Origin of the sequence: Pseudomonas sp. 9Ag (genome assembly GCF_902506445.1) — a bacterium.
GTDB classification, from domain to species: Bacteria; Pseudomonadota; Gammaproteobacteria; order Pseudomonadales; family Pseudomonadaceae; genus Stutzerimonas; species Stutzerimonas stutzeri_AB.
Window position 1 is genome coordinate 3389879 of the sequence record NZ_LR733836.1, and the last position, 112512, is coordinate 3502390.

Annotated in this window: 108 protein-coding genes, 2 tRNA genes, 1 other RNA gene and 1 pseudogene (1 of these 112 running past the window's edge); 49 read left to right on the plus strand and 63 right to left on the minus strand. The window is 60.9% G+C overall.

The features are described from left to right. The 13 genes from ALTERO38_RS15390 to ALTERO38_RS15450 all read left to right on the plus strand — a co-directional run. On the plus strand, window positions 1–287 hold the 3' portion of the coding sequence (locus ALTERO38_RS15390; RefSeq protein WP_148926742.1) for a sigma-54 dependent transcriptional regulator. 1138 nt of this gene lie to the left of the window's left edge; 287 of the gene's 1425 nt are visible here — the last part of the coding sequence; its start codon lies beyond the left edge, outside the window; its stop codon occupies window positions 285–287. Between the two features lie 657 nt (window positions 288–944). Continuing rightward, window positions 945–2342 (plus strand): polynucleotide adenylyltransferase PcnB, encoded by a 1398-nt coding sequence (locus tag ALTERO38_RS15395; protein ID WP_159968913.1) that lies wholly within the window; start codon window positions 945–947, stop codon window positions 2340–2342. Next, complete coding sequence (folK, locus tag ALTERO38_RS15400; RefSeq protein WP_159968914.1) at window positions 2342–2836, plus strand: 2-amino-4-hydroxy-6-hydroxymethyldihydropteridine diphosphokinase; 495 nt, start codon at window positions 2342–2344, stop codon at window positions 2834–2836. The genes ALTERO38_RS15395 and folK overlap by 1 nt, the downstream gene beginning before the upstream one ends. Before the next feature lie 161 nt (window positions 2837–2997). Continuing rightward, on the plus strand, window positions 2998–3798 hold the full coding sequence (panB, locus tag ALTERO38_RS15405) for a 3-methyl-2-oxobutanoate hydroxymethyltransferase (protein ID WP_159968915.1): 801 nt from the start codon (window positions 2998–3000) through the stop codon (window positions 3796–3798). Then, window positions 3795–4658 (plus strand): pantoate--beta-alanine ligase, encoded by an 864-nt coding sequence (panC, locus tag ALTERO38_RS15410; protein WP_159968916.1) that lies wholly within the window; start codon window positions 3795–3797, stop codon window positions 4656–4658. Before panB ends, panC begins: the two co-directional genes overlap by 4 nt. 101 nt (window positions 4659–4759) lie before the next feature. Continuing rightward, on the plus strand, window positions 4760–5140 hold the full coding sequence (panD, locus tag ALTERO38_RS15415; RefSeq protein WP_019342093.1) for an aspartate 1-decarboxylase: 381 nt from the start codon (window positions 4760–4762) through the stop codon (window positions 5138–5140). 333 nt (window positions 5141–5473) lie between these two features. Next, complete coding sequence (gene pgi, locus ALTERO38_RS15420) at window positions 5474–7138, plus strand: glucose-6-phosphate isomerase (protein ID WP_102835608.1); 1665 nt, start codon at window positions 5474–5476, stop codon at window positions 7136–7138. 158 nt (window positions 7139–7296) lie between these two features. Continuing rightward, entirely contained in the window at window positions 7297–8172 is an 876-nt protein-coding gene (locus ALTERO38_RS15425) for an oxygenase MpaB family protein (protein ID WP_159968917.1), read from the plus strand. A 93-nt stretch (window positions 8173–8265) separates the two neighbouring features. Then, the gene (locus tag ALTERO38_RS15430) at window positions 8266–9444 is read left to right on the plus strand and encodes an acetyl-CoA C-acetyltransferase (protein ID WP_148926748.1); all 1179 of its coding nucleotides are present in this window, start codon (window positions 8266–8268) and stop codon (window positions 9442–9444) included. A 74-nt stretch (window positions 9445–9518) separates the two neighbouring features. Continuing rightward, a complete protein-coding gene (locus ALTERO38_RS15435; protein ID WP_159968918.1) occupies window positions 9519–10535 on the plus strand; it encodes a class I SAM-dependent rRNA methyltransferase in 1017 nt (338 codons plus the stop codon). Window positions 10536–10617: 82 nt separating this feature from the next. After that, window positions 10618–13545 (plus strand): DUF748 domain-containing protein, encoded by a 2928-nt coding sequence (locus tag ALTERO38_RS15440; protein ID WP_159968919.1) that lies wholly within the window; start codon window positions 10618–10620, stop codon window positions 13543–13545. A 53-nt stretch (window positions 13546–13598) separates the two neighbouring features. Then, window positions 13599–13853: a DUF2845 domain-containing protein gene (locus ALTERO38_RS15445; RefSeq protein WP_256663904.1), complete on the plus strand. Its 255-nt coding sequence runs from the start codon at window positions 13599–13601 to the stop codon at window positions 13851–13853. A gap of 15 nt (window positions 13854–13868) precedes the next feature. Then, a complete protein-coding gene (locus ALTERO38_RS15450; RefSeq protein WP_159968921.1) occupies window positions 13869–14174 on the plus strand; it encodes a DUF2845 domain-containing protein in 306 nt (101 codons plus the stop codon). A 51-nt stretch (window positions 14175–14225) separates the two neighbouring features. Here the strand turns inward: ALTERO38_RS15450 and ALTERO38_RS15455 are convergent, their stop codons facing one another. The 16 genes from ALTERO38_RS15455 to rlmE all read right to left on the minus strand — a co-directional run bounded on the left by ALTERO38_RS15455 (window position 14226) and on the right by rlmE (window position 30103). Next, window positions 14226–14621, minus strand: coding sequence for a BON domain-containing protein (locus tag ALTERO38_RS15455; protein WP_159968922.1), 396 nt, complete (start codon window positions 14619–14621; stop codon window positions 14226–14228). Between the two features lie 274 nt (window positions 14622–14895). Next, entirely contained in the window at window positions 14896–17001 is a 2106-nt protein-coding gene (gene pnp / locus ALTERO38_RS15460; protein WP_102835600.1) for a polyribonucleotide nucleotidyltransferase, read from the minus strand. A 206-nt stretch (window positions 17002–17207) separates the two neighbouring features. Further along, window positions 17208–17477: a 30S ribosomal protein S15 gene (gene rpsO, locus ALTERO38_RS15465; protein WP_019342083.1), complete on the minus strand. Its 270-nt coding sequence runs from the start codon at window positions 17475–17477 to the stop codon at window positions 17208–17210. Between the two features lie 119 nt (window positions 17478–17596). After that, window positions 17597–18514, minus strand: a complete 918-nt coding sequence (gene truB, locus ALTERO38_RS15470; protein WP_148926754.1) for a tRNA pseudouridine(55) synthase TruB — start codon at window positions 18512–18514, stop codon at window positions 17597–17599. Window positions 18515–18516: 2 nt separating this feature from the next. Continuing rightward, window positions 18517–18906: a 30S ribosome-binding factor RbfA gene (rbfA, locus tag ALTERO38_RS15475; RefSeq protein ID WP_102835598.1), complete on the minus strand. Its 390-nt coding sequence runs from the start codon at window positions 18904–18906 to the stop codon at window positions 18517–18519. A gap of 114 nt (window positions 18907–19020) precedes the next feature. Beyond that, entirely contained in the window at window positions 19021–21522 is a 2502-nt protein-coding gene (infB, locus tag ALTERO38_RS15480) for a translation initiation factor IF-2 (RefSeq protein ID WP_159968923.1), read from the minus strand. Window positions 21523–21550: 28 nt separating this feature from the next. Beyond that, a complete protein-coding gene (gene nusA, locus ALTERO38_RS15485) occupies window positions 21551–23032 on the minus strand; it encodes a transcription termination factor NusA (RefSeq protein ID WP_159968924.1) in 1482 nt (493 codons plus the stop codon). A 48-nt stretch (window positions 23033–23080) separates the two neighbouring features. Then, a complete protein-coding gene (gene rimP, locus ALTERO38_RS15490; protein WP_159968925.1) occupies window positions 23081–23539 on the minus strand; it encodes a ribosome maturation factor RimP in 459 nt (152 codons plus the stop codon). Window positions 23540–23666: 127 nt separating this feature from the next. Then, a tRNA-Met gene (locus ALTERO38_RS15495) sits at window positions 23667–23743 on the minus strand. Between the two features lie 90 nt (window positions 23744–23833). Further along, window positions 23834–23919: transfer RNA gene (locus ALTERO38_RS15500), tRNA-Leu, on the minus strand. A 7-nt stretch (window positions 23920–23926) separates the two neighbouring features. After that, complete coding sequence (secG, locus tag ALTERO38_RS15505; protein WP_159968926.1) at window positions 23927–24310, minus strand: preprotein translocase subunit SecG; 384 nt, start codon at window positions 24308–24310, stop codon at window positions 23927–23929. Between the two features lie 4 nt (window positions 24311–24314). Then, window positions 24315–25070, minus strand: coding sequence for a triose-phosphate isomerase (gene tpiA, locus ALTERO38_RS15510; RefSeq protein WP_159968927.1), 756 nt, complete (start codon window positions 25068–25070; stop codon window positions 24315–24317). A 66-nt stretch (window positions 25071–25136) separates the two neighbouring features. Then, window positions 25137–26474 carry a phosphoglucosamine mutase gene (gene glmM / locus ALTERO38_RS15515; protein WP_159968928.1) on the minus strand — a complete coding sequence of 446 codons (1338 nt, stop codon included), beginning with the start codon at window positions 26472–26474 and terminating at the stop codon, window positions 25137–25139. A gap of 9 nt (window positions 26475–26483) precedes the next feature. Further along, window positions 26484–27335 carry a dihydropteroate synthase gene (gene folP, locus ALTERO38_RS15520; protein ID WP_159968929.1) on the minus strand — a complete coding sequence of 284 codons (852 nt, stop codon included), beginning with the start codon at window positions 27333–27335 and terminating at the stop codon, window positions 26484–26486. A 16-nt stretch (window positions 27336–27351) separates the two neighbouring features. Next, window positions 27352–29262 (minus strand): ATP-dependent zinc metalloprotease FtsH, encoded by a 1911-nt coding sequence (gene ftsH / locus ALTERO38_RS15525; protein WP_148926758.1) that lies wholly within the window; start codon window positions 29260–29262, stop codon window positions 27352–27354. Window positions 29263–29452: 190 nt separating this feature from the next. After that, entirely contained in the window at window positions 29453–30103 is a 651-nt protein-coding gene (rlmE, locus tag ALTERO38_RS15530; RefSeq protein ID WP_102835590.1) for a 23S rRNA (uridine(2552)-2'-O)-methyltransferase RlmE, read from the minus strand. Window positions 30104–30184: 81 nt separating this feature from the next. Between rlmE and ALTERO38_RS15535 the strand changes: the two genes are divergently transcribed. After that, window positions 30185–30496: a YhbY family RNA-binding protein gene (locus tag ALTERO38_RS15535; RefSeq protein ID WP_102835589.1), complete on the plus strand. Its 312-nt coding sequence runs from the start codon at window positions 30185–30187 to the stop codon at window positions 30494–30496. Window positions 30497–30521: 25 nt separating this feature from the next. Here the strand turns inward: ALTERO38_RS15535 and ALTERO38_RS15540 are convergent, their stop codons facing one another. The 8 genes from ALTERO38_RS15540 to grpE all read right to left on the minus strand — a co-directional run bounded on the left by ALTERO38_RS15540 (window position 30522) and on the right by grpE (window position 40743). Next, the gene (locus tag ALTERO38_RS15540; protein ID WP_159968930.1) at window positions 30522–30920 is read right to left on the minus strand and encodes a DUF4149 domain-containing protein; all 399 of its coding nucleotides are present in this window, start codon (window positions 30918–30920) and stop codon (window positions 30522–30524) included. A gap of 10 nt (window positions 30921–30930) precedes the next feature. Further along, window positions 30931–31407, minus strand: a complete 477-nt coding sequence (gene greA / locus ALTERO38_RS15545; RefSeq protein ID WP_046162835.1) for a transcription elongation factor GreA — start codon at window positions 31405–31407, stop codon at window positions 30931–30933. Continuing rightward, window positions 31404–34625, minus strand: coding sequence for a carbamoyl-phosphate synthase large subunit (gene carB, locus ALTERO38_RS15550; protein WP_148926761.1), 3222 nt, complete (start codon window positions 34623–34625; stop codon window positions 31404–31406). Before carB ends, greA begins: the two co-directional genes overlap by 4 nt. Window positions 34626–34655: 30 nt before the next feature. After that, window positions 34656–35792: a glutamine-hydrolyzing carbamoyl-phosphate synthase small subunit gene (gene carA / locus ALTERO38_RS15555; RefSeq protein WP_159968931.1), complete on the minus strand. Its 1137-nt coding sequence runs from the start codon at window positions 35790–35792 to the stop codon at window positions 34656–34658. Between the two features lie 191 nt (window positions 35793–35983). Continuing rightward, window positions 35984–36790 carry a 4-hydroxy-tetrahydrodipicolinate reductase gene (gene dapB, locus ALTERO38_RS15560; RefSeq protein WP_159968932.1) on the minus strand — a complete coding sequence of 269 codons (807 nt, stop codon included), beginning with the start codon at window positions 36788–36790 and terminating at the stop codon, window positions 35984–35986. Window positions 36791–36867: 77 nt separating this feature from the next. Next, a complete protein-coding gene (gene dnaJ, locus ALTERO38_RS15565; RefSeq protein ID WP_102835584.1) occupies window positions 36868–37995 on the minus strand; it encodes a molecular chaperone DnaJ in 1128 nt (375 codons plus the stop codon). A 168-nt stretch (window positions 37996–38163) separates the two neighbouring features. Beyond that, window positions 38164–40077 carry a molecular chaperone DnaK gene (gene dnaK, locus ALTERO38_RS15570; RefSeq protein ID WP_148926762.1) on the minus strand — a complete coding sequence of 638 codons (1914 nt, stop codon included), beginning with the start codon at window positions 40075–40077 and terminating at the stop codon, window positions 38164–38166. Between the two features lie 96 nt (window positions 40078–40173). Next, a complete protein-coding gene (grpE, locus tag ALTERO38_RS15575) occupies window positions 40174–40743 on the minus strand; it encodes a nucleotide exchange factor GrpE (protein ID WP_102835582.1) in 570 nt (189 codons plus the stop codon). Window positions 40744–40979: 236 nt separating this feature from the next. Between grpE and recN the strand changes: the two genes are divergently transcribed. Beyond that, the gene (gene recN, locus ALTERO38_RS15580; protein WP_159968933.1) at window positions 40980–42656 is read left to right on the plus strand and encodes a DNA repair protein RecN; all 1677 of its coding nucleotides are present in this window, start codon (window positions 40980–40982) and stop codon (window positions 42654–42656) included. A 270-nt stretch (window positions 42657–42926) separates the two neighbouring features. Here recN and fur read toward each other — a convergent pair whose 3' ends face one another. Beyond that, window positions 42927–43334: a ferric iron uptake transcriptional regulator gene (fur, locus tag ALTERO38_RS15585; RefSeq protein ID WP_045429745.1), complete on the minus strand. Its 408-nt coding sequence runs from the start codon at window positions 43332–43334 to the stop codon at window positions 42927–42929. Between the two features lie 93 nt (window positions 43335–43427). On the opposite strand from fur, the gene ALTERO38_RS15590 reads away from it, so the two are divergent. Beyond that, window positions 43428–43934 (plus strand): outer membrane protein assembly factor BamE, encoded by a 507-nt coding sequence (locus ALTERO38_RS15590; RefSeq protein WP_159968934.1) that lies wholly within the window; start codon window positions 43428–43430, stop codon window positions 43932–43934. A gap of 60 nt (window positions 43935–43994) precedes the next feature. Here the strand turns inward: ALTERO38_RS15590 and ALTERO38_RS15595 are convergent, their stop codons facing one another. Both ALTERO38_RS15595 and ALTERO38_RS15600 read right to left on the minus strand, forming a co-directional pair. Next, window positions 43995–44324: an RnfH family protein gene (locus tag ALTERO38_RS15595; RefSeq protein ID WP_159968935.1), complete on the minus strand. Its 330-nt coding sequence runs from the start codon at window positions 44322–44324 to the stop codon at window positions 43995–43997. Continuing rightward, the gene (locus ALTERO38_RS15600) at window positions 44317–44751 is read right to left on the minus strand and encodes a type II toxin-antitoxin system RatA family toxin (protein ID WP_102835578.1); all 435 of its coding nucleotides are present in this window, start codon (window positions 44749–44751) and stop codon (window positions 44317–44319) included. The genes ALTERO38_RS15595 and ALTERO38_RS15600 overlap by 8 nt, the downstream gene beginning before the upstream one ends. A gap of 227 nt (window positions 44752–44978) precedes the next feature. Between ALTERO38_RS15600 and smpB the strand changes: the two genes are divergently transcribed. Continuing rightward, window positions 44979–45461 carry an SsrA-binding protein SmpB gene (gene smpB, locus ALTERO38_RS15605; protein ID WP_019340344.1) on the plus strand — a complete coding sequence of 161 codons (483 nt, stop codon included), beginning with the start codon at window positions 44979–44981 and terminating at the stop codon, window positions 45459–45461. Window positions 45462–45529: 68 nt separating this feature from the next. Here the strand turns inward: smpB and ALTERO38_RS15610 are convergent, their stop codons facing one another. Beyond that, window positions 45530–46309, minus strand: a complete 780-nt coding sequence (locus ALTERO38_RS15610; protein ID WP_148926767.1) for a GntR family transcriptional regulator — start codon at window positions 46307–46309, stop codon at window positions 45530–45532. A 280-nt stretch (window positions 46310–46589) separates the two neighbouring features. On the opposite strand from ALTERO38_RS15610, the gene ALTERO38_RS15615 reads away from it, so the two are divergent. The 5 genes from ALTERO38_RS15615 (at window position 46590) to ssrA (ending at window position 53537) form a co-directional block, all read left to right on the plus strand. Then, window positions 46590–48284, plus strand: a complete 1695-nt coding sequence (locus ALTERO38_RS15615) for an L-lactate permease (RefSeq protein WP_102835576.1) — start codon at window positions 46590–46592, stop codon at window positions 48282–48284. Between the two features lie 171 nt (window positions 48285–48455). Further along, window positions 48456–49625, plus strand: a complete 1170-nt coding sequence (gene lldD, locus ALTERO38_RS15620; protein WP_102835575.1) for an FMN-dependent L-lactate dehydrogenase LldD — start codon at window positions 48456–48458, stop codon at window positions 49623–49625. A 65-nt stretch (window positions 49626–49690) separates the two neighbouring features. Continuing rightward, on the plus strand, window positions 49691–52525 hold the full coding sequence (locus ALTERO38_RS15625) for an FAD-binding and (Fe-S)-binding domain-containing protein (protein WP_159968936.1): 2835 nt from the start codon (window positions 49691–49693) through the stop codon (window positions 52523–52525). Window positions 52526–52692: 167 nt separating this feature from the next. Further along, window positions 52693–53001, plus strand: a complete 309-nt coding sequence (locus ALTERO38_RS15630) for a hypothetical protein (protein ID WP_064481622.1) — start codon at window positions 52693–52695, stop codon at window positions 52999–53001. A 157-nt stretch (window positions 53002–53158) separates the two neighbouring features. Then, window positions 53159–53537: a transfer-messenger RNA gene (gene ssrA, locus ALTERO38_RS15635) on the plus strand. A 493-nt stretch (window positions 53538–54030) separates the two neighbouring features. Here ssrA and ALTERO38_RS15640 read toward each other — a convergent pair. The 5 genes from ALTERO38_RS15640 to dsbD are packed head-to-tail and all read right to left on the minus strand — an operon-like array spanning window position 54031 to window position 58985. Next, window positions 54031–54948 (minus strand): c-type cytochrome, encoded by a 918-nt coding sequence (locus ALTERO38_RS15640; RefSeq protein WP_159968937.1) that lies wholly within the window; start codon window positions 54946–54948, stop codon window positions 54031–54033. Next, on the minus strand, window positions 54945–55592 hold the full coding sequence (locus ALTERO38_RS15645) for a c-type cytochrome (RefSeq protein ID WP_159968938.1): 648 nt from the start codon (window positions 55590–55592) through the stop codon (window positions 54945–54947). The genes ALTERO38_RS15640 and ALTERO38_RS15645 overlap by 4 nt, the downstream gene beginning before the upstream one ends. 56 nt (window positions 55593–55648) lie before the next feature. After that, window positions 55649–56428, minus strand: a complete 780-nt coding sequence (gene dsbG / locus ALTERO38_RS15650; protein WP_159968939.1) for a thiol:disulfide interchange protein DsbG — start codon at window positions 56426–56428, stop codon at window positions 55649–55651. Continuing rightward, complete coding sequence (locus tag ALTERO38_RS15655) at window positions 56425–57240, minus strand: TlpA disulfide reductase family protein (protein WP_159968940.1); 816 nt, start codon at window positions 57238–57240, stop codon at window positions 56425–56427. Before ALTERO38_RS15655 ends, dsbG begins: the two co-directional genes overlap by 4 nt. After that, a complete protein-coding gene (gene dsbD, locus ALTERO38_RS15660; RefSeq protein WP_178114598.1) occupies window positions 57240–58985 on the minus strand; it encodes a protein-disulfide reductase DsbD in 1746 nt (581 codons plus the stop codon). The genes ALTERO38_RS15655 and dsbD overlap by 1 nt, the downstream gene beginning before the upstream one ends. Window positions 58986–59189: 204 nt before the next feature. Here dsbD and ALTERO38_RS15665 point away from each other — a divergent pair, with 204 nt between their 5' ends. Both ALTERO38_RS15665 and ALTERO38_RS15670 read left to right on the plus strand, forming a co-directional pair. Next, window positions 59190–59885: a response regulator transcription factor gene (locus tag ALTERO38_RS15665; RefSeq protein ID WP_159968941.1), complete on the plus strand. Its 696-nt coding sequence runs from the start codon at window positions 59190–59192 to the stop codon at window positions 59883–59885. Continuing rightward, complete coding sequence (locus tag ALTERO38_RS15670; protein ID WP_159968942.1) at window positions 59882–61264, plus strand: ATP-binding protein; 1383 nt, start codon at window positions 59882–59884, stop codon at window positions 61262–61264. Before ALTERO38_RS15665 ends, ALTERO38_RS15670 begins: the two co-directional genes overlap by 4 nt. A 49-nt stretch (window positions 61265–61313) precedes the next feature. Here the strand turns inward: ALTERO38_RS15670 and ALTERO38_RS15675 are convergent, their stop codons facing one another. Beyond that, window positions 61314–61634 carry an ArsR/SmtB family transcription factor gene (locus tag ALTERO38_RS15675; protein WP_372239384.1) on the minus strand — a complete coding sequence of 107 codons (321 nt, stop codon included), beginning with the start codon at window positions 61632–61634 and terminating at the stop codon, window positions 61314–61316. A 207-nt stretch (window positions 61635–61841) separates the two neighbouring features. Between ALTERO38_RS15675 and ALTERO38_RS15680 the strand changes: the two genes are divergently transcribed. Beyond that, complete coding sequence (locus tag ALTERO38_RS15680) at window positions 61842–62276, plus strand: hypothetical protein (RefSeq protein ID WP_064481552.1); 435 nt, start codon at window positions 61842–61844, stop codon at window positions 62274–62276. Window positions 62277–62288: 12 nt separating this feature from the next. Continuing rightward, window positions 62289–63038, plus strand: a complete 750-nt coding sequence (locus ALTERO38_RS15685) for an MBL fold metallo-hydrolase (RefSeq protein WP_159968943.1) — start codon at window positions 62289–62291, stop codon at window positions 63036–63038. A gap of 27 nt (window positions 63039–63065) precedes the next feature. On the opposite strand, the gene ALTERO38_RS15690 is transcribed toward ALTERO38_RS15685, so the two are convergent. Beyond that, window positions 63066–63326 (minus strand): hypothetical protein, encoded by a 261-nt coding sequence (locus ALTERO38_RS15690; RefSeq protein ID WP_306109790.1) that lies wholly within the window; start codon window positions 63324–63326, stop codon window positions 63066–63068. Between the two features lie 449 nt (window positions 63327–63775). Between ALTERO38_RS15690 and ALTERO38_RS15695 the strand changes: the two genes are divergently transcribed. Next, the gene (locus ALTERO38_RS15695; RefSeq protein ID WP_029404662.1) at window positions 63776–63991 is read left to right on the plus strand and encodes a hypothetical protein; all 216 of its coding nucleotides are present in this window, start codon (window positions 63776–63778) and stop codon (window positions 63989–63991) included. Between the two features lie 12 nt (window positions 63992–64003). Here the strand turns inward: ALTERO38_RS15695 and mdtD are convergent, their stop codons facing one another. Next, window positions 64004–65413, minus strand: a complete 1410-nt coding sequence (gene mdtD, locus ALTERO38_RS15700) for a multidrug transporter subunit MdtD (protein WP_159968944.1) — start codon at window positions 65411–65413, stop codon at window positions 64004–64006. Window positions 65414–65742: 329 nt separating this feature from the next. Here mdtD and ALTERO38_RS15705 point away from each other — a divergent pair, with 329 nt between their 5' ends. From ALTERO38_RS15705 to ALTERO38_RS15720, 4 genes are read left to right on the plus strand one after another with little or no spacing between them, the layout of a single operon-like run. Then, window positions 65743–66276 (plus strand): iron transporter, encoded by a 534-nt coding sequence (locus tag ALTERO38_RS15705; RefSeq protein WP_159968945.1) that lies wholly within the window; start codon window positions 65743–65745, stop codon window positions 66274–66276. A 13-nt stretch (window positions 66277–66289) separates the two neighbouring features. Further along, the gene (locus ALTERO38_RS15710) at window positions 66290–66622 is read left to right on the plus strand and encodes a cupredoxin domain-containing protein (protein WP_102835564.1); all 333 of its coding nucleotides are present in this window, start codon (window positions 66290–66292) and stop codon (window positions 66620–66622) included. A 21-nt stretch (window positions 66623–66643) separates the two neighbouring features. Further along, window positions 66644–67501, plus strand: coding sequence for an FTR1 family protein (locus ALTERO38_RS15715; RefSeq protein WP_159968946.1), 858 nt, complete (start codon window positions 66644–66646; stop codon window positions 67499–67501). Beyond that, a complete protein-coding gene (locus ALTERO38_RS15720) occupies window positions 67498–68874 on the plus strand; it encodes a 4Fe-4S binding protein (protein ID WP_159968947.1) in 1377 nt (458 codons plus the stop codon). Before ALTERO38_RS15715 ends, ALTERO38_RS15720 begins: the two co-directional genes overlap by 4 nt. A 201-nt stretch (window positions 68875–69075) precedes the next feature. Here the strand turns inward: ALTERO38_RS15720 and ALTERO38_RS15725 are convergent, their stop codons facing one another. The 3 genes from ALTERO38_RS15725 to ALTERO38_RS15735 all read right to left on the minus strand — a co-directional run bounded on the left by ALTERO38_RS15725 (window position 69076) and on the right by ALTERO38_RS15735 (window position 72101). Next, entirely contained in the window at window positions 69076–69771 is a 696-nt protein-coding gene (locus ALTERO38_RS15725; RefSeq protein WP_159968948.1) for an anaerobic ribonucleoside-triphosphate reductase activating protein, read from the minus strand. Between the two features lie 2 nt (window positions 69772–69773). Next, entirely contained in the window at window positions 69774–69938 is a 165-nt protein-coding gene (gene nrdD / locus ALTERO38_RS15730; protein WP_045430017.1) for an anaerobic ribonucleoside-triphosphate reductase, read from the minus strand. 156 nt (window positions 69939–70094) lie between these two features. Beyond that, entirely contained in the window at window positions 70095–72101 is a 2007-nt protein-coding gene (locus ALTERO38_RS15735; RefSeq protein ID WP_159968949.1) for a ribonucleoside triphosphate reductase, read from the minus strand. A 237-nt stretch (window positions 72102–72338) separates the two neighbouring features. Here ALTERO38_RS15735 and ALTERO38_RS15740 point away from each other — a divergent pair, with 237 nt between their 5' ends. Next, the gene (locus tag ALTERO38_RS15740; protein WP_102835559.1) at window positions 72339–73016 is read left to right on the plus strand and encodes a Crp/Fnr family transcriptional regulator; all 678 of its coding nucleotides are present in this window, start codon (window positions 72339–72341) and stop codon (window positions 73014–73016) included. Between the two features lie 97 nt (window positions 73017–73113). Beyond that, a complete protein-coding gene (locus tag ALTERO38_RS15745; protein WP_148926785.1) occupies window positions 73114–73509 on the plus strand; it encodes a putative zinc-binding protein in 396 nt (131 codons plus the stop codon). A gap of 53 nt (window positions 73510–73562) precedes the next feature. Here the strand turns inward: ALTERO38_RS15745 and ALTERO38_RS15750 are convergent, their stop codons facing one another. The 5 genes from ALTERO38_RS15750 to norR all read right to left on the minus strand — a co-directional run bounded on the left by ALTERO38_RS15750 (window position 73563) and on the right by norR (window position 78124). Continuing rightward, entirely contained in the window at window positions 73563–74057 is a 495-nt protein-coding gene (locus tag ALTERO38_RS15750) for an SCP2 domain-containing protein (protein ID WP_159968950.1), read from the minus strand. Continuing rightward, a complete protein-coding gene (locus ALTERO38_RS15755) occupies window positions 74051–74941 on the minus strand; it encodes a U32 family peptidase (RefSeq protein WP_159968951.1) in 891 nt (296 codons plus the stop codon). Before ALTERO38_RS15755 ends, ALTERO38_RS15750 begins: the two co-directional genes overlap by 7 nt. A 22-nt stretch (window positions 74942–74963) precedes the next feature. Next, window positions 74964–75959, minus strand: a complete 996-nt coding sequence (locus ALTERO38_RS15760; protein ID WP_159968952.1) for a peptidase U32 family protein — start codon at window positions 75957–75959, stop codon at window positions 74964–74966. 317 nt (window positions 75960–76276) lie between these two features. Beyond that, window positions 76277–76486: a hypothetical protein gene (locus tag ALTERO38_RS15765; protein WP_102835554.1), complete on the minus strand. Its 210-nt coding sequence runs from the start codon at window positions 76484–76486 to the stop codon at window positions 76277–76279. Between the two features lie 108 nt (window positions 76487–76594). Further along, window positions 76595–78124, minus strand: a complete 1530-nt coding sequence (norR, locus tag ALTERO38_RS15770) for a nitric oxide reductase transcriptional regulator NorR (protein ID WP_159968953.1) — start codon at window positions 78122–78124, stop codon at window positions 76595–76597. A gap of 147 nt (window positions 78125–78271) precedes the next feature. On the opposite strand from norR, the gene ytfE reads away from it, so the two are divergent. The 4 genes from ytfE to ALTERO38_RS15790 all read left to right on the plus strand — a co-directional run bounded on the left by ytfE (window position 78272) and on the right by ALTERO38_RS15790 (window position 80429). Beyond that, window positions 78272–78943: an iron-sulfur cluster repair protein YtfE gene (gene ytfE / locus ALTERO38_RS15775; RefSeq protein ID WP_159968954.1), complete on the plus strand. Its 672-nt coding sequence runs from the start codon at window positions 78272–78274 to the stop codon at window positions 78941–78943. 56 nt (window positions 78944–78999) lie between these two features. After that, a complete protein-coding gene (locus ALTERO38_RS21575) occupies window positions 79000–79215 on the plus strand; it encodes a hypothetical protein (RefSeq protein ID WP_256663905.1) in 216 nt (71 codons plus the stop codon). Window positions 79216–79412: 197 nt separating this feature from the next. After that, a complete protein-coding gene (locus tag ALTERO38_RS15785; protein WP_102835551.1) occupies window positions 79413–80096 on the plus strand; it encodes a Crp/Fnr family transcriptional regulator in 684 nt (227 codons plus the stop codon). A gap of 141 nt (window positions 80097–80237) precedes the next feature. After that, the gene (locus ALTERO38_RS15790; RefSeq protein ID WP_102835550.1) at window positions 80238–80429 is read left to right on the plus strand and encodes a DnrP protein; all 192 of its coding nucleotides are present in this window, start codon (window positions 80238–80240) and stop codon (window positions 80427–80429) included. Between the two features lie 900 nt (window positions 80430–81329). On the opposite strand, the gene ALTERO38_RS15795 is transcribed toward ALTERO38_RS15790, so the two are convergent. The 6 genes from ALTERO38_RS15795 to ALTERO38_RS15820 all read right to left on the minus strand — a co-directional run bounded on the left by ALTERO38_RS15795 (window position 81330) and on the right by ALTERO38_RS15820 (window position 87216). Then, a complete protein-coding gene (locus ALTERO38_RS15795) occupies window positions 81330–83174 on the minus strand; it encodes a nitric oxide reductase activation protein NorD (protein ID WP_159968955.1) in 1845 nt (614 codons plus the stop codon). 79 nt (window positions 83175–83253) lie between these two features. Next, window positions 83254–84681: a cbb3-type cytochrome c oxidase subunit I gene (locus ALTERO38_RS15800; RefSeq protein ID WP_102835548.1), complete on the minus strand. Its 1428-nt coding sequence runs from the start codon at window positions 84679–84681 to the stop codon at window positions 83254–83256. A 3-nt stretch (window positions 84682–84684) separates the two neighbouring features. Then, a complete protein-coding gene (locus ALTERO38_RS15805; protein WP_159968956.1) occupies window positions 84685–85125 on the minus strand; it encodes a cytochrome c in 441 nt (146 codons plus the stop codon). 454 nt (window positions 85126–85579) lie between these two features. After that, the gene (locus ALTERO38_RS15810) at window positions 85580–85831 is read right to left on the minus strand and encodes a cytochrome C oxidase subunit IV family protein (RefSeq protein ID WP_159968957.1); all 252 of its coding nucleotides are present in this window, start codon (window positions 85829–85831) and stop codon (window positions 85580–85582) included. Between the two features lie 10 nt (window positions 85832–85841). Next, complete coding sequence (locus ALTERO38_RS15815; RefSeq protein ID WP_372239385.1) at window positions 85842–86426, minus strand: cytochrome c oxidase subunit 3; 585 nt, start codon at window positions 86424–86426, stop codon at window positions 85842–85844. After that, a complete protein-coding gene (locus tag ALTERO38_RS15820) occupies window positions 86410–87216 on the minus strand; it encodes a CbbQ/NirQ/NorQ/GpvN family protein (RefSeq protein ID WP_159968958.1) in 807 nt (268 codons plus the stop codon). The genes ALTERO38_RS15815 and ALTERO38_RS15820 overlap by 17 nt, the downstream gene beginning before the upstream one ends. A gap of 354 nt (window positions 87217–87570) precedes the next feature. On the opposite strand from ALTERO38_RS15820, the gene ALTERO38_RS15825 reads away from it, so the two are divergent. The 12 genes from ALTERO38_RS15825 (at window position 87571) to ALTERO38_RS15880 (ending at window position 97873) form a co-directional block, all read left to right on the plus strand. Then, on the plus strand, window positions 87571–89280 hold the full coding sequence (locus tag ALTERO38_RS15825) for a nitrite reductase (RefSeq protein ID WP_234484523.1): 1710 nt from the start codon (window positions 87571–87573) through the stop codon (window positions 89278–89280). 52 nt (window positions 89281–89332) lie between these two features. Further along, complete coding sequence (locus ALTERO38_RS15830; protein ID WP_102835543.1) at window positions 89333–89647, plus strand: c-type cytochrome; 315 nt, start codon at window positions 89333–89335, stop codon at window positions 89645–89647. Between the two features lie 16 nt (window positions 89648–89663). Further along, window positions 89664–90005, plus strand: coding sequence for a cytochrome c (locus ALTERO38_RS15835; protein WP_178114599.1), 342 nt, complete (start codon window positions 89664–89666; stop codon window positions 90003–90005). Next, window positions 90002–91180 carry a cytochrome D1 domain-containing protein gene (locus ALTERO38_RS15840; protein WP_159968959.1) on the plus strand — a complete coding sequence of 393 codons (1179 nt, stop codon included), beginning with the start codon at window positions 90002–90004 and terminating at the stop codon, window positions 91178–91180. The genes ALTERO38_RS15835 and ALTERO38_RS15840 overlap by 4 nt, the downstream gene beginning before the upstream one ends. 1 nt (window position 91181) lies before the next feature. Then, a complete protein-coding gene (locus ALTERO38_RS15845; RefSeq protein WP_159968960.1) occupies window positions 91182–91640 on the plus strand; it encodes an Lrp/AsnC family transcriptional regulator in 459 nt (152 codons plus the stop codon). Next, entirely contained in the window at window positions 91637–92152 is a 516-nt protein-coding gene (locus ALTERO38_RS15850; protein WP_159968961.1) for an AsnC family protein, read from the plus strand. Before ALTERO38_RS15845 ends, ALTERO38_RS15850 begins: the two co-directional genes overlap by 4 nt. Then, window positions 92145–92588 (plus strand): Lrp/AsnC family transcriptional regulator, encoded by a 444-nt coding sequence (locus ALTERO38_RS15855; RefSeq protein ID WP_159968962.1) that lies wholly within the window; start codon window positions 92145–92147, stop codon window positions 92586–92588. Before ALTERO38_RS15850 ends, ALTERO38_RS15855 begins: the two co-directional genes overlap by 8 nt. Next, entirely contained in the window at window positions 92563–93078 is a 516-nt protein-coding gene (locus ALTERO38_RS15860) for a nitrite reductase (RefSeq protein WP_159968963.1), read from the plus strand. The genes ALTERO38_RS15855 and ALTERO38_RS15860 overlap by 26 nt, the downstream gene beginning before the upstream one ends. A gap of 245 nt (window positions 93079–93323) precedes the next feature. Further along, window positions 93324–94505 carry a heme d1 biosynthesis radical SAM protein NirJ gene (gene nirJ / locus ALTERO38_RS15865; protein ID WP_159968964.1) on the plus strand — a complete coding sequence of 394 codons (1182 nt, stop codon included), beginning with the start codon at window positions 93324–93326 and terminating at the stop codon, window positions 94503–94505. A 65-nt stretch (window positions 94506–94570) separates the two neighbouring features. Then, complete coding sequence (gene cobA / locus ALTERO38_RS15870) at window positions 94571–95416, plus strand: uroporphyrinogen-III C-methyltransferase (RefSeq protein WP_159968965.1); 846 nt, start codon at window positions 94571–94573, stop codon at window positions 95414–95416. Then, complete coding sequence (locus tag ALTERO38_RS15875) at window positions 95407–96900, plus strand: nitrite reductase (RefSeq protein WP_159968966.1); 1494 nt, start codon at window positions 95407–95409, stop codon at window positions 96898–96900. Before cobA ends, ALTERO38_RS15875 begins: the two co-directional genes overlap by 10 nt. A gap of 112 nt (window positions 96901–97012) precedes the next feature. Continuing rightward, complete coding sequence (locus ALTERO38_RS15880; RefSeq protein ID WP_159968967.1) at window positions 97013–97873, plus strand: LysR family transcriptional regulator; 861 nt, start codon at window positions 97013–97015, stop codon at window positions 97871–97873. 37 nt (window positions 97874–97910) lie between these two features. On the opposite strand, the gene ALTERO38_RS15885 is transcribed toward ALTERO38_RS15880, so the two are convergent. The 13 genes and pseudogenes from ALTERO38_RS15885 to nosR form a co-directional block, all read right to left on the minus strand. Then, entirely contained in the window at window positions 97911–99050 is a 1140-nt protein-coding gene (locus tag ALTERO38_RS15885) for an HPP family protein (protein ID WP_159968968.1), read from the minus strand. Window positions 99051–99183: 133 nt separating this feature from the next. Continuing rightward, window positions 99184–100323 carry an HPP family protein gene (locus ALTERO38_RS15890; RefSeq protein WP_159968969.1) on the minus strand — a complete coding sequence of 380 codons (1140 nt, stop codon included), beginning with the start codon at window positions 100321–100323 and terminating at the stop codon, window positions 99184–99186. Window positions 100324–100607: 284 nt separating this feature from the next. Then, window positions 100608–101102, minus strand: a complete 495-nt coding sequence (locus ALTERO38_RS21845; protein ID WP_372239424.1) for a CZB domain-containing protein — start codon at window positions 101100–101102, stop codon at window positions 100608–100610. After that, window positions 101082–101351, minus strand: a pseudogene (locus ALTERO38_RS21850) (methyl-accepting chemotaxis protein); the annotation flags it as partial. The pseudogene ALTERO38_RS21850 and the gene ALTERO38_RS21845, both read right to left, overlap by 21 nt. A 394-nt stretch (window positions 101352–101745) precedes the next feature. Continuing rightward, on the minus strand, window positions 101746–102489 hold the full coding sequence (locus tag ALTERO38_RS15900; RefSeq protein WP_102835530.1) for an SDR family NAD(P)-dependent oxidoreductase: 744 nt from the start codon (window positions 102487–102489) through the stop codon (window positions 101746–101748). A gap of 106 nt (window positions 102490–102595) precedes the next feature. Beyond that, the gene (locus ALTERO38_RS15905) at window positions 102596–103786 is read right to left on the minus strand and encodes an NnrS family protein (protein ID WP_159968971.1); all 1191 of its coding nucleotides are present in this window, start codon (window positions 103784–103786) and stop codon (window positions 102596–102598) included. 388 nt (window positions 103787–104174) lie between these two features. Continuing rightward, window positions 104175–104357, minus strand: a complete 183-nt coding sequence (gene tatA / locus ALTERO38_RS15910; protein ID WP_178114600.1) for a twin-arginine translocase TatA/TatE family subunit — start codon at window positions 104355–104357, stop codon at window positions 104175–104177. A gap of 33 nt (window positions 104358–104390) precedes the next feature. Then, window positions 104391–104942, minus strand: a complete 552-nt coding sequence (locus ALTERO38_RS15915) for a nitrous oxide reductase accessory protein NosL (RefSeq protein ID WP_159968972.1) — start codon at window positions 104940–104942, stop codon at window positions 104391–104393. A 22-nt stretch (window positions 104943–104964) separates the two neighbouring features. Continuing rightward, window positions 104965–105792: an ABC transporter permease gene (locus ALTERO38_RS15920; protein WP_159968973.1), complete on the minus strand. Its 828-nt coding sequence runs from the start codon at window positions 105790–105792 to the stop codon at window positions 104965–104967. Further along, on the minus strand, window positions 105789–106715 hold the full coding sequence (locus ALTERO38_RS15925) for an ABC transporter ATP-binding protein (RefSeq protein ID WP_159968974.1): 927 nt from the start codon (window positions 106713–106715) through the stop codon (window positions 105789–105791). Before ALTERO38_RS15925 ends, ALTERO38_RS15920 begins: the two co-directional genes overlap by 4 nt. After that, window positions 106712–108019 carry a nitrous oxide reductase family maturation protein NosD gene (locus ALTERO38_RS15930; RefSeq protein ID WP_159968975.1) on the minus strand — a complete coding sequence of 436 codons (1308 nt, stop codon included), beginning with the start codon at window positions 108017–108019 and terminating at the stop codon, window positions 106712–106714. Before ALTERO38_RS15930 ends, ALTERO38_RS15925 begins: the two co-directional genes overlap by 4 nt. A gap of 65 nt (window positions 108020–108084) precedes the next feature. Beyond that, window positions 108085–109986, minus strand: a complete 1902-nt coding sequence (nosZ, locus tag ALTERO38_RS15935; RefSeq protein WP_148926810.1) for a TAT-dependent nitrous-oxide reductase — start codon at window positions 109984–109986, stop codon at window positions 108085–108087. A gap of 72 nt (window positions 109987–110058) precedes the next feature. Continuing rightward, window positions 110059–112230, minus strand: coding sequence for a transcriptional regulator NosR (gene nosR / locus ALTERO38_RS15940; protein ID WP_159968976.1), 2172 nt, complete (start codon window positions 112228–112230; stop codon window positions 110059–110061). Window positions 112231–112512: the final 282 nt, after the last annotated feature.

Below are 112512 nucleotides of genomic sequence, written 5' to 3' on the forward strand. Positions count from 1 at the left end.
AGAGTGACGAGATCAGCGCTGAGCTACTGGGTATCGATATCGAGCTCGACCCTCTCGACGAAGATTTCGATGAACCCGGCGTTCCGCTCGGTTCCGCTGTCTCGACCAGCAACGAGCCAACCGAGGATCTGTCGCTGGAAGACTATTTTCAGCATTTCGTACTTGAGCACCAGGACCACATGACCGAGACCGAGCTCGCCCGCAAGCTCGGCATCAGCCGCAAGTGCCTGTGGGAGCGTCGCCAGCGACTGGGGATACCACGACGCAAATCGGCCGCCGCTGGGTAGTGCGCTGTTACCGCCACTACCAAGACGTAACAAAATACGGGTTCATCGGTAACGGCCGCCACCGACTCTACAGGCAAAACCAACCACCCAAAACGCCAAGCAATTGATTTTAAAGGCTTTTCAAAAACTGGCACGGCGAATGCTTTATATCTAGCACAACAACAATAACAAGCAGACCCACAATAAGAACAAGACGTACCGGCTCTAGCAAAATAAAGACAATAAGGCAGAGGCGTAGCTAACTGATTCTTTTGGAGAGGAAATGCCAAATGGGGTTTTGCCCCACGACCAGGCTGAGAACAACAAAAACTGCATAAGCAGCGCCTGAACTGGTTGGATCGAATGATCAATGGTAAATCAGCGACCAAAGAAATCCGTTTGCTCTTTGCTCCCAACGTAGGAGCGATTCCCGGACGCGATAGCTGAAGGGAACGGGCGACCCAAACAAAAACAACACGCCCGAAATACTAATAACAACAAAGCACGCGACATCATTTAAAGGGGGAGCTTCGGCTCCCCCTCGTGCTTTCTGGCCCCCGCCGTGCTTTGACACCTCTCCGCGCTTCGTTCAACATCCCTGCACCCGGTGCTAGAATCCACGCCTGTTTCGTGGCTACTCACCTCGCCACCTTGTCATTTCGCCACACAGTGCCTCTCATGCTGAAAAAGCTGTTCCAGTCTTTTCGTTTCCCCCTGCGCCGACTACCGCATCCTCGTCGCACCCCCGAAATACTGTCCAGCCGGCAACATTCGCTGCACCGCAACGATCTCAGCCGACACGCTGTCAGCGTCGTCGAGCGCCTCCAGCATGCCGGCTACGAGGCTTATGTCGTGGGTGGATGCGTCCGCGACCTGCTGCTGGACCTGGAACCCAAGGATTACGATGTAGCGACCAGCGCCACGCCCGAACAGGTGCGCGCCGAATTTCGCAACGCCCGCGTCATTGGCCGCCGTTTCAAGCTGGTCCATGTGCATTTCGGTCGCGAGATCATCGAAGTCGCGACCTTCCGCGCCAACCACCCGGAAGAAGACGATGATGAAGCCAACCATCTGGCTTCGCGCAACGAGAGCGGGCGGATTCTGCGTGACAACATCTACGGCACGCTGGAAGACGATGCGCAGCGCCGCGACTTCACCATCAATGCGCTGTACTACGACCCTTCCTCAGAGCGGATCCTCGACCACACCCATGGTGTGCACGACATACGCAACCGACTGATACGTCTGATTGGCGATCCCGAGCAGCGTTACCAAGAAGATCCGGTGCGCATGCTGCGAGCAGTCCGCTTCGCCGCCAAGCTGAACTTCGAAATCGAAAAGCACAGCGCCGAGCCGATTGCTGATCTGGCCGAGCTGTTGAACGACGTGCCGTCTGCCCGCCTGTTTGATGAAATCATCAAGCTGTTCCTTAGCGGAAAAGCCGAGCGCACTTTCGAATTGCTGCTCGAATACGACCTGTTAGCACCGCTATTCCCAGCCAGCGCCGATGCACTGGAAGACAACCCCGAGTATGCCGGCACGCTGATCCGCAACGCCCTGATCAATACCGATCTGCGTATCGCCCAGGGCAAGCCCGTCACCCCGGCCTTCCTGTTTGCGGCGCTGCTCTGGCCGGCCTTGCCGGCGCGGGTCGCCGAGGTTCAGTCACGGGGCCTGCCGCCAATCCCGGCCATGCAGGAAGCGGCACATGACCTCATATGGGAACAGTGCCAGCGCACCGCTATTCCCAAGCGCTTCACCATGCCCATGCGCGAGATCTGGGACATGCAGGAACGCCTGCCGCGCCGTCAAGGGCGTCGTGCGGACCAGCTCCTGGAGAATCCACGCTTCCGCGCCGGCTATGATTTCCTACTGCTGCGTGAGAGCGCCGGTGAAAAAACCGATGGCTTGGGTGAATGGTGGACGGACTACCAGGAAGCCAACGAGAGCGAGCGCCGCAACATGATCCGGGGGCTGAGCAACAAGGACGATGGCAGTGGCGCCCCACGCAAACGTCGTCGCAGCAACCGTCGCAAGCGCGGCCCCAACGAAAGCGCACCGGCGTCTGCCGATTAATGGACCGGGTTTATATCGGCCTGGGGAGCAACCTGGCCGAACCTCGCCATCAGCTGCGTAGCGCCCTCGACGCCCTGACCAGAATCCCCGACACGCAGCTCGCCGCTGTGTCCTCGCTGTATCTCAGCGACCCACTAGGCCCGCCGGATCAGCCGCGTTACCACAATGCCGTGGCTGCGCTGAACACGTCATTGCCACCCCTGGCCCTGCTCGATGCACTCCAAGCCATCGAGCTGGCCCACGGCCGTCAACGCAAAGCCGAACGCTGGGGCCCGCGCACATTGGACCTGGACATCTTGCTGTTCGGTAATCGTCTGATCAGCGATGCGCGCCTGACGGTGCCGCATTATCACATGCATGCCAGAGCCTTCGTTCTCTACCCGCTCGCCGAGATAGCTCCGGACGGTCTGCAGCTCGCCGACGGCCGCTCGCTTGCCGTGCTCGTCGCCAGCTGCCCTTACGAAGGCCTTGAGCGGCTTGGCGAGCCGCTGTAACCCCTGGGTAACAGATGTAACCTGTGGGTAACACTCACGATTGACTTAGTTCGCCGCCATCTGGACTATAAGCGCCCTCTGCCGGCACGCATCGAAACGGGGCAACCCTGACGCTCCGCCTGCAACCGTGATCCCCGAGAGGCTTTAGGAGGACGGCATTCATGCCAGACGTAACCCTGACCACCCTGCAAGGCCTCAAGCAGAAAGGCGAGAAGATCGCCATGCTGACCTGCTATGACGCCACCTTCGCCAAGATTGCCTGCGAGGCCGGTGTCGAGATGCTGCTGATCGGTGACTCCCTGGGGATGGTCCTGCAAGGTCACGACAGCACCCTGCCGGTTTCGGTTGACGAGATGGCGTATCACACGGCCTGTGTCAAACGTGGCAACCGCGGGGCGATGATCGTCGCTGATCTGCCGTTCATGGCCAACGCCACCCTCGAACAAACGCTAAACAACTCGGCGACCTTGATGAAGGCCGGCGCGCACATGATCAAGGTCGAAGGCGCAGCTTGGCTGGCCGAGTCCATTCGCCTGTTGGCCGAGCGCGGCATCCCCGTCTGCGCGCACATGGGGCTTACCCCGCAGGCCGTGAACATCTTCGGCGGTTACAAGGTTCAGGGCCGTCAAGAAGCTCAGGCGCTGCAGATGATTGCTGACGCCAAAGCACTGGAGGATGCCGGGGCGGCGATGCTGCTGCTCGAATGCGTTCCGAGTGAACTGGCCGCACGCGTTACCCAGGCGGTAACGGTACCGGTAATCGGTATTGGCGCCGGTAGCGCAACAGATGGTCAGGTCCTGGTTCTGCACGACATGCTCGGCTTGTCGCTGACCGGCCGAGCACCGAAATTCGTCAAGAACTTCATGCACGAGCATGGCGACATACCGACCGCCATCGCCGCCTACGTCCAGGCGGTTAAGTCTGTTGAATTTCCTGCCGCCGAACATGGGTTCTCCGCATGAACGTGGTGAAAACTGTTGCCGACCTGCGCGCCGCAGTAACCCGCGCACGGGGCGAAGGCAAGCGCATCGGCTTTGTACCGACCATGGGCAACCTGCATGCCGGCCACATTGCATTGATCAAGAAGGCCGGCCAACGCGCTGACTTCGTGGTTGCCAGCATCTTCGTCAATCCGTTGCAGTTCGGCCCCAACGAAGACCTCGCCAGCTATCCGCGCACGCTGACGGCCGACCAGGACAAGCTGTTCGAGGCCGGCTGCCACTTGCTGTTCGCGCCCAGCGTCGAGGAGATGTATCCGCACGGTCAGGCGCTGCAGACCATCGTCCGCGTACCAGGCGTCTCCGAGGGACTCTGTGGCGGCAGCCGCCCAGGCCATTTCGACGGTGTCTCTACCGTTGTCAGCAAGCTGTTCAATATGGTGTTACCGGACCTTGCGGTTTTCGGCCAGAAGGATTTCCAACAGCTGGCGGTCATCCGCACCATGATCCGCGACCTGAACATGCCCGTGCAGATCATCGGCGAGCCCATCGTACGCGCCGAGGACGGCCTGGCGCTGTCCTCACGTAACGGTTACCTCACCACTGACGAGCGCACCACCGCCCCGGTGTTGCACCGCACGCTGCAGCAACTGGCCGAAGCCATACGTAACGGTGAGCGCGACTACTCGGCGCTGCTTGCTTCAGGTCATCAGCGCCTGCAGACCGCCGGCCTGCGCCCGGACTACCTGGAAGTTCGCAACGCACTGGATCTCAGCCCGGTCACGGCCGACAGCCGCGAATTGGTGATTCTCGCCGCGGCCTACCTCGGTAAGACCCGGCTGCTGGATAACCTGCTGGTAGACATCTCCCAGAGAGCGTCCTGATACAGCCGACCATCGGCCTAACCCAGCCCGGCCCTCAGTCTTGAACACACCTGAGGGTTCGGGCACACTCTGCGCCGCTTGCGCCCCCGGAGGACCCCGCCATGCACGCCATCATGCTCAAGGCTAAACTGCACCGCGCCCAGGTGACCCACTCGGTTCTGGATTACGAAGGCTCCTGCGCCATAGACGGTGACTGGCTGGACCTCGCCGGCATCCGCGAATACGAGCAGATCCAGATCTACAACGTCGACAACGGCGAGCGCTTCACTACCTATGCCATCCGCGGCGAGGAAGGCTCGAAGATCATTTCCGTCAACGGCGCCGCCGCGCACAAGGCCGGCGTGGGTCATCGAGTGATCATTTGTGCCTATGCGCACTACAGCGAAGCCGAACTGGCCAGCTTCAAGCCACACGTTTTGTATATGGGCGCCGATGGCGATCTCAGTCACACCAGCAACGCAATTCCGGTTCAGGTCGCCTAAATTCGAAGTCAGTTGATCAAAAGCCCGCATCACCCAAGTGATGCGGGCTTTTTTGTGTGCAAAGGGTTTCCCCCGACCCTATAAATCTGCAATGGTCGTCTTGTCTTGGTCGCTATCGGTAGCCTGTGCGCAACGCTTCGGAACGCCGCGCGTTTTTGCCAGTCAGACCAGTCTCGACGGTGCAGGATGCACCGTCGCCGTTGCGGTCCAATCGCAGCGGAACGCGCCTGCCGCATTCAGGACGAATGCCAGCGTGCCAGCATGATCGAATGACTGTCCGAACGAATCGCAGAGCCGCAGACAGTCCGCCAAAGCAAAGGAAGCCGCACAACCATGAGCTACTACCAGCACCCTCTCGATGCCACCGGCTTGCCATCCTGGAAGGCCTTGGAAGAACACCGCCTGGCCATGCAGAACTTCAGCATGCGCGAGGCATTCAAGGCCGATCCGACGCGCTTCGATGACCTGTCGGTTTCCTGCAGCGGCCTGTTTCTTGATTACTCAAAGAACCTGATCACCCCAGAGACCCGCACCCTATTGGTGAACCTGGCGCGCGAGGCCGGCGTCGAGCAGGCGGCCCGCGCCATGTTCGAAGGCGAGCGGATCAACGCCTCGGAAAACCGCCCGGTACTGCACACTGCGCTACGCCGACCGATGGGCGAATCGGTGATGGTCGACGGAAAGAACATCATGCGCGACGTGCATGCGGCGCTGGCGCAGATGACCGACATCGTCACCCGGATCCATAACAACCTCTGGCGCGGCTTCAGCGACAAGACCATCACCGACGTGGTGAACATCGGCATCGGCGGCTCGTTTCTCGGCCCGCAGCTGGTCTCCGAAGCGCTACTGCCTTTCACCCAGCATGGCGTGCGCACGCACTACCTGGCGAACATCGACGGCAGTGAATTTCGCGAGGTAACCGACAAGCTGAACGTCGAAACCACGCTGTTCATCATTTCCAGCAAGACTTTCGGCACCCTCGAAACCCTGAAGAACGCCCAGGCTGCGCGCACCTGGTACTTGGGCAAAGGCGGCACCGAGGAAAAGCTCTACCGGCATTTCATCGCGGTCACCAGCAATAAAAAAGCGGCCGTCGAGTTCGGCATACGCGAGAAGAACATCTTTCCGATGTGGGACTGGGTTGGCGGCCGCTACTCGCTGTGGTCGGCGATCGGCCTGCCCATCGCGCTGGCCATCGGCATGTCCAACTTCAAGGACTTGCTCTCCGGTGCCTACAGCATGGACCAGCACTTCCTCAACGAGCCGTTCGAAACCAACATGCCGATCCTGTTGGCGATGTTGGGCATCTGGTACCACAACTTCTGGGACGCGCAGAGCTACGCCTTCCTGCCCTACGACCACTACCTGCGCAACTTCGTCAAACACCTGCAGCAGATGGACATGGAATCCAACGGCAAGAGCGTGCGCCAGGACGGCACACCGGTATCCTGTAATACCGGCCCGGTGATCTGGGGCGGTGTCGGCTGTAATGGCCAGCATGCTTACCATCAGTTGCTGCACCAGGGCACACCACTGATCCCCGCAGATTTCATCGTGCCTGTGGTCAGCCACAATCCAGTCGCCGATCACCACGAGTGGCTCTACGCCAATTGCCTGTCACAGAGCCAGGCTTTGATGCGCGGCAAGACGCGCGAAGAGGCCGAAGCCGAGCTGCGTGCAAAAGGCATGAGCGAAGCCGAGATCGAGCGTCTGGCGCCGCACAAGGTCATTCCGGGCAACCGACCGAGCAACACCGTGGTCATGGAAACCATCAGTCCAGGCCGTCTCGGTGCACTCATCGCACTCTATGAGCACAAGGTGTTCGTCCAAGGCGTGATCTGGGGCATCAACTCGTTCGACCAGTGGGGCGTGGAGCTCGGCAAGGACCTGGGCAAAACCGTCTACGGCCAGATGACCAGCTTCGATGCGCAGCCCGCCGAGGACGCTTCGACCCAAGGGCTGATCAACTTTTTCCGCGGCCGTCATCGCGGCTGATCGATGCAGAACCGGACAGCGCCTGGTCGCTGTCCGGCAACCCTCCCGCCACTTTTCTGATGACTTGCACGCGTGCGGTCCTGGATTGATCGGCCAGGCCTGGGTAACACCTGCGCTTCGGGTAACATTCAAGTTCCCAGTCACGCCAGACGTTGCCTTTGGAAATCATCCGCCGTCATATTGAAACGCAGGTGCTCAGCCTCACCGGACTGGCCATCGGCGGTGTCGACTACGAAAACCCACCAGGTGACCCTGGCCTGTTCGGCCCGGAGTCAGTCTGCTGGCGCGTGCACGGTGACTTCACCTCCATGTTGGTGGGCGGGATCTCTGCCCTGCTGTTGCAAGCCCTGCATCCACTCGCCTTAGCCGGCGTCTGGGACCACTCGAATTTTCGCGACGACTTGCTCGGCCGGCTGCGCCGCACCGGCCAGTTCATCTCGGCGACTACATTTGGCAGTCAGACCGATGCGCAGCGACTGATCAAACGGGTCCGGGCCATTCACCTCAAGGTTACTGGGCATGCACCGGACGGCCGCCCCTATGCTGCGTACGACCCAGACTTACTGACCTGGGTGCACGTTGCCGAAGTCAGCAGCTTTCTCAAGGCGCACCTGCGCTACCTCAACCCCGCATTGCCAGGTCAAGAGCAAGATCGTTACTACAGTGAAGTGGCGCGTATTGCCGAAGCGCTCGGCGCCCGCCATGTGCCGCATTCCCGGCAAGAGATTGACGACTACCTTGAGGCGATCCGCCCACAGCTGCTCTGCGATGAGCGCTCACGGGAGATCGTGCGCATCCTGTTCGACGCCCCTGCTCCGAGTCGCCTGGTCAAGCCGTTTGGCGCGCTGATGATGCGAGCCGGCGTCGACCTGTTGCCGGACTGGGCCAGCGACATGCTTGATCTCAGCCAGTCCGACCGCCAAGGACAACTGATCCGAATGGCCGTCAGGCGAACCGCGCCGGTCCTGCGCTGGGCCGTGCGCAGCGGTTCGGTTCACCGGGCGCGCCGCCGCATGGGCCTGCCCATACGCTAGCGTGACCGGCAGGTTCCGCACCTGGAGCCACCTTTCGGCCTGTGCCACCATGAGCGCCCCGCGGAGCCCGCACCTTTCTCGAGGTTCAAGATCATGCAAGACGTCGTTATCGTCGCTGCCACTCGCACCGCTGTCGGCAGCTTTCAGGGCGCCCTGGCCAACATACCAGCCGTCGAACTGGGCGCCGCGGTGATTCGCCAACTCATTCAGCAGAGCGGAATCGATGCCGCGGAGGTCGACGAAGTCATCCTCGGCCAGGTGCTGACCGCAGGTGCGGGACAGAACCCGGCGAGACAGGCTTCGATCGGCGCAGGCCTACCCCATGCAGTACCGTCAATGACTCTGAACAAGGTCTGCGGATCGGGCCTAAAAGCGCTGCACCTGGCTGCACAGGCGATTCGCTGTGGCGATGCTGAGGTGGTGATCGCCGGCGGCATGGAAAACATGAGCCTGGCGCCCTATGTCATGCCCGCCGCCCGCACGGGCTTGCGCATGGGCCACGGCAAGCTGGTCGACAGCATGATTCAGGACGGCTTGTGGGACGCCTTCAACGACTACCACATGGGCATTACAGCCGAAAATCTGGTGGAGAAATACGGCATTACGCGCGAGGCCCAGGATGCGTTCGCGGCGTCCTCCCAACAGAAAGCGGTAGCCGCCATTGAAGCCGGGCGCCTGCGCGGGGAAATCACCCCAATCGAGATTCCGCAGCGCAAAGGAGAGCCGCTGGTGTTCGATACCGACGAACAACCGCGGGCCGGCACCACGGCAGAGAGCCTGGCCAAGCTCAAACCAGCCTTCAAGAAAGACGGCAGCGTCACGGCGGGTAACGCCTCCAGCCTCAACGACGGTGCAGCAGCGGTGTTGCTGATGAGTGCCGAAAAAGCCAAGGCGCTCGGCCTACCGGTCATGGCTCGCATCGCCAGCTATGCCAACGCTGGCGTCGACCCGGCCATAATGGGCATTGGCCCGGTGTCGGCCACACGCCGCTGCCTGGAAAAGGCAGGTTGGACACTCGACGAACTTGACCTGATAGAAGCCAACGAAGCCTTTGCGGCACAAGCGCTGTCGGTGGGTCAGGAACTGGGCTGGGATGCGAACAAGGTCAACGTCAACGGCGGCGCCATCGCCATCGGCCACCCGATCGGCGCATCTGGCTGCCGCATCCTGGTGACTCTGTTGCATGAAATGATCCGCCGCGACGTCCACAAAGGACTGGCGACGCTTTGCATCGGTGGCGGTCAGGGCGTCGCGCTGGCAATCGAACGCTGACCGACGGGTAGCCCGCCGGCCAAACGCCGGCGATTTCCGCTAAACTGCGCGGCCCTCTTCCCGAGTCGCCGCGCATGTCCTCTCTCGAACAGGCGCTGCGCGCCGCTTACCTCAATCGCGAAGCACTGCTGTCCGAACTACACCATCAGGCCACTGACTGTTACCGGTTGTTCCATGGCAGCCAGGAGGGCGCTCCCGGCCTCACCGTCGACCGTTATGGCCCGCTGCTGCTGGTGCAGAGCTTCCATGAGACGCTCGAACGTGGCGCCCTGCTGGCGCTGCATGAGCAAACCTGCACGAACCTGGGCACACGCCTGTTACTCGCCTACAACGACCGCTCTCAAGGTAACTCGCGTATTGACCGCAGTGACCCCGTCTACCGCGCCGATCCAGCTGCGCTGGAAGACCTGATCGGGCAGGAGTGGGGCCTAAACTACCGCGTTCGCGCGCGCCATAGCGGTCAGGATCCACTGCTGTTCCTGGACCTGCGCAATGTACGTGGCTGGATCAAGGCCAACAGCGCGGGCAAGTCAGTGCTCAACCTCTTCGCCTATTCCTGCGGCGTTGGCCTCAGCGCTGCCGCTGGCGGCGCTCGCGAGGTGTGCAATCTGGACTTCGCCGAAAGCAACCTCGCGGTCGGCCGCGAGAACGGTGCGCTGAACCCTGAGTTGGTCCCGATGCAATTTATTCAGTCGGATTACTTTCCCGCGATCCGTCAGCTCGCCGACATGCCTATTCCACAGCGACGCGGCCGTCCTCTGCCGGATTACCCGCGCCTTTCACCCAAGCAATTCGATCTGGTATTGCTCGACCCACCGGCCTGGTCAAAGAGCGCATTCGGCACAGTCGACCTGCTGCGCGACTACCAAAGTTTGCTCAAACCCGCACTGCTTGCAACCGCCGAGAACGGCGCCCTTATCTGCTGCAACAACCTGGCAAAGGTCGACCTCGACGACTGGCGAGATCAGGTCCTGCGCTGCGCGACCAAGGCCGGGCGACCGGTTCGGGACTGCCAGGCGCTGCCACCGGCAGCCGACTTCCCTTCGACAGACGGCAAGCCGCCGCTCAAGGTGCTGATGCTCCAGTTGTGAGGCAATGCGCCCGCACTCGCGGGAGGAACCCGCGTGTCATGCCATACTCCAAGGCAGTTCATCGCCTGGAAAGTAGGTCCGCATGCCCAACGGATTGAAGCGCGCGCTCATCGGCCTGATGACCGCCCTGATCGTATATTGCCTGCTCGGTTTTCTGATTCTGCCCGGAGTGGCGCAGCGCGTCGTAAATCAGCAACTGACGCATTACGCGACGGTACCGGCACGCCTTGAGCGGATCGAGTTCAACCCGTTCACGCTCGAGCTAAGGCTCCACAAGCTGCACATGGGCGAGCCGGATGCCGAGCAACTGGGATTCGAACGGCTATTTCTCGACCTCGAATGGGACAGCCTGTGGAGTCGAACGCTGCACCTTTCGGCTATCGAGCTCATCGGGCCGAATGCCGAAGTTCTGTTTGACCTCGACGGCAAATTGAACCTGACCGAGCTGTTCGAGCTGCCTCGGGCTGAAGCGTTGCCGGAAGAGGACTCCGAGCCCCTTGCCCTGCGTATCGACCGCTTGAAATTGGCCGGCGGCCGGGTGCACTTCGCCGATCAGCGAACCGAAGAGCCGATCGACTTCATCCTCGACTCGCTGGATTTCGAACTGCTTAACTTTGCGACCCGTTCAGCCGACGCGGCTGATGCCGTTCTGGTTGCCAAGGGCCCGGACGGATCACATATCGAATGGAAAGGTCAGCTCAACCTCTCCCCCATCACATCAACCGGCCAGCTTGAAATCGACGGACTGGCGCTGAAGACGTTCTGGCCCTATGTCCGCGACATGGCCCCGCTCGCTCTTAACGAAGGAAAGCTGAGCCTGAAGACGGACTATCAACTCGACCTCAGCGAAGGCACTTCGCTGCAACTGAACGACGCGAGCGCTACGCTGGCCTCGCTGAGCATCGATAGTCTGGAAGGGCAGCCACTGCTTCGTCTGAATAGAGCAGAGATTGCCCAAACTTCGCTGGATTTGCAGAAGCGACAAGTGACCCTTGGCCAGGTACGCAGCCAGGCACTGGAAAGCTGGCTGATCCGTGAGCCTGATGGCCAACTCAATTGGCAGCGCCTTGTGGCAGGCAATGCGGAGCCACAGCCCACCGAAACAACTGACGAAGAGCCTCAGCCAGCGCAAAAAAGCGATGCCCCCAGTCAACCTTGGCGGATCGCTATAGCTGACGCTGAACTGCGTGGTTACCAACTGCACCTGGCTGACAAAGCTCCTGAGCCGAACGTCGAACTGGAAGTCGGGCCGCTCGATCTGGACGTGCGCAACTTCGACAGCAGCGGCACCTCTCCAGTGGAGCTAAAACTGAAGACAGAGGTCGGCAAACAAGGCTCGCTGCTTGCCGAAGGGCAACTGACGCTGACGCCAATGCAGGGACGTTTCGACGTGACGCTGGCAGGGATCGACCTGCGCTTGGCGCAGCCTTACCTATCACCATTCGTTCGCCTGGAGCTACGCAGCGGACTGCTGGCCAGCCAGCTTGCCGTCGATTTAAAGGGCATTGAACCGCTGGCATTTCATATCGGCGGTTCCGCCGAGATCACACAGCTCCATACACTGGACACCATTCAGGACCGGGACTTGGTGAAATGGCAGTCGTTGCAGATCAGCGGCCTGGATTACAGCTATCCGAGCGAGCTGCAGATCGACAAGCTCGACCTGAACCAGCCGTATGCACGCTTCATCATCAACCCGGACCTGTCGACCAACATCAATGACCTGCTGGTGGAGAAGCCCACAGCTACGCCCAGTCCAGAGGTGGCTTCTTCGGAAGCATCAGCATCTCCAGACGAGCCAGACGTGCCCTTCGCATTACGAATCGGCGGGATTCAGATAGCCGACGGTTCGGCCAATTTCGCTGACCTGAGTCTGCGTCCGCCGTTCATCACTGCCATCCAGGATCTTGGCGGCAGCATTGGCACAATCGACAACCGACAACACAACGCTGCCAGCGTTGATATACAGGGCAAGGTTGACCGCTACGCGCCCGTGAGCATCGAGGGCAGCCTGACGCCCTTCGAGCCACTCCAGAGCCTCGACATCACCACCCGTTTCAAACAGGTCGAACTGACGACGCTCTCGCCCTACTCGGCCAAGTTCGCTGGCTACCGCATCCGCAAGGGCCGCTTGAATCTGGACCTGCATTACCGCATCCAGCAAGGGCAGCTGAATGCTGAAAACGAAGTGGTACTGGAGGAATTGCAGCTGGGCGAAAAGGTCGACAGCGAACAGGCCGTCGATCTGCCAATACGCCTTGCAGTGGCGCTGTTGAAGGACAGCAGCGGCACCATTGCGCTGAAGATTCCGGTACAGGGAGATCTCAAGAATCCACAGTTCGATGTAGTGCCTATCATCTGGCAGACGCTGCGCAATCTGGTGGTTAAAGCGGCCAAGTCCCCATTCAAGTTTCTCGGTGGGCTCGTAGGTCGTGACCAGGCTGACCTCAGTCAAATCCTCTTTCCGCCGGGCAGCAGCGAACTGGACAGTGCTGCGCGTAGCAACCTGGATACGCTCGCGAGTGCGCTCAAGGAGCGACCGGTGTTGAGGCTTGAGATCGAAGGTATGAGCGCGCCCGCCGTGGATGGGCCCCTACTGGCCGAACAATGGCTGGAGCGCGAATATCAACAGACCTGGTACAAGGTCTTGCAGCGACGTGGTGACACTGTGCCCGCCGATCCTGCAATGCTTGAAATCAGTGAAGACGAAAAAGCCGCCATGTTGGAAGGCATCTATCGCAGCCGCCTGCAACAGCAGCCGCCCACTGAGTGGCAAAGCCTCGACGAGGACACTCGAGCGCGACAGCTGCGGCAGGCAATCCTTAGCAGCCGAGAGAGCAGCACCGCCCTTCTGCGACGCCTGAGCCGTGCGCGAGCCGCCAGCATCAAGGATTATCTGGTGGACAATACAGGGCTGGAAGCAGGCAGAGTTTTCCTGCTCGACACAGGCATTGCCCAAACTCCCCAAGGTAGAGAAGTCCCAACGGTGCTGCATCTGGAGGCGGAATGAAACGGACAGGCAGGCGGCATTGGAAAGTGGGCCTTTCTTTCGCGGTCGGCTTGATGAGTTCAGGAGTTGGCGCGGACACCCTCCGTTGCGGCAGCAGCCTGATCAACACTGGCGACCGTACCTTTGAAGTGGAGCGTAAATGTGGCGAACCAGTCCAGCGTGACCTGGTGGGTTACACCCTGGGCGCACATCAACGCCGCGAGATGATGCGTGAAGAATGGGTTTACGGCCCAGACAATGGCGTATTCAGCATCCTCACATTCGAGGGAAATCGGCTGGTACGGATCGAAACCAGTCGCGCCAACTGAGCTCTGGGAGTCGAAATGCGAAAAAGTACCTTGCTTGCCGGGTTTACCCTCACGTTCTTTGCGCTGCAGGTGCAGGCTTCTTCGACATTTCGTTGCGGAAGCAAGCTGGTAAGCCTGAGAGATTCGACAGCTGAAGTCCACGCCAAGTGCGGTGAGCCGGCCAACCGTTCATTCACCGGATACAAGGAGCTGGTCGACGAATACGGTTTCCGTCAGGAGGTCCAGATAGAGGAATGGACTTACGGCCCCACCAATGGCATGTACCATTTTTTGCGCTTCGAAGGTAACCGTCTCAGCAACATCGATAGCGAACGAGGCTGATGGATAATAAAAAACCCGCTGCAAGCAGCGGGTTTTTTATTACCTAAGCGGTTAGTCCACCGCTTTCAGGCCATCTGCAGAGACGTCTTTGACGCCTTCGATGGTCTTGGCCTTGTCGATGGCCATCTCACGCTGCGCCTCGGTGGCGACTGTCCCGGACAGAGAGACGACACCATTATTGGTTTCGACTTCGATCTGCATGCCTGGAGTCGAGTCGCCAGCAAGCAGAGCAGATTTGACCTTGGTAGTGATCCAGGTGTCGGACATCGCCTCACCCGCTTCGTCTGCGGTGTGCTCAGCGGCATCCATGGTGTCGCTGGCAGCCAACATCATCGGTTGCGCTTCGTCAAAAGCTGAGGTGGTTTCGGCGAACGCAACGCCTGCCAGCGGCAAGCTGAAGGCAGTTGCAATAGCGGCAGCAGTTATAGAGGTCTGGATCTTGTTCATGAGGCGCACTCCTGTTTCTCATAGTTGCTGCGGCATAGCCCTACCGCAGGTTCACCTTAAAGATCGCAAGCTGCATGCCAAATGGCGAAATTATAAATTCCCTTATTATTCAGATACATAGCGCGGCATAGTGCCGTTAAGCCACTAGCACTCTGCATGTTTCGAGCAAGCGAAGCGTGCAGACTGCAATACCCAGGCTAGCGCAACGACTTGATTACCTTATGCCTGCGCAAAAAAAAGAGCCCCGAAGGGCTCTTTTCTGTCACGGGGATGCTTATGCGCCAGATGCCTCGGCCGCAGCTACATCCTTGATCGACAGTTTGATACGGCCGCGATTATCGACGTCCAGCACCAGAACCTTCACTTCCTGGCCTTCTTTGAGCACGTCGGTGACCTTCTCGACGCGCTGATCACTCAGCATCGAGATGTGCACCAGACCGTCCTTGCCCGGCAGGATGTTGACGAAGGCGCCGAAGTCGACAATGCGCTCAACCTTGCCGACGTAGATCTTACCGATCTCTGCCTCAGCGGTAATACCCAGAACGCGCTGCTTGGCGGCCTCTGCAGCCTCCTTGGTCTCGCCAAAGATCTTGATCGAACCATCGTCTTCGATGTCGATAGAGGCTTTGGTTTCTTCGCAGATGCTGCGGATGGTGGCGCCGCCCTTGCCGATGACGTCACGGATCTTGTCCTGATCGATCTTCATCGCAATCATGGTCGGTGCGTTGGCCGACAGCTCGGTACGCGACTGACCAATGACCTGATTCATCTGACCGAGAATGTTCAGACGCGCTTCCAGCGCCTGACCCAGCGCGATCTCCATGATCTCTTCGGTGATGCCCTGGATCTTGATGTCCATCTGCAGCGCAGTAACGCCCTTGGCGGTACCGGCGACCTTGAAGTCCATGTCGCCCAGGTGATCTTCGTCACCCAGGATGTCGGTCAGAACCGCGAACTTCTCGCCTTCCTTGACCAAACCCATGGCGATACCAGCAACAGGCGCCTTCATCGGCACACCGGCGTCCATCAGTGCGAGGGAGGCACCACAAACCGAAGCCATGGAGCTGGAACCGTTGGACTCGGTGATCTCGGAAACCACGCGAATGGTGTACGGGAACTCGTCAGCGCTTGGCAGCATGGCCGAAACGGAACGACGGGCCAGACGGCCGTGACCGATCTCGCGGCGACCAGTAGCGCCCATGCGACCACACTCACCTACCGAGTACGGCGGGAAATTGTAGTGCAGCATGAAGGGATCTTTCTTCTCGCCTTCGAGGGTATCGAGCAGCTGAGCGTCGCGCGCGGTGCCCAGGGTGGCAACCACTAGCGCCTGGGTTTCACCACGGGTGAACAGCGCCGAGCCGTGAGTTTTGTCGAGCACGCCGACTTCGATGTTCAGACCACGCACGGTACGGGTATCACGGCCATCGATACGCGGCTTGCCGTTGACGATGTTCTCGCGGACGGTGCGGTATTCGATTTCGCCAAAGGCTTCTTTGACTTCACCGGCTGACGGCTGACCTTCTTCACCGGAGAACTTGGCAACGATCTGGTCTTTCAGCTCACCCAGGCGCGCATAGCGGTCCTGCTTGATGGTGATGGTGTACGCCTGCGAGATGGCCTCGCCGAATTCGCTACGAATAGCGCTGAGCAGCTGAGTGTTTTCAGCTTTCGGCTGCCAGTCCCAGGTCGGCTTACCTGCTTCAGCCGCCAACTCGGTTACGGCCTGAACAACGGCCTGGAACTCGTCGTGAGCGAAGAGTACGGCGCCCAGCATCTGATCTTCGGTCAGCTCTTTGGCTTCTGATTCAACCATCAGAACCGCGTCTTTGGTACCGGCAACAACCATGTCCAGGCTGGATGCCTTGAGTTGCTCGTATGTCGGGTTTAGTAGGTAGCCGGTTTCTGGATGGAAGGCGACGCGTGCGGCACCGATCGGACCGTTGAACGGAATACCGGAAATTGCCAGCGCAGCCGAAGTACCGATCATCGCAGCGATGTCCGGATCGGTTTTCTTGCTGGTCGACACGACAGTACAGATGACCTGTACTTCGTTTTGAAAGCCTTCTGGGAACAGCGGACGGATCGGACGATCGATCAGGCGCGAGGTCAGCGTTTCCTTTTCGGAAGGACGTGCTTCACGTTTGAAGAAGCCACCCGGGATCTTGCCGGCTGCGTAGGTCTTTTCCTGGTAGTGGACCGAAAGCGGGAAAAAGCCTTTGCTTGGGTCGGCGGTCTTGGCACCGGTGACGGCGACCAGCACGGTCACATCGTCATCAACGGTGACCAAAACGGCACCAGTGGCCTGACGGGCAATTCGGCCAGTCTCGAGGGTAACGGTCGATTGACCGAATTGGAATTTCTTGATTACCGGGTTCACGGTGGTTCCTTCTCTTTGTTGCCTTGGGGGAATCGTTCTCACATCCTGCGGGCACAGCCTCGCGCGGGACATGTCACACAAAATTTGTGGGCAGCGATGGGAGTCGTCCCTACCGCTGTCCGAAACGTGCGCTTCTGAAAGGCAAAAGCTGGAAGCAGGGCAAACCCCACTTCCAGCTTTGGCATTCAGCTTCGCACCAGCATCGCTTAGCGACGCAGACCCAGACGACCGATCAGGGTGCTGTAACGAGTAGTGTCCTTGCCCTTCAGGTAGTCCAGCAACTTACGACGCTGGTTAACCATACGGATCAGACCACGACGGGAGTGGTGGTCTTTGCCGTTGGCCTTGAAGTGACCTTGCAGCTTGTTGATATTGGCGGTGAGCAGGGCAACCTGCACTTCCGGGGAACCGGTATCGCCTTCAGCTTGCTTGTACTCGCCAACGATCTGGGCTTTTTCTTCAACGCTAAGTGCCATGATGGGCTCCTTCTATGAACAGGCCGGGATTGCATCCCGTGTTTTAAAAGAGGTGTGACCGTGCCTGCCAACAGCCATCCTCGTAACGCGGCGCACCTTCAGGGCGCGCTGCGTATCGGTCACTCGGACCGAATCAGTCGACGCGGCGCAATGCGCCCGTCCTCGCTCACTTCACCTATTCCGATGAAGCGACCATTGTGATCCTGCACCCGCACCATGCCGAATTTCGGCGCTTCCGGTGCGCGTACCGGCTGTCCATGCAGCCAATAAAATGCGCTGTGCTCTGACAGCTGCAGCAGCGGCCAATGTTCGAGTCCGCTGTCCACTGGCTTCAGAAAGGCATCAACCGCCTCAGCACCACCCTCTGAGTGCACCCGCTCAAGCTCTTCAAGACTGACCGTCTGACTCAGATCGAACGGTCCCGCTTGGGTTCTCCGCAGCTCGGCTACGTGCGCACCACAACCCAAGGCATGCCCGATATCCTCGACCAACGTCCGGATATAGGTACCTTTACTGCAGGCGACTGCCAGACGTGCTCGGTCATCCTCAAGCGAGAGCAAATCCAAGCGGGCAATGGTAACAGAACGCGGCTCGCGCTCCACTACCTCTCCTGCCCGTGCCAGTTTGTACAGCGGCTGACCATCGCGCTTGAGCGCCGAGTACATCGGCGGGATCTGCTGCAGATCACCCCGAAACTGCGGCAAAGCAGCCTCTAGCTGCGCCTGGCTGACGGAGACGGGCTTGCGCTCAATCACCTCACCCTCAGCATCAGCCGTCGTGGTAGTCACGCCAAGCTGGGCGACGGTCTCGTAGCCCTTGTCGGCGTCCAGCAGATATTGAGAGAACTTCGTGGCCTCGCCAAAACACAGGGGGAGCACGCCGGTTGCCAGCGGATCCAGGCTACCAGTATGTCCAGCTTTCTCGGCGTTGAGTAACCAGCGAACCTTCTGCAAGGCTGCGTTCGAAGTAAACCCACGGGGTTTATCAAGAATAATGATGCCGCTGACGTCGCGGCGGATGCGTTTTACCTGTGCCAAGCCTACTCTCCAACGTCATCGCTGTGCTTGCGATCTTCTGCTACAGCGCGCTCGATAAGCGATGTCAGCTCGACGCCACGACGCACACTGGCGTCATAGTTGAAGTGCAACTGCGGCACTGTACGAAGCTTCATTGCCTTGCCCAGCTGCATCCGCAGGAAACCACTAGCGTCGTTGAGAATCCGAAGGTTGGCCTTGACCGCATCTTCATCGTCGTCTTTACCCATGACGGTGATGAACACCTTGGCATGGGACAGATCTCGACTGACTTCGACGGCGGTTATGGTTATCAGACCTAGACGCGGGTCCTTCACTTCACGCTGAATCAACTGCGCCAATTCACGCTGCATTTGATCGCCGATACGCTGGGTACGGCTGAATTCTTTGGCCATAAAATCTGCCTTGAGCAGCAAGCTGCTAGCCTAAAAAACGTTGTACTGCAAAGGCAAACGGCAAGCCTCAGGGTCGCCCCTGAATGCTTGCCGTCTGTTGCCTAACAGCTGCTGTTACAGCGAGCGCGCCACTTCGACTTTCTCGAATACTTCGATCTTGTCGCCGGCCTTGACGTCGTTGTAACTCTTCACCGCGATACCACATTCCATACCGGCACGTACTTCGGCGACGTCATCCTTGAAGCGGCGCAGCGATTCCAGCTCGCCTTCGAAGATCACCACGTCGTCGCGCAGAACGCGGATCGGACGATTGCGGTGCACCATGCCCTCGGTGACCATGCAACCCGCCACGGCACCGAACTTCGGTGAGCGGAACACATCCCTGACCTCTGCAATACCGAGGATGTTCTCGCGAACATCGCTGCCCAGCATGCCGGTCAGCGCTTTCTTGACGTCTTCAATGATGTCGTAGATGACGTTGTAGTAACGCAGATCCAGACCTTCCTGCTCGACAATCTTGCGCGCACCAGCATCAGCACGAACGTTGAAGCCGAACAGCACTGCATTGGACGCCAGCGCCAGGTTGGCGTCGCTCTCGGTGATACCACCGACACCGCCACCGATGACGCGCACCTGAACCTCATCGTTGCCCAAGCCACTGAGCGAGCCCTGCAGGGCTTCCAGAGAACCACGGACATCGGATTTGAGGACGATGTTAAGCGTCTTCTTCTCTTCCTGGCCCATGTTCTCGAAGATATTTTCCAGCTTACCGGCATGTGCCCGGGCCAGCTTCACTTCGCGGAACTTGCCCTGACGGAACAAGGCCACTTCACGGGCTTTCTTCTCATCGGTTAGCACGCTGAGCTCATCGCCAGCGTCCGGCGTGCCGTCGAGGCCAAGAATCTCGACCGGAATCGAAGGGCCAGCTTCTTTGATTGGCTTGCCGTTCTCATCTAGCATGGCGCGAATACGGCCGTAGTTGGAGCCAACCAGGGCCATGTCGCCCTGACGCAACGTGCCGTCCTGAACCAGCACGGTAGCAACCGGGCCGCGTCCCTTGTCCAGACGCGACTCAACCACAACACCCCGACCCGGGGCCGATGGGGTTGCTGTCAGTTCGAGAATTTCCGCCTGCAGCAGAACCGCCTCGAGCAAATCGTCGACACCGGTACCCATCTTTGCGGAGACCGATACGAACGGCGTGTCGCCGCCCCACTCTTCCGAAGTCACTTCGTGAACGGACAGTTCGCTGCGGATGCGATCGAGATCGGCGCCCGGCTTATCGATCTTGTTCACGGCAACTACCAGCGGGACACCAGCAGCCTTGGCATGCTGGATTGCTTCGATGGTTTGCGGCATCACGCCATCGTCCGCCGCCACGACCAGAATGACGATATCTGTCGCTTGAGCCCCACGGGCACGCATCGCAGTAAACGCAGCGTGGCCCGGGGTATCAAGGAAGGTAACCATTCCACGATCAGTTTCGACGTGATAGGCACCGATGTGCTGAGTAATACCACCCGCTTCACCAGCAGCAACCTTGGCGCGACGGATGTAGTCGAGCAGCGAGGTCTTGCCGTGGTCAACGTGACCCATCACAGTCACCACCGGAGCACGAGTGATGGCTTCACCCTCGAACTTCAGCAGCTCGGCCAGCTGTTCTTCCAGAGCGTTATCACTGACCAGCTTGACCTTGTGGCCCAACTCTTCAGCGATCAACTGGGCAGTTTCCTGATCCAAGACCTGGTTGATGGTCACCGGGGTGCCCATCTTGAACATGAACTTGATGACTTCCGCCGCCTTGACCGACATCTGCTGCGCCAGATCACCGACGGTGATGGTCTCACCAATGGCAACTTCGCGAACAATCGGGCCGGTTGGGCTCTGGAAACCATGCGCGTTGCGCTTCTTCAGCTTCGACTTGCCGCGTCCGCCGCGACGGAACCCATCGGCGTCGTCTTCGCCGCTTCGCGCTGTGCGCGACAACGGAGCTTTTGCCTTCAAGGAAGGGCGATGCTGAGCTTGCTTGCGATCACGACGCTCGTCATCGTCGCTGCGTGCCTTATCGGGACGGCGCGGTTCATCCTTCTTGCGCTCCTCAACGGGAGGGGCGACGGGAGCAACGACCGGGGCAGGATCAGCAGACACAGCTGCAACCGGTTCAGATGAAGCGGCGGCCGGCGCTTGAGTTTTGGCAGCTTCGGCCTGACGACGTACTTCTTCCTCGGCTTGTTGGCGAGCCTCTTCAGCCGCTTTCTGACGAGCGGCTTCCTCGGCTGCGCGCTGCTCCTCGAGCTCGCGCTGCTTCTCGGCCTCGATTTCGTCAGGACTGCGCTTGACGAAGGTTTTCTTCTTGCGCACTTCCACACTAATGGTCTTGCTGCCACCCACTTTCAGCTTGGTGGTGGTCTTGCGCTGCAAGGTAATCTTGCGCGGCTCATCCACCTTGGCGCCGTGGCTGCTTTTTAGGTGCGCCAACAGGGCCTGCTTTTCATTATCGGTCACTACTTGCTCGGCGCTGGTGTGCGACAGTCCTGCCTCACGCATCTGCTGTAGCAGTCGCTCGACCGGTGTGTCGACCACCTGGGCCAGTTGTTTCACCGTGACTTGCGTCATGCATCTCTCTCCTCAGGCCGCTAATTACTTACTCGAACCAATGGGCTCGGGCGGCCATGATCAGCTTGCCGGCACGTTCTTGATCTATGCCGTCTATGTCGAGCAGATCGTCAATCGACTGCTCGGCCAGGTCTTCGCGGGTGACTACACCCCGCACTGCCAACTCGACCGCCAGTTCGTTGTCCATACCATCCAGCGCAAGCAAATCCTCCGCCGGCTGGGCGTCTGCCAGTTTTTCTTCCGTTGCGATCGCTTTAGTTAGCAAGCGATCCTTGGCGCGGGTTCTCAGCTCGTTGACGATATCTTCGTCGAAGCCTTCGATGCCGAGCATTTCCTCCATTGGGACGTAGGCGATCTCTTCGAGAGAGGTGAAACCTTCCTCGACCAGTACTTGTGCCAGCTCCTCATCGACATCGAGCTCTTCGATGAAATTGCGTAAGATGTCACCAGTTTCTTCTTGCTGCTTGCTCTGGATGTCCGCTTCAGTCATCACGTTCAGCGTCCAACCGGTCAACTGACTGGCAAGACGTACGTTTTGCCCGCCCCGACCGATTGCCTGGGCCAGATTGTCTTCGCCGACCGCGATATCCATGGCATGCGCGTCTTCATCGACGATGATGGCAGCCACTTCAGCTGGGGCCATCGCGTTGATAACGAATTGTGCGGGGTTCTCGTCCCACAGCACGATATCGACACGCTCTCCGCCGATCTCGCCGGATACGGCCTGAACACGCGAACCGCGCATTCCAATGCACGCGCCTTGCGGATCGATACGCTTGTCTTTCGAGCGCACGGCTATCTTGGCGCGAGATCCTGGATCCCGCGAAGCAGCCATCACTTCAATCAGCCCTTCGGCGATTTCCGGAACTTCAATGCGGAAAAGCTCAATCAGCATTTGCGGCGCTGTGCGAGAAAGGATCAACTGAGGACCGCGATTCTCGGTACGGATTTCCTTAAGCAGCGCACGAACTCGCGCACCGACCCGAAAGGTTTCCCGAGAAATAATGTCTTCTCGGGCCAGCAACGCTTCCGCGTTATTGCCCAGATCGACAATGACGCTGTCTCGCGTAACCTTTTTCACCGTGCCGGAGATGATCTCGCCCAAGCGATCACGATAGGCCTCAACCACTTGGGCGCGCTCGGCCTCCCGGACCTTCTGCACGATGACCTGCTTGGCTGTCTGAGCGGCGATCCGACCGAACTCGATTGACTCGACCTTTTCTTCCAGGACATCTCCAACGTTGGCCCCAGCATCGACAGCCTGTTTCATGTCGACGGTCAACTGGTGTGCCGGATCGTCGAAATCTTCTTCCTCGACCACCGTCCAGCGGCGGAAGGTCTCGTAGCTACCGTTCTGCCGATTGATCTCGACCCGCAGGTCAACCTCGTCCTCGAAGCGCTTCTTGGTAGCAGTGGCCAAAGCCAGCTCCAATGCCTCGAAGATTACACTGGCCGGTACGCCTTTCTCGTTGGATACCGACTCCACAACCAGCAGTACTTCTTTGCTCATCGTACGCCTCGCCTATCGCAATCCATTGGGGTCCGCGGGATCCGCGACTCACTCAAAACGGGGAATTATGTTGGTCTTGTCGATCATGTCGATCGGCAACAGGTATTCATGGTCGTCGACCAGCACCACTACATCCTGCTCCTCGACCCCGCGCAGAAGACCTTGGAAATTGCGCCGACCCTCAAAGGGCGAACGCAGCTTTATTTTGACCTGTTCACCCACATGGGCCGTGAACTGCTCGAGCGTGAATAGAGGCCGATCCATACCAGGCGAGGACACTTCAAGGGTGTAGTCAGAGCTGATTGGATCTTCAACGTCGAGCACACCACTCAATTGGCGGCTGACCTTTTCGCAATCATCGACAAGAATTCCGTTGGAATGGTCGATATAGACCCGCAACAAAGAATGTCGACCCTGCGAAATGAATTCGATACCCCAGCATTGAAAGCCGAGCGCCTCGACCACTGGGGCCAACAAGGCCTGCAACTGTTCTAGCTTGCTCGACATCGAAGTCCCTCGCGCATGCTGTACAAATGAAAAATGGGCGAAACGCCCATCCATGACGATCGCCTGTAGATGCCGGCGACCTGGCTTGAAGCTAATAAAAAGCCCCTCGACAGGGGCTTTTATCAACTGGTTGCGGGGGCTGGATTTGAACCAACGACCTTCGGGTTATGAGCCCGACGAGCTACCAGACTGCTCCACCCCGCGTCAAACTGGGCACGAATTATACGACCACACTGACAACAGGTCAACCGAAAGACTAAAACAAGAAAGCCCGCATCTGCGGGCCTGCTTGTTTGGTACCGAGGAGGGGACTCGAACCCCTACAGCCTATGGCCACTACCACCTCAAGGTAGCGTGTCTACCAATTCCACCACCTCGGCAAAAACCTTATTCCTGCTCCTGCAGCGCAGGCACATCATCAGCAACAGGTGCGGATGGAGCGCTTTCCAACACAGGCACATCTTCCACTACTGGCTTACTGACCGGCACTTCAAGAACCGCCGGATCCGGCAGACCTGCCCCTGAGAGCTGGTCAGCCTGACGAGTTGCGAAAAATGCCAACCCAAGACTCGTAGCGAAAAAAACGGCCGCAAGTATAGCAGTAAATCGACTAAGAAAGGTAGAGGACCCCTGACTTCCAAATACAGTTGCGGAAGCACCCGAACCAAAGGAGGCGCCAGCATCAGCCCCTTTACCTTGCTGCAGCAACACCAGCGCAACCACACCAATGGCAACCAGCAGATGCACCACAATCACAACAGTCTGCAACATCTGATCAGTTCCCTGCGGCACGACAAATCGCACCGAAATCATTCGCTTTCAGGGAGGCGCCACCGATAAGCCCCCCATCGATATCCTGCATCTCGAAAAGCTCAGCAGCATTTTCCGCTTTTACGCTGCCTCCGTAGAGGATTCGCACACCATCAGCGATACGTCGATCTTCGCGAGCCAACTGCTCCCGAATCGCAGCATGCACCTCTTGAGCCTGCTGCGGCGTCGCAGTCAGCCCGGTGCCTATCGCCCAGACTGGCTCATAAGCCACCACCGCCTTTTCGAACGCGCCAACTCCAGCGCTAGTCAAGACACTAGCAAGCTGTCGACCAACCACTTCCAGAGTCTGCCCGGCTTGACGCTGCTCCAGCGTCTCCCCCAGACATAGCACCGGCGTCATCCCGCACACCAATGCAGCTGCAAATTTTTCGCCTACCACTTCGTCGCTTTCGCCCAAAATCAGACGCCGCTCGGAATGACCAACCAACACCCAACTGGAACCCGCATCAACCAGCTGAGAAGCCGACTCCTCACCTGTCAGCGCACCGAACCCGGCCTCCGCCGCGCAGTCCTGAGCCCCTACAGCAATCGCCTTGCCCTGTAGACCACTCACGACCTGTGTCAGATGCAGACTCGATGGAAATACAGCAACTTCTACACCCGCCGGAAAATCCTGCTGGCGAAGCGCCTCGATCAGCTCTGCGACGCTGGCGCGGGTACCGTTCATCTTCCAGTTACCAGCTACCAATGGGCGACGCATGCTTTACCTCGTCGGTCAAAGTGGGCGCAGATGGTACTCAACGAAAACGCACTTGGCAAGCGTAAATCACACACAAACTTCCTTAACCGCGCTCGCCAGCTCCTCGGCGTAACTGCGGACCTGATTTTCGTCGTCCCCTTCAACCATAACCCGCACCAGCGGCTCGGTGCCGGATTTTCGTAACAGCACCCGACCACGACCAGCCATACGCTCCGTAACGCTGTCACAGACAGCCTGCACCTGGGGATGGGCAATCGGATCCCGATCGCCACTGAACCGCACGTTGATCAATACCTGAGGGCATTTGCTCCAGACCATGCGCTCCTGCGCAAGGCTACGACCGCGACGCTTCAGAGCAAGCACAACCTGGAGCGCAGCAATGATGGCATCTCCAGTGGTGACATGCTGCGCGCAGACAATGTGACCTGAGTTTTCCCCACCAAGCACCCAGTCACGCTCGAGCATTTCAGCCATCACGTAGCGGTCACCGACCTTAGCCCGCACAAAAGGAATGTTGCGCGCCTTAAGCGCCAATTCAAGACCGAGGTTGCTCATCAATGTCCCGACAACCCCACCGATCAGACGGTCTCGGTCCTGCAAATCTGCGGCAATAATGTAGAGCAGCTCATCGCCATCAACCTGAGTGCCGGTATGATCGACCATCATCACCCGATCACCGTCACCATCAAAGGCTATACCAAAATCAGCGCCCTGCTCGATCACGGCCTTCTGCAGCTGCGCGACATGAGTGGAGCCTACGCCGGCATTGATGTTCAGCCCATCCGGCTGAGCAGCGATAACCGTCACCTCCGCCCCGAGCTCTCGGAAGACGCTGGGTGCAACCTTGTAGGTCGCACCGTGAGCGCAATCAAGCACAATCTTCATACCGCTGAAATCTGTGCTGGTCGGCACACTGCTCTTGCAGAACTCGATATAGCGCCCTGCCGCATCATTTATCCGTGAAGCCTTGCCTAGTTGCACCGACTCCACGACCGTCATCGGTGTGTCGAGCAGCTCCTCGATCATCAACTCAACCTCATCGGGCAGCTTCGTCCCGCGGCCAGAGAAGAACTTGATGCCATTATCGTGATGAGGGTTATGTGAGGCGCTGATCACGATACCAGCGTCCGCATGGAAGGTACGCGTCAGATAGGCGACCGCGGGTGTCGGCATAGGCCCCAGCAGCAAGACATCGGCACCTGCGGCAGAAAGCCCGGCCTGCAGTGCCGACTCGAACATATACCCTGAGATCCGAGTGTCTTTGCCAATCAAAATGCGACATTTCCCATGCTTGCGAAATGCCATACCTGCGGCCCAACCAAGCCTCAGCATGAATTCCGGCGTGATCGGAAATTGCCCCACATGGCCACGAATACCATCGGTGCCGAAATACTTTCTACCCATACATATTCCCTATTCTGCCGCCTGCACTGCAGCAATCATTCGAACTACATCAACCGTTTCGGCCACGTCATGCACCCGAAGGATGTTAGCGCCTTTGGCAACAGCCAGCGCGGCTAGCGCCAGGCTGCCATAGAGACGATGCGACACATCCCGCTGCAACGCTTGGCCGACCATACTCTTGCGGGATACACCGACAAGCAACGGACGCCCCAGCGTATGGAGCTGCTCCAGCCTGCTGAACAGGCTCAGGTTATGCGCGAGATTTTTTGCAAAGCCGAATCCCGGATCGAGCACGACCCGGGCGGCTGGGATGCCTGCAGCTGCACACGCCTCCATGCGCTCACGCAAAAAACTGACGACCTCGCTGGCGACATCGTCGTAGCGCGGATCGTTTTGCATATCGCCGGGCTCACCTCGCATGTGCATCAAGCACACCGGAAGCCCACTGCTTGCTACAGCCTCCAGCGCCCCATCGCGAGATAGAGAGCGGACATCATTAATCAAGCCTGCACCGAGCCGGGCAGTCTCGCGAATTACAGCAGGCGTCGAGGTGTCGACCGAGATAATCACATCAAGCTCTCGAGCAATCGCCTCTACTACAGGCGCAACACGCTCAAGCTCTTCGATCGGCGCAACAGCGCGCGCCCCCGGGCGAGTCGATTCCCCGCCTACGTCAATTAACGTCGCCCCCGCCGCCATCATGGCGTCGGCGTGCCGTAATGCAGCAACGACACCCGCATGCCTGCCGCCATCGGAGAAAGAGTCGGGAGTGACATTCAAGATGCCCATGACATGTGGGCGGGACAAATCAAGAACCCGGCTGCCACAAGACAGCCGGGTTGAGTACATCTTTTCCCTCATCTAACGCAGCCTTAGCTTAATGCTCGCCAGCGGGACCACCAATCGGCGCCTGTGGACGGCCACCTTCTGGCTGAATAGGCGTTCCGGTTGGACCAGAGCCATCCTGCCAGTCACGAGGCTCACGTGGAGTTCGGCCAGCCATGATGTCATCAATCTGATCAGCATCGATGGTCTCGTACTTCATCAGTGTCTCGGCCATCACATCGAGCTTGTCACGGTTGTCGGCAAGAATCTGCTTAGCCGTGCCGTAGCACTGATCAATGATGCTACGAACCTCGAGATCGATCATTTTTGCCGTGTCACCGGACACATTAGTGTGCTGACTACCCGCACTGCGGCCAAGGAACACCTCGCCCTCTTCCTCTGCGTACATCAGCGGGCCCAGCTTTTCGGACAGGCCCCACTTGGTAACCATATTACGGGCCAGCTGGGTAGCACGCATGATGTCATTGGAGGCACCAGTGGTAACCCCCTCAAAGCCGAGCGTCATTTCCTCAGCGATACGGCCTCCAAACAGCGAGCAGATTTGACTGATCAAGGCTCGCTTGGAAAGACTGTAACGGTCTTCTTCGGGTAGAAACATCGTCACACCCAAAGCCCGACCGCGTGGAATAATCGATACCTTATAAACAGGATCGTGCTCCGGAACGACGCGCCCCACGATGGCATGCCCCGCCTCGTGATAGGCCGTATTGAGTCGCTCCTTTTCGGACATGACCATGGACTTGCGCTCTGCGCCCATCATGATCTTGTCTTTGGCCAGCTCAAACTCTTTCATTTCCACCAAGCGCTTGCCGGCGCGTGCCGCAAACAACGACGCTTCGTTCACCAGATTGGCCAGGTCCGCACCTGAAAAACCAGGTGTGCCCCGCGCAATCAAAGCCGGCTCAACAGTGTCACCAAGCGGAACCTTGCGCATGTGGACTTTAAGAATCTGTTCGCGACCACGAATATCGGGGAGCCCAACGACTACCTGACGGTCGAAACGACCGGGGCGAAGCAGCGCAGGATCGAGCACATCCGGGCGGTTCGTGGCAGCAATGACGATGATGCCGTCATTCATTTCGAAACCATCCATCTCGACCAGCAACTGGTTCAACGTCTGCTCACGTTCGTCGTGACCACCGCCGAGACCCGCGCCGCGATGGCGACCGACAGCGTCGATCTCATCGATGAAAATGATGCACGGTGCATGCTTCTTGGCTTGCTCGAACATGTCGCGCACGCGGCTAGCACCCACCCCGACGAACATCTCAACGAAATCGGAACCGGAGATGGTAAAGAACGGAACCTTGGCCTCGCCAGCGACCGCCTTGGCTAAAAGCGTTTTACCGGTACCCGGTGATCCAACCATCAGCACGCCACGCGGAATGCGGCCTCCGAGACGTTGGAACTTACCGGGGTCTCGCAGGAACTCGACCAGTTCGGTGACTTCTTCTTTCGCCTCGTCACAACCCGCGACATCAGCAAATGTGGTTTTGACCTGATCTTCGGACAGCAGGCGAGCCTTGCTCTTGCCAAAGCTCATCGGGCCGCCTTTGCCACCCGCGCCGCCTTGCATCTGCCGCATGAAGAACATGAAAACCGCAATGATCACCAAAATTGGGAAGCTAGCCACCAACAGCTGCGTCCAGATGCTCTGCTGCTCAGGCTGCCGGCCTTCGATCACCACATTGTTGTTGATCAGGTCACCGATCAGGCCGTTGTCCTGAATCGCGGGGCGAATCGTCTTGAACGTCTCGCCGTCACTGCGCTTGCCGGTAATGACGAAACCGTCGACGGTCACGCGCTCGACCTGACCTTCTTTCACCTGCTCGATGAAATCCGAATAGTTGAGCGTTTGCGGCTCTGTCGGGCTGGAAAAGTTGTTCATCACCGTCACCAGGACAGCGGCAATGATCAACCACAAAATCAGGTTCTTTGCCATGTCGTTCAATTCACTACCCTCTAGAGCAGGCGGGTTTTCGGGAGCCTGCATGACGGCCGATGGTTCGCTCTCGGCCTAACTTACTACACAACGTTGCTGAACGCGCAGCTCGGTCTGTAACCCGATATGAAACATGCTAGCCGGTATTTCATGGGCCGGAGCTCGACGTGGTGGTTCAGCGCCCGTACCGTTAAGACCGCAGCGCTTCCAGCGCGTTGCCATCGCCGCGGTATCCGCGCGCCAGCAGATACTGTTCACGTGAGCGGTCCCTTGATGACAAGGGTTTACGCATCTGCACCTTATCGAAATTCTGCCGCACATCCTTCAGGTAGGCATCGAAACCATCCCCCTGGAAAATCTTGATCAAAAAGTCCCCACCGGGGCGCAGAACTCGCATGGCCAGATCAAGCGCAAGCTCGCAGAGAAACATCGCGCGCGCCTGGTCAGCAACCTTCACCCCACTCATATTGGGGGCCATATCGGAAATCACAAGGTCAACTTGCGTTTCACCGATGGCCTGAAGGATCTCAGCGAATACTTCGTCCTCAGTAAAATCACCGAGAACAAAGGTCACGTCTGCAATGCTGTCCATGGGCAGAATATCGGATGCAATCAGCCTCCCGCGATCACCGATCACCCTGCTGGTGACCTGCGACCAGCCGCCCGGTGCAGCCCCGAGATCGACCACTGTCATGCCTGGCCGGAGAATACGATCCTTTTCTTGAATCTCGAGAAGCTTGTAGCTCGCTCGCGACCGATAGCCATCCCGCTGCGCCATCTTTACATAGGGATCATCAAAATGTTCTTTCAGCCAACGCGGGCTGGTCTTGGAGCGTGCCAAGCTGTTACCTCATCTGTGCGGCTCAGAGCGTGTCAGTTACACTAGCCGGGTTTTCCAGGGTTCTGACGCAAGGGTCGAATTATGCCGCTCACTAACGAGCAGAAGAAACAGTACAAATCCATCGGCCATCATCTGAAGCCTGTATTGATCGTATCGGAGAACGGCTTGACCGAAGGCGTACAAGCCGAGCTGGAGCGAGCCCTTAACGATCACGAATTGATCAAGGTGCAGCTGCGGATCACCGAGCGTGACGATCGGCGCGCGCTAACCGATGAATTGTGCAGAATTGGCGGCTGCGAACTGGTTCAGTCTATCGGCAAGATGGCACTGATTTATCGCAAGAACCCCAAAGTGAACAAGCAGCTCTCTAACGTGCATCGCTTCCAGAGCTGATCCACTTTTCAGCCGCTGTCTCCTGCTATCGCTCCCGCCCGGGAGCGACTTGCAGCACCAGTATCAACCCGCACAAACCCATCGCCAAGTAACTGAACACTAACCAGTACGGTGATTCGATAATGCCCGCCCGCGCCGAAAAATGACTTCCGGCCAGTAGCAGCACTGCCAGTAGCAGCTGACCTCGCAGATCGCGCCAAAGACTACGAAGCCCGCAGAGCTGGATCAGCACCGCCGCCTGAAGCAACACACAGAACGCAGCGAAGCCCACCAGCAAAGGCCGCAGACTGCCGGCGACCTCTTCGATCAGCAACGGCGCCAAACCGATCTTGGCCAACGCCGGCAGCATTACAAACTGCAGCAGCCATAACCCCCCGACCCAGAATGTTTGGGCCAGCTGCCAACTAATCACGCCTGCGCGCATCGGTCGAATCTCAGAGATGGCGAACCTCGACGATCTCGAACTCGACCAGTCCTCCCGGCGTTTTTACCACAGCGACGTCACCCTCGACCTTGCCGATCAGGGCGCGCGCAATTGGAGAGCCCACAGAGATCTTGCCCAGCTTGATCTCCGCTTCGTCCTCACCAACGATCTGATAAGTGACGCGCTCATCAGTCTCGACATTGGCGATCTCAACGGTGGTCCCAAAGATCACCTTGCCGGTGTGCGGAATGCTGCTGACATCGATGACTTGGGCATTCTGCAAACGCCCTTCGATATCACGAATCCGCGCTTCGACCATGCCCTGCTGTTCGCGAGCGGCGTGATACTCGGCGTTTTCCTTGAGATCCCCCAGCTCACGCGCCACGCCGATGTCGTGACTGAGCTTGGGCCGAAGGACCTTGGTGAGATGGTGCAGCTCTTCTTCCAAGGCGCGCGCGCCCTGGACAGTCATTGGGTATTTAGTCATGCCTTGATTCCTGCATGGAGATCCTGCAAACGACGCACGGTCTTCTCGGGACCGAACTTCAGCGCCTCACAGATCGCCTGCCCGCCAGCCAGGGTGGTGGTGCAGCAGATCTTGTGCTGCAGAGCGTTACGACGGATTGAGTAAGAGTCGGCGATGGACTGACGCCCCTCGGTAGTATTGATGATCAGGGTGACCTCGTCATTCTTGATCATGTCGACAACGTGCGGGCGACCCTCGGTTACCTTGTTCACCCGACGCACCGGCAGCCCAGCAGCCTCGATGATTTTTGCCGTGCCAGCTGTACCGACCACTTCGAAACCAAGCTCGATCAGATCACGCGCCACCTGGGCTACGTGCGGCTTGTCATCATCGCGCACACTGATGAACGCACAGCCGCTGTTCGGCAGAATCTCGCTAGCGCCGAGCTGAGCCTTGGCAAAGGCTTCAGCGAAGCTGTCGCCGACCCCCATCACCTCACCGGTCGATTTCATTTCCGGGCCGAGGATCGGATCGACACCCGGGAACTTGGCGAAGGGGAAAACCGCTTCTTTAACACTGTAGAATTCTGGAATTATTTCTTCGGTCAGCCCGACCTCGGCCAGCGTTTTACCGGCCATGACACGCGCCGCAATCATCGCCAGCGAGACGCCGATGCACTTCGATACGAACGGCACAGTACGCGACGCACGCGGGTTGACCTCAATGACGAAGATGTCCTCGCCCTGCACGGCCATCTGCACGTTCATCAGACCGACCACACCCAGTTCCAGCGCCATCTTCTTGACCTGATCGCGAATCTCATCTTGGATGTGCGCCGGCAGCGAGTAAGGCGGGAGTGAGCAGGCCGAGTCACCGGAATGCACTCCGGCCTGTTCGATGTGCTGCATGATGGCGCCGATCACCACGTGCTCGCCGTCACACACCGCATCGATATCGACCTCGATGGCGCAGTTGAGAAAGTGATCGAGCAGCACCGGGCTGTCATTCGACACTTTCACCGCTTCGCGCATGTAGCGCTTGAGCTCTTCTTCCTGGTACACAATTTCCATCGCCCGACCGCCCAGTACATAAGACGGACGCACCACCAGCGGATAGCCGATCACTTTCGAGGCGGCAAGTGCCTCTTCTTCGCTGCGGGCGGTCGCGTTTGGCGGCTGGCGCAGGTTCAGGCGCTCGACCATCTGCTGGAAGCGCTCACGGTCTTCAGCGCGGTCAATCGAATCAGGGCTGGTTCCGATGATAGGCACACCCGCCTCTTCCAGCGCACGAGCAAGTTTCAGCGGAGTCTGGCCGCCGTACTGCACGATAACGCCTTTGGGCTGCTCGACACGGACAATTTCCAGCACGTCTTCCAAGGTTACCGGCTCGAAGTACAGACGATCCGATGTGTCGTAGTCAGTGGAGACAGTCTCAGGATTGCAGTTGACCATGATGGTTTCATAACCATCGTCGCGCATCGCCAGTGCCGCATGAACGCAGCAGTAATCGAATTCAATGCCCTGGCCGATACGGTTTGGACCGCCGCCGAGAATCATGATCTTTTCGCGGCTGGACGGATTCGCCTCGCACTCTTCCTCGTAAGTCGAGTACATGTAGGCAGTGTCAGTGGCGAACTCGGCGGCGCAGGTGTCGACGCGCTTATAGACCGGCAGCACTTTAAGCTTGTGCCGGTGAGCTCGCAGATTCTTTTCAGTTACGCCAAGCAACTTGGCCAGGCGCGCATCGGAGAAGCCTTTGCGCTTGAGCTTGTACATGACATCGCGATCGATGCTGGACAGGCCCATAGTCTTGATTTGCTCCTCCTCCTTGATCAGATCCTCGATCTGCACCAGGAACCACTCATCGATGCGCGTGAGGTCGAACACTTCGGCGACCGTCTTACCAGCGCGGAAAGCATCAGCCACGTACCAAATACGATCAGCGCCCGGCACGGTCAGCTCACGCTTGAGGGTGCTTTCGCTCTCGGGGTCAGTCAGATCGAGCTTCGGATCGAAGCCGGACACGCCAACTTCCAGACCGCGCAGCGCTTTCTGTACAGATTCCTGGAAAGTGCGCCCGATGGCCATGACCTCACCGACCGATTTCATCTGGGTGGTCAAGCGAGCATCAGCTTTGGGGAATTTCTCGAAAGCGAAACGCGGGATCTTGGTCACGACGTAGTCGATCGCCGGCTCGAAGGACGCAGGGGTGCGGCCACCGGTGATGTCGTTCTGCAACTCGTCGAGGGTGTAGCCCACCGCAAGCTTTGCAGCGATCTTGGCAATGGGGAAGCCAGTGGCTTTGGACGCCAGAGCTGAAGAACGCGAAACTCGCGGGTTCATCTCGATCACGACCATACGGCCGGTGTTGGGGCAAATGCCAAACTGCACGTTGGAACCGCCGGTTTCCACGCCGATCTCGCGCAGCACCGCCAGCGAGGCGTTACGCAGAATCTGATATTCCTTATCGGTCAGCGTTTGCGCTGGCGCGACGGTAATGGAGTCGCCGGTGTGGACCCCCATCGGATCGAAGTTTTCGATGGCACAGACGATGATGCAGTTGTCCTTCTTGTCACGGACCACCTCCATCTCGTATTCCTTCCAGCCGATCAGCGACTCATCGATCAGCAGCTCGCTGGTCGGCGACAGGTCTAGGCCGCGCGCACATATCTCCTCGAACTCTTCGCGGTTGTAGGCGATACCACCACCGGTGCCACCCATGGTGAACGAGGGGCGGATGATGCAAGGAAATCCGACCTTATCGAGCACGCCATAGGCTTCGTCCATGTTGTGCGCGATACCGGAAACCGGGCACGCTAGGCCGATATTCTTCATTGCCTTGTCGAAGCGTGAGCGATCTTCAGCCTTGTCGATGGTGTCGGCATTGGCGCCAATCATCTCGACGCCAAACTTCTCCAGGATGCCGTGCTTTTCCAGGTCCAGCGCGCAGTTCAGCGCGGTCTGACCACCCATCGTCGGCAGCAGCGCATCGGGGCGCTCCTTCTCGATGATCTTGGCGACGGTGGCCCACTTGATTGGCTCGATGTAAGTGGCATCAGCCATGGACGGGTCGGTCATGATGGTCGCGGGGTTGGAGTTGACCAGGATGACGCGGAACCCCTCTTCGCGCAGTGCTTTGCACGCCTGCGCTCCCGAGTAATCGAACTCGCACGCCTGACCGATGACGATCGGGCCAGCGCCGAGGATCAGAATGCTTTTGATGTCTGTACGTTTTGGCATGGTCTCTCTCGAATTCTGTGCTCGGCGAACTTAGCGGCGCTTGGCCATGGCGTCGATGAAGCGATCAAACAACGGCGCGACATCATGCGGACCCGGGCTAGCCTCAGGGTGGCCCTGGAAGCTGAAGGCAACCTTGTCAGTGCGCTCAATACCTTGCAGCGTGCCGTCGAACAGCGACTTGTGCGTGGCGCGCACATTGCTAGGCAGGCTGGCTTCGTCCACGGCAAAGCCATGGTTCTGACTGGTGATCATCACCACACCCGTTTTCAGATCCTGAACCGGGTGGTTCGCACCGTGGTGGCCGTTGGGCATCTTCACGGTCTTGGCACCAGAGGCCAACGCCAACAATTGATGGCCGAGGCAGATACCGAACACCGGAATGTCGGTTTCGAGCACTTCCTGGATCGCCTTGATCGCGTAGTCGCAAGGCTCGGGGTCACCGGGGCCGTTGGCCAGGAAGATACCGTCCGGGCTCAGCGCCAGGGCTTCGCTGGCAGGCGTCTGAGCCGGCAACACTGTGACCCGGCAACCACGCGCGACCAGCATGCGCAGAATGTTGTACTTCACGCCGTAGTCGAAGGCGACCACATGGTACGGCAGCTCACTGGCAGGTACCTCAGCATGACCGTCATCACTCAGACACCAAACGCTCGAGCGCCACTCGTAGCGCTCCTTGACGCTGACCTCTTTGGCCAGGTCCATGCCCTTGAGACCGGGGAAGCTGCGAGCCAACTCCAGCGCCTTTTCTTCAGTCGCATCGTCACCGGCCAGGATGCAACCATCCTGAGCGCCTTTCTCGCGAAGGATGCGGGTCAGACGGCGGGTATCGATACCTGCAATGGCGACGGTGCCATTGGCCTTGAGGTAATCCGGCAGCGGCTGCTTGTCCCGCCAGTTGCTCGAGACCAGCGGCAAGTCGCGGATCACCAGCCCGGCCGCCCAAACCTTCCAGGACTCGGCGTCTTCTGGGGTGGTACCGGTATTGCCAACGTGCGGATAGGTCAAGGTGACGATTTGCTTGGCATAGGAAGGATCGGTGAGGATTTCCTGATAGCCGGTCATGGCGGTATTGAACACCACCTCACCGATAGTCTGGCCGTCGGCGCCTATAGATTCGCCGCGAAAAATACTGCCATCGGCAAGGGCGAGAATGGCTGGCTTAGTCAAGAGACCTCCCAAAGATCAAGGCTGAAGCAAGCGCAGATTGTAAAAAAGCGGGATGACGTGTGAAGGTCATCCCGCTTTTTATTTGATTCATTCTGCGCAACTTTTAGTGGACACACTAAAACGGGAAGCTTACAGAAACCGCCCTTTCAGGTCCAGCCGCAATCAGCCAAAACGCCGAGCGAGGCGCTTCTTCAGCGTAGCCCGAGCACATCCTGCATGTCATACAGCCCCGCTGGCTGCTGCTCCAACCACATCGCAGCGCGCACCGCGCCTTTGGCGAAAGTCATCCGACTGGACGCCTTATGGGTGATCTCGACCCGCTCGCCCTCGGCTGCGAACAGAACAGTGTGATCTCCCACAACGTCGCCGGCACGCACGGTGGCAAAGCCGATCGTCTCCCGCGCACGGGCGCCCGTCTGCCCTTCGCGGCCATAAACCGCAACCTCCTGCAGATCGCGACCAAGCGCCTGCGCGACGACCTCACCCATGCGCAACGCAGTGCCCGACGGCGCGTCCACCTTGTGGCGGTGATGCGCCTCGATGATCTCGATATCGACCTCGTCACCCAGCACCCGCGCAGCCGTATCAAGCAACTTCAGACACAAATTGACGCCGACACTGAAGTTCGCCGCAAACACGATGGGAATATCCTGCGCGGCCGCCGCCAACTTCTCTTTCTCTACAACAGAGAAACCGGTGGTGCCGATTACCATCGCTTTGCCTGCGCGCCGACACACTTCAAGATTTTTCAGCGTGACCGAAGGATGAGTGAAATCGATCAGCACATCGAACTCGTCGACGACCTTCGCCACTTCACCGATCAGCGGTACGCCGAGCCGCCCGATAGCCGCCAGCTCACCCGCATCGGCGCCGACCAGAGTGCTATCAGGCCGATCGATGGCGGCGGTCAAGCCCGCAGCACCGGCCGTTTGCTGAACGGCTTCGACCAGTGTCTTGCCCATACGCCCGGCGGCGCCCGTTACTGCAATACGTCGCATAAAAACAGCTCCAAGCTGCAAGCCTCAAGCTGCAAGAGCGCCTTCAGGAAGACTGCCGCCTGCAGCTCGCCGCTGGATTAAAGATCGCCAAAGAATCGCTTCACGCCTTCGAACCAGCCACTGGCCTTTGGCGAATGCGAACTGTCGCTCTGCAAGGTCTTGCGGAACTCGTCGAGTAGCTCGCGCTGCCGCTTGCCCAGGTTGACCGGTGTCTCCACCGCGACCCGGCACAACAGATCGCCAGCCGCACCGCCACGCACAGGAGCAACCCCCTTGCCGCGCAAACGGAACTGCTTGCCAGTCTGAGTACCTTCCGGGATTTTCAACTTCACACGCCCGTCGAGGGTTGGCACTTCCAACTCGCCGCCCAGCGCCGCATCGGCAAAACTGATCGGCACCTCGCAAAACAGGTGCTTGCCGTCACGCTGGAAGATCGGGTGTTCACGTACGTTGACCACTACGTAGAGGTCACCAGCCGGACCGCCCTGGGCGCCCGCCTCGCCTTCACCCGTCAAACGAATCCGGTCACCTGTATCGACGCCCGGCGGCACCTTGACCGAAAGTGTCTTCTGCTCCTCGACCCGACCTTGCCCATGGCAGCTACCGCAAGGATCGGAAATCATCTTGCCGCTGCCATGACAGCGCGGGCAGGTCTGCTGAACCGAGAAGAAGCCCTGCTGCATGCGCACCTGGCCGATGCCACCACAGGTGGTACAGGTCACCGGACTGGTGCCCTTCTTGGCACCGGAACCGTCGCAAGTCTTGCATTCAGCCAAGGTGGGCACCCGGATGGTGACCGTGGTGCCCCGCACAGCCTCTTCCAGATCCAGCTCAAGGGTGTAGCGCAGATCGCTGCCGCGCTGAGCGCCGCCACGCGAGCTGCCGCGACCGCCAGCAAAGAAATCGCTGAACACATCGCCAAAGATGTCGGAGAAATTGGCGTTGCCGTAAGCCGCGCCCGCGCCGGCTCCCATCTGGGGATCGACGCCGGCATGACCGTACTGGTCGTAGGCCTGACGCTTGCTCGCATCGGAAAGCACTTCGTAAGCCTCGTTGGCTTCCTTGAATGCGTCTTCAGCGGCTTTGTCTCCGGGATTACGGTCCGGATGATGCTTCATTGCGAGGCGACGATAAGCCTTTTTCAGCTCCGCCTCGCTGGCGCCGCGCTCGACACCCAGCACTTCGTAATAGTCACGTTTGGCCATAAGTTTCCTGAACCTTCAAATTCGTACCCTCCAGACACGCCGACGCGGGAGCAAGCCCCCGCGCGGCGATCAGCCCTGTCGCGGCATCACCGCATCGGGCTGGAGCGAAAGGCAGCAGCCTGAACGAGCTCTGCCCTCACCCCTCTCATGGAGGTCATAAGCCGCGGCTTACTTGTTGTCCTTGACCTCTTCGAACTCAGCGTCAACCACGTCGTCACCTGACTGAGCATTGTCGCCAGCCTGCTCGCCTTCGCCACCCTGAGGCTGCTCGGCATACATCTTCTGCGCCAGCGGAGTGGAAGCCTGCGAGACTGCTGCGATCTTGGCTTCGATCTCGGCCTTGTCGTCGCCCTTGATCGCTACTTCCAGCTCGCCGATGGCTTTTTCGATGTTCGCCTTGTCTTCTTCGGTGGCCTTGTCGCCAGCCTCGGTCAACATCTTGCGAGTTGCATGCACCAGCTGATCGCCCTGGTTGCGGACAGTCACCAGCTCTTCAAACTTGCGGTCCTCCTCGGCGTTGGCCTCGGCGTCACGCACCATCTGCTCGATTTCCTCTTCGGAAAGACCCGAGTTGGCCTTGATCACGATGGACTGGTGCTTGCCAGTGGCCTTGTCTTTCGCCGACACGTGCAGGATGCCGTTGGCATCTATGTCGAAGGTTACTTCGATCTGCGGCACACCACGCGGAGCTGGCGGAATATCAGCCAGATCGAAACGACCCAGGGACTTGTTCTGCGACGCTTGCTTGCGCTCACCCTGCAATACATGGATTGTCACGGCGCCCTGGTTGTCATCGGCTGTCGAGAACACCTGCGACTTCTTGGTTGGGATGGTGGTGTTCTTCTCGATCAGCGCAGTCATCACGCCACCCATGGTTTCGATACCCAGGGTCAGCGGGGAAACGTCGAGCAACAGCACGTCCTTGACGTCGCCAGCCAACACTGCGCCCTGAATGGCCGCACCCATGGCAACGGCTTCGTCGGGGTTGACGTCCTTGCGCGCTTCCTTGCCGAAGAACTCGGCGACCTTCTGCTGCACCAGTGGCATGCGGGTCTGACCACCGACCAGAATCACATCGTCGATCTTGGAGACGTCGATCCCGGCGTCTTTCATTGCCATGCGGCACGGCTCAATGGTGCGCTGAACCAGATCCTCGACCAACGCTTCGAGCTTGGCGCGAGAAATTTTCACGTTCAGGTGCTTCGGCCCGGTCGAATCTGCCGTGATGTAAGGCAGGTTGACGTCGGTCTGCTGGCTGGAAGACAGCTCGATCTTGGCCTTTTCAGCAGCTTCCTTCAGACGCTGCATGGCCAGCGGATCACCCTTGAGGTTCATGCCGCTTTCTTTCTTGAACTCGTCAACAAGGTAGTCGATCAAGCGGATGTCGAAGTCTTCACCACCAAGGAAGGTGTCACCGTTGGTGGCCAACACTTCAAACTGATGCTCGCCGTCAACCTCGGCGATTTCGATCACCGACACGTCGAAGGTACCGCCACCCAGGTCATATACGATGACTGTGTGATCGCCCTTTGCCTTATCCATGCCATAGGCCAGCGCGGCAGCCGTCGGCTCGTTGATGATGCGCTTAACATCCAGACCGGCAATGCGCCCGGCGTCCTTTGTAGCCTGACGCTGGCTGTCATTGAAGTACGCCGGGACGGTGATCACCGCTTCGGTAACCGGCTCGCCGAGATAGTCTTCGGCAGTCTTCTTCATTTTCTTCAGGATCTCGGCAGAGATCTGCGGCGGCGCCATTTTCTGGCCGCTCACCTCTACCCAGGCGTCACTGTTGTCCGCTTTCACGATCTTGTACGGAACCATCTGGATGTCTTTCTGCACTACGTCTTCATCGAAACGACGACCGATCAGTCGCTTCACGGCGTATAGCGTGTTGTGCGGGTTGGTAACAGCCTGGCGCTTGGCCGATTGACCAACCAGGATTTCACCGTCATTGGCGTACGCAATGATCGAGGGGGTGGTGCGACCGCCTTCGGCGTTCTCGATCACCTTTGCCTTGCCGTTTTCCAGAATGGAGACGCAGGAGTTGGTCGTTCCCAGGTCGATACCGATAATCTTGCCCATGTGCTTCTCTCCGAACTTTGATTGATCCGCGCCTGTTTACCGGCTGCGGGTAATACAAAAACGCTTGGCTACCAGATGGGGGTCAGCCGCAGAATTTCAAGCCTTCTCATCAATCGAAGGCGGGGTTTCTGCCGGCGCCTTGCTGACAACGACCATCGCCGGACGCAACAGACGTCCGTTGAGCAGATAGCCCTTCTGGAACACCTTGAGCACGCTGCCTGGCTCGGCATGGGTGCTTTCTTCCATGGCCATGGCCTGGTGATGCTCGGGATTGAAGGGCTCGCCCTGTGGGTCAATCTGCACCAACTGATGGCGTGCCAGAGTGTCGAGCAACAACTTGAACGTCAGCTCGACGCCTTCGCGCATCGGCTTGACCGCTTCATCATCTGGATTCGACAGCTCGAGCCCGCGCTCCAGACTGTCAGCGACGCCCAGCAGGTCGCCAGCGAACTTCTCCAGCGCAAACTTGTGCGCTTTCTCGACATCCTGCTCGGCACGACGACGGATGTTCTGCAACTCGGCTGCCACTCGCAGGGACTGATCCTGCGCCGCGGCCAATTGCTCTTCGAGGGACTGCACCCGTGCAGCCAGATCCTCGGTCACCTCGGCTTGCGCGGTCTCGTTTTCATCAGGGGTCTGGTTGTCCAGGTTCTGCTCGTCGGCCATGCGGTCCTCCTCATCGATACGTCAGCGGGCGTCGACCCGCGCTTGTGCCGCTATATGGGGGCAACAAAATTCTGCTTCAAGGGCGTATCCACATCAAAGAAACACCAGCCCCTTTCGAACAGCCCATTCAGCGCCTAACCGACCGCATTTGTTTACATACCAGTCACGCGGAGCAGCTTGATGAGTCACGCAGAAGTACTGTATAAATACCCAGTCACCTACGCAGGAGTCCTGCCATGCTGGTCCATCTTTCCGTTCACAATTACGCAATCGTCGAGCATCTCGATCTTGAGCTGAAACGCGGCATGAGCGTGATCAGCGGCGAGACCGGCGCAGGCAAGTCGATCATGCTCGATGCGCTAGGTCTCACTCTTGGCGATCGAGCCGACAGCAGCGTGGTGCGCATCGGCGCGGACAAGGCGGATATTCTTGCGAGCTTCGACTTGGACGACATCCCAGATGCACGAGCCTGGCTGGCCGAGCGCGATCTGGAAAATGATGGCCCATGCATCCTTCGGCGAGTGATCACGGCTGAAGGTCGTTCGCGCGGCTATATCAACGGAACGCCCTGCCCGCAAGGTGACCTTAAGGCGCTTGGCGAGCTACTGATCGATATCCACAGCCAGCACGAACACCAGTCACTGCTAAAGCTCGATACGCACCGGCGGTTGCTCGATGAGTACAGCGGCAATCAAGATCTTGCCCGCCAGGTGCAGCTGGCCGCCCAGCGCTGGCGGCAAACCCGGCAGACCCTGGAGCGACTTAGCAGCAGCAGTGATGAACAGCGCGCCCGCCACCAGCTGCTCAGCTACCAACTCGAGGAGCTTGAGACTTTGGCTCTGGGCGACGACGAATTGGACCAGCTGGAGCAGGAACACAAGAACCTTTCCAACGCAGAACACCTGCTCGGCGCCTGTCGCCAGGTGATCGAGCTGTGTAGCGAGAGCGACGCCGGCAACGTACTGTCAGCGCTGACCTCGAGCCTGCAGCGCCTGACCGGCTTTCAGAACCAGCCCGGCGCGCTTGGCGAGGCCGTCAATCTGCTGTCCAGTGCGCAGATACAGGTTGAAGAAGCGATCGGCGAACTCAATCGCTTTCTCGATCACTTCGATTCCGACCCACAAAGGCAGCAGGCACTGGAAGAACGCCTCGACAGCATCTATACCCTGGCGCGCAAACACCGCGTTCAGCCGTCAGAATTACCGAGCTTGCAGCAACGCCTCTTCGAAGAACTGGAAAGCCTTAACGCCGACGACACTGCGCTGGAGCAACTCGGCGAAGAGCTTGCCGCCTACGAGCGACATTATCGAGAAAAAGCCGAACAGTTGAGCGCTTCGCGCCAGCTGGCGGCAGAGTCCTTGGCGCAGGCCGTCGAAACGGAGATTCAGCGTCTGGGCATGCCAGGAGGCAAGTTCAGCGCCGTGTTGAAGCCCGCAGCAGAAGGAGACCTGATGCCACACGGACTGGAACAGGTAGAGTTTCTGGTAAGCGCCAACCCAGGCCAGCCACTGCGTCCACTGGCAAAGGTTGCCTCGGGCGGTGAGCTGTCGCGCATCAGTCTTGCGATTCAGGTGATCACAGCGCAGACATCACGCATTCCGACCCTGGTGTTCGACGAAGTGGACGTCGGCATCGGCGGGCCGACCGCAGAAGTAGTTGGCCAATTGCTGCGCCGCCTCGGCGAGCGGGGCCAAGTACTGACCGTGACCCACCTGCCGCAAGTTGCGGCACAGGGTCACCATCACCTGTTTGTACACAAGGCGCGCGGAGCCCAAGAAACCCACACCGCTGTCGCCGCACTGGATGGCAGTGAACGGGTCGAGGAAATTGCCCGCATGTTGGGTGGGCTCGACCTCACCGAGCAGGCACTGGCCCACGCCCGCCAGATGATCGGCACAGCTCAAACATCCTGAAAAAGCAGGCAACGACGACGACCCACGGATAATCTTGCCGCGGCGACAGACCATCTGGAGAGCACACATCATCCCCGTACCGGATTGCAATGGGCTGGCTTGCAATAAAAACGCGCCTCATCTGGCTCATTGTCACGGGCACATCCCCAACGCGCTGAGGCGGCAGCAGCCGGATGAATCGTGCCTTCAAAACAAAACCCCGCCAATCGGCGGGGTTTTGTCATATAGCAAGATTATCCGGGGCTCACATTCGAACCGGATCGACTCCGGTCACTCAGGCTTCTTGCGGACGTACAGCACCAAGTTGTGATCCACCAGGTCGTAGCCATGGCGCTTGACGATCTCCTTCTGCAGCTTCTCGATCTCCGGATCAAAAAACTCGATCACGTCGCCGCTGTCGACGCACACCATGTGGTCATGATGGCCACCGTCAGCCAGCTCGAACACGGCATGGCCGCCATCGAAATTATGCCGAACCACAAGACCGGCTGCCTCGAACTGGGTCAGCACGCGGTAAACAGTTGCCAGACCGACATCCTCGCCGGCCTCCATCAATGCCTTGTAGACGTCCTCTGCGCTCATATGGCGACGATCAGTGGTATCCAGCATTTGCAGGATCTTGACCCGTGGCAGGGTTACTTTGAGGCCAGCTTTGCGTAGTTCGCTATTTTCAACCATGGTGGGATTTCTCGCTGCTGCTGTTTCGCAGCCTCCTTCAATACGGGTATGATCCGGGCTTTGCCCAGCCAAGATAGTGGAAGTCACCTACCGATGCAAAACACCAAGCTCATGCTGTCCAGCCTCACGCTAGTGGGCCTGTTCGCACTCGCCGGTTGTTCATTCCCCGGGGTTTACAAGGTCGACATTCAACAGGGCAATGTCGTGACTCAGGACATGATAGACCAGTTGCGCCCCGGAATGACCCGATCACAAGTGCGGTTTATCATGGGCAACCCGCTGATCACCGACACGTTCCACGCTAACCGCTGGGATTATCTGTACAGCATCCAGCCTGGCGGCAGAGAACGTCAGCAGGAGCGCGTCAGCCTTGTATTCAATGCTAACGACCAGCTCGCTGGTCTTGCAGGCGACTTCAAGCCCGGCGTGAGCCGTGACGAAGCCATTCTGGGGACTGATCTACCGGCAAGCACCGATGACCCTGTCAGCACCGAACCAGAGGCCACCGCTCCTGGCTCTTTGCTTGAACAGATCCAGCGCGACGTAGATGCGGCGGAGCCCGTTCCGGTGCCTACTCCAGGCAGCCTGGACACAAACTAAGCGTTAACCGAACATCAGAAAAGCCCGTCACGCCGGGCTTTTTCTCGTTAATGCCACTTCCTATGTGACCGCTTCACCTGATTCGCCGGCCTTGTTCTGTGCAGCCTTCGCCGCACGCTGCTTGCGAACTTCTTTCGGGTCGGCGATCAGTGGTCGATAGATCTCAACTCGCTCCCCCTCGACAAGCGTGCGCTCGTCCGGCTTGGGCACCGCCTTGCCGAAGATACCCAACGGCGACGTTGCCAGATCCAGCCCCGGAAAGTAGCCATCCATTCCCGAGCGCAACGCTGCCTCTCGGACGCTGGTGCCCTGAGGAACGGCCAAGCGCAGCAACTTCTGCTTGTCCGCCAGTGCATAGACGACCTCAACCGCGATCATCGGCTTATCCATAAAGCTGCTTCGCCCTGTCACAGAACGCATCGACCAATGTATTAGCGGCCTGATTGAACAACGGTCCCAAGGTGGCACGAACCAACGGCCCGGCGTAATCGAAGGTGAGATCAAGGCTGATCTTGCAGGCCTTTTCACCCAGCGCCTTGAATTCCCAAATACCATGCAGATGACTGAAAGGCCCTTCTTCCAGCGACATCTCGATTCGCTTACCAGCCTGCAACTCATTGCGCGTAAGGAAGCGCTGGCTCATGCCAGCCTTCGCCACCGTCATGCTTGCGTGCATCTGTGTGTCACTGCTGGACAGCACCTCGGTTGCCGAACACCAGGGCAAAAACTTTGGATAGCTGGCTACATCATTGACCATGTCGAACAGCGCATGAGCCGGATAGGGCAGCAGCGCCGAACGTTGAATATGCGTCGTCATTCAGTCCCTTCTACTTCGTCAGTCGACAATCAGCAGCTGGAGCCGAGGCCGACAGCCGCTCACCGAGAGCAAGCGTAAAGCTCATACCTGCTACACAGCAGGTGTTGAGCATGAGCAAACGTAAAGTTGGCCATTGTCGAGGATAAGCGCACCCCTCTCAAGTTTCGCACCGTCGCACCACGCAGGTTATCGCCAGCCGCAACGGGACTCCCTATAATGCGCACCCTATGGCCAAACAGAAGAAACAGTCCCCCGGGACCATTGCGCTGAACAAGAAAGCGCTACACGACTACTTCATCGAACAGAAATTCGAGGCGGGCCTCGTGCTGGCCGGCTGGGAAGTGAAAAGCCTTCGAGCGGGAAAAGCCCAGCTGGTGGACAGCTACGTCCTGCTCAAGGATGGCGAAGCATGGTTGATGGGCTGCCACATTACGCCTCTGACCACCGCTAGCACCCATGTCATTGCCGACCCGACCCGCACCCGCAAGTTGCTGCTCAACAAGCGTGAACTGGGCAAATTGTTCGGCGCCGTGCAGCAGAAGGGTTACGCCTGTGTGGCGCTGTCGATCTACTGGAAAAAGCATTTGATCAAGTGCGATATCGCGCTAGGCAAGGGCAAGAAGGAGTTCGACAAGCGCCACACCGAGAAAGAGCGCGACTCCGATCGCGAGATTCAGCGCGCCATGCGCACCAAGGGCAAGGAAGACTGACCCTCGGCGTATCGAGCGGAACCCAGCCGCTCGATCTAGCTTTTCAACCCACCACCGCGCCAGCCCTGCTAATTCTTTTCTGGGTGCGCCTGACGCCGCTGCGCACGCGCCAACCGTTGAGCTTCCTGCTGCCCTTCCGCCAGAACTTCTTGGACATAGCTAATGTGGTGATGAATGACATCCCTCGCGTCGTTCGCCCGCCGCGCGATGATCGCATCGTATAGCTCCTGATGCTGATTCATCAGCATGTCGCGGGTTTCGCTGCGTAACGCGTACATACCGCCGATATTGGTCACTACGTTGCGTTTGAGCAGATCGAACAGACCCCGAATGGTATGCAGCAGCACTGCATTGTGACTGGCCTCGGCAATCGCCAGGTGAAAGCGCGCGTCAGCGGCGCCCTCCTCGGCACGGGTAACCACCCCTTCGCGCGCATAGCAATCCTGCAACGCCGCAAAGGCCTCTTTCAGGCGTTGCCTGTCCACTTCAGTTGCGCGCAAGGCGGCGTAATAAGCGCAACTGCCTTCCAGCGTATGGCGAAACTCGAGCAGGTCACGCTGCGCATCAGCGTTGTTTTCGAGCAGATGCAGCAGCGGATCACTGAAGGTCGACCCGAGGGACTCGGCAACGAAATTGCCACCACCGTGACGACTGACCAGCAAGCCCTTGGCCGCCAGCTTCTGGATCGCTTCGCGCAGCGACGGACGTGATACTCCAAACTGTTCCGCCAGCACCCGCTCGGCAGGCAGCCGCTCCCCAGCCTTGAGCGTCCCCTCGAGGATCATCGTTTCGAGTTGCTCGACGATGTTATCCGCCAGCCTCCGCTGGCGCACCACTCCCACTTCCATGACGCCTCTCGATTGGTTTGACCACTGTATTGGGAAGCAGCGTAGCCAGCCGCTAGGTCCACCGCAATAACCGCCGCTGCGACCAAAGTCTATAGCTTGCTAATTGACGCAGTGCCGACAGAACTCTTACGCTGGCCGGACCCTACTGTAAATTGGTATTACCACTTTACAGATAGAGTAACCAAACAAGAAGAGGACTAGTTAATGCGGTCTCCGTTTATCTGCTCATCACCGGTCCGCCCGGGCCCCCATTCGCTCATTTCGACCCTGGGAGCCTGACATGTCTACCGGACTGCTCGCCCTGTTTGCCTTTACCCCGATCCTGCTGGCCGCCGTTCTGCTGATTGGCCTTCGCTGGCCGGCCAGCCGCGCCATGCCGGTTGTGTTCTTGTTCACCGCAGCCATTGGCTTGTTCATCTGGGACATGAGCTTTACCCGGATCATCGCCTCAACCCTGCAAGGCCTGGTGATCACGCTGGGACTGCTGTGGATCATCTTCGGCGCGATCCTGCTGCTGAACACGCTCAAGCATTCGGGCGGCATTACCGCCATTCGGGCCGGTTTCACCACCATCAGCCCGGACCGTCGAATTCAGGCCATTATCATCGCCTGGTTGTTCGGCTGCTTTATCGAAGGCGCCTCCGGCTTTGGTACCCCCGCAGCAATTGCAGCACCGCTGCTGGTCGCCGTGGGCTTCCCGGCCATGGCAGCGGTCCTGATGGGCATGCTCGTGCAGAGCACGCCTGTGTCCTTTGGCGCGGTCGGTACGCCGATCATCGTTGGTGTGAATAGCGGACTCGACACCGCCTCCCTCGGCGCACAACTCGCCGCGCAAGGTTCCAGCTGGCCGATCTTCCTGCAGCAGATCACCAGCAGCGTCGCCATCACCCACGCCATTGTCGGCACGGTCATGCCACTGATCATGGTCTTGATGCTGACGCGCTTCTTCGGCAAGGAAAAAAGCTGGAAAGCCGGATTCGAAGTGCTGCCTTTCGCACTCTTCGCAGGCCTAGCCTTCACCCTGCCCTATGTCGCCACCGGTGTATTCCTTGGCCCTGAGTTCCCGTCGCTGCTGGGCGGCCTGGTCGGCCTGGCGATCGTCACCACCGCCGCGCGCTTCAAGTTTCTGGTGCCGAAAACCAATTGGGATTTCGCTGCCGCGAAAGACTGGCCAGCGGAATGGATCGGTACTATCGAGATGAAGCTAGACGACCTCGCGGCACGCCCGATGAGCGCTTTCCGCGCCTGGCTACCCTACATCCTGGTCGGCGCAATTCTGGTGATCAGCCGTGTCTTCCCGCAGGTCACCGGCGCGTTGAAATCCGTGTCGATCGCCTTCGCCAACATTCTCGGCGAGACCGGCGTCAGCGCCAGCATCGAGCCGCTGTACCTGCCTGGCGGGATTCTGGTTGCCGTTGTACTGATCACCTTCTTCATCCATGGCATGCGCGCCGCCGAACTCAAGGCTGCAGTGAAGGAATCGAGCAGCGTGCTGCTCAGTGCGGGGTTCGTGCTGCTGTTCACCGTGCCAATGGTGCGCATCCTGATCAACTCGGGTGTCAACGCTGGCGACCTGCCAAGCATGCCCATCGCCATGGCGCGCTATGTGGCTGACAGCGTAGGCGGCATCTACCCGCTGCTGGCCCCTACTGTTGGCGCGCTGGGAGCATTCCTTGCTGGCTCGAACACTGTCAGCAACATGATGTTCAGCCAGTTCCAGTTTGGTGTTGCACAGTCGCTGGGCATTTCCGGCGCGATGGTCGTGGCCATCCAGGCCGTGGGTGCCGCCGCCGGCAACATGGTGGCGATCCACAACGTGGTTGCCGCCTCGGCCACTGTCGGCTTGCTGGGTCGTGAAGGCGTCACCCTGCGCAAGACCGTTTGGCCTACGCTGTACTACGTGCTGGCCACCGGCCTGATCGGGATGATCGCGATCTACCTGCTTGGCGTGACGGACCCGCTAGTCGGCGTCTAACGCAGCCTATGACCATTGCCCCGGGAAACACTCGGGGCAATGGCGTTTGGAATCATGTCCTGACCTCTCCATCGCCCGACCCGGTGATCAGGACAGCTGTAAATCGAACACCGCCTTCGTCGATGACGGGCGCTCCGAGACTTATCTCGTTTCAGTCGGTGAGAACATAAGATGATCATTTCTGCTTCCACGGATTACCGCGCTGCCGCAAAACGCAAACTCCCGCCGTTCCTGTTTCACTACGTCGATGGCGGCGCCTACGCTGAGTACACGCTGCGGCGCAACGTCGAGGATCTGGCAAGCATCGCCCTGCGCCAGCGCGTGCTGCGCAACATGTCGGAACTCAGCCTGGAAACCCAGCTGTTCGGCGAAACCCTGTCGATGCCGGTTGCCCTCGCCCCGGTCGGCCTGACCGGCATGCTCGCTCGCCGTGGTGAAGTGCAAGCCGCTCGTGCGGCTGACAAGAAAGGAATTCCCTTCACCCTGTCCACCGTATCGGTCTGCCCGATCGAGGAAGTCGCACCGGCAATCAAGCGGCCGATGTGGTTTCAGCTCTATGTGCTGAAGGATCGCGGCTTCATGAAGAACGCGCTGGAGCGTGCCAAGGCCGCCGGCGTTACCACACTGGTCTTCACCGTCGATATGCCCACCCCCGGCGCGCGCTACCGCGACGCGCATTCCGGCATGAGTGGCCCCAACGCCAACGTACGTCGCATTCTGCAGGCCATGACACACCCCTTCTGGGCCTGGGACGTCGGACTGCACGGCAAGCCGCACGACCTCGGCAACATCACCACCTACCGCGGACACACTACCGGGCTGGAAGACTACATCGGCTGGCTTGCCGCCAACTTCGATCCATCGATTTCGTGGAAGGATCTGGAGTGGATCCGCGAATTCTGGGATGGCCCGATGGTGATCAAAGGCATTCTGGACGCCGATGACGCCCGCGACGCGGTGACCTTCGGGGCCGACGGTATCATCGTCTCCAACCACGGCGGGCGTCAGCTCGACGGCGTTCTGTCCAGTGCACGTGCGATGCCGGCGATTGCCGACGCGGTCAAAGGTGACCTGAAAATCCTCGCCGACTCGGGCATCCGCAGCGGTCTTGACGTTGTGCGCATGATCGCCCTCGGTGCGGATACCGTTCTGCTCGGCCGCGCCTTCGCCTACGCGCTGGCGGTGGACGGCGAAGCGGGGGTAAGCAACCTGCTCGACCTGATCGAAAAAGAAATGCGTGTTGCGATGGTGCTGACCGGCGCCAAGACCATCAGCGAGATCAGCACGGATTCGCTGGTACGCGAGGTTGATCACTATCAGACCAGCCGCCACGTCGACTGAGCCTGGCTGATCCCATCGAGAAGACCGCCGGCATTCGCCGCGGTCGCTACCTCCCGGAGCCCGAAATGAACGCGCCTGCCGCTCTACCGACTGACTTTCTCGCCGCTGTCGAAAAGCTGATTCCGGCTGAGCGACGCTTCGACGACCCTCTTTCAACGCTGGCCTTTGGCACAGACGCCAGCTTCTACCGGCTGATTCCCAAGCTGGTGGTACGGGTCGAGTCCGAGATGGAGGTGGTGGGACTGCTCAAGCTGGCTCACAGCCAACGGGTGCCCGTTACCTTCCGGGCGGCGGGCACCAGCCTATCCGGCCAGGCGATTTCCGACTCGGTACTGATCGTACTGGGCGACAACTGGAACGGTCGCGAGATACGCAACGGCGGCGAGCAGGTACGCCTTCAGCCCGGCGTAATTGGTGCCAATGCCAACGCCATACTGGCGCCGCTCCAGCGCAAGATCGGCCCTGATCCGGCCTCGATCAACGCCGCAAAAATCGGTGGCATCGTCGCCAACAACTCGAGCGGCATGTGCTGTGGAACAGCGCAGAACAGCTACAAGACCCTCGCCGGCCTGCGCCTGGTGCTTGCAGATGGCAGCGTCGTCGACAGCGAAGACGCTACCAGCGTCGAAGCTTTCCGCCAAAGCCACGCGGCGATGCTCGACCAGCTCGCCGAACTCGGCCGCACCACCCGCGCCAACACCGAACTGGCGGCGAAAATTCGCCACAAGTACCGGCTGAAGAACACCACTGGCTTCTCACTCAATGCGCTAGTCGACTACGACGAGCCACTCGACATCCTCAACCACTTGATGGTCGGCTCCGAAGGCACGCTGGGTTTCATCAGCGCAGTGACCTACGACACCGTGCCCGATCACCCGCACAAAGCCAGCGCGCTGGTTGTCTTTCCCGATGTAGAAACCTGCTGCCTCGCCGTACCCGTGCTCAAGCAACAGCCGGTGTCGGCAGTGGAACTGCTTGATCGCCGCAGCTTGCGCTCGGTGGAGAACAAGGCCGGCATGCCGGAGTGGGTCAAGCAACTGTCGGCCAATGCCTGCGCGCTGCTGATCGAATCCCGCGCAGCCAGCGGGTCGCTGCTGCACGAGCAAATCAACCAGATCATGGTCTCGATCGCTCATTTCCCGGTGGAAAAACAGGTCGATTTCAGCGAAGACCCGGTCGTCTACAACCAGCTCTGGAAGATCCGCAAGGACACCTTTCCAGCGGTCGGCGCGGTGCGCCAGACCGGCACGACGGTGATCATTGAGGACGTCACTTTCCCTATCGAGCGCCTCGCCGAAGGGGTCAATCGTCTGATCCAGCTGTTCGAAAAGCACGCCTACAGTGAGGCGATCCTGTTCGGCCATGCCTTAGAGGGCAACCTGCACTTTGTCTTCACCCAGGGTTTCGACGATCCACTGCAAGTCGCGCGCTACGAAGCCTTCATGCAAGACGTCACCCAGCTGGTCGCCGTTGAGTTCGGCGGCGCCCTGAAAGCCGAACACGGTACCGGCCGCAACATGGCGCCCTTCGTCGAACTGGAATGGGGCAACGATGCGTACCAACTGATGTGGCAGATCAAGCGTCTGCTGGACCCTCAGGGCATCCTCAATCCCGACGTAGTGCTCAGCGAAGACCCACAGATCCACCTCAAACATCTCAAGCCAATGCCGGCTGCCGACGAGATCGTCGACAAGTGTATCGAATGCGGCTTCTGCGAACCGGTCTGCCCGTCCAATGGACTGACCCTGACGCCGCGTCAGCGCATCGTCGTCTGGCGCGACATTCAAGCGAAGAAGCGCGCTGGCATCGACACAAGCGAACTCGAGCAGCTCTACGACTACCACGGCGTCGAGACCTGCGCTGCGACCGGGCTATGCGCACAGCGCTGCCCGGTAGGCATCAACACCGGCGACCTTGTGCGCAAACTTCGCGCCCGCAATGCCGACAATACGCGGGCGGCCACCTGGCTGGCCGAGCATTTCCGCACTGCCGTGCACGGCGCGCGGTTCATGCTGCATGTCGCCAATGGTGCACATCTGCTCATGGGCACGCGCCTGCTCAGCAAGACCTCCGCTGCGGTCACCAATGCCAGCAAAGGTCGCGTGCCCCAGTGGACCCCCGCCACACCGCAGCCGCTGCAGCGGCTCCATTTACCCAAGCCATCACCCCAGGACCAACGCCCACGGGTGGTTTACCTTGCCGCCTGCGTCTCGCGCGCCATGGGTCCCGCAGCACGTGATCAGGAACAGGAACCACTGCTCGACACCACCCGCACGCTTTTGGAGAAAGCTGGCTACCAGGTCATCTTCCCCGATGAGCTGAACAACCTCTGCTGCGGCCAACCGTTCGCCTCCAAAGGCTATGCAGAGCAGGCCGAGCAGAAGCGCCAGGAGACACTGGACGCCCTGCTAAAAGCCAGCCGCGGCGGGCTTGACCCTATCTACTGCGACACCAGCCCCTGCACGCTGCGCCTGGTTCAGGACCTGGCGGACGACCGCCTGCAGGTTTTCGATCCGGTGCGCTTCATCCGCACGCATCTGATCGACAAGTTGGATTTCGAGCCACAGGACGCGCCTATTGCCGTGCACGTCACCTGCAGCACCCAACACCTCGGCGAAGCCCAGGCGCTGATTGATATCGCACGCCGCTGCGCCAAAGAAGTGGTCGTGCCAGAAGGCATCCATTGTTGCGGCTTCGCTGGCGACAAAGGCTTCACCACCCCCGAGCTCAACGCCCATGCCCTGCGCAGCCTGAAAGACGCCGTGCAAGTCTGCGAAGAAGGCATCTCCACAAGCCGAACCTGCGAAATCGGCCTGTCACAACATGGCGGTATCGACTATCACGGACTGGTTTATCTGGTTAACCGAAACAGCCGAGCCAGAGCGGCCGCAGCGCCCTAGTGAGCGGCGCCCGGCGAAGACGACGACATACGTAAATGAAACGCTTCAGCGCAGCCGCAGTCGGAAGTTAGGAGCCTAGTTTCAACAGAGGCTCACCCGCCTCGGCGCCGCCGCGCAATTGCAGAAACAGGCAGGCCCGCCGGGAAGTTAACTCCCTGGAGGACTTTATGAAGAAATTTGCCCTACTTGCCGCCGCAGCTCTGATCGCAAGCCCTGCCGTGTTTGCCGACGATAAAAACCTGTGTCAATTGAACATGCAGGAAATCGAAGACGACATGGCCACCAACCGAGCCACCCTCGGTGAGCCGGCGCGCAGCGAAGTGCAAGAACTGATCAAGCAGGCCCGCGAAGCGCAGCAAGCTGGTGACGTTGAAAACTGCATCGTTCATACCACCCAGGCTTTGCGCAAACTCGAAGGTCCTGGCAGCTCCGGCAGCACAGGCACCAGCGGCACTGGCTCGGGCACCGGTAACTGATACGCCCGCGAGGCAAGGCCGCCAGCAGTTGGCCTTGCCGATTCTCGGTTTACCCTTGATTTTCGACGGGCTGCCCTAATTAAGAAGATCAAGCGTTCGACGCAGCCAAACCTTATGGCGTACACTGCTCAACACATGAGGCAGCAACATGCTTCATGGGGCCGATTAGGATTCGACGCCGGTAACAAAACTCTAGGTGCATGCCGAGTTGGTAACAGAACTCGTAAATCCACTGTTGCAAACTTATAGTTGCCAACGACGACAACTACGAAGGGTACGCGCTAGCCGCCTAACCTTCATCTGGTCGCTTCGGCGCCAGCGGTCACTAGGGGATGCCTGTAAACCCGAAATGACTGTCAGATAGAACAGGATCGCCGCCAAGTTCGCTGCAGACGTAACGGCTAAAACTCATGCAGCTCGCTCCAAGCACCCTGCCAATCGGGCGGCGCGGAGTTAACTCAATAGATTTGGCTACGCATGTAGTACCGACAGTGGAGAGCTGGCGGACGGGGGTTCAAATCCCCCCGGCTCCACCAAATAGCTGTTTAGACCTGTCTCAGACAGTCTACGAAACCCCAAGAAGCCCGCCCCGTGCGGGCTTTCTTGTTTCTGGCTGTATTTGCCTGCCTATCCCCACATCCCCTTCGTGTATCCAGCTGTGTATCCCCAAGGTTAATGACATCCGTTCGCTGCACCTTCGAATGCCGAATGAAAGTGTTGGTTCTCAGCATGAGAGATCAGCCGGCGCGACTTGATCCTTTTCAGCCGTGCGGTGCACCGAAGCGGCGCTTGCTCACGTCACTCGTGCACGCGGGTCGCGCCCACGCCTGGATGCGCGGCTAGTCGGCATATGGGGATCACATCAGCCAGCAAATGCGCCGCCGGCTGCCGCCAAGCATCAAGGCGTGATAGCGACAGGCGGTGCGAGAAGGCAGCCAACCGCGGCAAATTCATCTCTTCGGGAAGCATCCGCGCTCACAGTCTTTCGTCAGCGGGCAGTCCTGCCCGCTGCGAGATGGCGGCTATCGACTAAAGGCCCTTGCCCAGCATGGTGCCGTTGACGATTTCACCGTAGAGGTTCACGCCATCGTTGGCGTGGTACTTGTCTCGGGTCTTTTCGACCGAACCGTCGATCAGCCTCGGATCCTGGGGCCGTTCGTGGCTGTTCATAAATGCGGCCACGTGCCATGCGTCCTCATCCGACAAACTGCCGCCCTTGCCCAAGGGCATGTTCTCCTTGATGAACGCGGCGGCAGTGTTAATCCGGTGCATGCCTGCCCCCCAGTTGAACGAGTCAGCGCCCCAAAGGGGTGGGAACACATAATCGTCACCGGACTTCTGCCCTTCCCCGTTCTGCCCGTGACATACAGCGCACTGGGCCGCATAGACCTGCTCGCCCTTGGCCAGGTCATAGCCGTTTTCGGGTTTTGGCACTTCCGGATAGGCACGACCGGGGAGTTCCTGGCCGGTCGGAGCCCCGGTAGCGAGCCAATAGGAATAGGCCGACAGCGCAGCGATCACCGGTCCGTCCGCTTCTGGGGCCTTGCCGTTCATGCTGAATTGGAAACACCCCTGTAGCCGCTCGGCGTAGCTGTTGACCTTGTTGTTTTTCTTCCGGTACGCCGGATACATGGTGTATGCCGCCCACAGCGGAGCGGAGTTGGCTTTGCGGCCCTGCTCAAGGTGACAGTTCGCGCATGCGAGGCCGTTGCCCACGTATTCCGGAGCCCGGTTTTTGGTATCGACAAAGATGGCGCGGCCTTCCTGGACCAGCTTTCCGTAAGCATTGTCGGGAAGTTCGCTCTCCTGGGGTGGCTGAAAGTAGCGGCTGCTGGCCGTCTCACCCGCCCCGGTGAGAATCTGAGACTGGTCCTCCATCACGATGTCATCGGCATAGGCTGGTGCGGCCAGGGCGATCAACAGCAAGGCGCTGGTTTGAGTGTTCATCTTGCTGCTCCTTGGTCGGTCAAACCGGCGAAGTACGCCGAGACGGCCTTGATCTCGTCGTCGCTCAGGCTACGGGCGATATGCCCCATCAGATCGTTGGGATCGTTCTTGCGCGTGCCTTGACGCCAGGCGGTCAGCTGCGAGGCCAGGTACTGCGCAGACTGTCCCGCCAGCGGCGGAAAGGCGTCGCCGACACCCACTCCGCTGGGGCCGTGGCAGGCGACGCATTCAGGGATGTTGCGCTCCCAGGCCCCACGCAGGGCCAGCGTTTCACCTGGGCCCTCGGCCGCCGCAGTACGGCCGACCCGTTCCACCTGCGGTCCCGGCTTGTCAGCCAGCATCGCCGTGACTGCGTCCGCTTCCTCGGCACTCAGGGCAGCAGCAATAGGCTGCATGACGGGATTGGCGCGCGCTCCAGAAGCGAAATCGGCCAGCTGCTTTCTCATGTAACCAGCCGGGAGCCCGGCAAGCCTGGGAAAGCCAGCTGCCGCCATTCCCTCGCCCTCGACTCCGTGGCAGGAGACGCAAGCCATCGCGGCAGGATTGGAGCCGCCCTTGGTATAGACAACCGTCGAATCGGCGGCATGGGCGGGCAGAAAGGCTGCTAACAGCACTCCCGTCAGCGGCCAGTGAGCGATATTCATAAAGCCTCCAGATCGTTTTTTATAGTTTTGGCAGCAGGCAGTGCTGTTTGACCTTTCTACCGTTTCGGTGACAGCGGCCCCATGATCTCGGACAGGGAATCGGGACGCGGCGCCCCTTGTTGCTGCTGCAAACGTCCGTTGCCGTCCAGGTAGTAAATGGCTGGCGTTGCCGAGGCGCCCATCGCCCCCATCAGCGTCAGGTTCGCCTCAAGCTTCTCAGTCAGCTTAGGCGATACCTCTTCAAGCGGTTCCAGTTTGCTCGCCTTTCCTGCAGCTTCGTGCCTGTTCAAGGCGGCCGCTGGATTCTCAGCCTGCAGCAATGCGGCCGATTTGCCCGCGCTGTCCGGGCGCAGCATGCCGACCATGACATGGCGCAGCTGAACATCGCCGGACTCGACCCAAGGCCGGGCCTGCTTCCAGAACATGTTGCAGTACGGACAATTCGGATCGGAGAACAGGTAGACGATTCGCGGCGCGTCAACAGCGCCGTCCTGAATCCAGGTACTGCTCTCGAGCCGTTGCCACATTTCCTTGCTGAGAGGTTCGTAGACCAGTTTTTCAAGGGGAGCCCGCGTCAGATCTTCGCCGGTGGCATCGAGCAGGCTGCCGATCAGCACGTGGTCACCGTCGGGCGTCAGATAAAGCGCGATGCCCGGTCCGTTATAGCGTGCTGCGTAGCCCTTCAATCCGCCCGGCGCGTCGAAGCTACCGACCACTTCGGCGCCGCGAGCCTCAACGGCCTGGACCGCAGGAGGCAGATCCTGTGCCAGCGCCACGGATGCGTGCAGCAAGGCCAGCGTTGAATAGAACAAAGAAAGCGGTCGCAGATTTTTCATGGCTGAGTGGTTACCTCCAGTTGTTCAAGGGCGCGCGCCAAACTGGCGCGAGAAAGCTCACCGAGATGGCTGCCAACCTGGCGCCCGTCGGCGTCGTAGAAAAGCGTTGTCGGGAGCGCCGAAGAGCCTATGTGCTGGCCGAGGCGGCCGCCGGTGTCGAGCAGCACGTTGTCCAAACCGAGCGCTTCAGCGCTGAGGAAGTCCGCGATGACCCGCTCGCCTTCGCCCTGGTTGACGAAGAGAAAGGTCACCTCGGACTCGTTGCGTTGTGCTTCTGCCAGGACTGGCATCTCCCGTCGGCAGGGCGGACACCATGTGGCCCACAGATTGACGACGAGCGGTTTGCCGACGAAATCCTGCAGGGCAACCGGTTTACCTTGACTGTCGCGCAGCCCCATCTCGGGAAGGCGCGTGCCCTGCTCGAAGGCATGCAATGCGAAGGTCCCGAACCCCCAACTCAGCACACCGACAGCGACCGCAGCGCCCAGCGGTTTGCGCAATCCGAGCTCACGCCTGGCCAGCCATACGCCAAGCAGCACGGCCACCAGCACGCCCGGCCAGGCAATGAACCCGCCGTCACGAATGTCGATCACGCGCCAGGGCTCATCTCGGAAATGCTCGACGTAGACCACCACGAACGCCAACCTGGCGACGAGCAGCGCCACCAGTAGCAGCCTGAACAACTGCTGCTCGGGGTTGCGCTCGCTGCGCCGCCCAACCCACCAACCGGTCAGCATCGCCAAGAACAGGCTCGCCAGCAGCAACACATGGGGAACGGCCAGTGCGAACGGCCCCACGTTCATCGTCATCATCAGCCTTTCTCCATCGTTTCGTTCCACGTACCCAGGAATTGGCCGGCGTCGACCTCACCGGTTATCCGTTGCGAGCGGCGCTCCGCCCCGTCCGGGCCAATCAGCAAAAGCGTCGGCGGCCCCATGACCTGATAGCGACCGAGCAGCTCGCGGCTGGCGGAATTGGTCTGCGTCACATCCGGTCGCAGCATGCGTACGCCCTTGAGCGCGGCTTGCACCTGGCCGTTGCCAAACACTTCCTTCTCCATGACCTTGCACGACACACACCAGTCCGCGTAGTAGTCGATCAGTACCCATTGCCCGGCAGCTTTGGCGGCAGCAAGCTCACGATCAAGAACAGCCGGATCGGTGAAACCGACGAAACCCTGCGGACCCTCGATCTCAGTTGTCGAAGCGACGCTGCTGGTGAACACGGCAAGCGGCCGGTTCGGATCCTCCGCGCCACCCGCCGCACCCAGCACAAGCGCCACGCCCCATACGCCGGATAACGCTGCAACGGAGCTGAGCAACGCCCGATGCTGCTTGAGCTGCCGCGACAGCTGCAGGAGTCCGTTGGCAACCAGCAGCCAGAATGCACCCCACACACCCACCCACCACGAATCCGTCAGCAACGGGCGGAGCACGTAGAGGGCCGCGACCAGGAATATGAAACCAAACGTGGCTTTGACGCGATCCATCCAGGGCCCCGGTTTCGGCAGGAAGCGATTGCCGACCGTCACCAGCAATACCAACGGCGTTCCGATGCCCAGGCCAAGGGCAAACAGCACCAGCCCTCCGTTGACGGCACTGCCGCTCTGGGCGATATACAGCAGTGCCGCAGCCAGCGGAGCGGTCATGCAGGGCCCGACCAGCAAGCCGGACAACACCCCAAGCGCGCTGGCCCCGGCCAGGCTACCGCCCTGTCGCTTGCGTCCGGCCTGTTCCAGCCGATCACGCAGACCAGCCGGCAACTGCAGCTCGAAGAAACCGAACATTGGTAAGGAAAGCAGAACGAACAGGCCGGCAAAACTGGCGATCAGCCAGGGCTGCATCAGCCATCCCTGCAGATTCGCACCGAGAAGCGCAGCCACGACGCCCAGCGCGGCGTAGACCAGCGCCATGCTGACCACATAGGAAGCGGCAAGCAGCATGCCGCGGCGAGGGCTGGCCCGGCTGCCGACCACAATACCGGCAAGGATTGGCAGCATCGGCAGGGAGCACGGCGCAAAGGCGAGCAACAAGCCAAGCCCAAAGAAGATCATCAGACTCCAGCCAAGCGGCTGTTGCGCCAGCCTGCTTGCCAGTGCCTGGTCATCGGCCTGAACAGGCTCAGAGGGTCCCGCTGCAGACCCGCTCAGATCGACCGTGCGAGTCTGCGGCGGATAGCACAAGCCGGCATCGGCGCAGCCTTGCCATCCCAGTTCTAGCGTAGCGAGGCCTGGTTCGGCGAGGGTGACTTCCAGGCTGTTGCGATAGACCTGTGAATCGCCAAAATACTCGTCGTGATAGGGCTCTCCCGGTGGCAACTGCGGTTCGTTACCTGCTGCCAAACCACCAAACCGCAGCCGCTCCTGATACAGGTAATAACCTGGCGCGATGTCCCAGCGCAGCACAACACCGCCGCTGGCTGGGCGTTCGACCCGCAGGCTGAACGCTTGGTCTACCGGTAAGAAGGTCTCCTGCTTCTGACCAAGCGCGAACGGCGCAGCACTCGCCAGCTGCACAAGCCAGAGGCAGCAGGCCAGAGAGAAAAGGACCGCTCGCATGAACTACACACCCCATCAGCAAATTCAATGCGAGCATGGCGACTGGGGATTAAGTGGCCGTTAACGAATTGGCTTGGAGCTGACCACTGACCGACAGAGAAAGACCGACATGCGAGGCTGCGCGAGCAACTCAGCGTACCCTCTGATAACGCTCCGTTAATCGAAAAGCGTGATACTGGCCGGTGCATTCAAGACGAGTTTCCCATGCAGGTACTGCTGACAGAAGACAATGCACTCATCGCGAGTGGCATCGTTGCCGGGCTCCAAGCCCAGGGCTTCGGCGTTGCCCATGCCGCGACTGCCGCTCAGGCCGACGCGCTGCTGCGCACTGCCCGCTTCGATCTGATGATTCTCGATCTGGGGCTGCCAGATGAAGATGGCCTGCACTTTCTCCAGCGACTGCGGCGTCGCGGGCTCGAATTGCCCGTGCTCGTTCTGACAGCCCGGGATGCGGTGGCCGAACGTGTCTCGGGGCTCCAGGCAGGCGCCGACGACTACCTGGTCAAACCCTTTGATCTGCGCGAACTGGCGGCGCGGCTGCATGCTCTGCTGCGCCGCGTCGCCGGACGAACGACGCACCTGATCGAACACGGTCCGCTGAGCTATGACCCGGCCGCCTGCTCCGCCTCCATGGCGGGCGAACCAGTTGACCTGTCCCGGCGTGAACAGGCGCTGCTGCAAGCGCTCTTGCAGAACCCCGGCCGGGTGCTTTCGGCCGAGCAGCTCAAAGACGCGGTATACGGGCTGGATGACGAGGTCGAGAGCAATGCGCTCAACGTCCACATCCATCATCTGCGTCGCAAGCTGGGCAACGGCATTGTCGAAACCGTCAGGGGACTCGGCTATCGACTGGGACCCGCCGGGCCCGTGACCGAGCCGGCCCGAGCCACCGACACATGAGTCTGCGCCTGCGTCTGACCCTCGCCCTCGGCGCCGCTTTTGTGCTGCTCTGGTCGGCGGCAGCGACCTGGATGCTGTTCGATGTACGCAACCAGCTGATGCTGTCGCTCGATCAGCGACTGGCCGCATCGGCTCGGATGGTCACCGGGCTGCTGGTGCAACTGCCGCAGCCGCAGCTGGGTGAAGGCGGTATAACTCGCTTGAGCGCAGAGCAGCTCGGTATTGAAAACGGGCTGGCCTGCCAGGTCAGCTCGCTGCGCGGTGAGGTGCTCGCGCGCAGCCATTCGGCGCCAGACAGCGTGCTCGACGCCCAGCACACCGGCTTTCACAACCAGCTGATCGGCGACACGGCCTGGCGAACCTTCACCATGATCCGCGACGGGATGCGCATCACCACGGCTGATCGACTCGATGAACGCGCGACGCTCAAGCGCTCGGTGCTGCTGGCTGCAGCACTGCCGGTACTGGTCGCCCTGCTCGGCAGTCTGGTCGTACTCTGGATTGGCCTTGGCAAAGGCCTGTCGCCACTCAGGCGAATCCGCACCGCTCTGGCGCAGCGCAGTGCCGACTCGGTCGATCCCCTGATCATCGAACGGCTGCCGCCGGAATTGGCGCCTTTGGTCGAAACACAGAATCAGCTGTTTGCACGGATCGCGCAGGCGCTCGAACGTGAACGCCGGCTCACCGATGACGCCGCCCACGAGCTGCGCAGCCCGCTGACGGCCATCAAGACCCATCTGCAGGTCGCAGCCATGACCGAGGGCGATACCGCCAGGCGGGCGTTGGCCCAGGCCGAGCTCGGCACCGATCGCTTGCACCGAACACTGGAGCAGCTGCTGATGCTGGCCCGTGTGGAGGGACGGGTGTCCTTCGATGACGGCCAACGGTGCACGGCCATCGAGGTGGCGCAACTGGCCATCGCTGACGCCAGCCAGCAGCCTGGTCCCCGCATCGAGTTGAACGCGGCAGCAGACGTGTCCCTGCGTGCCCTGGCCATGCCGCCCGCTCTGGCCATCGCCGCACTGCGCAATCTGCTGGACAACGCACGTCGGCATACGCGCCCAGGGTCCCACGTTCAGCTGTCACTGCAGCAGCATGCTGAAGACAAGGTTCGCTTCACGGTGGTCGATCACGGACCGGTCATCGCTGCACAACAGGTCGAACGTTTTACCGAACGATTCTGGCGAAGCAGCGAGGGGGACGGCAGCGGGCTCGGACTCTCCATCGTCAAGGCCATCGCCGAGCGCTGCGGTTGTGAACTCAGGTTCATCGCCCACGGCGATGGACTGCAGGTCGAGCTGATCGCTGGTTTGCAGGAGGACGTTATTGAGAAGACTTCGCGGCTGAGTGATCCGCCATATCAACCGACTGACCGGTGACGCTTACGCTACGTATGCCGCATGCGAGACGCGCCATCGTGCGCCCTGCTCAAGGCTCGCTGACGTTCTCCTCGACGTGAGGCGCCTGGCAGTACAGCTTGTACAACACCTGCATGACCTCCATCGCTTGGGGACTGGCGATGCCGTAGTAGACCTGCTTGCCTTCGCGACGGGTGCTGACCATGCCGTTATGCCGCAGCACGGTCAGCTGCTGAGAAAGGGTCGGCTGAGTGATGCCCGTCTGGGTCGCCAGATCGCCCACGCAGTACTCGCCCTGAGTCAGTTGGCACAACAGCAGCAACCGGTCGGGGTTACCCAAAACCTTGAGCAAACCGCAGGCCTGCGCTGCACTGCTACGGAGCGTTTCCATATCGATTTCTGACGCAGCGTCCATTTTCCACCGTTAATCAGGACAGGTTGACGGAACATTTTACCGATATATATCTCAATAAAGTGTCCCTGCTCGTCGGAGCGGTTTTCATCGGAACTTAAGGGCGTTGTACTGCCTCGCACCTGTTCCAGTAGTCATTTTCTCACCACGCCAGCCCCACTGGTGGGCGTGCATCAGGAGACTGCCATGACCACAATCCATCAGGACCTTGCCACAAGTGACCAGACGGATCGAGTTCGCCGCTCGACATCCGCCTCGATCAATCACGCTATTGATCAGCAAACCGAGGAAAACATCCGCCACTTCAGCAATCTGGATCGACACTCGATCATCCAACGCATCGAAGCACTCGATCGCGAGTGGGATGTCGAGCGCGCGCTGGAGGTCAACGCTTCTTCGCTTGCGCTGTCCGGCCTGCTGCTCGGGCTGACGGTGAACCGTAAATGGTTCCTGCTCCCCGGTATTGTGCTGCCGTTTCTGCTGCAACACGGCCTGCAAGGCTGGTGCCCGCCACTGCCGGTCATGCGTCGACTGGGGATTCGCACGCGCGGCGAGATCGATCGTGAGAAGTTTGCACTGCTGGAAACGCTGAACCAAGCGCCGCAGCCATCCCACAACTGAACGGAGAAGACGATGATCTTTCGCCAGCTATTCGAGCCCGTTTCCTCCACCTACACCTATTTGCTGGGCTGCAAGGATACCGGACAAGCAGTGCTGATCGACCCGGTCATTTCGACGATGGATCGCGATCTGGCCGAGTTGGCCGGTCTGGGCTTGAAGCTGGCGTTCACGCTCGACACGCACGTACATGCCGATCACATCACCGCCGCGCTGGAGCTGAAACGGAAGACAGGCTGCCGTATCGCCAGCCCGGCCATCGACAAGCTGACCTGTACTGACGTAGGCATCGAGGAAGGCACTCCGTTTGAGGTCGGCAGCCTGCAGCTGACGCCGTTGCATACGCCGGGCCATACGGACGGGCATTTCGCGTACCTGCTCGACGATCGACTGTTCAGTGGCGATGCACTGTTGATAGACGGCTGCGGCAGGACCGATTTCCAGAACGGCAGTGCAGATGATCTGTTCCACAGTGTCAGAGGCAAGCTGTTCGCTTTGCCGGACGACACCCTGGTTTATCCCGCCCACGATTACCATGACCGCCGCGTATCGACCATCGCCCAGGAAAAGCGACGCAACCCGCGACTGGGCGAAGCCGTATCGCTGGAGCAATTCAGAACGATCATGGCGGAGCTGGATCTGCCGTATCCGAAGTTCATCGATCACGCGGTTCCTGGCAATCGCCAATGTGGTGTGTGCCCGTCCGACTTATCAGAAAGCTACCGGCAGTACTGCGAGCAGGCGGAACACAGCCCTCAGGGGTAAAAATACAAATAACGCGAGCAGACTGAGTCATCCACGTAGCTGACTCAGTTGCCGCTTGAGCAACTCGACCTGCCCCGTTTCCGCTCGCAGGCCTGCGCTAAGCTCGGCCTTTTCGTGCTCCAGACGCTGGATGATCTCACCGAGCCCCTTTAGCAAGTCGCGCAGCACGGCGAGTTCCACCTTGTGTTGCCTGAGCTGCAACCACTGCAGCCACAGAATGATGGCCAACACCAGCGCAGCGCAAAGCGAACCTCCCGTCACCATCCAGAACGTTCCCATTGTTCCCATAGATCAAATCCTTCTGTTGCCACCGGCATATCCGGCGATAGCTAAACAATATGTCGCCACAACTTACAGGTCGATAATGTTTACTCGTACAGGTAAACAAAGGCAGCGGGTTTTGGGCGAACTCAATGAGGGTCCCAAGGATGTCCCCAGCGGTGGCAAACCTAGTGCTGCGTGCCAGAAGGCTAAGTGAGAGGAGACCTCAGCAGTGACCTGTGAGCGAACCCCTATGTCGCAAATAACGACACATCGATGCGCGATTCGCGGTCTGGCTGAACAGAACATGGGCCGGATCTGCCCGATTCAAACAGTTCCAAATCGAGGCTAACCGTTCAGCGGGAATCTCTTTTCAGGCGATGAGCGGAAGCTTGCAAAGGCTCTTCAGCTGTCAGAATGACATCACGGCTGCAGAGGAGCAGCCGCCTCTTGAATCGAGCACGAGCCTGCTAATCATGTCTGCCGAAAAACTCTACACCATTGTCCTGGAGCACAGCCTGGAGGTACTCCTTGAGGCCGCCACAATGGAGCAGGTCGAAGCATTCTGGGATGCGTATGACAACCGCTACTTCGGCCTGCGCATGGAGGAGGAAACCAGCCACCACGCGCGAGTGATCGTCACCGATGAGATCCCCGAGGACGAGGAAGAAGCCGAGCTTTGCATCGGCTGATCCGAGGCTCGGTCACTCAGTGTCTATGTGTCGAGCGGCCATGGCTTGCTTGCTGTCCAGCTGAAAGAACAACGATGCGGCCAGCATCGACATCGCCCCGATGCATAGAAAGGTCAGGTGAAACGCCTCCAGCAACGCCGTCCCATCCGCACCCGGCACGGTAAAGCCGCCCAGCAGGGCACCGGCCGAGGCGACACCCAGGCTCATCGACAACTGCACCACCACCGATAGCAGGCTGTTGCCGCTGCTGGCGTTCTGGTTGCTGAGCCCCACCAGCGTCACGGTATTCATCGCCGTGAACTGCATGGAATTGACCATGCCGATCAGGCTCAGGTGCAGCAGCAACAACACAGTCGAAGTCTGCCCGTCGATGGTCGCCAGACTGGCGATCAGGCTGCCCAGCAGCAGCGTGTTGCCGATCAGGATACGCCGATAGCCGAGGCGGTCGATCAGCGGCTTGGCCAAGGGTTTGATGAACATCGCACCCAGCGCCAACGGAATCATGGTCATGCCCGCTTGCGACGGGGAATAGCCCAGCGCGACCTGCAGCAGCAATGGCAGCAGGAACGGCAATGCCCCGCTGCCCAATCGCGCGAACAGGTTGCCAAAGATACCAACGGCAAAACTGCGGGTGTGGAACAGCGTCGGACTGAACAGCGGTTTGTCGATGTGACCGGCGCGCAACCAGTACGCCGCGAGGCAAGCACCGCCAATAGACACCAGCAGCATCACGCGAGCGTGGGGCATTTGCATCTCGCCGAGGCCTTCAAGCGCTATGGTGATCAGCACCATGGCGCCACCGAATAGCAGAAAGCCGACGGTATCGAAGCGCATGCGCTCGGCACTCTTCAGGTCGGGCATGAAACGAAAGGCAGCGATGCAGCCGATCAGCCCGACCGGCAGATTGATCAAGAAGATCCAGTGCCAGGACGCATATTGGACCAGCCAACCGCCGAGCGTCGGACCCACCAGAGGCCCGACCATGCCCGGTAGCGCGATGAAGGTCATCACCCGGACAAACTCACTGCGCGGGTAGGCCCGCAGGATCACCAGCCGTCCGACCGGCAGCATCAGCGCGCCCCCAACCGCCTGCACCACACGCGACATCACCAGTTGGTTGAAGCTGGTGCTCATCGCACACAGCAGCGAACCCAGCGTGAACAGCACGATAGCGGAAAAGAAAACTGGCCGAGTCCCAAAGCGATCCGCTACCCAGCCCGACGCCGGAATCAACAACGCCACGGTGAGCATGTAAGCGATGACCACACCCTGCATCCGCAGTGGATCTTCGGCAAGGTCGCGGGCCATCGCCGGCAATGCGGTATTGAGAATGGTGCCATCCAGGGTCTGCATGAAGAATGCGATAGCGACCAGCCAGGGCAGTACACGGGCGGTTCTGGCATCCAGTACAGCTTGAGTCATGAAATTCCCCGACTCCGAAAGCGCATATGGTAGGCCGCTATCGATCTGCCTCACAGCTTTAAATCGTCTGCAGCGTTATCCACCCGTCGCAGCTGCAGCGAACAGATTGCCGTCGACTGAGCGCTCGAACCGGGTGTGACAACTCAACGCACAAAGGGCTGAAAAGCCCCTAGGGACGCCGCCTGGCGCTCGATCAGACGCAACGGCAAGCAGCAATCGAGGGTATACGTTACAAAGTATTTCATTCAAAATTGACGCGAATCATTATCGTTAAGCATCACAAGTGCGAACCTCTTCCGCGTCATTCATCTCTTCTCCTCGGAGGCTTCATGCGCATTCCCGCTACCCTCGCCATCGCTTCGTTGCTGCTCGCTCCCCTCGCTCAGGCCAAGGAATACCCCATCGGTGAACCGCAGCAGTGCGGTGGCATGGAAGTCGGTGCCGTTTATCTGCAACCGGTCGAGATGGAACCTGCCGGCATGATGCTCGATGCCGCCAAATCCGACGTGCACCTGGAGGCCGACATCGCCGCCACCGAGGGCAACCGCAACGGCTGGCAGGAAGGCAGTTTCGTCTCCTACCTGAAAATCCGCTATGCGCTGAGCAAGAAGGGTTCGGACGAGAAAATCGAAGGCGACTTCCACCCGATGGTCGCCAATGACGGCCCGCACTATGGCGACAACGTCAAGCTGATGGGGCCAGGCAACTACCAGCTGACCTTCATCGTCTCGCCGCCGGATGGCAAGCACACCATGTTCGGCCGTCACGTCGACAAGGAAACCGGCGTTGCGCCCTGGTTCGAGCAGTGCACGCTGAACTACGAGTTCACCTATGCCGGCATCGGCAAGAAAGGTGGTTACTGAGCCGGAGGTGAGCATGCAACGCGCCCTGCTTCCTGCCCTCGCCCTGCTCGCTGCCGGCTTTGCCGGCGGCGCCCAGGCCGGGCTGCCGACGTATGAGCTGACCATTCGCGACGGCCATTTCGAACCGGCGACCATTGAAGTCCCGGCGCGCCAGCGCTTCAAGATCGTCGTCATCAATGCCGGCAATGGCCCGACCGAGTTCGAGAGCACGCCCCTGCGGGTGGAAAAGGTGCTCTCGCCCGGCGTCACCTCGTTTGTCGTCATCCATCCCCTCAAACCCGGCCGCTATCCCTTCTTCGACGAGTTCCACATGGACCTCCCGGAAGGCGAAATCATCGCCAAGTAGTCTCTCAACAGGAGAAGCGACATGGGCCAATCAATGTTCATCGTCTGGCGTGAAAGCGTCGAGGCGCTACTGGTCATCGGCATCCTGCATGCCTGGCTGAGTCAGCAGCCGGGCAACCGTCATGCGCTGCGCATGCTCTGGGGCGGCGTGGTGGCCGGCCTGGGTCTGGCTTCGCTGCTGGCCTGGGGCATTCTCAGCGCCGGCGACTGGCTGGCCGGTCCCGCCGGTGAGTGGTTCCAGTGCGCCATGCTGCTGGCTGCGGCGCTGCTGATCCTGCAGATGGTCGGCTGGATGCACCACCACGGCCGCGATCTCAAGCGCAACCTGGTGGACAGTGCCGCGGCGCACCTCAGCCAGGGCAGCGGCATTGGCCTGCTGGTACTGGCGATGCTCGCTGTGGCGCGTGAAGGCAGCGAAACAGTGGTGTTTCTCTACGGCATCGGTCATCAGCAAGACGGGGCGGACCTGACCGGCTTCGTCGTCGGCGGTGTGCTGGGCTTTGTGCTCGCATTGCTGAGCTACGCGGCCTTGCAGGCCGGCAGTCGGCTGTTTTCCTGGAGACACTTTTTCAAGGTCAGCGAAGCCCTGCTGCTGCTGCTCGGCGCGGCTCTGTTGATGGGTGGGCTAGACCGCTTCAGCGGCCAGCTGATGGGTATGGAGGTTCCGGAGATGCTGTACACGGTCTTCGGCGATCCGCTGTGGGACACCTCCGCCCTGCTCGATGACGGCGGCACCCTGGGCAGCACCATTGCCGGGCTGACCGGTTACCGCGCCATGCCCTCGCTGGCGGCGGTCATCCTGATGGGGCTCTACTGGTTGGCCGTCTGGGCCTGGTTGCGACCGAAGTCGGAGGCCCGTCTCGAGGCGAGTCCCGCATGATCACCAATGCCCCTTGGCTGGCCCGCGTCGGCGACCTGCTGCGCCAGCATGCCAGGACCATTCGCCTGATCCAGTGGCTGGTGGTGGGCTTCTACCTGGTGTTGCTGCTGGTGCCGGCGTTTCTGTCGCTGCCGCCGTCCGAAGCGCGCATGCTCGACAGCATTACGGTGTTCGCCCAGTTCCTGTTCTGGGGGCTCTGGTGGCCTTTCGTCTTGCTGTCGATGGTGCTGTTCGGTCGCCTCTGGTGCGGCGTGCTCTGCCCGGAGGGCTCGCTCAGCGAGTGGATCAGCTGGCGCGGGTTGAACAAACGCACCCCGCAATGGATCCGCTGGAGCGGCTGGCCGACCATTGCGTTCGTGCTGACCACCGTCTACGGCCAGCTGATCAGCGTCTACGACTACGGCCGGGCTGCCGCGCTGATCCTTGGCGGCTCAACGGTCGCGGCGATGCTCGTCGGCTATCTCTATGGTCGCGGCAAACGTGTCTGGTGCCGACATCTGTGCCCGGTCAGTGGCGTGTTCGGCCTGCTCGCCCGCCTGGCGCCGATGCATTACAAAGTCGACGAGGAACGCTGGCAGGCCAACGAAGCGCCGCGACTGGCCACGCCCAACTGCGCTCCGCTAATCGACATCCGCCGTATGCAGGGCAACAGTGAATGTCACGCCTGCGGTCGTTGCAGTGGCCAGCGCGGCGCAGTCGCCCTCGCCGCCCGCTCGCCGAACCAGGAAATCCTCATCGTCGGCAACCAGGCGCAGCATGGCCACTGGGACAGCAGCTTGCTGCTGTTCGGCATGATCGGCCTGGCCATGGGCGCGTTCCAATGGACAGTCAGCCCCTTGTTCATCAGCCTCAAGCAGACCGCTGCCGAGTGGTTGGTCGATCGCGACATCTTCTGGCCGCTGGAAGCCAATGCACCCTGGTGGCTGCTGACCCATTACCCGCAGAACAACGACGCCTTCACCTGGCTCGACGGTGCGGCAATTCTTGCCTATATCGGCGCCAGCTCGCTGCTCATTGGCGGCGCGCTCTGGCTGCTGTTGCAAGGTGCAGTGCGCTTGATGAATCGCCGAGGTGAGGTGTTCCACCATCTGGCGCTGACGCTCACACCGCTGGGCGGCGCCGGACTGTTTCTCGGCCTTTCAGCCACCACCATCAAACTGCTGCGCTACGAAGGTTTCATCCTCGCCTGGGCGCAGCCGACACGCGCCCTGCTCTTGGCCGGTGCGATTGGCTGGAGTCTGTATCTGGCCTGGAAGGTGATCAGCCGTTACGGCGCCAACGGCCTGCGTCGGCTGCTCGCTTTCAGTTGTGTCGGACTGGCGACAGCGGTGGTTGGCTATGGCTGGTATCTGCAGTTCTGGGGCTGGAGCTGATCGTTCGCTTTTGACGATGAGTTTAAGCGCACCCTTCCCGGCTGGATCGGCTCGCTCCGTTTGGGGTGACGAACCGGTGGATGAAGCCCACCCTACGCACTAATTCGTGGCCTTGAAGCCCACCCAGACTGCGCGAGCGCACAAGGCCGTTCGCGAGCAAGCTCGCTCCTACAGAAGTGAGCTTGCCCACTAGGTACGAACTCAACCTCGCAGAACGAACGACGGAAACAACCGCCCCATGTGATCCCAGAGTTTTTGCTGATCGTAGGGCGCACGGCTGTCGGCAAGAGACTCATCGAGCATCCGCGCGGTGCGCACGCATTGCACGGCGAACCGTTCTACACCCATCTTGCGCAAGCGCTGCGCCATGTCCCACAGGCGTTCAGCATCGAACAGCTGCCAGTGCACGGTGGTGCGGCACTCATAGTCCACGCCACTCGCAACAAGCGCGTGCAGACTTTTCCAGTTTGCCTCGCCACTGCCTTCCACGCCCGTGATCAGCCGGCCATGTTCGGGCAACGCCTTGACGTCGAAGCCCACCCAGTCCACCAGCGGTAGCACCTGGCGAAACAGTTTCGGCTTGATGCCGGCACTGTGCAGTCCGATCTTGAATCCCTTGGCGCGGACCTGCTCGATGGCGTCCGGCAGGGCCAGCTGCAGGGTTGGCTCACCGCCGCTGAACACCACCGCTTCGAGCAAGCCGACCCGCTGGTCGAGGAAGCCGAGAATTTCGTCCCAACCGCGCTCCTCGGCACCACAAGTCGGGATCAACTGCGGGTTGTGGCAATAGCGACAACGCCAGCCACAACCCTGACAGAACAGCACGCAGGCCAAGTGATCAGGAAAATCGAGCGTGGTCAGCGGCACCATGCCGCCGACCCGTAGCGCGGCGCCCATGGCTAGCGAGCCAACCCTGCAGCCTGCTCGGTGAAATGAGTCCGCTCACGGTGCTCGGACTGCTTGCCGGGATTGAATGCCGCGACCGGGCGGTGATAGCCCATGACGCGGGTCCAGACCTCGCAACGCTGGCGTTGGGCTTCAGGCAGTTGGGTGGTTTGAGTCATGTGTCGCTCCTTCAGGGGTGGATGATTTGTTGTAGATCCGGGATGCGCCCGTCGGCGCAGCCATAACGGTGATCGCCAGCAAGCCGGCGCCTAATGGCTGGTCCGGTCTGCATTGACGCTGGGGCGCGCAACGACCGCGCCCCAGTCACAAGAGGCTCAGACGCAGCAGCTCTGTTGTTTGGCGATCAGCGCCTCGTCGCATTTCGGGCAGAACTCGTGTTCACCGCTGAGATAGCCATGCACCGGGCAGATCGAGAACGTCGGGGTGATGGTCAGGTAAGGCAGGCGGAATCGACCCAGCGCGGTGCGCACCAGGTTCTTGCAGGCCTGCGCCGAGGAAATCTGCTCAGCCATGTACAGGTGCAGCACGGTGCCGCCGGTGTATTTGGTCTGCAGCTCGTCCTGCAGCATCAACGCTTCGAACGGGTCATCGGTGAAACCCACCGGCAGCTGCGACGAGTTGGTGTAGTACGGCGCCTCGGCAGAGCCCGCCTGTAAAATCTCTGGGAAACGCCTGCGATCTTCCTTGGCGAAGCGGTAGGTGGTGCCTTCGGCCGGTGTCGCCTCGAGGTTGTAGAGGTGGCCGGTTTCTTCCTGAAAGCGCACCAGCTCTTCCCGCACATGGTCGAGCAGATCGACGGCCAAACGCCGTCCGGCCTCGGTGTGCAGGCCTTCGCTGTCCTCGGTGTAGTTGCGCACCATCTCGTGCAGCCCATTCACGCCAATGGTGGAGAAATGGTTGCGCAGCGTGCCCAGGTATCGCTTGGTGTAGGGATACAGCCCGGCATCCATGTGGTGCTGAATCACCTTGCGCTTGACCTCCAGGCTCTGCCGCGCCAGCTCCAGCAGCGCATCGAGATGCTCGATCAGCCCGGTCCAGTCGCCGGCGTGCAGGTAGCCAAGGCGCGCGCAGTTGATCGTCACCACGCCGAGCGAGCCGGTCTGCTCGGCCGAACCGAACAGCCCTCCGCCGCGCTTGAGCAGCTCGCGCACATCCAGCTGCAGGCGACAGCACATCGAGCGAACCTGATTGGGCTGCATGTCCGAATTGAGGAAGTTCTGGAAGTACGGCAAGCCGTAACGCGCGGTCATCTCGAACAGGCGCTCGGCGTTCTCGCTATCCCAAGGGAAATCGTGGGTGATGTTGTAAGTTGGGATCGGAAAGGTGAACACCCGGCCCAGGCCGTCGCCGGCCTGCATGACCTCGATGTAGGCGCGATTGATCAGCTCCATCTCGGGTTGCAGGTCACCGTAGGCGAAAGGCATTTCCTCGCCGCCGATGTAGGGAATCTGCTCGCGCAGGTCTTCCGGGCAGACCCAGTCGAAGGTCAGGTTGGTAAAGGGCGTCTGGGTGCCCCAACGCGACGGCACGTTGAGGTTGTAGATGAATTCCTGGATCGCCTGGCGGATTTCCGCGAAGCCAAGGCCATCCTTGCGCACAAAGGGCGCGAGGTAGGTATCGAAGCTGCTGAATGCCTGGGCGCCGGCCCACTCGTTCTGCAGCGTGCCGAGAAAGTTGACCATCTGCCCCAGCGCGCTGGACAGGTGCTTCGGCGGCCCGGCCTCGACCCGACCAGGAATGCCATTGAAACCTTCGTTGAGCAGCGTGCGCAGCGACCAGCCCGCACAATAGCCGGCGAGCATGTCCAGGTCATGGATGTGCAGGTCCCCCTCGCGATGGGCGATACCGATTTCCGGGCTGTAGACCTCGTCCAGCCAGTAGTTGGCAGTGACCTTGCCCGACACGTTGAGAATCAGCCCACCCAGTGAGTAGCCCTGGTTGGCGTTGGCGCGTACCCGCCAGTCCTCGCGCGAGAGGTATTCGTTCATCGACGAGGCGACGTCGACCAGTGATTTGCGATCGCGCCGCAGCCGTCCATGACGCTCGCGGTAGACGATGTACGCCCGCGCCGTGTCGTAGTAACCCGCCTCCATCAACACACGCTCGACGGCATCCTGAGCCTGCTCGACCGCCACTACCCGCTGCGGCATACGCGCCAGGACCTGAGCAGCCAGCGCCTGGGCAGTGACCGGTTCGAATTCACCGGTCGCCAGGCCAGCGGCCTCGATCGCAGCACCGATCTTGTCCAGTTCGAACGCTACCAGGCGCCCGTCCCGCTTGCGCAACGAAACCGGCCGATCCACTTCCCCAAGCCCCAGCATCACGCCTCCATCACCATATGTAGTTGTTAAAAACTTGCTAAGCACTAGATGGTGTGGAATGTAGGCAAAAGCGATGCAGAGCGAATTGACCATCGTCAATTCACCTCTGCCGTATTTCTAAAACAGGCTCCGAGGCATTCACGGTCGAGGATCTTGTCTGCGATCAAGGAAGCTGGGTGATGCGTGCTCCTAGGATGCAACGTCGAACAATCCCGGACAGGTACCGGCGGAGGAATCATGTTGACCGAAACATCCCTTGTTGCGGACCTCCGCCGACACCACCTGTTCAGCCGGTTGCCCGAAGCGGCGCTGCAGGAGGTGTGCGCCTCGGCCAACCTCAAGCGCGTGCCTGCGGGCGCCTCGCTGTTTCATCAAGGTGACAAGGCCGAGCGGTTCTACTTTCTGTTCAGCGGCCAGGTGAAGCTGCACCGCGTGGTCTGCGACGGGCAGGAAAAACTGGTGGAGGTGATCCGCGCCGGCGAGTCGTTCGCAGAAGCCTTGCTGTTCACCGGCGCGCCGAATTATCCGGTCAGTGCCACCGCCCTGAAAGCCAGCCTGGTGGCCAGCCTCCATGGGCCGCACTACCGGCGCATGCTCGAGCAGCACCCGAGCATCTGCCTGGACATTCTTGGCACCTTGAGCATCCGTCTGCACCAGCGCCTGAACGAGATCGATACCCTGACGCTGGCCAACGCCAGCCACCGCGTGGTGCGCTTTCTCTATCAATCGCAGGAGGATGACAGCGGCGTCGTTACCCTCGATGTGCCCAAGCGCTTGATCGCGTCCAAGCTGGGCATTCAACCGGAGACCTTTTCGCGCATTCTGCACCGGCTCATCGAGTCCGGAATGATCAGCGTGCAACGCCGGCGCATCGAGATACTCGACAGCCAGGGTCTGGCCGCCTATCAGGACTGAGCTGCGGCGGATTGCCCCAGCTTCTTGATGGCCGTCATGGGCCACCTCTTGATTGACTCGGATACTGGCGTTAGCCCTAACAGATCGGGAGAACAGCATGTCCAAACCTCGCCTGCCCCTGGTGTATGCCTGCTCGGGCTGTTCCAACGTGGCGCAACTGGCCAATACCCTCGCTGTGCGTCTGGACCGTGCCGGCCTGGCAGAAATGTCCTGCATCGCCGGTGTCGGTGGCCGGGTGAGCTCGCTGGTCAACAAGGCCAACTCCGGCCGGGCGATCCTGGCCATCGACGGCTGTCCGCTGCATTGCGCGCGTGCCTGCCTGGCGCAGCACGGCGTTGTTGCCAACGTACACATCACCCTCAGCAGCTACGGTCTGCGCAAGCGTTACCGCGAAGACTGCTCCGAAGCCGAAGCCGATGCGCTGTTCGAGGACATGCGCAACATCATCGCCAGCGACCGGATGAAACCGCGGCACCAGCTGCACTCGGTGTAGCGGCTCACCGCGGCGACTGGGTGGAGATGTCGGCCTAACCGGTCAATGCTCGATCAGGCACTGACCGGCTGCGCACGACCAGCCAGCGCCACTTCCTCTCCAGCGCCCTGCAGCAGTTTCCACAGCCATGGCGGCAGCAGGTCCGGGTCCAGACTGTCGATCAGGTTCTTGATGGCCAGGCCGAGTTCGGTGTCGCCTTCGATCACCAACCGGCGGCGAAAGAACAGCGTATCGGGGTCTTCCTGGCGACTGGCGAGCAGAAGGAATTCACGCCAGTTGCCACGGATGGTGACCTGAACCCGGGCCTGCTCGGCGATGCGCAACTTCTGCCGATCGCAACTCAGGCACCAGGCCAGGTTGAGGTCGACGACTTCCAGGCGCATCCAGTTGCCTTCCAGTGCCTCGAAGGCATCATCAGCCAGGGGCTCAGCGAAGACCTGATTGAGGCTGCGCTCCAGCGCGATACGTTGCAGCGCGAACGGGGTTCGCGCGGCCAGCGGCAACAGATGCTCTCCGAGTTTCAACAGGTGCGCCCGAGGCTTCAGCATAATCCGGCCTCCTCGGCGCGCAGCATGCCGGGCTGGCCATGCCAGTAACCGTTGCAGCCGTCGACGGCGAGCGGTGGCAGGCCGCCGTTGCGCACCGCGTCAAATGCCTGCACTACCTCGATCATGCCCGACGCTCGCGGGCTGAGCCGCAGCAGCTCGGCCCCGCTGTCGACCAGCGCCGGATAGTCCGCCAGCAGATTGCTGACCGAGGCGGACAGGGTCTGGATGCCATTGATGGTGAACAGCGCCTCGCCCTCCTGGCTCAACAGCGGGATACCTTCGGGATAGTTCTGGCAACAGAACTGGCAATCATCCTTCGGCCGATTTTCCGCGCGAGCGGTGAAGCAGCGCGCCGAATAGGCCAGCGGAAGGTGGCCGTAGGCGAAGATCTCGATTTCCGGCATCGCCACACCGAGCTGCGACAACTGCGCACGCGCGTCGCGGATCATGGTCCCGGAGATTTCCACTGGCGGCACCCAACGCTGCATGCCGCTGCTGACCAGTTCGGCCAGTGCATGGCCGTTGTAGAGGTTGAGCGCCGGACCGCCAACAAAGGGCAAGCCTCTCTCGGACAGGTACTGCACGGCGCCCATGTCATTGGCCTCGACCAGCAGCTCGCCGTTCTCGCAGAGCCGGCGCAGGCTGGACAGCTCCGAAGCCGCCTCGACCAGCGCCAGGCCGGACAGCACCAGCTGCGCCGTCGACTGCTGTTTGAGCTCGCGGGCCAGACCAAGCCAGTCGTCCAGACCCATGTCGCGGCGCTTGGAACAGACGGTTTCGCCGAGATAGATCACATCCAGCGGCATGCCTGCCATGTCGGCGTAGAAATCGAGGGTGTGCTGGCGATCCCAATAGAACAGCACGGGGCCTAGGCTGAGTTTCATATCTGCTCCTTGCTGAAGAGGTTCACTGCCACGCCCGGTGGTAAGCGCCGAGGGTCGTTTGCGAGCCCTCGGACAAGCCGTCGAGCACGTCACGCCAGCCAGGCTGCACGGCATAACGCTGCGGCGCCTGCAGATAGGCGTCGAGTGCCGAGCGCCAGACGCGGGTGACCTGCTCGACATAGGCGGGGCTGCGTTGCCGCCCCTCGATCTTCATCGCCGTGACGCCGATGTTGGCCAGCTCCGGAATAAGGTCGAGGGTATTCAGGCTGGTGGGCTCCTCCAGTGCATGGAAGCGCTCGCCGTTGACCATGAAGCGGCCCTTGCAAAGCGTCGGATAGCCGGCTGATTCGCCTTCGGCATAACGGTCGATGAGCACGTTGTTCAGCCGCGAAGTCAGCCCTTCCGGCTCCTCGCTCCAGCGCACCGCCTTGGCTGGCGAACAGACGCCGCACAGATTCGGAGATTCGCCGGTGAGGTAGGAAGACAGGTGGCAGCGACCTTCGGCCATGATGCACAGGCTGCCGAAAGCGAACACCTCGATAGGCACCGGACTGCTCGCGGCGACCTGCTTGACCTGCTTGAGCGACAGCACCCGCGGCAGCACGGCGCGCTTGATGTTGTAGCGCTGTTGGTAAAAGGCCAGCGCGGCGGCATTGGTCGCCGAACCCTGGACCGACAGATGCAGGTTGAGCTGCGGATGGTGTTTGGCGGCGTAACCGAGCACGCCGGGATCGGCGGCGATCAGCGCGTCGACACCGAGGTCGGCGGCCTGATCGACCGCACGCTGCCAGCGGGACCAGCCTTGCGGCTGTGCGTAAGTGTTGACGGCAATATAGAGCTGGCGACGCTTTTCGCGGATCAACTGCAGCCCCTTGTCGAGCTGCTTCGCATCCATGTTGAGGCCGGGGAAATGACGGGCGTTGGTGTCGTCCCGAAAGCCGACATAAACGGCATCGGCACCCTGCTGGACGGCAGCCTTGAGCGCGGGCAGGCTACCTGCTGGACAGACCAAGTGCATGGCAACTCCTAGACATGCGGAATCATGCGCACCCTGCCTGCGGCAAAGGTGCCCGTCCGGGCCGGACGGAAAGTCGGCAGTCTAGGTAGGCCTCCAGTGGGAGGCATTGATAAGCGTCAAGGAGGCGAAGCTGAGGAGGCGCTCTGAACAGGGCGCCCCGAGCGAAGCGAGTCGCCGGGACAGGGTAAAGGGCAGCGCTGGCGGAGGCTCAAGACTGCCCGGCGAGGCAAGTCCCGAGCAGACGCGTTCCCAGCGTGCGCTGCCGGGAAATCAGGCCAGCGCAATGGTGCGCGGCCTCCGCTCGGACTGGCGTCGCGCTATATCCCTTCGTCGCCCTGAAACTCCTCGGTCGCACGAACGACAGCGTCCCGCCAGTTGCCGGACTCTTCAGCGAGCAGGCGCATCGCCTTGAGGCTGGATTCGAAAGCCTGCTGGTAGTGCTGCGGGTTGTTCTCGCTGGCGGCACGGTCGGCGTGGGCCTGGGCCTCGCTCAGCAGCTGGTTGAACTGGTCATGGTCCAGAGCCATGGAAGTCTCCTGTTGGTGATAGTTGGAGCTTAGACCGCGACACCTCGAAGACAACTCACGCCGACTGGCGGAACAACCCCCAGCGGCATTGCGGCTTGGTCGAACGCCTCATTTCAATTTCAGCCGCCGCGCCAGTTTGTGCAGGTTGCTCGAATCGACGTCCAGCAACCGCGCGGCCTGCGCCCAGTTCTCTCCACTGGCCTCCAGCGCGCGGATAATCGCCTGGCGCTGGGCGCCATCGACGGCTTCGCGCAACGAGACGATCTCCTCTACTGCGGGCGCGGGCTCGACATCGGCAGCCGGGGCGAAAGAGCTGGCGTGCTCGTTGTCCAGCGCCAGCAGGTCCGGTTCCAGCGTGAGTATTTCGCTGCGCGAGGCGCCCCGACTGAGCAACCGCAGCGCCGCCCGGCTGATCACGTGCTCCAGCTCCCGGACGTTGCCCGGCCAGCCATAGCCGAGCAATGCCCGCTCGGCAGCGGGCGACAGCCGCATGCTGCGCAGGCCCAAACGCGCGCGGTTCAATTCAAGAAAGTAGCCCGCCAGAATCAGGACATCGTTGCCACGCTCGCGCAGGGGCGGAATCGGCGCTGGATAAACCGAAAGGCGGTGATAGAGATCAGCGCGGAAATGCCCGTCACGCACGCTGTCACGCAGGTTGCGGTTGGTCGCCGCGATAATGCGCACATCGACCTGACGCGGCTTGTCGGCCCCGAGGCGCTGGATTTCCCCATTCTGCAGGGTGCGCAGCAGCTTGGCCTGCACCACCAACGGCAGCTCGCCGACTTCATCGAGCAGCAGCGTGCCGCCATTGGCCGCATCGAAACGGCCAGGCCGGTCGGTGGTCGCACCGGAGAAGGCACCCTTTACATGACCGAACAGCTCGCTTTCGGCCAGCGATTCGGGCAACGCCGCGCAATTGACCAGCACCAGCGGCTTGTTGCGCCGCCGCGAGTGACGATGCAGCCAGCGTGCGAACAACTCCTTGCCCACGCCGGTTTCACCCAGGAGCAGCACCGGCAGCTCCGAGTCGGCCACTACTTCCAACTCACGCAACAGCTCGCGGATTACCGCGCTTTGCCCGAGAATTTCGCCGTCGCCCGGCACCTGTGTGGTTTCCAGCACGTCACTGCGTGCGAGGCGCAGACCGCGGTTTTCGTGTTCCAACCGGGTAATACGGATGGCCGCCTCGATCACCAGCGTGTAGCGCTGCAGGTCGCGCCGCGCGTCGTCGTCGAAAGTCCCTGCGTGCAGTGCATCGAGGGTCAGCGCTCCCCACAGTTTGCCCTCGACGAACAGGCTGACGCCCATGCAGTCGTGCACCGGCAAGGGTTCGCCGACATGCGCATCAAGCAGACCGTCATAGGGGTCGGGCAATCGACTGTCAGGCTCGAACCAGGTGGGCTCGCGTTGCGAGAGGATGGCCGCCAACCGGGGATGCTGAGCCACCACGAAGCGCCGCCCCAGTGCCTCCTGCACCAGCCCCACCGCCGCCAGCGGGCGCAGCGTGTCGTCATCGAGGCGTAGCAGCACCACAGCACCACAGCGAAACCGCTGATGCAGCGTGTGCACCAGACGTTGCAGGCGAACCGCATTGGGCAGCTCGGTGACAAGATCGGCAAGCAGGGCTTCTTCCATCATGGTGATTACTACCCGTAAGGTTTATTAAACCCTATACCGCCTGGGTATATTTCACCAATCAAATTATTTTCCTTTTAATAATCAATTATTTGCTAATGGCATAGGGCTTGCTCCAGTACAAGCAACATCCACTCATGGAACGCCGCCATGACGACTGCACTTACCGAGCAAACCCTGGGCAGCCTGGCCTGCCGGATCCCTGGTGCCACACGCGTGTTTCGCCAGTACAAACTGGACTTCTGCTGCGGTGGAGACACCCCGCTGCGCGACGCCGCCCTGCAGCGCAACCTCGACGCCCAGGTCATCGCAGGCGAGCTCGCCGCACTGACGGGGGAACCGGCGACGGAGCCAGACTGGCGCGGCGAGCCCGCAAGTGCGCTGATCGAATTCATCCTCGAACGCTTCCACGAGCGTCATCGCGACCAACTGCCCGAACTCATTCGCCTGGCCAGCCGTGTCGAACAAGTTCATGGCAACAAGCCGGACTGCCCGACCGGCCTCGCCGAGCACCTCTGGAGCATGCAGCAGGAGCTGGAGAGCCACATGCTCAAGGAAGAGCAGATTCTCTTCCCCATGCTGCAACGCAACATTCAGCTACCCCAGACCCAGGGTCCGATTGCGGTGATGCGTTATGAACACGATCAGCACGGCGCCGCGCTGCAACGGCTGGCCGAACTGACCAACGACATCACCCCGCCCGCGAACGCCTGCAACACCTGGCGTGCGCTGTATCGCGGGCTCGAAGAACTGCGTGGCGATCTGATGCAGCACATTCATCTGGAGAACAACATCCTGTTCGCCCAGGCACCCGCACACTGAAACGACCTCAACGCTACGGGCCAGACGGCCCGCCCCCTGCAGTACCGGAGGTGCACATGAAAGCAGTCATCCAACCCTTGGCCTGGGGCCTTGCAATGGCGTCGATGCTGGCGCTGGCCAGCGGCGTGGCACTCGACGTGGTGATCGATACCGCACAGGCGACAGGCAGTCACAACGAGCTGGGTACGCGCCCTGCGTTGCCCGCTGACATCGATCAGCGATGGACCACCGACACCGCCTCACTGGAGCGAGACCGAAAACCGCTTCGGTAAGGCATGCGCGGAAGAATTTGCATCAGCCTAATCCGGCCTGCATCAATACGCGCGCCATGGCATCTGGGCTAGGCTCTGTAAGACTTTTCACTGCGCTCTCGAAGCGGCTTCGGCCTGCCTGTTTGAGCGCAGGTACCGTTCCGCTCTGCAAACATAATTGCAGACGACTCAATTATTAGAAATTAAGGATGCCTTGCATGGTGCTTCACCGCGTACACAACCAGATTCTGCGCAGCCACCACCTGTTCGAACCCCTGAACGACGAACAGATGGACGAGCTGATGAGCGCAAGTCAGTTGCTCAACCTGGACAAGGGCGACAACCTTTTTCATCAGGGCGAACCGGCGCATTCGTTCTATTTCGTGATTTCCGGCGCGGTGAAAATCTACCGCCTCACCCCGGACGGGCAGGAGAAAGTCTTCGAGGTGATCGGCAATCGCCAGACCTTTGCCGAAGCGATGATGCTGATGGACACGCCCAACTATGTCGCCTCGGCCCAGGCTGTCTGTCCGACGCAGGTCTATCGCTTCTCCAATGCGGCCTACATGCGCCTGCTGGAAGCGAACCAGAAGCTTTCCTTCGCCCTGCTCGGCAAGCTCAGCGTGCGCTTGCACCAGCGCATCAACGAAATCGAAACCCTTTCGCTGAAGAACGCCACTCACCGCGTGGTGCGCTATCTGATGACTCAGCTGGCACGCTTGAAGGATGAAGGCAGCAGCTTTGAGTTGCCCATGGCCAAGCAGCTGATCGCCGGCCATCTGTCGATCCAGCCGGAGACATTCTCGCGGATCATCAGGCGCTTGATCGATGAGGAAATCATCACCCAGGAAGGCCGGCAGATCACCATCCTTGATCGTCAACGGCTCGAATCCTTCGAGTAACGCGCCAGCTATACACTGCTCACCAGCCCCTTGGGGGCAGTTGATGCAGGGGCGCGAACCTCTTGCAACTCATTGATTACCGTCAACCTCTAACAGCAGCAGTGCATGGCAAGCTGGAAGTGAACTAGAGAGGACGCTGCCATGCCCAGATGCCTGTATTGCCAGCAACCCAATCCGCCGCAGGAAGCCGAATGCAGCAACTGCGGCATGCCCCTCCCCGCCCTGGCCGACACCGCAGGGGATCGCCGTCAAAACAGATTCTTCTGGTTCTGTATCGGTCTTGCCGTGTTCTGCGCGGTGATGATCGTCTGGCTGCCGCGCAACCTGTTCTAGACGGTCTGTAGGGTGGATCACGCCTGACCGATCAACCGGGTGGTGATCCACCGAGCGGTGTGGTGGTGGATGTAAAAGGCGACATCCACCCTACGAATCACCGTCCCCCAGGGCAGCTTCGGGAGAATGGATAGCGGCATCAAGCTTGGCGGGCAACAGCCGCTCGATAGATGCCTTGGCGGGCTGAAGCCCACCCTACAAACCTGTCGGCGTGCTCCGGCCGCATAGCTCGGCCATCCGGCAGAGTGGGCTTGTTTCCATCAAAACAACGTCCTTCCCAAACTGGCAGGCCTGAATACGGCGCGCCATAACTTCGTAGGGTGGGCTTCAGCCCACCGATGAATACGTCAGAGTCAAACGAAGCAACTGCCCTAAATCAACATAGCCTCTGAACACTGCGTCAATGTCGCGGCATGAACAGGCCATGTCCGCAGGTGAACGGCGAGATATCAAGCGGCGCAAAGGCTTGTGGGCGCAAACGGAACGCCGCCCGTTTTACGCTACGGTTGCCACGCAATCTGCCCCAGGCGATTAGCAAGATGGATCACGCCTCACCGATCCACGGGGTGGCCATCCACCGGGTGGCGGTCCACCGGGTGGCGGTCCACCGGGGGGGCGATCCACCGAGCGCAGTCACGGTAGATGTTAAAGGCGACATCCACCCTTGTATCTCGACTACCACGCTATGTTGGGGTGATAGTTCCCGACTGATCATCGGGGGAAGGCCAGGAAGCCGTATCCACCCTTAGGCTTTGAGCCTGCGACGTAGATAGCGCTGCCGGAAAACAAATCGTCTGTGCAGCGATGCGCAAGCTGCTGCACATCGCCTATGGGGTACTTAAATCGGGCCAGCGTTTCGACCCTCAACTGGCCCTTGCTCGGTAATGGGGAAGACGGTATCTACGGCTGGGTCAGCTGCTTATACAACTGCGGCAGGCGGAACGGTAGCTGTTGCGGCTCCTTAATCAGGGTGAAGCCGTTGGCACCGAACATGTAGGGCAGGTAATCGCCCGCCTCCTGGTCAATGGTGATGCAGAACGGCAACAACCCCTGACGCCGTGCTTCCATGACTGCCTGGCGGGTGTCTTCGACGCCATAACGGCCTTCGTAGAGATCCAGGTCATTGGGCTTGCCGTCGGTGACCAGCAGCAACAGTTTGCGTCGCTGCTTGCACTTGCCCAGCAGCTCGGTGGCCTGGCGAATGGCCGCACCCATGCGCGTGTAATAACCGGGTTTCAGCGCCTGGATCCGGCCACGGGTGTCATCGCCATAACGCTGCTTGAAGCTCTTGAGTTCCTGCATGCGCACCTGCTGGCGACGCAGCGAGGAGAAACCGTACAGCGCAAAATCGTCGCCTACGGCAGACAGTGCTTCGCCGAACAGCAGCAGGCTGTCGGTGATCACGTCGATCACCTTGTGCTCGTCGTCCAGGTGCGCGTCGGTGGACATCGACAGGTCGGCCAGCAGCAGGCACGCCAGGTCGCGACGATTCTGCCGCTGTTCCATGAACAACCCACGCTCGGCGCACTGGCCATGCTGGTGCTCGACGTGAAAGTCCAACCAGGCCTGCATGTCCAGCTCCGAGCCCTGGGGTTGCCCACGCAGCCATTGCCGATCGTTTCGCAGGTGTTCGAACTGCCGGCGCAGCTTGCGCGCCAGCGGGCTCAGCCGCAGCGGCAGGCCCATGGGTTCGGAGCCTCGCGGCAGCATCATCTGCAGGCTGACGAAGTTCTCCTGCATGTGCTGTTTGCGGTAATCCCATTCCGGCAGCTTGAGGCCATCGCCCAGCGGAATGTCATCGACGTCCGCGGGCGGAAGGTCGAGGTGCAGTTTGAGGCCGCCGCCCTTGCGCATACGCTGACGCGACATGGCAATCTCGTCGAGATCTTCAGCAACGCGGGAAGCGTCCTCGTTTTCGCTGTCATCGCCCTGACGATCAAGCTCGACATGCTCGGACCAGCTGAACAGGTTCTCCAGACGGAACAGCATCAGGCCGCCCTTGCTGGTGCTGTCCTCGACACGCTTGGCGCGCTTGCGCATGCCCTTCTGCTCGGTCGGCGGGGCCTGCAGGTTGTTGTCCTGATCTTCCTCCGCGAGCTCGGTGGCCTGCGGCACCCCGAGATTCTCGGCGGGGTACAGCCACATGGGCAGCGGCCAGGGCGCCACTTCGCTACGCGGAAACTGCTGGACGCTGCCCGGCTCGCGCAGGGCCTGGCAGATGGCTCGCTCCAGCGCTGCCTCCGCGCGAGGCAGCGTATCCGGGTCGGGACGCAGCTGCAGATGCGCCTCGACCAAGCGCGCGTAGCGAGGCTGCATGGCCGGAAAACGCTCGAGGATGACCTGCGTCCAGCGTTGGTTGTCACGCGCCCAATGGCGCATCTCGCCAGCCTGCGCCGCAAGCAGCGCCAGCCAGCGATAGAGATCCTGGTTGAGTGAAACGTCGGGGTACACCGCAAGGTTTTGTGGCAGCCGCAGGTTGCTTGAATCGCACCAGGCGACCGGCAGCTGTTTGCAGGTGCCGGCAACCTGCTGGAGCAGCGTCCGACGCAACATCAGATCGCGCGCGTTGGCCGCTTCGACACCAATACCGCTGGCACCGCCCATGGCGCGAAACAGCACCGACAGTGGCCGCTGCATGCTTTCCAGCGAAACGCTGGCGTCGGGAAAGTCCGGGCTGGCGCGGCGGGTGATGAAACGGTGCCAGACACTGCCGACCCACTCTTCGACTTCGATGGTAAAGGCCATGACGATCGCTCCGTAGCGGTTTGAAAACAGCAACGGCCCGCTGTGTAAGCCGGGCCGTCAGTTACATCGGTGCCTTGCCTCAGGCCGCAACCGCGGCCGCGGGCACATCAGCGGTTACCCGCCCACGCTGCCTGAAGCTGCAGAGGTAGAGCACCAGCCCGATGAGGAAAAACACCCCAGCGATCAGCCGCAGCCAGAAGAACACGGCCAGTTGGTCAGCGGTGTTCATGAAGGACATTGCCGCGCCATCAGCCGGGATACGCTGCAACCAGACCTGAACCACGCCAGCAGCGGTAAGGAACAGGGTGATCGCCACCATCGACAGAGTCATCAGCCAGAAGCCCCAGATCTCGATGCGTTGAGCCCGCGCATCCGGTGCTTCACCCAGGCCCCGCAAGCGCGGCATGGCGTAGCTGATCATGGTCATGACGATCATGGCGTAGGCGCCGTAGAACGCCAGGTGGCCGTGGGCAGCGGTGATCTGCGAACCGTGGGTGTAGTAGTTGACCGGTGCCAGGGTGTGCAGGAAGCCCCACACGCCAGCCCCGAGGAACGCGGTGACAGTCGTGCCGATGGCCCAGAGCGATGCTGCCTTGTTCGGATGCTGACGACGGCGACGGTTCACCATGTTCAGCGAGAACAGCACCATGGCGAAGAACGGCAGCGGCTCGAGGGCAGAGAAGATCGAACCTAGCCACAACCAGACCTCAGGCGCACCGATCCAGAAGAAGTGGTGACCGGTGCCGATAATGCCGGTGATCAGGGCCATGGCGATGATCACGTAGAGCCACTTCTCGATCACTTCGCGGTCGACGCCGGTGATCTTGATCAGGACGAAGGCCAGCATCGAACCCATGATCAGCTCCCAGACACCTTCGACCCACAGGTGCACCACGAACCACCAGTAGTACTTGTCGCGCGCCAGGTTTTCAGGGTTGTAGAAGGAGAACAGGAAGAACACGGCCAGGCCGATCAGGCCGGTCATCATGACCATGCTGATGGCGGTCTTGCGGCCTTTGAGCAGGGTCATGCCGACGTTGTAGAGGAAACCCAGGGCTACCACCACGATGCCGATCTTGGTGATCGTCGGTTGTTCCAGGAACTCACGGCCCATGGTCGGCAGCAGTTCGTTCTTGGTCATTTCCGCCAGCCCGGCATAGGGCACGAACAGATAGCCGAGAATGGTCAGCACGCCGGCGGCGGCGAACACCCAGAACAGGATGATGGCCAGTTTCGGGCTGTGCAGCTCGCGGTCCGCTTCCTCGGGGATGAGGTAGTAGGCTGCGCCCATGAAGCCGAACAACAGCCAGACGATCAGCAGATTGGTGTGAACCATCCGTGCCACGTTGAAGGGCAGCAGCGGGAACAGGAAGTCACCGACGACGTACTGCAGCCCCATGATCAGACCGAACAGGATCTGGCCCACGAAGAGCATCAGCGCAAACACGAAGTAGGGTTTGGCGACGGCCTGCGATTGAAACTTGAGATGCGGATTCATGATGCTCATCTCTCAGCCCTCCCTGTTTGGCGGCCAGTTGTTGGTATCGATCTTCGAGGTCCACTTGAGGAATTCGGCCATATCGTCGACTTCCTGCTCGCTCAGATTGAACTGGGGCATCGACCTGCGTCCGGGCACGCCCAGAGGCTGAGCTTTCATCCACGCCTGCAGGAAGGGCTTGAAGGCCGCATCCTCACCGCGACGGACGAATACGTTGCCCAGTTCCGGCGCGAAGTAGGCACCCTCGCCGAGCAGGCTGTGGCAGCCGATGCAGTTGTTGTTTTCCCAGACCACTTTGCCTCGCACCACTGCTTCGGAGATTTCCGACTCGTTGGATCGCTCTGGAAAGGTCTGCTCTGTGTGATAGGTCAGGCCCAGAAATACCAGGAGGAAGAACACGCTTCCCCCGAAGTAGATGTTTCTGGCCATTCCCTTGGTAAAGGTCTCGGACATGGTCGCCTCCTCATGGCGTTGGCGTGGCCAGTTTAAGAAGGGAGCTATCGAAACCTGCTTGATGGCAATCAAGAAAAACCTGAACGTGGCACTTGGTCTTTCGCAGGCCCGAACCGTTAGCGTCGGCCGCAGGCTTGCAGTCGGGATTTACCGATAGCCAGGCAAAACGGCGGGTAGGGATTGGATCTGATCTGGATGAAAATGCGGCGGGAAAGGCGGCTGCCAGTGCTGTGTTGGTGGGTTGAAGCCCACCAACCGCTATACCGCGAGCACAGTAGGGTGGAGTCGCTTTTTACATCCACCGAGCTCAGGTTCGGTGGATCGATGAAACGTGATCCACCCTACGATCGGGCTCTCCATCACGGCGTGACGCAGCGTTCCGGTGCTTTGCTTTTTGGGCTGGCGCTTTGCTGAGAGCCGGCGTGCATCTACGGTGCCGCCGGCTACCTAGCCATCACAAGTTCATCGCCAATAGAATCCCGCCGGCCATCGCCAGCGGCCAGCCAAACAAAAGCAAACGCCACATGGGTGGCGCATGACGCAGCTCCATGAAGCCTTCTGTGATCACCCAGGCCTTGACCAGCGCGACAGCCAGCACGGCGCCAGCGAGCAACAACGTCGAGCCGGCGTTGCCCAGCAATACGGTGGCCGTGGACAGAACGACCAGCGCCAGCCAACACCCGATCAGCACCTTTGAAGCGGACATCACGGCCTCCTCAGTTGATGACGTAGACCAGCGGGAACAGCAACACCCAGACCATATCCACCATGTGCCAGTAGAGCACCCCTGATTCCAGCCCCGCACAGTCCTGCGCACTGTAGGCGCGCCGACGACAGCGTTCGGCCATCCAACCGAGGATGACCAGCCCCAGCAACACATGCAGGAAGTGAAAGCCAGTAAGGATCCAGTACAGGGTGAAGAAGGTGTTGTGCTCGAGCCCGAGACCGAGCCCGGCCAGATGGCCGTATTCGTTCAGCTTGAGCACCACGTAGACACAGGAGATCAGCAGCGCGCCGAACAATAGCAATGCCCCGCGCTGCGGCCGCGCCAGGCGCACCTGCTCCACGGCCAGGGCGGCCAGCAGACCGGAGGTCAGCAGGCTGAGGGTCAGTGCCAGTCCGATCGAGCTGTCCAGCGCCGCACGGCTTTCACGGAACAACTCCGGATGGAGCACTTGAGTCACCGCGAACGCCAGGATCAGGATGGCGAAGACGGTCAACTCGGCGAGGATGAAGAACCACATCGCCAGATCACCCGGCAATCGCAGAGACAGACTGGTGCGATCAACCGAAATGGACATCGACCACATCCATCAGCGCCGCGACCGTCTGTTGGTCATCCGACAGCGGCTCGGCCAGGCAAGCCATGCAGGCCTCGCGCGGGCTCATGCCGGAGCGGATCATTCTGGCGGTGAAGATCAGCAGGCGGGTCGAGGCAACTTCTTCCAGATCATGCTGTTCGAGCCGGCGCAACGCCTGCCCGAGCTTGACCACCTGTGCTGCCAGCGCGGCATCGACCTGAGCCTCGTTGGCAACGATACGCTGCTCCTCGGCTGCCGGCGGATAGTCGAAACGCATGGCGACGAAACGCTGCCGGGTGCTCGGCTTCATGCCCTTGAGCAGATTCTGGTAACCCGGGTTGTAGCTCACCACCAGCATGAAGCCCGGCGGCGCTTTCAAAGCCTCGCCGGTACGTTCGATGAACAGCTCGCGGCGGTCATCCGCCAGCGGGTGAAGCACCACGGCGGTGTCCTGCCGTGCCTCCACCACTTCGTCCAGGTAGCAGATACCGCCCTCACGCACGGCGCGGGTCAGCGGGCCATCTTGCCACCAGGTGCCCTGGGTGCCGATCAAATGCCGCCCTACCAGATCTGCGGCACTGAGATCATCGTGACAGGCCACCGTGTACAGCGGCAGGTTCAGCCGATGCGCCATGTGCTGCACGAATCGGGTCTTGCCGCAGCCGGTCGGCCCCTTGATCAGCACCGGCATGCCGTGCCGCCAGGCCTGTTCGAAGAGCACCTCTTCGTTGCCTAGCGACTGATAGAACGGGGCAGTCGTCAAGCCGACAACATTTTCGGGCGCGCTCATTGGCAATACCTCACTGCAGCGGTTGGATTTGTCCACTGCCACGCTAAACGCCGCACCGCTCCCTCTCAAGCCAACCCGCGGCGAAGCTTGATTACGGTCAAGCCCGACTCGAAATGGACGACCGCACGCCTCCGAACGGCCCGTTCTGACTGCGTTTTCTCTAACGAGGCTCGGCTTTCTTGCGTTCCCCGCGACACGACGTCACGCCTGGCCCATCCCGGATCGACTCTTGATTGCCATCAAGCGCTTTCGTGCAAAGCCCACCATAGGATGCAAGCGCACACAGCAAGACCCGGGAACTGCCACATCGCCGTTACTAGCAGGAACCGCACGAAGCGGTCAGAGGAGATCACTATGAGCAAACCCATACTGGCGGGCATCATTGCCGGCTTTTCACTGCTCGGCCTGGCAGTTGCCCAGGCTGCGATGAATCCAGAAAACGCCGATGCCGCCTACAAGGGCCAAGCCTCCGCTATCGATCCGGCCAGCGCCCAGGTGGTCCATTCGCCCGGTGCTCCCGACCTGAACGCCGCCGAATTCGAGCAGGCCAAAGAGATCTATTTCCAGCGCTGCGCCGGCTGCCACGGTGTACTGCGCAAGGGCGCCACCGGCAAGGCACTGACCCCGGACATTACCCAGGAGCGTGGACAGGCCTATCTCGAGGCGCTGATCACTTACGGCTCCCCCGCCGGCATGCCCAACTGGGGCACCTCCAACGCGCTGAGCAAAGACGAAATCACGCTGATGGCCAAGTACATCCAGCACACTCCGCCGACCCCGCCAGAGTGGGGGATGGTCGAGATGAAGGATTCCTGGAAGGTGCTGGTCAAGCCAGAAGACCGGCCAAAGAAGCAGATGAACAAGCTGGATCTGCCCAACCTGTTCTCGGTCACCCTGCGTGACGACGGCAAGATTGCGCTGATCGACGGCAAGAGCAAAGAAATCATCAAGACCATCGACACCGGCTATGCGGTGCACATCTCGCGCATGTCCGCCTCCGGCCGTTACCTGTTCGTGATCGGTCGCGATGCCAAGATCGACATGATCGACCTCTGGGCCAAGGAGCCGCTCAAGGTCGCCGAAATCAAGGTGGGTATCGAAGCCCGCTCGGTCGAAACCTCCAAGTTCGAGGGCTACGAAGACAAGTACGTGATTGCTGGCGACTACTGGCCGCCGCAATACACCATCATGGATGGCGAAACCCTCGAGCCGCTGCAGATCGTCTCCACTCGCGGCATGACCGTGGGCACTCAGGAGTACCATCCGGAGCCACGCGTGGCGGCGATCATCGCCTCCCACGAGCACCCGGAGTTCATCGTCAACGTCAAGGAAACCGGCAAGGTGCTGCTGGTCAACTACGAGGACATCGACAACCTAACCACCACCATGATCGGCACCGCGCCGTTCCTGCATGACGGTGGCTGGGACGTCAGCCATCGCTACTTCATGACAGCGGCTAACAACTCGAACAAGGTGGCGGTAATCGACTCGAAAGAGCGCAAGATGGCGGCACTGGTCGATGTGGGCAAAATCCCGCACCCAGGTCGCGGCGCCAACTTTGTCCATCCGAAATTCGGCCCGGTCTGGGCAACCAGCCACCTGGGCGATGAAACCATTTCGCTGATCGGCACTGACCCGGACAAGCATCCCGATCAGGCCTGGAAAGTGGTCGAGACGCTCAAGGGCCAGGGCGGTGGTTCCCTCTTCATCAAGACCCATCCGAAGTCCAACCACATCTACCTGGACACCACCTTCAACCCGGACGCCAAGATCAGCCAGTCGGCAGCCGTCTTTAACATCGACGATCTGGGCGCAGGCTTTACCGTGTTGCCAATCGCCGAATGGGCCGGAGTGACAGACGGTGCCAAGCGCGTCGTGCAACCGGAGTACAACGAAGCGGGCGACGAGGTCTGGTTCTCCGTCTGGAGTGGCCAGGACGAGCAATCAGCTATCGTCGTGGTCGATGACAAGACGTTAAAGCTGAAAAAGGTGATCAAGGACAAAAGGTTGATTACCCCAACCGGTAAATTTAACGTCCATAACACTCAGCACGACGTGTACTGAGTAAAACCGGGGGGGACGCCAAGATCCCCCTCTAGCCTTGAGGAAGTAACTCATGAAAAAAGTTCTCATCCCACTGCTCGCCCTCGGCGGCGCAATGGTCCTGCAGCCCGCGGTGGCTCAGGACGGTGAAGCGCTGTTCAAGAGCAAGCCCTGCGCGGCCTGCCACAGCATCGACGCCAAAATGGTCGGCCCGGCTCTGAAAGAAGTCGCCGCCAAATACGCCGGTCAGGATGGCGCTGCCGATCTGCTCGCCGGCCACATCAAGAACGGCACCCAGGGTAACTGGGGTCCGATCCCGATGCCGCCAAACCCCGTCACCGAAGAAGAAGCCAAAACCCTCGCTGAGTGGGTTCTGAGCCTCAAGTAACACCCAGGAGGGCATCATGATCAGGTCCCGACACGCAGTATTCGGTTTGGGGCTCACTCTGGTGTCCCTCCTCCCCTTTTCCGCTGCCCTGGCCGATACGCCTACAGCCGCTCGCCAGGCTCAGCTCGAACACCTGCTGGTGCAGGACTGCGGCTCCTGCCACGGCCTGCGTATGACCGGTGGCCTTGGCCCGGCACTGACCCGCGACGCCATCGCCGACAAACCCCGCGACGCTCTGATTGCCACCGTGACCCACGGACGGCCCGGCACCGCCATGCCCGGCTGGAATGCCCTGCTCGACGATCAGGACATCGCCTGGCTGGTTGACCTACTGCGCAAAGGATACCCAAAGCCATGATGCGTCCTACCCTGTTGCTGGCCGCTGCCAGCCTGCTGCTTAGTGCCTGTGCCGGGCAACCGCTGCGCGGCACCGGTGACATGGGCGTGGTGGTGGAGCGCGCCACCGGCGCCCTGCAGATCATCGAAAGCAGCGGCCAGACACGGCTGGCGCGCGTGGAAGGCCTGGGTGATCTGTCCCACGCCTCGGTGGTGTTTTCCCGCGATGAGCGTTTCGCCTATGTCTTTGGCCGTGACGGTGGTCTGACCAAGGTCGACCTGCTGCGCCAGCGCATCGACAAACGCGTCATCCAGGGTGGCAACAGCATCGGCGGCGCCATCAGCCAGGACGGCAAGCTGATTGCCGTCGGCAATTACGAACCCGGCGGCGTCAAGGTCTTCGACGCCGACACCCTTGAACTGGTGGCCGACATCCCCGCCACGCCGCTGGCCGATGGCAGCCGCAACTCGCGGGTGGTCGGCGTCATCGACGCCCCCGGCCGCCGCTTCATCTACAGCCTGTTCGACACCCATGAAACCTGGCTGCTGGACTTCAGCCAAGGCAACAGCCTCGAGATCACCCGTTTCGAGAACATCGGCAAGCAGCCCTACGACGGTCTGCTGACACCCGATGGTCGCTACTACATTGCCGGTCTGTTCGGCGAGGACGGCATGGCCAAGATCGACCTCTGGCACCCCGACCGTGGTGTCGAGCGGATCATCGACGGTTACGGCCGCGGTGAGGAGAAACTGCCGGTCTACAAGATGCCGCATCTGGAAGGCTGGACGGTCGCCGGCAATCAGACCTTCGTCCCCGCCATCGGCCATCACCAGGTCTTGGTGATGGATTCGCAAAGCTGGAAGCAGACCGACGCCATCGACGTTGCCGGCCAGCCGGTGTTTGTCATGGCACGCCCGGACGCCCGGCAGATCTGGGTCAACTTTGCCCACCCCGACAACGGCAAGGTACAGGTCATCGACAGCGAGACCCACGAGATCATCGCTCAGCTGGAACCCGGCCCCGCCGTACTGCACATGGAATTCACCGCCCGCGGCGACCAGCTCTGGCTGTCGGTACGCGACGGCAACGAGGTACAGGTCTGGGATCCTTACACGCTGAAGCTGCTCAAGCGCCTGCCAGCCGACAGTCCGAGCGGCATCTTCTTCACCAGCCGCGCGCACGAGACGGGGTTGTGACATGCATATCGATGCTCTAAGCCGCCGCCTGATCGACCGCTTCCAGCACGGTATGCCGCTGTGCGCCGACCCCTACCGCGCCATGGCCGATGCCCTCGAATGCAGCGAAGACCAGGTACTGGCCTGCCTTGAATACCTGGAAAGCAGCGGCGGCCTCTCGCGCATCGGCCCGGTGTTCGAACACAGCCGCGCCGGAGCCAGCACCCTGGTGGCGCTGGCCGTGCCGGAAGCACAGCTCGAACAGCTGGCGGAACTGATCAACCGCTACCCTGAGGTCAATCACAACTACCTGCGTGAACACCGCTACAACCTCTGGTTCGTACTCACCGGGCCGGATCGTCAGCACATCGATGCGCTTTTAGCCGCAATCGAAGCGCAAACCGGGCTTGTCCCCCTCGACCTGCCCATGCAGGCGGCCTACCGCATCGACCTCGGCTTTCCCATTGGAGATACGCCATGACGTCACTCCTCAACGATTTGCAGGCACTTCAGCTGCGACGCCTGCTCGAAGCCGGCCTGCCACTCGCCGCACGGCCCTATCAAGTACTGGCCGAACGCATTGGCGCCAACGAGGAGGCGGTGCTCGGACAGGTGCGTGACTGGAGTGAGAGCGGACTGTTTCGCCGCGTGGGCCTGGTGCTCAAGCACCGCGCCATGGGCTTTCGCGCCAACGCCATGCTGGTGATGAATATTCCTGATGATCAGGTCGATGAGGTCGGCCGCAAACTTGGCCAGGCCGCAGGCGTGAACCTCTGTTACCAACGCCCGCGGCGACTGCCTGACTGGCCTTACAACCTGTTCTGCATGGTGCATGGCCGCGAACGCGAGCAGGTGTGCCGCCTGATCGACATGATGCTCGCCGAGCACGGGCTCAGTGATGTACCGCATCAACTGCTGTTCAGCACCCGCGCCTTCAAGCAGTGTGGCGGCCGCTACGCACCGCCCGCCGCGCTGGAGCGCGCCCATGGATGAGCTGGACCGCCGCCTGATTAATCGTCTTCAGCATGGCCTCCCGCTGGTCCGTCATCCGTGGCAGGCACTGGCCGAGGAGCTAGGCGCAGAACCGCAGACGCTGCGCGAGCGTATCCAGGCCCTGCTCGATGACGGCACCCTGACCCGCTTCGGACCAATGTTCGACATCGAGCGACTGGGCGGCGCCTTCACCCTCGCCGCACTGTCGGTGCCCGAAGATCGTTTCGATGCGGTCGCTGAACTGCTGGCGGCGATGCCTGAAGTGGCGCACAACTACCGTCGTGAACACGTATGGAACATGTGGTTCGTGCTTGGCTGCGTCGCCCCGCAAGGCATCGCAGATACCATCACACGCATCGAAGCGGAGACCGGCCTGCCGGTGCTCAACCTGCCCAAGGAGGAGACTTACCATGTCGGCCTGCACTTCGCCGTTTGACTCCTCCTCCGAGCACGAGGAGCTGGCCAAACGCCTGGTTGCGCTCACCGAGGGCGGACTGCCGCTGGTGGAGGATCCCTGGGGCTGGCTGGCCGAGCGATTGGAGATCAGTGTCGACGCCACCCTGGAGCTCCTGCAGCAGCTGCAGACCGAGGGCGCGATCCGCCGCATCGCCGCCGTGCCCAACCATTACCGCCTCGGCTACCGGCACAACGGCATGACCGTCTGGGACGTGGACGATACCGAAATTGCCCGCCTCGGTCCGCTGATCGGCGCGCAACCCTTCGTCAGCCATTGCTACCGGCGCCCGCGCCAGGAAGGCTGGCACTACAACCTGTTTGCCATGGTGCATGGACGCAGCGCCGAGGAGATCGACGCCTATCGCGCCGAGATCCGTCAGCTGCTCGGCAGCGCCTGCCGCACCGACGAAATGCTGGTCAGCAGCCGCATCCTCAAGAAGACCGGGCTGCGCGTGGGCGGTCCCCGCTAGCGTCACCATCAGCCTCGCAGGGTGGGCCGGGCGGCATTCCGCTTCGGCGACTGACTCCAACGAACGCAACGTGTCCGGGTGGGCTGAAGCCCATCCGACGCTTGGACGCCCGTCCTGTGCCGCCACGCTCTACCACGGGGCAAGCCCCACCTCTTTATTGTTTACGGTCAAGGATTGGCAATCGCCAGTCGGGGATGCTGCCTCCATCGAAACACGCAAGACGCGTGACGCGGGGAGAGACGCTCATGTTGAGAATCAGCCATTACCTGCGTGCCCTCGCCCGGCCCGCCATGCCGGTACTGGGCGCACGCAGCACCGGTGGCGCACGGCCGCCGGTGGTGATCTGGAACCTGCTGCGGCGCTGTAACCTGACCTGCAAGCACTGCTACGCCACCTCCGCCGACAGCGTATTTCGCGACGAGCTGGACACCACCGAAGCCCTCAAGGTCATCGACGATCTGCACGAAGCGGGTGTCCGCGTACTGATCCTTTCCGGCGGCGAACCGCTGCTGCGCGACGACATCTTCGAGCTGTCCGAGTACGCGCGCCAGCGCGGCTTCTTCGTTGCACTGTCTACCAACGGCACGCTGATCGATGAGCAGAACATCGAGCAGATCGCCGCCGCGAAGTATGACTATGTCGGCATCAGCATCGACGGCCTGGAAGCGGTGCATGACGACTGGCGCCAGCTCAAAGGCAGCTTTGCCGCGTCCATGCACGCCATCGACCTGTGCCGCAGGCACGGCATTCGCGTCGGCCTGCGCACCACCCTGACCCAGAACAACTACCCGCAGCTGCCGGCCCTGCTGGCGCTGATGCGCGAACACGATGTACAGAAGTTCTACCTGTCGCACCTCAACTACAGCGGCCGCGGCAAGCGCAGCCGCAAGGCCGACGCCCATCACCAGATGACCCGCGACGCCATGTACCAGCTGTTCGAGCAGGCTTGGGACGACGTGCAGCACAGCCGCGAGACCGATTTCGTCAGCGGCAACAACGACGCCGACGCGGTGCTCCTGCTGCAGTGGGTCGAGGCCCGCCTGCCCGAGCACCGCGAGCGCCTCGAGCGGATGCTGCTCGCCTGGGGCGGCAACGCGTCGGGCAGCGGCATCGCCAATATCGACAACATCGGCGATGTGCATCCCGATACCTACTGGTGGCAACACACCGTCGGCAATGTGCGCCGACAGTCGTTTCGCGAGCTGTGGCTGGAACAGCCCGAGCCGCTGCTCACCGAGCTGCGCCAGCACCCACGTGCCGTGACAGGCCGCTGCGCCGAGTGCCGCTGGCTGTCGATCTGCAACGGCAACACCCGTACCCGCGCCTGGGCCGAGGGCAACCTCTGGGGCGAAGACCCTGGCTGCTACCTCAGTGACCAGGAGATCGGCCTGCCGCAACCGCAGCGCATCCCCAGCATCGCCCTTTGATACCGAGCGCGGCCCCGAGGCCGCCCGAGACCTACCGCCGTCCGATGAGATTTTCAGGAGTTCGCATGGATCAGCCAACCATTCTCCCCGCTGCACTCGGCGCCACGCTGGCCCCTGGCGAAGTCGCCCTCGTCGGCGCTGGCCCCGGCGATCCGGGTCTGCTCACCCTGCGCGCCTGGAGCCTGCTGCAACAAGCCGACGCGGTGGTCTACGACCGCCTGGTCAGCGACGATCTGATGAAGCTCTTGCCGGCCCGCTGCGCCCGCCACTACGTTGGCAAGACCAGCGGCTACCACAGCCTGCCGCAGCCGCAGATCAATCAGCTGCTGGTGGACCTGGCGCAGCAGAACCTGCGCGTGGTGCGCCTCAAGGGCGGCGATCCGTTCATCTTCGGCCGCGGCGCGGAAGAACTCGAATACCTGCTGGCGCATGGCATCAATGGCCAGGTGGTTCCCGGGGTGACCGCGGCTGCCGGGTGCAGCGCCTACGCCGGCATCCCGCTGACCCACCGCGACCTGGCGCATTCCTGCCAATTCATCACCGGTCACCTGCAGGAAGATGGCGCGCTGCAGCTCCCCTGGAGCAGCCTGGTCGAGGGCAAGCAGACCCTGGTGTTCTACATGGGCCTGGCCAGCCTCGGTGAAATCTCGCGTAACCTGATAGCCGCTGGCTTGCCGGTCGACACCCCCGCCGCCTTGATCGGCAACGGCACCCGAGCCGATCAACGCGTGGTGCGCTGCACGCTGAAACAGCTGCCGTCGATGGCACAGGAACAACAACTGAAGCCACCGACGCTCACTGTGATTGGTGAGGTGGTCGGCCTGTTCGCGAATCATTCCCTGGAATTCCCGGCGCGTCTCTGTGCTGAGCACAATCCTGAGTCCGCCGTTCTGGAGGCGCTATGCGACTGATTCCCTTCGCCCTGCTCATCCTCTGTGGCGCCGTTCAGGCCGCACCCGAAGTCGTGTCGCTGGATCAGGCTGGCGTGCTCTATGAACAACACTGCCAGAGCTGCCATGGCGTCAACCGCTTAGGCGGCGCCGGGCCGGCACTGCTGCCCGAGAGCCTCAGCCGAATCAAACCCGATGAGGCGCGCGCGGTGATCCACAACGGTCGTCCGGCCAGCCAGATGGCCGCGTTTGGCGACCGCCTGAGCAGCGCCCAGATAGACGGGCTGGTCAGCTACCTCTACCAGCCGGCCGCCACAGCACCGACCTGGAGCGACGACGACATTCGCGCCAGCCACCGCATTCTCGCTGACGTCGCCGCGCTGCCGAGCACACCGCAGCACGGCGCCGATCCGCTGAACCTGTTTGTCGTGGTCGAGGCCGGCAATCATCACGTGCGCGTGCTGGACGGTGATCGCTTCGAGGAGCTGGCCAACTTCCCTTCGCACTTCGCCCTGCATGGCGGGCCGAAATTCTCGCCGGATGGCCGCTTCGTCTACTTCGCTTCGCGTGACGGCTGGATCAGTGTGTACGACCTGCACAACCTGACTATGATCGCCGAGGTACGCGCGGGGCTGAACACCCGTAACCTCGCCGTCAGCAACGATGGCCGCTGGGTGCTGGTGGGCAACTACCTGCCGGGCAATCTGGTGTTGCTCGACGCGCGCGATCTGTCGCTGGTCAAGCACATCCCTGCCGTCGCTGCCGACGGGACCCAATCTCGGGTCAGCGCCGTTTACACCGCCCCACCGCGTGACAGCTTCGTGGTGGCGCTGAAGGATGTGAAGGAAGCCTGGGAACTGTCCTACGCCGGCGAGCCGGACTTCCAGCCACGGCGCATCGAAGCGGCCGACTTCCTAGACGATTTCTCGTTCACCCCCGATTACCGCTACCTGCTGGCCACCTCGCGCAAGGCGCTCGGTGGGCAGGTCATCGACCTGGACACCGGCAAGGCCGTCACCGACATTCCGCTGCCGGGCATGCCACACCTGGGCTCGGGCATCTACTGGAAACGCGGCGGCGACTGGGTGTTCGCCACACCCAACGTGAGCAAGGGGCTGATCTCCGTGCTCGATCTGCAGAGCTGGAAACTGATCAAGGAAATCCCCACCGAAGGGCCGGGCTTCTTCATGCGCAGTCACCTGAACTCGCCCTATGCCTGGACAGACGTGTTTTTCGGCCCGAACAACGATGCCGTGCACCTGATCGACAAGCAGACCCTGGAGGTCGCCCATACGCTACGGCCGATGCCCGGGAAGAATGCTGCCCATGTCGAGTTCACCAACGACGGCCGCTATGCCCTGCTCAGCGTCTGGGATACCGATGGCGCCTTGATCGTCTATGACGCCAAGACACTGGAGGAGGTCAAACGCATCCCGATGAACAAGCCATCCGGCAAATACAACGTCGGCAACAAGATCGAGTACGCCGAAGGCACTTCGCACTGACAGCAGGATCGAGCACGAGAAGGCGGTTGGTTTCAGCAGTAGCCTAGAGCCAGCCGCTGTCCTTTTTCATACCAAACTGCTTTCATATCAGCCCATTTGATATGAGCTGCCCATGGACATCGATCTCGCCCGCACCTTTCTCGAGATCATCCGCAGTGGCAGTTTCATCGCCACCGCCGAGCGGCTCCACATTACCCAGACTGCGGTCACTGCACGGGTGCGCAGCCTGGAGACGCAACTTGGCTGCCGGCTGTTCGTGCGTAACCGCGCCGGCGCGCGCTTGACCAGTAACGGCGAGCGTTTCGTCACCCATGCCACCCAGTTGGTGCAGACCTGGGAAACCGCCCGGCGTGATCTGCCGCTGCCGCGCGGCTACGACAAGCTGCTGTCGCTGGGCGCCGAGATCAGCCTGTGCAATCCACTGATGCTGGCCTGGGTCCAGCGGCTGCGCCAGATGATGCCCGACCATGCCTTTCGTAACGAGGTGGCCAGCGGCGAAGAATTGCAGAAGCAGCTAGGCCTCGGCGCGCTGGATGCGGCGTTGGTGCATCAGCCCGAGTATTGGCCTGGGCTGCAGGTAGAGCAGCTCCTCGAAGAAAAGCTGATTCAGGTGGTTCACAGCTATGTCCCCGACCCCTACCTGTACGTCGACTGGGGGCCGGCGTTTCGAAGCCAGCATGATCGCGCGCTGCCGGAACACATCCGCGCCGCGCTCTCCTTCAGCCTCGGCCCGTTGGCACTGCAGTTTCTGCTGCAGCATGGCGGTCGCGGCTACTTCCGCACGCGGGTGGTCCAGCGCTACCTCGATGAAGGCCTGCTCAAGCGGGTCGAGCAGGCGCCGGAGTTCAGCTACCCGGTCTATCTGGTGTACCCGCGCGCCGCCGAGTCGCCGGCGTTGCGGCTTGCCATTGACCTGCTGCGAGAAGCTGCCGAAGAGGAGTACGACTGGTCGCGCTGGAACTACGAAATCTAGCCGGTCGCTTTCGATGAGGCGCTGGCTCAACAACGGCTCAGTCGCTCAGCCGCTTCATCCAGTTCTGGTACAGCCCGGCGACCAGATCACTCTGGGTGATCATGCCGACCAGACGCTGCTCGGCGTCGACGACGGGCAGGCAGGACATGCGGCGGTCGGCCAGCAGATGGACCAGATCGGCGAGCTGGGCATCCTCATGCACGGAGACCACCGGCGCGCTCATGATCCCTTCCACGCGCATTTCGCGACCAAACGTCAGCCGCCGCAGGTTGAGCCGTGAGGGGCTGGGCTCGAAATTCTGCAGCAGATCGGTCAGGGTGAGAATGCCCACCAGCTTGCCGCTGCCTGCTTCAACCACGGCCAGCGAATGCAGCCGATGCCGACGCACGACATCCCAGGCCTGACGCATGCGCGCCGCGGGATCGACCCAGTGCAACTCGCGACACATGATGTCGGCAGCGGCCACCGTGCCCATGCTGCGGCGGATGGCATGGGTTTCGGTGCGTTTGATCAGCTCGACCAGGTCGTCGCGTGTGACGTCCACATACTCACCGAAATCCTCCAGTGCGCGGTCCACGTCGTCGCTGGTGAAGCTCATGTGCTCCTCGCCCAGCGGGACACTGCCGCTCTGCTCGCCGCTACTGGCAGCGCGAGGCTTGGGATAGGGATGGCGCGTGAGGTTGTTGTAGACCAGCGCAGCGGCGATCAGCAGCAGCGAGTTGAAGGCCACCGGGAGCAGCAGGCCATAACCCAGTTCGCTGATCCCTGGCCCACCAATGGCGGCGACCATCGCCAGCGCACAGCTCGGCGGGTGCATGCAGCGCAGCAGGAACAGGCAGGCGATGGCCAGACACACCGCCAGCACCGCCGCCGCGACAGTGGGCAAGGCACTCGCCCCCAGGGCAACGCCGATGGTCACGGCAATGAGGTTGCCACCGAATACCGACCAGGGCTGCGCGAAGGGGCTCGATGAGGCACTGAACAGGATCACCGCCGAGGCGCCCGCCGGCGCGACGATGTGCAGCGTGACCGGGCCGCCGAACAGCCAGAGGCCGACGGAAACCATCGGCAGCACCACCAGCCCGACGCCGATCACCGCGCGCAACCATTCCTTCGGTCCCACGCTCAATGGCACCGGAAAGAAGGATCGCAGCCAGTTGTTCAAAGGGTCTTGCATGGGCTCGGCTTGGAAGAGGTATAGCACTCAGGCACTGCGACTATGCCACAGGTTCCGGTAGTTCCTGCCGCGGGCTGCGATGCGCACGCTGATGACGATCGTCAATCGGGCCTCATCCCCAGATCGTGGCGCTTCAGTCTGGCAAGTGCTTCAACCAGTTCCGATAGAGCGCCGCGATCAGATCGGTCTGGGTGATCATGCCGATCAGACGATGCTCGACGTCGACCACCGGCAGGCAGTGCAGACCGCGGTCGGAGAGCAGGAACACCAGGTCAGCCATGTGCGTGTCCGGGTTAACCGTTACCACCGGCGTAGTCATGATCGAGCGCAAACGAGCGCTATCTGAGCGCTTCAGCTGGCTGAGACGCAGTCGCCCCGGCGACGAGCGCAGATGCTTGAGCAGGTCGACCAGCGTGACGATGCCGAGCAATTCACGACTGTCGCCGTTGACCACCGGCAACGAATGCAGACGATGCTCGCGCAGGCTCTGCCAGGCCCGCTGAATGGAGCCGTCCGGGGTGCCCCAGTAAAGATCACGAGACATGATATCGGCGGCGGTTATCTCGCCCATGCTGCGCCGCAACGCATGCTTTTCGGTCTGTTTGATCAGCTGGGCCAGGTCATCACGGGTGACGTCGACGTATTCGCCAAACTCGGCCAGCGCCTGCTCGACGTCGTCATCACTGAAGCTCATACGCTCGCTGGGCAGCGGGTCACGGGTGTGATGCGTGTTGCCATTCTGCGGGCGCGGCTTGGGGTAGGCGTGGCCACTGAGATTGTTGTAGAGCAGCGCCACCGCCACCAGCAGCAACGAGTTGAACGCCACCGGGTAGAGCAGCTGGAATCCGTAGGCATGCAGCTCCGGGCTGCCGACCACCGCCACCAGCGCCAGCGCTGCACCCGGCGGATGCAGGCAGCGCAAGCCGAACAGGCAGATGATCGCCAGCGCCCCGGCCAGGCCAGCCGCCGCTGCCACGGGCAATTGGCTCGCGCCCAGGGCGATACCGATGGCAGCGGCCAGCAGGTTGCCGCCGATTACCGACCATGGCTGGGCGAAGGGGCTCGACGAGGCAGCGAACAGCAGCACCGCGGACGCAGCCGCCGGTGCGGCCAGTGGCAGCGTGACCGCGATTCCGAACACCCAGGCGCTGAAAGGGATGATCACCAGCAGAGCCAAACCCATGCCCGTTGCGGCACGCAGCCATTCAGCCGGACGCGCCGACAAAGGCACAGGCGCAAAAGATCGACACCAGTCTAGAAGGCGTTCCTGCATGGTTCCTGCTTGCGTTGAGTCTGCGATCGCTGTGACAGCCAAGCGTTTGCATGGCCGGCGTGTCAGCCGATCAGAAGAGGCCTGGCGCCACAAATAGGGGCACAGACCGAAACGGGCGCACATTGTCGGTGCACCCCAGACTCCAGACCAATGAATAGTATTGGTCCTTCGCTGCAGTATTTTTGTTATCAACCTTGCGATCAGGCGTGTCTGGCCTGCAGCAACACACAAGACCAGCCTCGCTCCGGCCGTTGATATTCACAAATGAAGGCGTATCTGGGGTGCTAGCACGCTTCGCTGATGGCCGGCCGTAGCTCTTTTTCGTGCTCGCCGATCAGTGCGGCAACGATGCGCATCACGTCGAGATTGGCCTCTTCCATTTCGCTCATATGGGCGAGCGCGTCTTCCAGCGCCTGTCGGCGAAACGCCTCGATGGCCTGCTGGCCCTGTTGATGGACGGCCGTGTGCGGACGTTCGATCTGCTGAAAATGGGCCAGCCGGTGCATGCCTCGATTGGTCTCCCCGTAGTACCAGCGGCCAAAGCGACACTCACGCTCGCTGGGCAGAATCGGCGCGCTCTGACTGCTCGAACCGAGCACCTGGTTGTAGACGACGAATTTCAACGACAGCTCATCGAGGTTGGCCAATTCAATGCCAGCGCGGAACGAGGAGCGCTCGATGCCATGGCGCATGTTGCCTGCCAGCTGATGCAGGTGCTGCATGGCCGCCACGGCCAGTTCGGTGGTGCGGCTGAACCCTTGCGCCAGGCCGCCCTGCATCTGGATATAGGCGTGCACGCTGGCGATCTCGGCCTGCACCTCGGTGATTTTCTGCACGATGTCGGCGGTGGCCAATGCGGTCTTTTCCGCCAGGGTGCGGATTTCCCCCGCGACCACGGCGAAGCCGCGACCGGCGTCACCGGCCCGCGCCGCCTCGATGGCAGCGTTGAGGGCAAGCAAATTGGTCTGACTGGCGATGCCGCTGATGAGATCGACGATCCCGTTGATCTGTTGCGAATGGGCCGCAAGGGCATCGACCTGCTGCGATGCCTGATCAAGCCCGCTCTCCATGTCAACCGCCTTGCTCTGTAGCTCGCCGAAATGCTGCTGGTTGCTCAGCGCTGCATTAGCGACCTGCTCGGCTTGCGTGCGGTTTTCGCTGAGCTGGCCGGTGAGGTATTCGAACGAGTCACCCAGATGCTCGACTGAATGGCCGAAGCGAACCAGATTGCCGGCCACGCCGCGATAATAGTCCAGGTGACGCTGCCCCTCGGCGTTAGTGGCGCTGACAGCGGCCACCTGCGCCTCCAGCGCGGCGATACGCGCGGCTTGCTCCACGCAGGTCTGCTGCAGCCGATCACGCTCCTGCTGCAGCTCGCGAGCGGCTCGTTTCCATTTGAAAAACATCGGCTGCCTCGCGGATTCAGTTGAGTGTGTAGCCGTTGTCGACCACCCAGTCCTGGCCGTATACGCCACGTGCGCCCTGCGACAACTGGAACAGGATGACATTGGCGACGGCGGCAGATTCGAGGAAATGCCCCGGCAGCAGGCGCTGAGTGACGCCTTCGGCCACCTGCTCGAGCTGTTCCTCGGCCAAACCCAATGTCCCCCAGATCGCGGTGGCGGTCGGCCCCGGAGAGACCACGTTGATGCGCACGTTGAGCGGTGCGAACTCCACCGCCAGGGTGCGGGCATGGGCGACCAGCGCGGCCTTGCTGGCGATATAGGCGGCCAGCCCGGGGAAGGTGCTGCGGGTCAGAAAGGTGCCGACAAACACCACTGATGCTGGCTTGGCCAGTTCAGCACGCAAGGCCGCCAGGGTGTTCAAGGCTCCCGCTCCATTAACGGCCCACTGGCGCTCGAAGCAGGCCACGTCGAGGCTGTCGCCCAACTCAGCGATACCCGCGTTCGGCACCAGATAGTCGACCGGACCGAGCTCCGCCGCGCGACGGGCCAGTGCTTGAAGATCGTCTTTGGAGGTCACGTTGCCAGCGTGCCAATGCAGGTGCTCGGGGTAGGTTTCCACCAGCTCGGCCAAGCCGCCCAGGGTGCGTGACATGGCCAATACGCGCGCACCGCGCTGCAGCAGTGCGGTACACAGCGCCAGCCCAATACCGGAGCTGGCACCGGTAACGACGGCCAGGCGTTCATTGAATTCATTTTTCATCATCATCTCCGATGCCGGCGCTCGCCGAGCCGCAGGCTGCCCATCCCGGAATGGGCAGGCAGTAGTTTTCAGTAGGGGTGGTGGAATAAGCTGGTTGATTCAGCGTCTAGCCTGGATGGCCATCGACCCGCGCAGTCACCAGCATCGGCGCATAGCGCCAGGCATACAGGGCGAACGCCAGGGCCCAGCAAATTGCGGCAGCCCACAGGCCGATCACTGGCCATTCGGTGATCAGAAACACCCGCGAAGCGGCACCGAGGTTGAACAGCACGAAGGCGCTCACGATGCCAGGCGGCAACTGCAACGGCCGCCCGGTATGACCGAGCGTGACGCGAGCGATCATCGCCAGGATCAGGCCACTCATGGAACCGACCGACAGCGCGTGCAGCGACGAACTGGAGCTGTCCAGCAGGCCGAAATTCCACAGTGCCAGGCCGGTTGCCGCTACCACCAGCCAGAGCATGGCCAGGTGCAGCGACCACAGCAGCGGCACGCGCCAGATGCCGCTGTCATACCAGCGCGCCAGCCTCAACAAATGCCCGGCGGCGATGCCGAGAAACAGCACGCCAAGCCAGACATGCTGCTGCAGCGCAACGCCGACGGCGTAGAGCACGGCAATCAGGCCGGTACCCACCAGCAGCGCCACGTCCAGCCAGAGCCAGGGCTTGACCGCTTCGGTGCGGCCGAGACCACGTTGAGTGAAGAAGGGAATCACCCGTCCGCCGATGATCGCCATCAGCGCCGCCACCAGCCATAGCCCGGCGAGTACGCCCTGGCGCTGCAAAGCGTCATCGCCGAGCGCGACGCCGCAGAGCACCAGCACATCGGCGGCGGTCATCAGGCCGAGCACGGCGATGATCGGGTAGTTGCGCTTCTGCCTGGCCTTCCAGAGCATGCGCGCCATCAGCCCGGTCACCCCCAGCATGAACAGCAGATCCAGCGGGATCAGCAAGGCCACGGGCAGTCCGAACAACCAGCCGAGGCGGGCCAGCAGCCAGACCACGGCAAGCGCCATCAACTTGTTGCCGGATACGCCAGGCTGGCCAGTCCAGGTCTGCCCCGCCGTCAGCAGGAACCCCGCGACGATAGCCATGGCGAAACCGAACAGCATTTCGTGACGGTGCCAGGACAACCAGCCGCCGGTTGGCTGAAAGCCCGGCCAGAGGCCTGTCCATGCCGCGATCCACAAGGGAATCGCCAGCATCGCAAAGAGGCTGCCGGCGAGGAAAAACGGGCGAAAGGCGAGCCGCCACACGGGCGGGATACTCAAGGCTTTTCGCCGATCGATAACTTGCACAAAGGCCTCCTGAGCTTTTCGTATCTGCCTGGAGGAAGAAGCCCTGCCGGTCAGAAAGGTGACTGCTCCGAATTGCGGAGCCAGGCCTACTTTTTACAGCTTAGGGGGCTCTGGCAGACTTGATTGCAATCATCTTTTTTTGGGAGGGAGGCCGGCTGCGACGGCCAGCAGGTCCGAGTGCACTGAGGAAGTGGCGCAGGAACACCGCCGCGCAGGGCACTTGCGATTCGGATCGTGCGTACGCCCAGCAGCCGTAGGGTGGATCACGCTTCACCGATCCACCGAGTAATCGATCAACCGACCCCGCGATCCAGCAAGCCACCGAGCTGAGTCGCGGTGGATGTGGAACGCGACATCCACCTTACGCAGCGGTGGTGCGAGAGGGACGTTACTTCGGCTCGTGCTTGACCGTTTCGGTCGATGCCGCGCTGTCGCCGTCGCTCATGGATTTGCGGAAGCCACTGATCGCGCCACCCAGGTCCGAGCCCAGGCCGCGCAGGCGCTTGGTGCCGAACAGCATGACTACGATCAGCAGTACGATCAGAAGTTGCCAGATGCTGATGCCCATCATTTCAAGTACCTCATCGAGTTGTTGGTTGGCGGTCTAGTGACCGGCGTGAGCCTGTTGATGGCCGGGCATGGCGTGAGGCATGCCCGGCGATTGTTGTAATACGGATTGATCGATGTCCTCGAAGCGCAGCACTCGGCCGCCGTGCATGGCCGCCAGTCCCTTGGCCGCAGACTCTTCGGCAAAGGTGGCCAACACTACGCCCATTGCGCCTTTGAGCGATGTGCCCGCGACATAGTAGGCGCTGGTGGCATCGATCAGGTATTCGTCGTCAGGGTGCTCCCAGGTGGAGCGGCCCATGTCGTGAACGTAGAGCTTGGCATCGAGCATGCGGTTTTCCGGTTGCAGCCACCAGCCGAGCATCTCGGCGGTGGAACAGAATTTACGTACCCCGCCCTTTTCCACCGCCTGCCCCTTGGGTCCGGGGAAATCGCTGATCACCATGCCACAAACATGGCATTCATCACTGCTGTGAAAGGCGACGGGTTCAAGCAGCTGCTCGCTCTGCTCGGCTTCGTTGCAAGCGGCCAGGCCGAGCATCAATGCAGCGGTGACCAGTACGCGTGACGCTCTATATAGCGCATTCATCGTTACAGTTTCCTTTTCGTGGTCATGCAGGACGACGGCGGAACACGCCGTAGGCCAGCAGCAGAGAAACACCTACCCAGAGCAACAGGCACAGCCAGAGCGCGGCGGCCGGCAGCGGTAGATCGCTACCCAGCGCCAGTACGCCCATGGCGTTGCCGCCCTCGAAGCCGGACAGATTGATCAAACGGTAGATATCAGCCGGGTTGAACAGCAGCAGCCAGGGCAACAGCTCGGGGTTGAACTTGCCTTCGCTGAGCACCAACAGCGCCAGCAACACCAGATCGAACACCAGCACGAAGAGAAACCACACACCAAGCGCCAGCCCGGCGGCACTGGACTTCTCGCCCACCTTGCTGCTCAGCACATAGGCCAGGGCGAGAAACACCCAGCCCAGCAGTGTCGAGGAAATCATGAAGCGGCCGAAGGCCCAGAGCAGCAGACCGATCTCGATATTTTCCACCAGCGCAGCGATGGCCAGCATGGCGCAGCCGAAGCCGATCAGCACTGCCAGTGCCAGGATCAAACCGTGGCCGACGAACTTGCCCAGCAGGATCTGTCCGCGCCCCAGCGGGTAGGTGAGCAACAGCATCAGGGTGCCGCCTTCGTCCTCGCCGACGATGGCGTCATAGGCCAGCAGCAGTGCGATCAGCGGCATCAGAAAGGTCGCAAGACTTGCCAAGCTGGCGACCGTTGCCGGAATCGAGGTGAAGCCCAACTGCCCTGACGCGGCAGCACCCAGCCAGGCGATGCCCACTGCCAGCACCGCGAACAACAGGCTGATGGCCAGCAACCAACGGTTGCGCAAACCGTCGCTGAATTCCTTGCGGGCGATGTTCCAGATCTGGTTCATAGCGTGCCCTCCGCCGCGCGTACGTCACCGGCGCGCTGCATGTAGTAGCGATACAGGTCTTCAAGCGATGGCTGGTGAATCTCGATGTCATCCGGCTCGCTTTCGCCCAGCAGTTCGCGCAGCAGCGGCAGCTTGTGACCGTTGATGGCTGATACCTCGACGCTGCGCTCGCCCAACGAACGCGCGCTATGCCCAGCGGCGTCCCAACGCTGCAACCAGCCAGCGCTGTCGCCGATACCACTGGCCCGAATCCGCACCGGCAGCCCGGCCTCGACGCGCAGCTGAGCCAGGCTGCCGACCGCCTGTAGCCGCCCCTTGGCGAGAATCGCCGCCCGATTGATATGTGCCTCGACGCCCGGCAGCACATGCGAGCAGAGGATGACGCTGGTGCCGCGTTGGCGCATGCGGTCGATCAGCTGATAGAGGTCGCCGGTGGCGATGGGGTCGAGTCCCACCGTGGGCTCGTCGAGCAGCAGCAGCCGCGGATCGCCGAGCAGCGCCTGAGCCAGACCGAGGCGTTGGCGCATGCCCTTGGAATAGGTCTTGACGCGCCGCTCGGCGGCGTGGGCCAGGCCCACCTGCTCCAGCAATTCATCCACCTGCCCCAGCGATGCGCCTTTCAGCCGGGCGAAGTGGCGGAGCGTCTCGCGGCCGCTGAGCTGCGGATAGAAGGTCACGTTTTCCGGCAGGTAACCCAGCTGGCGACGGACCTCGGGATCATGCGGAGCTCGACCGAGCACGCGAACCTGCCCTTCGCTGGGCGTGAGCAGGCCGAGGATCAGCTTCATGCTGGTGGTCTTGCCGGCGCCGTTATGGCCGAACAGGCCCAGCACCTCGCCCTCGCCGAGGGTCAGGTCTAGGTCATGCAGCACGGTCATGCTGCCGTAACGCTGGTTCACGCCCTGGATCTCTACAGCGCTCATGGCGTTGGCTCCTGCGTTTTGCTTGTCGATGGTTCGGTTGGCGGCTGCATCAGCGGGTGGCTGTCCTGCACGCCGGGTGATTTGATCACCGGGAAGGCCCGCTGTACCCAGCGCAGCACCTCGATACTCGGGCTGTTCATCAACAGCCGTACCTGCGGGTAGAGCCACAGCAGGCGGTCGACGTTGTCGTTGGGCTCGTAGGCCAGGTCGCCCAGGCCGTCGTTGTTGCGGTCCCAGCCGAGGTAGTCGCTCCAGTAGTTGCCACGGCCGTCGATGGACCATTCCTGCGTGCGGGTGGCCACGTACTTGACCTGCTGCTGATTGCCGATGAAGGCGTTGCCCGCGATGCGGTTGTCTTCCGAGCCGGCGGTCAGGTGGATGCCCAGGGCACTCTTCTCGAAACGGTTGCCTTCGATGGTGTTGAACAGCGAGTTGTAGATGAACAGCGCCTTGCCCTCGGCGCCAGAGATCATGCTGTCGCCGGTCGAGCCGCTGCGCACGTCGCTGACCAGGTTGTCGCGAATGGTCGAGTAGGTGATGTAGTTCATCAGGATGCCGTAGTTCTCATCCCCCTCGGAGCGGTTGCCGATGACCTCGAGCTTGCGGCTTTGCATCAGCGCGTAGCCGGTGCGGGTGCGGCGGGTGACATTGCCGATCACGCTGTTGTCGTTGGCAAACATGTAATGCACGCCGTAGCGCAGATCCTCCAGCACGTTGCCTTCGATGTGGTTGCCGTTGGAGGTGTCGATGTAAATGCCATCACGGGTATGGCGCACCTGGTTGTCGATGATCCGTGCGCCGCTTACCGCGTAGAGATGGATGCCGTTGCCACGGTCCTGGGAACGGATGCTCGTGTCGCCTTCGATCCTGTTGCCGATCAGGCTCACATCCTTCGAGCCGTCGACCCAGACGCCAAAGCCTGCGCCGCGCAGCTGGTTGTCGCGGATCACCACACGCTGCGCCTTGGGCTGGACGAAGATGGCGGCGTTCATCGCCGTCAGGTCACGTCCCCAGTCGAGCAGCGTGCAGCCCTCGACCGTGACATCCGATGCCTCGATCAGCAGGCCGTTGCCCTCGCCTTGCGCCTGCAACACGGCGCCGGGCTCGCAGCGCAGCTCCATGGGCTGGTCGATGATGAATTGGCCGGTGTATTCGCCGGCTGGCAGGCGCCAGCGGTTGCCCTCTTCCGCCTCCAGCGGAAGGGTCGTAATGGGTTGCGGAGCCGCCGCGGCCACCCCGCAGAACAGGGCCAGCAGCAACGCTGCCAGCGGTTGAAACGTGGATATCGCCTGAGATCTGAGCACAGCGTTGTTCCTCTTCAGCTTCCAGGCAGGTGAAGGGCGGGAGCGATCGCTCCCGCCCGGTTGTGTTACGCCGGCTCGACCATCATGCGGCCGACCATTTCCATGTGCAGCGCGTGGCAGAACCAGCTGCAGTAGTACCAATGCAGGCCGGGCTTGTCGGCCGTAAAGGTGATGGACGAGGTCTGCTGCGGGCTGATTTCCATGCTCGCGCCGTGGTTGGTCATGACGAACCCGTGGGACACGTCCTCGATCTGGTCGATGTTGGTGATGGTCACGGTGACTTCGTCGCCCTGCTTGACGTTGAACTCGGTCAGGCCGTAGGTCGGCGCCATCGAGGTCATGTACACGCGCACCTTGTTGCCGTCGCGGATGACCTTGTTGTCGGTCTCCAGATTGATGCCGTCCTTCTTCGCCATTTCCACAGTGGGTGCGAAGAACGGGTCGTCCCGCTTCCAGATCTTCTGCGGCTTGATCTGGTCACGGCGCGCCAGGATGCAGTCGTGCGGCTCGGCATAGGTCGGGCCGTCGTGCACCAGCTTCATTTCCTCACCGGAGATGTCGATCAGCTGGTCGTTTTCCGGGTGCAGCGGGCCGGTCGGCAGGAAGCGGTCCTTGGAGAACTTGCACAGCGCAACCAACCACTTGCCATCGGCTTCGCTGGTTTCGGTCAGCGAGGCATGCAGGTGACCCGGCTGGTACTGCACGTCGAGCTTCTGCTTGATGTAGTTGACCTTCTCGCCATTGTAGGCGCGCACCGCGTCGGCCATGTTCCACTTGACCACCTGGCTGTCGATGAACAGCGTGGTGTAGGCGTTGCCGCGACCGTCAAAGGTGGTGTGCAGCGGGCCGAGGCCCAGTTCAGGCTCGGCGGCGACCACGTCGCGCGGGTCCTTCAGCTTGTCGTCGAAGAGGTCATCGAGCTTGGCGATCTCGATCATGGTCACGGTCGGTGACAGCTTGCCGGCCGCGATGAAGTACTTGCCATCGGACGAGGTGTTGCAGCCGTGGGGGTTCTTTGGCACCGGGATGTAGCGGGTGAATTCCGAACCGGCGCGGCCGTCGACTACGGGCACTTTCGAGTCGCCAACGGTGCTGAACTTGCCAGCCTTGATCGCCGCCTCGATACGCGGAATGTTGTACACCACCACCCAGTCGCGCTCGTTGCGCATCATGCCGCCCAGGTCGGTGGCCTTCTCCGAGTTGTAGCAGGTGGAGGCGGCATATTTGCCGGTGTAGTCGGCGTCGGTGTTGTCCAGGTTGCCGTCGACGATGACCTGGAAGGCCATTTCCATTTTTTCAGCGTCGATGACGTTGAACATGGTGTAGGCGTTTTCGGCCTGCAGGTCGTAGGAGCTGCCGTCGTTGGGGTGCGGAATGACGAATTCGGCGTTGGCGAACACGTACTTGGTGTGCGGCACCTTCTGCAGACGCAGGCCGTGGATGGCTTGGACGTTCGGCACGGTCAGCATCTTGTCGCACTTCATGATGTCCAGACGGATACGCGCAACGCGGCTGTTGGCCTTGTCGTTGATGAACAGGTACTTGCCGTCGTACTTGCCGTCAGTCATCGAGATGTGGGGGTGGTGGCAGTCGCCGTTCAGGAACTTGGCGCTGTCGCCCATGATGTGGCGGCTTTCGTTGGTCAAACCCCAGCCGGTGGCGGAGTCGACGTTGAACACCGGGATGCGCATAAGCTCACGCATCGAGGGCACGCCTACAACGCGCACTTCACCCTGGTGGCCGCCGCTCCAGAAACCGTAATAGTCGTCCAGCTCGCCCGGCGCGACGTGGATCTTCTGCTGCGCGTCCTTGACGGCGGCCGCCCAGGTTTCGCGGCTCATGACCGCACCGCCAAAGGCAGTGGCGGCCACTGCGGCGCCGGTCAGCGCGCTGGCGCCAAGGAAACCGCGGCGGCTCAGGCCACTCTTTTCCAGCGTTTCGGGGGTGTTCTTGCTCTTGTCGCTCATGGGTCTTGCTCCTTATCGTGTACGGACAGGTCAAACGATCGGTTGCGAGCGCTCGCGATCAGGCGTGTCGCTCTACGGGTCTACCACTTGCACTACAGGGATCAGCGTCGGGCCGGCCGGGGCTTTCTTGCCGCGCTTGCTGCGCTTGTTCTTCAGGATCAGCGGCGGGCACTTGTTTTCGTTGTGATAGGTCATCTGGCAATCGAGGCAGTAGTGGCACTCGTTGTGATTGATGTGCCCGTCCGGATGAATCGCCTGGACTTCACATTCGTTGGCGCACACCTGGCAGGGGTTGCCACACTCCTTGCGCCGCTTGAGCCAGTCGAACAGGCGGAAGCGCCCGGTGATCGCCAGACCCGCACCCAGCGGGCAGACGTAGCGGCAGTACACCTTGCGGGTGAAGATGTTGATCGCCAGCAGGGCCACGGCGTAGGCGACGAACCACCATTGGCGGTCGAACTTGAGGGTGATAGCTGTTTTGAACGGCTCCACTTCGGCGGCCTGCTCGGCCATCGTCATCGATTCGAGCGAGATGCCGAACAGCACCAGCAGCACGATGTACTTGATCGCCCAGAGCCGCTCGTGAACCGCGAAGGGCACTTCGTACTGACGAATCTTGAGCTTGCGAGCGGCCTCGTTGATCAGCTCCTGCAGCGCACCGAAGGGGCACAGCCAGCCACAGAAGACCCCACGCCCCCAGAGCAGGATGCTGGCGGCGGTGAACACCCAGAGGATGAAGATCACCGGATCGGTGAGGAACAGCTCCCAGCGGAAGTCCTGCACCAGCGCATGCACGAAGGTCAGCACATTGACCACTGACAGCTGGCCCAGGGCATACCAACCGATGAACACGACAGTGAAGATCAGGTAGCCGTGACGCAGCTTCTTCAGGAAGTTGGGGTGCTGGGTGAGCTTGTCCTGCATGAACAGAATGACGGTCAGCAGGAGCAGCGCGGCCAGGATCACGCCAATCTGGAAGCTCTGCTGATACCAGATGTTGACCCACATCGGCCGGTTGGCCTCCTCGGCTGCCGCCAGTTCTTCGGCAGTCGGTTGCGGGCGCTCGATGTACTGCTCAGGCATCTGGTAGGGCAGTTCGAAGCTGGTGAACATGCCACTGATCGGGCCAGTCTGGCGGCGCACCAGCAGCTCCAGCGTCCAGGGCGAGCCGGGATCGAACGCCGCATGCTCACGGACGATGAACACCGCCATTTCGCTGAAATCCGGCATGCCTTCGGCGTACACGTCGTCGAGACGCTGGAAGTCCATGTCGCGGAAGCTGATCACGTTGCCGAACTGGCGCAGCTGCACCCGATCGAAGATCCCGCCCCGTACATAGCCCGAGCCTTTGAACGAGTACTCGCCACTTGCCATGACCGCGACAGCGTGCTCGCCAGGCTTGAGTTCCCCCTTCAGGTCGGCGTAGTGAGCGTCGCCGAGCAGGGCGCGTCCGATGGTGGGCGGGTTCAGGTGGGTGGCGTAGAGGTCGATGAAGGTCTCCCCGACTTCCTCCGGTGCGGCCTCGTCGATGCCTTCGGCTTCGGTGCCTTTGAACGCCTGATCGATGTCGCCCTTGGTCAGGTGCAGGCGGCGAATCGCGCCATTGCCGGTCAGCTCGCTCCAGCTGGCGGGCTCGTAATAGTCCTCGCGGACGGTGGCGGGTTTTTGCGTCGCACCGGCCTTTTCTTCCACCAGCCCGAGCGACACGGCAACGTCATGGGCTGCGCGCATGACGATTTCATTGACCACCATGACCGTAACGGTGGCGCCAGTGACCGCATCGATGGTGACTGCCTTCTCGTCACTGGAATGGCCGACCACGACCCGCTGATCGACCTTGATCCCCTCGTATTTGGCTGTGAATGCGTGAAGTTTTTCAATCGGAATGCCGACCAGCAGGATGGGCTCATGGTGCTCGAGCACGTAGGCATCGACGATCACACCCTGTGGATCGAGCAGCACCTGCAGGTTGATGGGCTTGCCGGAGTAGGCCGGGATATCGACCACGTTGATGGTCTGGAACGCGTAGCCCTGCACCTCGTCGTTCTTGGTAAGGGTGCGGACCTGGTAATCACCTTCTGCCGCAGAGGCCTCGGCGCCTGGAAAGAACTGCTCGATGCGCTGTTGCTCGGCCTCGTAGTCCTTGGCCTGGGTGAACGCACTGAGCATCAGCGCCAGCAGCAGAGCAAAGCCGAGCCCCCATGCGCCTCTGGTGCCAGCTGCGAAAGAGAGAAGGGACTTCATGAGCGACCTGCTTGATGTTGCGAATGTGAGCCGATGGTAGGCAGCGGTCCCCCACCCTCTCCTTGACGGCTATCAAGATTGGCCGGCAGCGGTGATTGCATTGAGCCATGTCAATGCGCAGGGAGAGTTGTGCTGGGGATTCGCGAGCAGGCTCGCTCCTACTGGGCGCAGCGAAGCTCGGCGCTCCGCCCAGTTGCTGCAGCTCATAACATCAGGAATGTGGGCCCGTAGGGTGGGCTTCAGCCCACCAGCGCTCGTGCGCATGCCGCATGCCGCATGCAT

Excerpts from the sequence above, each read along its gene's own strand:
- ALTERO38_RS15395 (WP_159968913.1), top strand. The coding sequence starts at position 945 with ATGCTGAAAAAGCTGTTCCAGTCTTTTCGTTTCCCCCTGCGCCGACTA.
- folK (WP_159968914.1), top strand. The coding sequence starts at position 2,342 with ATGGACCGGGTTTATATCGGCCTGGGGAGCAACCTGGCCGAACCTCGC.
- panB (WP_159968915.1), top strand. The coding sequence starts at position 2,998 with ATGCCAGACGTAACCCTGACCACCCTGCAAGGCCTCAAGCAGAAAGGC.
- panC (WP_159968916.1), top strand. The coding sequence starts at position 3,795 with ATGAACGTGGTGAAAACTGTTGCCGACCTGCGCGCCGCAGTAACCCGC.
- panD (WP_019342093.1), top strand. The coding sequence starts at position 4,760 with ATGCACGCCATCATGCTCAAGGCTAAACTGCACCGCGCCCAGGTGACC.
- pgi (WP_102835608.1), top strand. The coding sequence starts at position 5,474 with ATGAGCTACTACCAGCACCCTCTCGATGCCACCGGCTTGCCATCCTGG.
- ALTERO38_RS15430 (WP_148926748.1), top strand. The coding sequence starts at position 8,266 with ATGCAAGACGTCGTTATCGTCGCTGCCACTCGCACCGCTGTCGGCAGC.
- ALTERO38_RS15435 (WP_159968918.1), top strand. The coding sequence starts at position 9,519 with ATGTCCTCTCTCGAACAGGCGCTGCGCGCCGCTTACCTCAATCGCGAA.
- ALTERO38_RS15440 (WP_159968919.1), top strand. The coding sequence starts at position 10,618 with ATGCCCAACGGATTGAAGCGCGCGCTCATCGGCCTGATGACCGCCCTG.
- ALTERO38_RS15445 (WP_256663904.1), top strand. The coding sequence starts at position 13,599 with ATGAGTTCAGGAGTTGGCGCGGACACCCTCCGTTGCGGCAGCAGCCTG.
- ALTERO38_RS15450 (WP_159968921.1), top strand. The coding sequence starts at position 13,869 with ATGCGAAAAAGTACCTTGCTTGCCGGGTTTACCCTCACGTTCTTTGCG.
- ALTERO38_RS15455 (WP_159968922.1), bottom strand. The coding sequence starts at position 14,621 with ATGAACAAGATCCAGACCTCTATAACTGCTGCCGCTATTGCAACTGCC.
- rpsO (WP_019342083.1), bottom strand. The coding sequence starts at position 17,477 with ATGGCACTTAGCGTTGAAGAAAAAGCCCAGATCGTTGGCGAGTACAAG.
- rbfA (WP_102835598.1), bottom strand. The coding sequence starts at position 18,906 with ATGGCCAAAGAATTCAGCCGTACCCAGCGTATCGGCGATCAAATGCAG.
- infB (WP_159968923.1), bottom strand. The coding sequence starts at position 21,522 with ATGACGCAAGTCACGGTGAAACAACTGGCCCAGGTGGTCGACACACCG.
- nusA (WP_159968924.1), bottom strand. The coding sequence starts at position 23,032 with ATGAGCAAAGAAGTACTGCTGGTTGTGGAGTCGGTATCCAACGAGAAA.
- rimP (WP_159968925.1), bottom strand. The coding sequence starts at position 23,539 with ATGTCGAGCAAGCTAGAACAGTTGCAGGCCTTGTTGGCCCCAGTGGTC.
- secG (WP_159968926.1), bottom strand. The coding sequence starts at position 24,310 with ATGTTGCAGACTGTTGTGATTGTGGTGCATCTGCTGGTTGCCATTGGT.
- tpiA (WP_159968927.1), bottom strand. The coding sequence starts at position 25,070 with ATGCGTCGCCCATTGGTAGCTGGTAACTGGAAGATGAACGGTACCCGC.
- glmM (WP_159968928.1), bottom strand. The coding sequence starts at position 26,474 with ATGGGTAGAAAGTATTTCGGCACCGATGGTATTCGTGGCCATGTGGGG.
- folP (WP_159968929.1), bottom strand. The coding sequence starts at position 27,335 with ATGAGGGAAAAGATGTACTCAACCCGGCTGTCTTGTGGCAGCCGGGTT.
- ftsH (WP_148926758.1), bottom strand. The coding sequence starts at position 29,262 with ATGGCAAAGAACCTGATTTTGTGGTTGATCATTGCCGCTGTCCTGGTG.
- ALTERO38_RS15535 (WP_102835589.1), top strand. The coding sequence starts at position 30,185 with ATGCCGCTCACTAACGAGCAGAAGAAACAGTACAAATCCATCGGCCAT.
- ALTERO38_RS15540 (WP_159968930.1), bottom strand. The coding sequence starts at position 30,920 with ATGCGCGCAGGCGTGATTAGTTGGCAGCTGGCCCAAACATTCTGGGTC.
- greA (WP_046162835.1), bottom strand. The coding sequence starts at position 31,407 with ATGACTAAATACCCAATGACTGTCCAGGGCGCGCGCGCCTTGGAAGAA.
- carB (WP_148926761.1), bottom strand. The coding sequence starts at position 34,625 with ATGCCAAAACGTACAGACATCAAAAGCATTCTGATCCTCGGCGCTGGC.
- dapB (WP_159968932.1), bottom strand. The coding sequence starts at position 36,790 with ATGCGACGTATTGCAGTAACGGGCGCCGCCGGGCGTATGGGCAAGACA.
- dnaJ (WP_102835584.1), bottom strand. The coding sequence starts at position 37,995 with ATGGCCAAACGTGACTATTACGAAGTGCTGGGTGTCGAGCGCGGCGCC.
- dnaK (WP_148926762.1), bottom strand. The coding sequence starts at position 40,077 with ATGGGCAAGATTATCGGTATCGACCTGGGAACGACCAACTCCTGCGTC.
- grpE (WP_102835582.1), bottom strand. The coding sequence starts at position 40,743 with ATGGCCGACGAGCAGAACCTGGACAACCAGACCCCTGATGAAAACGAG.
- recN (WP_159968933.1), top strand. The coding sequence starts at position 40,980 with ATGCTGGTCCATCTTTCCGTTCACAATTACGCAATCGTCGAGCATCTC.
- fur (WP_045429745.1), bottom strand. The coding sequence starts at position 43,334 with ATGGTTGAAAATAGCGAACTACGCAAAGCTGGCCTCAAAGTAACCCTG.
- ALTERO38_RS15590 (WP_159968934.1), top strand. The coding sequence starts at position 43,428 with ATGCAAAACACCAAGCTCATGCTGTCCAGCCTCACGCTAGTGGGCCTG.
- ALTERO38_RS15595 (WP_159968935.1), bottom strand. The coding sequence starts at position 44,324 with ATGGATAAGCCGATGATCGCGGTTGAGGTCGTCTATGCACTGGCGGAC.
- ALTERO38_RS15600 (WP_102835578.1), bottom strand. The coding sequence starts at position 44,751 with ATGACGACGCATATTCAACGTTCGGCGCTGCTGCCCTATCCGGCTCAT.
- smpB (WP_019340344.1), top strand. The coding sequence starts at position 44,979 with ATGGCCAAACAGAAGAAACAGTCCCCCGGGACCATTGCGCTGAACAAG.
- ALTERO38_RS15610 (WP_148926767.1), bottom strand. The coding sequence starts at position 46,309 with ATGGAAGTGGGAGTGGTGCGCCAGCGGAGGCTGGCGGATAACATCGTC.
- ALTERO38_RS15615 (WP_102835576.1), top strand. The coding sequence starts at position 46,590 with ATGTCTACCGGACTGCTCGCCCTGTTTGCCTTTACCCCGATCCTGCTG.
- lldD (WP_102835575.1), top strand. The coding sequence starts at position 48,456 with ATGATCATTTCTGCTTCCACGGATTACCGCGCTGCCGCAAAACGCAAA.
- ALTERO38_RS15625 (WP_159968936.1), top strand. The coding sequence starts at position 49,691 with ATGAACGCGCCTGCCGCTCTACCGACTGACTTTCTCGCCGCTGTCGAA.
- ALTERO38_RS15630 (WP_064481622.1), top strand. The coding sequence starts at position 52,693 with ATGAAGAAATTTGCCCTACTTGCCGCCGCAGCTCTGATCGCAAGCCCT.
- ALTERO38_RS15640 (WP_159968937.1), bottom strand. The coding sequence starts at position 54,948 with ATGAACACTCAAACCAGCGCCTTGCTGTTGATCGCCCTGGCCGCACCA.
- ALTERO38_RS15645 (WP_159968938.1), bottom strand. The coding sequence starts at position 55,592 with ATGAATATCGCTCACTGGCCGCTGACGGGAGTGCTGTTAGCAGCCTTT.
- dsbG (WP_159968939.1), bottom strand. The coding sequence starts at position 56,428 with ATGAAAAATCTGCGACCGCTTTCTTTGTTCTATTCAACGCTGGCCTTG.
- ALTERO38_RS15655 (WP_159968940.1), bottom strand. The coding sequence starts at position 57,240 with ATGATGACGATGAACGTGGGGCCGTTCGCACTGGCCGTTCCCCATGTG.
- dsbD (WP_178114598.1), bottom strand. The coding sequence starts at position 58,985 with ATGCGAGCGGTCCTTTTCTCTCTGGCCTGCTGCCTCTGGCTTGTGCAG.
- ALTERO38_RS15665 (WP_159968941.1), top strand. The coding sequence starts at position 59,190 with ATGCAGGTACTGCTGACAGAAGACAATGCACTCATCGCGAGTGGCATC.
- ALTERO38_RS15670 (WP_159968942.1), top strand. The coding sequence starts at position 59,882 with ATGAGTCTGCGCCTGCGTCTGACCCTCGCCCTCGGCGCCGCTTTTGTG.
- ALTERO38_RS15675 (WP_372239384.1), bottom strand. The coding sequence starts at position 61,634 with ATGGAAACGCTCCGTAGCAGTGCAGCGCAGGCCTGCGGTTTGCTCAAG.
- ALTERO38_RS15680 (WP_064481552.1), top strand. The coding sequence starts at position 61,842 with ATGACCACAATCCATCAGGACCTTGCCACAAGTGACCAGACGGATCGA.
- ALTERO38_RS15685 (WP_159968943.1), top strand. The coding sequence starts at position 62,289 with ATGATCTTTCGCCAGCTATTCGAGCCCGTTTCCTCCACCTACACCTAT.
- ALTERO38_RS15690 (WP_306109790.1), bottom strand. The coding sequence starts at position 63,326 with ATGGGAACAATGGGAACGTTCTGGATGGTGACGGGAGGTTCGCTTTGC.
- ALTERO38_RS15695 (WP_029404662.1), top strand. The coding sequence starts at position 63,776 with ATGTCTGCCGAAAAACTCTACACCATTGTCCTGGAGCACAGCCTGGAG.
- mdtD (WP_159968944.1), bottom strand. The coding sequence starts at position 65,413 with ATGACTCAAGCTGTACTGGATGCCAGAACCGCCCGTGTACTGCCCTGG.
- ALTERO38_RS15705 (WP_159968945.1), top strand. The coding sequence starts at position 65,743 with ATGCGCATTCCCGCTACCCTCGCCATCGCTTCGTTGCTGCTCGCTCCC.
- ALTERO38_RS15710 (WP_102835564.1), top strand. The coding sequence starts at position 66,290 with ATGCAACGCGCCCTGCTTCCTGCCCTCGCCCTGCTCGCTGCCGGCTTT.
- ALTERO38_RS15715 (WP_159968946.1), top strand. The coding sequence starts at position 66,644 with ATGGGCCAATCAATGTTCATCGTCTGGCGTGAAAGCGTCGAGGCGCTA.
- ALTERO38_RS15720 (WP_159968947.1), top strand. The coding sequence starts at position 67,498 with ATGATCACCAATGCCCCTTGGCTGGCCCGCGTCGGCGACCTGCTGCGC.
- ALTERO38_RS15725 (WP_159968948.1), bottom strand. The coding sequence starts at position 69,771 with ATGGGCGCCGCGCTACGGGTCGGCGGCATGGTGCCGCTGACCACGCTC.
- nrdD (WP_045430017.1), bottom strand. The coding sequence starts at position 69,938 with ATGACTCAAACCACCCAACTGCCTGAAGCCCAACGCCAGCGTTGCGAG.
- ALTERO38_RS15735 (WP_159968949.1), bottom strand. The coding sequence starts at position 72,101 with ATGCTGGGGCTTGGGGAAGTGGATCGGCCGGTTTCGTTGCGCAAGCGG.
- ALTERO38_RS15740 (WP_102835559.1), top strand. The coding sequence starts at position 72,339 with ATGTTGACCGAAACATCCCTTGTTGCGGACCTCCGCCGACACCACCTG.
- ALTERO38_RS15745 (WP_148926785.1), top strand. The coding sequence starts at position 73,114 with ATGTCCAAACCTCGCCTGCCCCTGGTGTATGCCTGCTCGGGCTGTTCC.
- ALTERO38_RS15750 (WP_159968950.1), bottom strand. The coding sequence starts at position 74,057 with ATGCTGAAGCCTCGGGCGCACCTGTTGAAACTCGGAGAGCATCTGTTG.
- ALTERO38_RS15755 (WP_159968951.1), bottom strand. The coding sequence starts at position 74,941 with ATGAAACTCAGCCTAGGCCCCGTGCTGTTCTATTGGGATCGCCAGCAC.
- ALTERO38_RS15760 (WP_159968952.1), bottom strand. The coding sequence starts at position 75,959 with ATGCACTTGGTCTGTCCAGCAGGTAGCCTGCCCGCGCTCAAGGCTGCC.
- ALTERO38_RS15765 (WP_102835554.1), bottom strand. The coding sequence starts at position 76,486 with ATGGCTCTGGACCATGACCAGTTCAACCAGCTGCTGAGCGAGGCCCAG.
- norR (WP_159968953.1), bottom strand. The coding sequence starts at position 78,124 with ATGATGGAAGAAGCCCTGCTTGCCGATCTTGTCACCGAGCTGCCCAAT.
- ytfE (WP_159968954.1), top strand. The coding sequence starts at position 78,272 with ATGACGACTGCACTTACCGAGCAAACCCTGGGCAGCCTGGCCTGCCGG.
- ALTERO38_RS21575 (WP_256663905.1), top strand. The coding sequence starts at position 79,000 with ATGAAAGCAGTCATCCAACCCTTGGCCTGGGGCCTTGCAATGGCGTCG.
- ALTERO38_RS15785 (WP_102835551.1), top strand. The coding sequence starts at position 79,413 with ATGGTGCTTCACCGCGTACACAACCAGATTCTGCGCAGCCACCACCTG.
- ALTERO38_RS15790 (WP_102835550.1), top strand. The coding sequence starts at position 80,238 with ATGCCCAGATGCCTGTATTGCCAGCAACCCAATCCGCCGCAGGAAGCC.
- ALTERO38_RS15795 (WP_159968955.1), bottom strand. The coding sequence starts at position 83,174 with ATGGCCTTTACCATCGAAGTCGAAGAGTGGGTCGGCAGTGTCTGGCAC.
- ALTERO38_RS15800 (WP_102835548.1), bottom strand. The coding sequence starts at position 84,681 with ATGAGCATCATGAATCCGCATCTCAAGTTTCAATCGCAGGCCGTCGCC.
- ALTERO38_RS15805 (WP_159968956.1), bottom strand. The coding sequence starts at position 85,125 with ATGTCCGAGACCTTTACCAAGGGAATGGCCAGAAACATCTACTTCGGG.
- ALTERO38_RS15810 (WP_159968957.1), bottom strand. The coding sequence starts at position 85,831 with ATGTCCGCTTCAAAGGTGCTGATCGGGTGTTGGCTGGCGCTGGTCGTT.
- ALTERO38_RS15815 (WP_372239385.1), bottom strand. The coding sequence starts at position 86,426 with ATGTCCATTTCGGTTGATCGCACCAGTCTGTCTCTGCGATTGCCGGGT.
- ALTERO38_RS15820 (WP_159968958.1), bottom strand. The coding sequence starts at position 87,216 with ATGAGCGCGCCCGAAAATGTTGTCGGCTTGACGACTGCCCCGTTCTAT.
- ALTERO38_RS15825 (WP_234484523.1), top strand. The coding sequence starts at position 87,571 with ATGAGCAAACCCATACTGGCGGGCATCATTGCCGGCTTTTCACTGCTC.
- ALTERO38_RS15830 (WP_102835543.1), top strand. The coding sequence starts at position 89,333 with ATGAAAAAAGTTCTCATCCCACTGCTCGCCCTCGGCGGCGCAATGGTC.
- ALTERO38_RS15835 (WP_178114599.1), top strand. The coding sequence starts at position 89,664 with ATGATCAGGTCCCGACACGCAGTATTCGGTTTGGGGCTCACTCTGGTG.
- ALTERO38_RS15840 (WP_159968959.1), top strand. The coding sequence starts at position 90,002 with ATGATGCGTCCTACCCTGTTGCTGGCCGCTGCCAGCCTGCTGCTTAGT.
- ALTERO38_RS15845 (WP_159968960.1), top strand. The coding sequence starts at position 91,182 with ATGCATATCGATGCTCTAAGCCGCCGCCTGATCGACCGCTTCCAGCAC.
- ALTERO38_RS15850 (WP_159968961.1), top strand. The coding sequence starts at position 91,637 with ATGACGTCACTCCTCAACGATTTGCAGGCACTTCAGCTGCGACGCCTG.
- ALTERO38_RS15855 (WP_159968962.1), top strand. The coding sequence starts at position 92,145 with ATGGATGAGCTGGACCGCCGCCTGATTAATCGTCTTCAGCATGGCCTC.
- ALTERO38_RS15860 (WP_159968963.1), top strand. The coding sequence starts at position 92,563 with ATGTCGGCCTGCACTTCGCCGTTTGACTCCTCCTCCGAGCACGAGGAG.
- nirJ (WP_159968964.1), top strand. The coding sequence starts at position 93,324 with ATGTTGAGAATCAGCCATTACCTGCGTGCCCTCGCCCGGCCCGCCATG.
- cobA (WP_159968965.1), top strand. The coding sequence starts at position 94,571 with ATGGATCAGCCAACCATTCTCCCCGCTGCACTCGGCGCCACGCTGGCC.
- ALTERO38_RS15875 (WP_159968966.1), top strand. The coding sequence starts at position 95,407 with ATGCGACTGATTCCCTTCGCCCTGCTCATCCTCTGTGGCGCCGTTCAG.
- ALTERO38_RS15880 (WP_159968967.1), top strand. The coding sequence starts at position 97,013 with ATGGACATCGATCTCGCCCGCACCTTTCTCGAGATCATCCGCAGTGGC.
- ALTERO38_RS15885 (WP_159968968.1), bottom strand. The coding sequence starts at position 99,050 with ATGCAAGACCCTTTGAACAACTGGCTGCGATCCTTCTTTCCGGTGCCA.
- ALTERO38_RS15890 (WP_159968969.1), bottom strand. The coding sequence starts at position 100,323 with ATGCAGGAACGCCTTCTAGACTGGTGTCGATCTTTTGCGCCTGTGCCT.
- ALTERO38_RS21845 (WP_372239424.1), bottom strand. The coding sequence starts at position 101,102 with ATGCAGGGCGGCCTGGCGCAAGGGTTCAGCCGCACCACCGAACTGGCC.
- ALTERO38_RS15900 (WP_102835530.1), bottom strand. The coding sequence starts at position 102,489 with ATGAAAAATGAATTCAATGAACGCCTGGCCGTCGTTACCGGTGCCAGC.
- tatA (WP_178114600.1), bottom strand. The coding sequence starts at position 104,357 with ATGATGGGCATCAGCATCTGGCAACTTCTGATCGTACTGCTGATCGTA.
- ALTERO38_RS15915 (WP_159968972.1), bottom strand. The coding sequence starts at position 104,942 with ATGAATGCGCTATATAGAGCGTCACGCGTACTGGTCACCGCTGCATTG.
- ALTERO38_RS15920 (WP_159968973.1), bottom strand. The coding sequence starts at position 105,792 with ATGAACCAGATCTGGAACATCGCCCGCAAGGAATTCAGCGACGGTTTG.
- ALTERO38_RS15925 (WP_159968974.1), bottom strand. The coding sequence starts at position 106,715 with ATGAGCGCTGTAGAGATCCAGGGCGTGAACCAGCGTTACGGCAGCATG.
- nosZ (WP_148926810.1), bottom strand. The coding sequence starts at position 109,986 with ATGAGCGACAAGAGCAAGAACACCCCCGAAACGCTGGAAAAGAGTGGC.
- nosR (WP_159968976.1), bottom strand. The coding sequence starts at position 112,230 with ATGAAGTCCCTTCTCTCTTTCGCAGCTGGCACCAGAGGCGCATGGGGG.